The 113,448-nt window shown below is 73.7% G+C and carries 104 protein-coding genes and 1 pseudogene (2 of these 105 cut by a window edge); 52 read left to right on the top strand and 53 right to left on the bottom strand.

What is annotated here, in order from left to right; translation table 11 throughout:
* The 3 genes from KIT14_22415 to KIT14_22405 all read right to left on the bottom strand — a co-directional run.
* Window positions 1–126, bottom strand: partial view of an extracellular solute-binding protein gene (locus tag KIT14_22415; GenBank protein ID MCW5893279.1) — the start only. It extends 1,215 nt beyond the left edge of the window; 126 of the gene's 1,341 nt are visible here — the first part of the coding sequence; it begins with the start codon at window positions 124–126; the stop codon falls past the left edge of the window.
* Window positions 123–2,351: a glucans biosynthesis glucosyltransferase MdoH gene (mdoH, locus tag KIT14_22410; protein MCW5893278.1), complete on the bottom strand. Its 2,229-nt coding sequence runs from the start codon at window positions 2,349–2,351 to the stop codon at window positions 123–125. The genes KIT14_22415 and mdoH overlap by 4 nt, the downstream gene beginning before the upstream one ends.
* A gap of 359 nt (window positions 2,352–2,710) precedes the next feature.
* Window positions 2,711–4,339: a glucan biosynthesis protein G gene (locus tag KIT14_22405; protein ID MCW5893277.1), complete on the bottom strand. Its 1,629-nt coding sequence runs from the start codon at window positions 4,337–4,339 to the stop codon at window positions 2,711–2,713.
* Window positions 4,340–4,644: 305 nt separating this feature from the next.
* Here KIT14_22405 and KIT14_22400 point away from each other — a divergent pair, with 305 nt between their 5' ends.
* Together KIT14_22400 and KIT14_22395 are read left to right on the top strand one after the other, a co-directional pair.
* Entirely contained in the window at window positions 4,645–5,463 is an 819-nt protein-coding gene (locus KIT14_22400) for an SDR family NAD(P)-dependent oxidoreductase (GenBank protein MCW5893276.1), read from the top strand.
* 31 nt (window positions 5,464–5,494) lie between these two features.
* Window positions 5,495–6,271 carry a glucose 1-dehydrogenase gene (locus KIT14_22395; GenBank protein ID MCW5893275.1) on the top strand — a complete coding sequence of 259 codons (777 nt, stop codon included), beginning with the start codon at window positions 5,495–5,497 and terminating at the stop codon, window positions 6,269–6,271.
* A 75-nt stretch (window positions 6,272–6,346) separates the two neighbouring features.
* Here the strand turns inward: KIT14_22395 and KIT14_22390 are convergent, their stop codons facing one another.
* The 3 genes from KIT14_22390 to KIT14_22380 form a co-directional block, all read right to left on the bottom strand.
* Complete coding sequence (locus tag KIT14_22390; protein MCW5893274.1) at window positions 6,347–7,273, bottom strand: hypothetical protein; 927 nt, start codon at window positions 7,271–7,273, stop codon at window positions 6,347–6,349.
* A 170-nt stretch (window positions 7,274–7,443) separates the two neighbouring features.
* Window positions 7,444–8,436: a class I SAM-dependent methyltransferase gene (locus KIT14_22385; protein ID MCW5893273.1), complete on the bottom strand. Its 993-nt coding sequence runs from the start codon at window positions 8,434–8,436 to the stop codon at window positions 7,444–7,446.
* A 32-nt stretch (window positions 8,437–8,468) separates the two neighbouring features.
* Window positions 8,469–8,960, bottom strand: coding sequence for a nitroreductase family deazaflavin-dependent oxidoreductase (locus KIT14_22380; protein ID MCW5893272.1), 492 nt, complete (start codon window positions 8,958–8,960; stop codon window positions 8,469–8,471).
* Between the two features lie 83 nt (window positions 8,961–9,043).
* Between KIT14_22380 and KIT14_22375 the strand changes: the two genes are divergently transcribed.
* The 4 genes from KIT14_22375 to KIT14_22360 all read left to right on the top strand — a co-directional run bounded on the left by KIT14_22375 (window position 9,044) and on the right by KIT14_22360 (window position 12,090).
* Window positions 9,044–9,400: a transcriptional regulator gene (locus tag KIT14_22375; protein ID MCW5893271.1), complete on the top strand. Its 357-nt coding sequence runs from the start codon at window positions 9,044–9,046 to the stop codon at window positions 9,398–9,400.
* 13 nt (window positions 9,401–9,413) lie between these two features.
* On the top strand, window positions 9,414–9,998 hold the full coding sequence (locus KIT14_22370) for a DUF2238 domain-containing protein (GenBank protein ID MCW5893270.1): 585 nt from the start codon (window positions 9,414–9,416) through the stop codon (window positions 9,996–9,998).
* 83 nt (window positions 9,999–10,081) lie between these two features.
* Entirely contained in the window at window positions 10,082–11,008 is a 927-nt protein-coding gene (locus KIT14_22365; protein ID MCW5893269.1) for an aspartyl/asparaginyl beta-hydroxylase domain-containing protein, read from the top strand.
* A 176-nt stretch (window positions 11,009–11,184) separates the two neighbouring features.
* Window positions 11,185–12,090 (top strand): SDR family NAD(P)-dependent oxidoreductase, encoded by a 906-nt coding sequence (locus KIT14_22360; protein ID MCW5893268.1) that lies wholly within the window; start codon window positions 11,185–11,187, stop codon window positions 12,088–12,090.
* Window positions 12,091–12,105: 15 nt separating this feature from the next.
* Here the strand turns inward: KIT14_22360 and KIT14_22355 are convergent, their stop codons facing one another.
* A complete protein-coding gene (locus KIT14_22355; protein MCW5893267.1) occupies window positions 12,106–12,327 on the bottom strand; it encodes a hypothetical protein in 222 nt (73 codons plus the stop codon).
* Between the two features lie 596 nt (window positions 12,328–12,923).
* On the opposite strand from KIT14_22355, the gene KIT14_22350 reads away from it, so the two are divergent.
* Window positions 12,924–13,739, top strand: a complete 816-nt coding sequence (locus tag KIT14_22350; protein MCW5893266.1) for an SDR family oxidoreductase — start codon at window positions 12,924–12,926, stop codon at window positions 13,737–13,739.
* Window position 13,740: 1 nt separating this feature from the next.
* On the opposite strand, the gene KIT14_22345 is transcribed toward KIT14_22350, so the two are convergent.
* The gene (locus tag KIT14_22345; GenBank protein MCW5893265.1) at window positions 13,741–14,949 is read right to left on the bottom strand and encodes a glycosyltransferase; all 1,209 of its coding nucleotides are present in this window, start codon (window positions 14,947–14,949) and stop codon (window positions 13,741–13,743) included.
* A complete protein-coding gene (locus KIT14_22340) occupies window positions 14,946–15,410 on the bottom strand; it encodes a hemerythrin domain-containing protein (protein ID MCW5893264.1) in 465 nt (154 codons plus the stop codon). The genes KIT14_22345 and KIT14_22340 overlap by 4 nt, the downstream gene beginning before the upstream one ends.
* 115 nt (window positions 15,411–15,525) lie before the next feature.
* Here KIT14_22340 and KIT14_22335 point away from each other — a divergent pair, with 115 nt between their 5' ends.
* The gene (locus KIT14_22335) at window positions 15,526–17,322 is read left to right on the top strand and encodes a sulfatase (GenBank protein MCW5893263.1); all 1,797 of its coding nucleotides are present in this window, start codon (window positions 15,526–15,528) and stop codon (window positions 17,320–17,322) included.
* Here the strand turns inward: KIT14_22335 and KIT14_22330 are convergent.
* The 3 genes from KIT14_22330 to KIT14_22320 form a co-directional block, all read right to left on the bottom strand.
* Window positions 17,319–19,403: a CRTAC1 family protein gene (locus tag KIT14_22330; GenBank protein MCW5893262.1), complete on the bottom strand. Its 2,085-nt coding sequence runs from the start codon at window positions 19,401–19,403 to the stop codon at window positions 17,319–17,321. The two genes, KIT14_22335 and KIT14_22330, sit on opposite strands and share 4 nt — an antisense overlap.
* A 185-nt stretch (window positions 19,404–19,588) precedes the next feature.
* Entirely contained in the window at window positions 19,589–21,040 is a 1,452-nt protein-coding gene (locus tag KIT14_22325; GenBank protein MCW5893261.1) for a multicopper oxidase family protein, read from the bottom strand.
* Window positions 21,041–21,331: 291 nt separating this feature from the next.
* Window positions 21,332–21,544, bottom strand: coding sequence for a hypothetical protein (locus KIT14_22320; GenBank protein ID MCW5893260.1), 213 nt, complete (start codon window positions 21,542–21,544; stop codon window positions 21,332–21,334).
* A gap of 296 nt (window positions 21,545–21,840) precedes the next feature.
* On the opposite strand from KIT14_22320, the gene KIT14_22315 reads away from it, so the two are divergent.
* Window positions 21,841–22,419, top strand: coding sequence for a hypothetical protein (locus KIT14_22315; GenBank protein ID MCW5893259.1), 579 nt, complete (start codon window positions 21,841–21,843; stop codon window positions 22,417–22,419).
* Between the two features lie 106 nt (window positions 22,420–22,525).
* Window positions 22,526–22,762: a hypothetical protein gene (locus KIT14_22310; GenBank protein ID MCW5893258.1), complete on the top strand. Its 237-nt coding sequence runs from the start codon at window positions 22,526–22,528 to the stop codon at window positions 22,760–22,762.
* On the opposite strand, the gene KIT14_22305 is transcribed toward KIT14_22310, so the two are convergent.
* Together KIT14_22305 and KIT14_22300 are read right to left on the bottom strand one after the other, a co-directional pair.
* Complete coding sequence (locus KIT14_22305; GenBank protein MCW5893257.1) at window positions 22,746–23,195, bottom strand: NUDIX domain-containing protein; 450 nt, start codon at window positions 23,193–23,195, stop codon at window positions 22,746–22,748. The genes KIT14_22310 and KIT14_22305 overlap by 17 nt on opposite strands.
* On the bottom strand, window positions 23,188–24,459 hold the full coding sequence (locus KIT14_22300; protein ID MCW5893256.1) for a class I SAM-dependent methyltransferase: 1,272 nt from the start codon (window positions 24,457–24,459) through the stop codon (window positions 23,188–23,190). Before KIT14_22300 ends, KIT14_22305 begins: the two co-directional genes overlap by 8 nt.
* Window positions 24,460–24,562: 103 nt before the next feature.
* Here KIT14_22300 and KIT14_22295 point away from each other — a divergent pair, with 103 nt between their 5' ends.
* Together KIT14_22295 and KIT14_22290 are read left to right on the top strand one after the other, a co-directional pair.
* Window positions 24,563–25,684, top strand: coding sequence for an amidohydrolase (locus tag KIT14_22295; protein MCW5893255.1), 1,122 nt, complete (start codon window positions 24,563–24,565; stop codon window positions 25,682–25,684).
* Window positions 25,685–25,696: 12 nt separating this feature from the next.
* Entirely contained in the window at window positions 25,697–26,881 is a 1,185-nt protein-coding gene (locus KIT14_22290; GenBank protein ID MCW5893254.1) for a cytochrome P450, read from the top strand.
* A gap of 171 nt (window positions 26,882–27,052) precedes the next feature.
* Here the strand turns inward: KIT14_22290 and KIT14_22285 are convergent, their stop codons facing one another.
* Window positions 27,053–27,475 (bottom strand): VOC family protein, encoded by a 423-nt coding sequence (locus tag KIT14_22285; GenBank protein MCW5893253.1) that lies wholly within the window; start codon window positions 27,473–27,475, stop codon window positions 27,053–27,055.
* 159 nt (window positions 27,476–27,634) lie between these two features.
* On the opposite strand from KIT14_22285, the gene KIT14_22280 reads away from it, so the two are divergent.
* Window positions 27,635–29,728 carry an ATP-binding domain-containing protein gene (locus KIT14_22280; GenBank protein MCW5893252.1) on the top strand — a complete coding sequence of 698 codons (2,094 nt, stop codon included), beginning with the start codon at window positions 27,635–27,637 and terminating at the stop codon, window positions 29,726–29,728.
* Window positions 29,725–30,831 (top strand): FAD-binding oxidoreductase, encoded by a 1,107-nt coding sequence (locus KIT14_22275; protein ID MCW5893251.1) that lies wholly within the window; start codon window positions 29,725–29,727, stop codon window positions 30,829–30,831. The genes KIT14_22280 and KIT14_22275 overlap by 4 nt, the downstream gene beginning before the upstream one ends.
* A 62-nt stretch (window positions 30,832–30,893) precedes the next feature.
* On the opposite strand, the gene KIT14_22270 is transcribed toward KIT14_22275, so the two are convergent.
* On the bottom strand, window positions 30,894–32,345 hold the full coding sequence (locus tag KIT14_22270) for a diguanylate cyclase (GenBank protein ID MCW5893250.1): 1,452 nt from the start codon (window positions 32,343–32,345) through the stop codon (window positions 30,894–30,896).
* A gap of 88 nt (window positions 32,346–32,433) precedes the next feature.
* Here KIT14_22270 and lon point away from each other — a divergent pair, with 88 nt between their 5' ends.
* The gene (lon, locus tag KIT14_22265) at window positions 32,434–34,719 is read left to right on the top strand and encodes an endopeptidase La (GenBank protein MCW5893249.1); all 2,286 of its coding nucleotides are present in this window, start codon (window positions 32,434–32,436) and stop codon (window positions 34,717–34,719) included.
* Window positions 34,720–34,756: 37 nt separating this feature from the next.
* On the opposite strand, the gene KIT14_22260 is transcribed toward lon, so the two are convergent.
* Window positions 34,757–35,779: a cation transporter gene (locus KIT14_22260; protein MCW5893248.1), complete on the bottom strand. Its 1,023-nt coding sequence runs from the start codon at window positions 35,777–35,779 to the stop codon at window positions 34,757–34,759.
* Entirely contained in the window at window positions 35,776–36,978 is a 1,203-nt protein-coding gene (locus KIT14_22255) for a cytochrome P450 (GenBank protein ID MCW5893247.1), read from the bottom strand. Before KIT14_22255 ends, KIT14_22260 begins: the two co-directional genes overlap by 4 nt.
* 354 nt (window positions 36,979–37,332) lie before the next feature.
* Here KIT14_22255 and ftsH point away from each other — a divergent pair, with 354 nt between their 5' ends.
* On the top strand, window positions 37,333–39,174 hold the full coding sequence (ftsH, locus tag KIT14_22250) for an ATP-dependent zinc metalloprotease FtsH (protein MCW5893246.1): 1,842 nt from the start codon (window positions 37,333–37,335) through the stop codon (window positions 39,172–39,174).
* A gap of 11 nt (window positions 39,175–39,185) precedes the next feature.
* On the opposite strand, the gene KIT14_22245 is transcribed toward ftsH, so the two are convergent.
* Window positions 39,186–39,470 carry a hypothetical protein gene (locus tag KIT14_22245; protein ID MCW5893245.1) on the bottom strand — a complete coding sequence of 95 codons (285 nt, stop codon included), beginning with the start codon at window positions 39,468–39,470 and terminating at the stop codon, window positions 39,186–39,188.
* Between the two features lie 59 nt (window positions 39,471–39,529).
* On the opposite strand from KIT14_22245, the gene KIT14_22240 reads away from it, so the two are divergent.
* Entirely contained in the window at window positions 39,530–40,156 is a 627-nt protein-coding gene (locus tag KIT14_22240; protein MCW5893244.1) for a DTW domain-containing protein, read from the top strand.
* Window positions 40,157–40,171: 15 nt separating this feature from the next.
* Here KIT14_22240 and KIT14_22235 read toward each other — a convergent pair whose 3' ends face one another.
* Window positions 40,172–40,966, bottom strand: coding sequence for a thioesterase family protein (locus KIT14_22235; GenBank protein ID MCW5893243.1), 795 nt, complete (start codon window positions 40,964–40,966; stop codon window positions 40,172–40,174).
* Window positions 40,967–41,046: 80 nt separating this feature from the next.
* Here KIT14_22235 and KIT14_22230 point away from each other — a divergent pair, with 80 nt between their 5' ends.
* From KIT14_22230 to KIT14_22200, 7 genes are all read left to right on the top strand, one after another.
* Window positions 41,047–41,841: an enoyl-CoA hydratase gene (locus KIT14_22230; protein MCW5893242.1), complete on the top strand. Its 795-nt coding sequence runs from the start codon at window positions 41,047–41,049 to the stop codon at window positions 41,839–41,841.
* A 3-nt stretch (window positions 41,842–41,844) separates the two neighbouring features.
* The gene (locus KIT14_22225; protein ID MCW5893241.1) at window positions 41,845–42,558 is read left to right on the top strand and encodes an enoyl-CoA hydratase/isomerase family protein; all 714 of its coding nucleotides are present in this window, start codon (window positions 41,845–41,847) and stop codon (window positions 42,556–42,558) included.
* Window positions 42,559–42,656: 98 nt separating this feature from the next.
* A complete protein-coding gene (locus tag KIT14_22220) occupies window positions 42,657–42,998 on the top strand; it encodes a hypothetical protein (protein ID MCW5893240.1) in 342 nt (113 codons plus the stop codon).
* Between the two features lie 71 nt (window positions 42,999–43,069).
* Window positions 43,070–44,512 carry an amidase gene (locus KIT14_22215; GenBank protein ID MCW5893239.1) on the top strand — a complete coding sequence of 481 codons (1,443 nt, stop codon included), beginning with the start codon at window positions 43,070–43,072 and terminating at the stop codon, window positions 44,510–44,512.
* 608 nt (window positions 44,513–45,120) lie between these two features.
* A complete protein-coding gene (locus tag KIT14_22210) occupies window positions 45,121–46,587 on the top strand; it encodes a thrombospondin type 3 repeat-containing protein (protein MCW5893238.1) in 1,467 nt (488 codons plus the stop codon).
* 201 nt (window positions 46,588–46,788) lie between these two features.
* Window positions 46,789–47,769: an NAD-dependent epimerase/dehydratase family protein gene (locus KIT14_22205; protein ID MCW5893237.1), complete on the top strand. Its 981-nt coding sequence runs from the start codon at window positions 46,789–46,791 to the stop codon at window positions 47,767–47,769.
* Window positions 47,766–49,952 (top strand): glycosyltransferase, encoded by a 2,187-nt coding sequence (locus KIT14_22200; GenBank protein MCW5893236.1) that lies wholly within the window; start codon window positions 47,766–47,768, stop codon window positions 49,950–49,952. The genes KIT14_22205 and KIT14_22200 overlap by 4 nt, the downstream gene beginning before the upstream one ends.
* 156 nt (window positions 49,953–50,108) lie before the next feature.
* Here the strand turns inward: KIT14_22200 and KIT14_22195 are convergent, their stop codons facing one another.
* From KIT14_22195 to KIT14_22185, 3 genes are read right to left on the bottom strand one after another with little or no spacing between them, the layout of a single operon-like run.
* Window positions 50,109–50,639 (bottom strand): hypothetical protein, encoded by a 531-nt coding sequence (locus KIT14_22195; protein ID MCW5893235.1) that lies wholly within the window; start codon window positions 50,637–50,639, stop codon window positions 50,109–50,111.
* A 55-nt stretch (window positions 50,640–50,694) separates the two neighbouring features.
* Window positions 50,695–52,338 carry an FAD-dependent oxidoreductase gene (locus KIT14_22190; protein MCW5893234.1) on the bottom strand — a complete coding sequence of 548 codons (1,644 nt, stop codon included), beginning with the start codon at window positions 52,336–52,338 and terminating at the stop codon, window positions 50,695–50,697.
* 30 nt (window positions 52,339–52,368) lie between these two features.
* Window positions 52,369–53,259, bottom strand: a complete 891-nt coding sequence (locus tag KIT14_22185) for an alpha/beta hydrolase (protein MCW5893233.1) — start codon at window positions 53,257–53,259, stop codon at window positions 52,369–52,371.
* A 196-nt stretch (window positions 53,260–53,455) separates the two neighbouring features.
* Here KIT14_22185 and KIT14_22180 point away from each other — a divergent pair, with 196 nt between their 5' ends.
* On the top strand, window positions 53,456–55,729 hold the full coding sequence (locus tag KIT14_22180) for a GAF domain-containing sensor histidine kinase (GenBank protein ID MCW5893232.1): 2,274 nt from the start codon (window positions 53,456–53,458) through the stop codon (window positions 55,727–55,729).
* A 72-nt stretch (window positions 55,730–55,801) separates the two neighbouring features.
* On the opposite strand, the gene KIT14_22175 is transcribed toward KIT14_22180, so the two are convergent.
* Both KIT14_22175 and KIT14_22170 read right to left on the bottom strand, forming a co-directional pair.
* The gene (locus tag KIT14_22175) at window positions 55,802–55,966 is read right to left on the bottom strand and encodes a hypothetical protein (protein ID MCW5893231.1); all 165 of its coding nucleotides are present in this window, start codon (window positions 55,964–55,966) and stop codon (window positions 55,802–55,804) included.
* Window positions 55,967–56,019: 53 nt separating this feature from the next.
* Entirely contained in the window at window positions 56,020–57,000 is a 981-nt protein-coding gene (locus KIT14_22170) for an LLM class flavin-dependent oxidoreductase (GenBank protein MCW5893230.1), read from the bottom strand.
* Between the two features lie 140 nt (window positions 57,001–57,140).
* On the opposite strand from KIT14_22170, the gene KIT14_22165 reads away from it, so the two are divergent.
* Window positions 57,141–57,410 (top strand): hypothetical protein, encoded by a 270-nt coding sequence (locus tag KIT14_22165; GenBank protein MCW5893229.1) that lies wholly within the window; start codon window positions 57,141–57,143, stop codon window positions 57,408–57,410.
* 6 nt (window positions 57,411–57,416) lie between these two features.
* Here KIT14_22165 and KIT14_22160 read toward each other — a convergent pair whose 3' ends face one another.
* From KIT14_22160 to KIT14_22120, 9 genes are all read right to left on the bottom strand, one after another.
* On the bottom strand, window positions 57,417–57,926 hold the full coding sequence (locus KIT14_22160) for a hypothetical protein (GenBank protein ID MCW5893228.1): 510 nt from the start codon (window positions 57,924–57,926) through the stop codon (window positions 57,417–57,419).
* Window positions 57,927–57,971: 45 nt separating this feature from the next.
* Window positions 57,972–60,491: a BatD family protein gene (locus KIT14_22155; GenBank protein ID MCW5893227.1), complete on the bottom strand. Its 2,520-nt coding sequence runs from the start codon at window positions 60,489–60,491 to the stop codon at window positions 57,972–57,974.
* The gene (locus tag KIT14_22150) at window positions 60,491–62,491 is read right to left on the bottom strand and encodes a VWA domain-containing protein (GenBank protein MCW5893226.1); all 2,001 of its coding nucleotides are present in this window, start codon (window positions 62,489–62,491) and stop codon (window positions 60,491–60,493) included. Before KIT14_22150 ends, KIT14_22155 begins: the two co-directional genes overlap by 1 nt.
* Complete coding sequence (locus KIT14_22145) at window positions 62,488–63,483, bottom strand: VWA domain-containing protein (GenBank protein ID MCW5893225.1); 996 nt, start codon at window positions 63,481–63,483, stop codon at window positions 62,488–62,490. Before KIT14_22145 ends, KIT14_22150 begins: the two co-directional genes overlap by 4 nt.
* A complete protein-coding gene (locus KIT14_22140; GenBank protein MCW5893224.1) occupies window positions 63,470–64,429 on the bottom strand; it encodes a hypothetical protein in 960 nt (319 codons plus the stop codon). The genes KIT14_22145 and KIT14_22140 overlap by 14 nt, the downstream gene beginning before the upstream one ends.
* Window positions 64,426–65,301, bottom strand: a complete 876-nt coding sequence (locus KIT14_22135) for a DUF58 domain-containing protein (protein ID MCW5893223.1) — start codon at window positions 65,299–65,301, stop codon at window positions 64,426–64,428. The genes KIT14_22140 and KIT14_22135 overlap by 4 nt, the downstream gene beginning before the upstream one ends.
* Window positions 65,302–65,316: 15 nt before the next feature.
* Window positions 65,317–66,306, bottom strand: a complete 990-nt coding sequence (locus tag KIT14_22130; protein MCW5893222.1) for a MoxR family ATPase — start codon at window positions 66,304–66,306, stop codon at window positions 65,317–65,319.
* Between the two features lie 168 nt (window positions 66,307–66,474).
* Entirely contained in the window at window positions 66,475–68,652 is a 2,178-nt protein-coding gene (locus KIT14_22125) for a hypothetical protein (protein MCW5893221.1), read from the bottom strand.
* 70 nt (window positions 68,653–68,722) lie between these two features.
* Window positions 68,723–68,896: a hypothetical protein gene (locus tag KIT14_22120; GenBank protein MCW5893220.1), complete on the bottom strand. Its 174-nt coding sequence runs from the start codon at window positions 68,894–68,896 to the stop codon at window positions 68,723–68,725.
* Between the two features lie 171 nt (window positions 68,897–69,067).
* Here KIT14_22120 and KIT14_22115 point away from each other — a divergent pair, with 171 nt between their 5' ends.
* Genes KIT14_22115 through KIT14_22105 form a run of 3 tightly spaced genes read left to right on the top strand, consistent with a single transcriptional unit; the run spans window position 69,068 to window position 72,768 of the window.
* Window positions 69,068–70,891, top strand: a complete 1,824-nt coding sequence (locus KIT14_22115) for an AMP-binding protein (GenBank protein MCW5893219.1) — start codon at window positions 69,068–69,070, stop codon at window positions 70,889–70,891.
* 7 nt (window positions 70,892–70,898) lie between these two features.
* Window positions 70,899–71,783, top strand: coding sequence for a hypothetical protein (locus KIT14_22110; protein MCW5893218.1), 885 nt, complete (start codon window positions 70,899–70,901; stop codon window positions 71,781–71,783).
* Between the two features lie 4 nt (window positions 71,784–71,787).
* A complete protein-coding gene (locus tag KIT14_22105; protein MCW5893217.1) occupies window positions 71,788–72,768 on the top strand; it encodes a DUF72 domain-containing protein in 981 nt (326 codons plus the stop codon).
* Window positions 72,769–72,784: 16 nt separating this feature from the next.
* Here the strand turns inward: KIT14_22105 and KIT14_22100 are convergent, their stop codons facing one another.
* From KIT14_22100 to KIT14_22080, 5 genes and pseudogenes are all read right to left on the bottom strand, one after another.
* Window positions 72,785–73,405: an HAD family phosphatase gene (locus KIT14_22100; GenBank protein ID MCW5893216.1), complete on the bottom strand. Its 621-nt coding sequence runs from the start codon at window positions 73,403–73,405 to the stop codon at window positions 72,785–72,787.
* A 299-nt stretch (window positions 73,406–73,704) separates the two neighbouring features.
* Window positions 73,705–74,250 (bottom strand): annotated as a pseudogene (locus tag KIT14_22095) (hypothetical protein).
* A 116-nt stretch (window positions 74,251–74,366) separates the two neighbouring features.
* Window positions 74,367–76,019 (bottom strand): M48 family metalloprotease, encoded by a 1,653-nt coding sequence (locus KIT14_22090; protein MCW5893215.1) that lies wholly within the window; start codon window positions 76,017–76,019, stop codon window positions 74,367–74,369.
* Complete coding sequence (locus tag KIT14_22085; protein MCW5893214.1) at window positions 76,016–76,381, bottom strand: hypothetical protein; 366 nt, start codon at window positions 76,379–76,381, stop codon at window positions 76,016–76,018. Before KIT14_22085 ends, KIT14_22090 begins: the two co-directional genes overlap by 4 nt.
* Window positions 76,378–77,991, bottom strand: a complete 1,614-nt coding sequence (locus KIT14_22080) for a CHASE2 domain-containing protein (GenBank protein ID MCW5893213.1) — start codon at window positions 77,989–77,991, stop codon at window positions 76,378–76,380. The genes KIT14_22085 and KIT14_22080 overlap by 4 nt, the downstream gene beginning before the upstream one ends.
* A gap of 176 nt (window positions 77,992–78,167) precedes the next feature.
* Between KIT14_22080 and KIT14_22075 the strand changes: the two genes are divergently transcribed.
* The 5 genes from KIT14_22075 (at window position 78,168) to KIT14_22055 (ending at window position 84,197) form a co-directional block, all read left to right on the top strand.
* Complete coding sequence (locus KIT14_22075; GenBank protein ID MCW5893212.1) at window positions 78,168–78,578, top strand: hypothetical protein; 411 nt, start codon at window positions 78,168–78,170, stop codon at window positions 78,576–78,578.
* A gap of 78 nt (window positions 78,579–78,656) precedes the next feature.
* Window positions 78,657–81,254, top strand: a complete 2,598-nt coding sequence (locus tag KIT14_22070) for a hypothetical protein (protein MCW5893211.1) — start codon at window positions 78,657–78,659, stop codon at window positions 81,252–81,254.
* A 26-nt stretch (window positions 81,255–81,280) separates the two neighbouring features.
* The gene (locus KIT14_22065; protein MCW5893210.1) at window positions 81,281–82,243 is read left to right on the top strand and encodes a hypothetical protein; all 963 of its coding nucleotides are present in this window, start codon (window positions 81,281–81,283) and stop codon (window positions 82,241–82,243) included.
* Between the two features lie 11 nt (window positions 82,244–82,254).
* Window positions 82,255–82,899, top strand: coding sequence for a phosphohydrolase (locus KIT14_22060; protein ID MCW5893209.1), 645 nt, complete (start codon window positions 82,255–82,257; stop codon window positions 82,897–82,899).
* A complete protein-coding gene (locus KIT14_22055) occupies window positions 82,896–84,197 on the top strand; it encodes an MFS transporter (GenBank protein ID MCW5893208.1) in 1,302 nt (433 codons plus the stop codon). The genes KIT14_22060 and KIT14_22055 overlap by 4 nt, the downstream gene beginning before the upstream one ends.
* 145 nt (window positions 84,198–84,342) lie before the next feature.
* Here KIT14_22055 and KIT14_22050 read toward each other — a convergent pair whose 3' ends face one another.
* Window positions 84,343–85,074: a PQQ-binding-like beta-propeller repeat protein gene (locus KIT14_22050; protein ID MCW5893207.1), complete on the bottom strand. Its 732-nt coding sequence runs from the start codon at window positions 85,072–85,074 to the stop codon at window positions 84,343–84,345.
* Between the two features lie 413 nt (window positions 85,075–85,487).
* Window positions 85,488–86,681, bottom strand: coding sequence for a DNA polymerase IV (dinB, locus tag KIT14_22045; GenBank protein ID MCW5893206.1), 1,194 nt, complete (start codon window positions 86,679–86,681; stop codon window positions 85,488–85,490).
* 81 nt (window positions 86,682–86,762) lie between these two features.
* On the opposite strand from dinB, the gene KIT14_22040 reads away from it, so the two are divergent.
* Window positions 86,763–87,617 carry an MOSC N-terminal beta barrel domain-containing protein gene (locus tag KIT14_22040; protein ID MCW5893205.1) on the top strand — a complete coding sequence of 285 codons (855 nt, stop codon included), beginning with the start codon at window positions 86,763–86,765 and terminating at the stop codon, window positions 87,615–87,617.
* A 4-nt stretch (window positions 87,618–87,621) separates the two neighbouring features.
* Here the strand turns inward: KIT14_22040 and KIT14_22035 are convergent, their stop codons facing one another.
* Window positions 87,622–88,950 (bottom strand): sigma-54-dependent Fis family transcriptional regulator, encoded by a 1,329-nt coding sequence (locus KIT14_22035; GenBank protein ID MCW5893204.1) that lies wholly within the window; start codon window positions 88,948–88,950, stop codon window positions 87,622–87,624.
* Window positions 88,951–88,959: 9 nt separating this feature from the next.
* A complete protein-coding gene (locus KIT14_22030; GenBank protein MCW5893203.1) occupies window positions 88,960–90,219 on the bottom strand; it encodes a two-component sensor histidine kinase in 1,260 nt (419 codons plus the stop codon).
* Between the two features lie 268 nt (window positions 90,220–90,487).
* On the opposite strand from KIT14_22030, the gene KIT14_22025 reads away from it, so the two are divergent.
* Entirely contained in the window at window positions 90,488–90,790 is a 303-nt protein-coding gene (locus KIT14_22025; protein ID MCW5893202.1) for an EF-hand domain-containing protein, read from the top strand.
* A 119-nt stretch (window positions 90,791–90,909) separates the two neighbouring features.
* Window positions 90,910–92,241, top strand: a complete 1,332-nt coding sequence (locus tag KIT14_22020; GenBank protein ID MCW5893201.1) for a cytochrome P450 — start codon at window positions 90,910–90,912, stop codon at window positions 92,239–92,241.
* A gap of 161 nt (window positions 92,242–92,402) precedes the next feature.
* Here KIT14_22020 and KIT14_22015 read toward each other — a convergent pair whose 3' ends face one another.
* The 3 genes from KIT14_22015 to KIT14_22005 form a co-directional block, all read right to left on the bottom strand.
* Complete coding sequence (locus KIT14_22015) at window positions 92,403–92,879, bottom strand: hypothetical protein (GenBank protein MCW5893200.1); 477 nt, start codon at window positions 92,877–92,879, stop codon at window positions 92,403–92,405.
* Window positions 92,880–92,973: 94 nt separating this feature from the next.
* Window positions 92,974–93,771 (bottom strand): 1-acyl-sn-glycerol-3-phosphate acyltransferase, encoded by a 798-nt coding sequence (locus tag KIT14_22010; GenBank protein ID MCW5893199.1) that lies wholly within the window; start codon window positions 93,769–93,771, stop codon window positions 92,974–92,976.
* Window positions 93,761–94,501 (bottom strand): GNAT family N-acetyltransferase, encoded by a 741-nt coding sequence (locus tag KIT14_22005; protein MCW5893198.1) that lies wholly within the window; start codon window positions 94,499–94,501, stop codon window positions 93,761–93,763. The genes KIT14_22010 and KIT14_22005 overlap by 11 nt, the downstream gene beginning before the upstream one ends.
* A 112-nt stretch (window positions 94,502–94,613) precedes the next feature.
* On the opposite strand from KIT14_22005, the gene KIT14_22000 reads away from it, so the two are divergent.
* Genes KIT14_22000 through KIT14_21990 form a run of 3 tightly spaced genes read left to right on the top strand, consistent with a single transcriptional unit; the run spans window position 94,614 to window position 98,122 of the window.
* Window positions 94,614–95,942, top strand: a complete 1,329-nt coding sequence (locus KIT14_22000; GenBank protein ID MCW5893197.1) for a citrate synthase — start codon at window positions 94,614–94,616, stop codon at window positions 95,940–95,942.
* 56 nt (window positions 95,943–95,998) lie between these two features.
* Entirely contained in the window at window positions 95,999–97,333 is a 1,335-nt protein-coding gene (locus KIT14_21995; protein MCW5893196.1) for a sodium:alanine symporter family protein, read from the top strand.
* A gap of 60 nt (window positions 97,334–97,393) precedes the next feature.
* Window positions 97,394–98,122, top strand: a complete 729-nt coding sequence (locus tag KIT14_21990; protein ID MCW5893195.1) for a hypothetical protein — start codon at window positions 97,394–97,396, stop codon at window positions 98,120–98,122.
* Here KIT14_21990 and cyaY read toward each other — a convergent pair.
* Window positions 98,112–98,426 carry an iron donor protein CyaY gene (gene cyaY, locus KIT14_21985; protein ID MCW5893194.1) on the bottom strand — a complete coding sequence of 105 codons (315 nt, stop codon included), beginning with the start codon at window positions 98,424–98,426 and terminating at the stop codon, window positions 98,112–98,114. The two genes, KIT14_21990 and cyaY, sit on opposite strands and share 11 nt — an antisense overlap.
* Before the next feature lie 49 nt (window positions 98,427–98,475).
* On the opposite strand from cyaY, the gene KIT14_21980 reads away from it, so the two are divergent.
* The 4 genes from KIT14_21980 (at window position 98,476) to KIT14_21965 (ending at window position 102,091) form a co-directional block, all read left to right on the top strand.
* Window positions 98,476–98,718 carry a hypothetical protein gene (locus KIT14_21980; protein ID MCW5893193.1) on the top strand — a complete coding sequence of 81 codons (243 nt, stop codon included), beginning with the start codon at window positions 98,476–98,478 and terminating at the stop codon, window positions 98,716–98,718.
* A 24-nt stretch (window positions 98,719–98,742) separates the two neighbouring features.
* Window positions 98,743–99,987 (top strand): acyl-CoA dehydrogenase family protein, encoded by a 1,245-nt coding sequence (locus KIT14_21975; GenBank protein MCW5893192.1) that lies wholly within the window; start codon window positions 98,743–98,745, stop codon window positions 99,985–99,987.
* A 99-nt stretch (window positions 99,988–100,086) separates the two neighbouring features.
* A complete protein-coding gene (locus KIT14_21970) occupies window positions 100,087–101,526 on the top strand; it encodes an endonuclease/exonuclease/phosphatase family protein (protein ID MCW5893191.1) in 1,440 nt (479 codons plus the stop codon).
* 49 nt (window positions 101,527–101,575) lie between these two features.
* The gene (locus KIT14_21965) at window positions 101,576–102,091 is read left to right on the top strand and encodes a peroxiredoxin (GenBank protein ID MCW5893190.1); all 516 of its coding nucleotides are present in this window, start codon (window positions 101,576–101,578) and stop codon (window positions 102,089–102,091) included.
* Between the two features lie 35 nt (window positions 102,092–102,126).
* Here KIT14_21965 and KIT14_21960 read toward each other — a convergent pair whose 3' ends face one another.
* From KIT14_21960 to KIT14_21945, 4 genes are all read right to left on the bottom strand, one after another.
* Window positions 102,127–103,848, bottom strand: a complete 1,722-nt coding sequence (locus KIT14_21960; GenBank protein ID MCW5893189.1) for an acyl-CoA dehydrogenase family protein — start codon at window positions 103,846–103,848, stop codon at window positions 102,127–102,129.
* A 96-nt stretch (window positions 103,849–103,944) separates the two neighbouring features.
* On the bottom strand, window positions 103,945–104,607 hold the full coding sequence (gene aat, locus KIT14_21955) for a leucyl/phenylalanyl-tRNA--protein transferase (GenBank protein ID MCW5893188.1): 663 nt from the start codon (window positions 104,605–104,607) through the stop codon (window positions 103,945–103,947).
* A 3-nt stretch (window positions 104,608–104,610) separates the two neighbouring features.
* A complete protein-coding gene (locus KIT14_21950; GenBank protein MCW5893187.1) occupies window positions 104,611–105,462 on the bottom strand; it encodes an SDR family oxidoreductase in 852 nt (283 codons plus the stop codon).
* Window positions 105,463–105,534: 72 nt separating this feature from the next.
* Window positions 105,535–105,945: a DUF1330 domain-containing protein gene (locus KIT14_21945; GenBank protein ID MCW5893186.1), complete on the bottom strand. Its 411-nt coding sequence runs from the start codon at window positions 105,943–105,945 to the stop codon at window positions 105,535–105,537.
* 57 nt (window positions 105,946–106,002) lie between these two features.
* Between KIT14_21945 and gloA the strand changes: the two genes are divergently transcribed.
* From gloA to KIT14_21915, 6 genes are all read left to right on the top strand, one after another.
* On the top strand, window positions 106,003–106,398 hold the full coding sequence (gloA, locus tag KIT14_21940) for a lactoylglutathione lyase (protein MCW5893185.1): 396 nt from the start codon (window positions 106,003–106,005) through the stop codon (window positions 106,396–106,398).
* Window positions 106,399–106,529: 131 nt separating this feature from the next.
* A complete protein-coding gene (locus KIT14_21935; GenBank protein ID MCW5893184.1) occupies window positions 106,530–107,501 on the top strand; it encodes a hypothetical protein in 972 nt (323 codons plus the stop codon).
* Between the two features lie 50 nt (window positions 107,502–107,551).
* Window positions 107,552–108,658, top strand: a complete 1,107-nt coding sequence (locus KIT14_21930; protein MCW5893183.1) for a triacylglycerol lipase — start codon at window positions 107,552–107,554, stop codon at window positions 108,656–108,658.
* A gap of 185 nt (window positions 108,659–108,843) precedes the next feature.
* Window positions 108,844–109,497 carry an acetoacetate decarboxylase family protein gene (locus tag KIT14_21925; GenBank protein ID MCW5893182.1) on the top strand — a complete coding sequence of 218 codons (654 nt, stop codon included), beginning with the start codon at window positions 108,844–108,846 and terminating at the stop codon, window positions 109,495–109,497.
* Window positions 109,498–109,603: 106 nt separating this feature from the next.
* Window positions 109,604–109,813, top strand: coding sequence for a dodecin domain-containing protein (locus tag KIT14_21920; GenBank protein ID MCW5893181.1), 210 nt, complete (start codon window positions 109,604–109,606; stop codon window positions 109,811–109,813).
* A 207-nt stretch (window positions 109,814–110,020) separates the two neighbouring features.
* Entirely contained in the window at window positions 110,021–110,995 is a 975-nt protein-coding gene (locus KIT14_21915) for a transglycosylase SLT domain-containing protein (protein ID MCW5893180.1), read from the top strand.
* A gap of 4 nt (window positions 110,996–110,999) precedes the next feature.
* Here the strand turns inward: KIT14_21915 and KIT14_21910 are convergent, their stop codons facing one another.
* A complete protein-coding gene (locus KIT14_21910; protein ID MCW5893179.1) occupies window positions 111,000–111,728 on the bottom strand; it encodes a hypothetical protein in 729 nt (242 codons plus the stop codon).
* 31 nt (window positions 111,729–111,759) lie between these two features.
* Here KIT14_21910 and KIT14_21905 point away from each other — a divergent pair, with 31 nt between their 5' ends.
* Window positions 111,760–112,647: a hypothetical protein gene (locus KIT14_21905; protein ID MCW5893178.1), complete on the top strand. Its 888-nt coding sequence runs from the start codon at window positions 111,760–111,762 to the stop codon at window positions 112,645–112,647.
* Window positions 112,648–112,685: 38 nt separating this feature from the next.
* Entirely contained in the window at window positions 112,686–113,054 is a 369-nt protein-coding gene (locus KIT14_21900) for a translation initiation factor (protein ID MCW5893177.1), read from the top strand.
* A gap of 4 nt (window positions 113,055–113,058) precedes the next feature.
* Here KIT14_21900 and ilvB read toward each other — a convergent pair whose 3' ends face one another.
* Window positions 113,059–113,448, bottom strand: partial view of a biosynthetic-type acetolactate synthase large subunit gene (gene ilvB, locus KIT14_21895; protein ID MCW5893176.1) — the end only. 1,458 nt of this gene lie beyond the right edge of the window; only the last 390 of its 1,848 coding nucleotides appear in the window; the start codon falls outside the window, past its right edge; the stop codon is at window positions 113,059–113,061.

Here is a 113,448-nt window from a genome sequence, read left to right as displayed (position 1 = left end):
CGCCCAGAACGTCAGGCGATCGGGGTCGTCGTGCGGGCGGCCGCAGCCGCTCGCGAGCACGCCGGCGCACCCGGCGAGCGCCGCGAGGACGATCGCGGCGGCCCGCCGTGCCCGCGCGGGCGTCACGACACGGCCGAGCCGGGCCGTCCCCAGAGTCCGGCCCGGACGCGATCCGGGATGGCCCAGACGCGCGCGTGCATCGCGTCGGTCGCGTCGGGGTCGCCGAGGAGGACGCGCTGCTCGGCGGCGCCGAGCGCGGCGGGCCCGTCGGCCACGGCACGCTCGACGAGCGCCGTGCGCGTCGCCTGCACCGCTTCGCCCCGGCGCCGTGGGCCGCGCAGCAGCGCCCGGTGGAGGGCGTTCGTGATCGGATCGACCATGGCGCGCACGAAGCCGTGCTGCTCGGCGCGCGGCAGCCACGAGCGCCGCTCCGCCGCCGCGGCCTGGAAGCGCTCGAGATCGCGCAGCTCCGCCGGCGGGTCCTGCTCCTCGGGGACGAGGAAGAGCTTCCAGCGCCGCAGGCGGTCGCCGAGCGAGACCCGGCTCAGCAGCACCGACAGCGGGATGGAGAGCAGCAGCGCGCCGACGATGGGCATCACCCACCAGAAGTACGACGGGTTGAGCCAGTAGAGCCCCGCGCCCCAGGCGCTCGCGACCAGCGTGTCGAGCCCGTGGTGCCGCAGCGCCTCGCCCCACCCCGTGTCGGCCTCCTCGCGCCCCGACGACTTCCAGCCGACGGTCCGCCCGATCACGTTCGTCAGCACGAAGCGGGTGTGGAAGGCCATGCGGATCGGCGCGAGCAGGCTCGACGTCAACACCTCGAGCACGACCGACAGCCCGAGGCGCAGGATGCCGCCGTAGGCCCGCGCCTCGCGCCGCTTCAGCCAGACGAGGAGGATCGCAAGGACCTTCGGCAGGAAGAGGAGCACGCCCGTCACCGCCATCAGCGACAGCGCCCAGTCCGGCCGCCAGATCGGCCATTCGGGAAACAGGCTCGGGCCGTGCGGGAAGTAGTTCGGCTCGTGCAGGACGTTGTCGATCGCCTCGACCGTCGAGAGGCTGAGGAATCCGAACCACAGCACCGCCGACACGTACGAGAAGACGCCGTTCAGGAAGAGCGCGCGGTGGGCGCCGAAGAGCCCCTCGGTGAAGAGCAGCCGCAGGTGCTGCAGGTTGCCCTGACACCAGCGCCGGTCGCGCTTCATCTCCTCGAGCAGCGTCGAGGGCACCTCCTCCCAGCTGCCGCCGAGGTCGTACGCCAGCCAGATGCTCCAGCCGGCGCGGCCCATGAGCGCCGCCTCGACGAAGTCGTGGCTCAGGATCTCGCCGCCGAGCGGCTCGCGGCCGGGCAGCCGCGGCAAGCCGCAGTGGGCCATGAACGGCGCCACGCGGATGATCGTGTTGTGCCCCCAATACTGGCCGTCGCCGAGCTGCCACCAGTGGAGGCCGGCGGTGAACATCGGCCCGTAGACGTGGCTCGAGAACTGCTGGATGCGCGCGAACAGCGAGCGGCGATTCACCGCCGCGGCCGAGGTCTGGATCATCCCCACGTGGGGATGGCTCTCCATCAGCCCGACGAGGCGCGCGATGGTCGTGCCCGACATGAGGCTGTCGGCGTCGAGGGTCACCATGTAGCGGTAGGACGAGCCCCAGCGCCGGCAGAAGTCGGCGACGTTGCCGCTCTTGCGCTCGATGCGCACGCGCCGCCGGCGATAGAAGATGCGACCGAAGGCCGACGCCTCGCGGCACCACTGGAACCAGGCCGTCTCCTCGCCGACGATCGCGTCGGGATCGTTCGAGTCGCTGAGGACGTAGAGGTGGAAGCGGTCCTGCACGCCGGCGCGCGCGAGCGACTCCCAGATCGCGCGCAGGCCGGCGAAGACGCGGTCCACCGGCTCGTTCGCGATCGGCATGACGATCGCGGTCGGCACCGGGCCGGGATCCGGCAGCGGCGGCTCGTCCTCGCCGCCCGCCTCGCCGCGCGCGAGCCCCGTGATCGCATAGCGGTCGCGCCCGCGCAGCAGCGTCCAGAAGCCGAAGAGCGCGGTCCAGAAGCCGACCGAGACCCAGCCGAACAGCACGCCGAAGAACGCGACGATCGCGACCTCGAGCCAGGTGCGCCCCTGGTGCGGCAGCACGTCCACCATGAAGGCGCTCGCGATCGTCGTCGGCACCAGCACGAGCAGGACGAGCAGCAGGCGGCGCACGTGTGCGACGCGCGTCCAGCGCAGCGAGCGCCGCAGGCGGCGCAGCGGGCTGCCGTAGAGGACGGGCTCGGCGTCGCCGCGGCGCCGCGCGCGCCGGCCGAAGAGCCGGCCGAACAGATGCCGCTCGAGGCGCTGGTAGCCCATGTGGGCCCGGCGCAGCGGCGGCGTCGCCGGCACCAGCGCGGCGAGCGGAGCGGTGGCGGCGTCGGCGCGGCCGAGGCCTAGGCCGAGACGCCAGCGCAGGAACGCGTCGCCGCCGACGCCGCTGCCGGCGAGACGCCGCCGCACGACGTCGAGCGTCGCCGCGATCGCGTCGCGCCCTTCGACCCACGGCTCGGCCGAGGCCTGCTCGACGGCGGCGTGGGCGAGGTCGTAGCGGTCGGGCTCGGTGACGCCGAGCGCGGTCAGGTACTCCGTCGCGCGATCGAGGGCGTCGCGCCAGTTCTGCACCAGGCGCGGGTCGCGCGCGGCCCGACCGACCGCCGGCTGATGATCCGCCATGCTCAGGGCACGATAGCGTAGGACCAGGTCTCCGTGAGCACCTCGTCGCCGCGCTGGAGATACGCGCGCAGCTCGATCGGATCGCGGGTCTTCGGCACGAGCTGGAAGCTGAGACGCCGGCCCTTCACGTAGGGGTTCGGCACCAGGTACTGATCGCGGATCTCGGCCACCGCGTCGCCGCCGTTCACCGCCACGATCGCGTTCAGCACCTCGTCGGGCGGCAGCTCGCCGAGCTGGCCGCCGGCGAAGTCGATGACGACGCGCTGGCCGCCGTCGAGCGTGCCCGCGTCGCGCCGGGTGGCGATCGCGCGGCCGCCCGGGGGCCGCGTCGGGTCCTCGCCGTACCACCACTGGGTGTAGCCGTAGCTGATCGGCGAGCCGGGCGTGGCCGGCTTGTCGGCCACCCAGAACGCCACGACGTTGTCGTTCGTGTCGTTCTCGGTGGGGATCTCGATCAGCTCGACGCGCCCCGGTCCCCAATCGCCCCACGGCTCCTGCCAGAGGCTCGGCCGATGGTCCTGCCCCGTCTCCAGGTCCTGGTAGTGATCGAAGTCACGGTCGCGTTGGAGGAGGCCGAAGCCCGCCAGCGAAGGCGCCCCGAGCGAGCTCACCTGGAGGCGGGACGGGTTGTCGACGGGCCGCCACAGCCACTCGCCGTTGCCGAGGTGCATGAGGAGGCCGTCCGAGTCGTGCACCTCGGGGCGGAAGTCGAGGAAGTGCCGCGTCGTGTTCTCGCCGTGGAAGAACATGCTGGTGGTGGCGGCGATGCCGAGCTTCTTCACCTCGGCACGCAGGTAGAGCCGGCACTCGACGTCGACGCGCGTGGCGTCGCCCGGGGTGACGACGAAGCGATAGGCGCCGGTGACACGCGGGCTGTCGAGCAGCGCGTAGATCGTCGCACCGGTCGCCTTCGCGCCCGGCTGCACCAGCCAGAATTCGCGGAAGAACGGGAACTCCTCGCCCCACGATTCGGCGGTATCGATGGCGAGCCCGCGCGCCGAGAGCCCGAACACCTCGTTGCGGCCGAGCGCCCGGAAGTAGGAGGCGCCGAGGAACACGATGACCTCGTCGCGATAGTCCTTCTTCTTGATCGGGAAGTGCAGGCGGAAGCCGGCGAAGCCGAGGTCGTGCGGCACCCGGTTCGCGAACGTGTTGCGGCCGTAGTCGAAGAGGTTCGGCGAGAACGCGACTGGCGTCACCGTGCGGCCGTCGACGAGGTTGATCCGCACCGGCCGGTCGTAGAACAGCCCGGGGTGGAACAGCTGCACCAGGAACGGCGACTTCGTGTCGGCCCACAGCGTCCGGTCGGCCTTGAAGCGGATGTCGCGCCACTGGTCGTAGCTGATCTCGCGCAGCCATTCGGGAATCTTCTCGCGCGGCTCCGCGTACGCCTTCGTGGCGAGCGCCCGCGCCTGCTTGGCCACGAAGGCGAGATCGACGGCGGGCGCCTCCACGGAGGCCTGGGCGTCGGGCCTCTTCTTGCCCGCCTCACGGACCGGCTTCGCGCCGGCGGGCTTGCCGCTGCCCGGCTTCGCGGGTGCCGCTTTCTTGGCCGGAGGAGCGGGCGCCGGGACCGGCGCCGCGTCCTCGGCGGCGGTCCCGGCGGGCACGCCGCACGCGATCGCGAGCACGGCGGCGCAGCGGAGCGTGGCACGAGCGAGCCTTCGAATGCGTGTCTCCACGGGAGCCGGCAGTCGGCCCAGCTTTCATACGCCACTACGGGCGTCAAGCCACGCGGCGCATATCCGTCTCGTTTTCACGAGGTTGCGACCACGCTCGGGTGGCGGCCGGGAGCTCGCCCGCGCGCGCGCCGGGCGACGGGAAGCCGCCCGCGTGCGGCGTGTCGTCGTCGCGCGCTGCCGGCAGCGCGGACGGAACCCGCGCCGGCCCGCGCGCCGGTGGCCCCGGCATCGTCGCGCGGGCTAGAGCGCGCAGCATGGACGACTCGACGCCCTTCGCCACCCGCTACGGACCCGTCGCCCTCGTCGCCGGCGCCGCCGTCGGCCTGGGCGCGGCCTGGGCCGACGCCCTCGCCGCGCGCGGCCTCGACCTCGTGCTGATCGATCGCGACGCCGCGCCGCTCGCCCGCACCGCCGACGCGATGCGCGCCGCGCATCGGGTGACGATCGACACGGCGACGCTCGACCTCGGCCGCCCGGACCTGCTCGCCGCGCTCGCCCCGGTCGTGGACGGCCGGGCGATCGGGCTCGTGGTCTGCAACGCCGCGCTCGGCACCGTCGCGCCCTTCCTCGATCTGGCGCCGGAGCACCTCGACGCCATGCTCGCGGTCAACTGCCGCGGGCCGCTGTTGCTCGCGCACGCGTTCGCCCCCGGGATGGTCGCGCGCGGCCGCGGCGGCATCGTCGTGATGTCCTCGCTGTCGGCCAACGTCGGCTCGGCGCAGCTGTCCGTGTACGCCGCGTCGAAGGCATTCGACCTCGTCTTCGCCGACGCGCTGTGGGCCGAGCTGCGCCCGCACGGCGTCGACGTGCTCGCCGTGCAGCCGGGCTCGACACGCACGCCGGACTGGCTCTCGTCGCAGCCGGCCGACGCCGCGGGCGCCGGCGTGCCGGTGATGGAGCCGGCGGCGGTCGTCGCCGAGGCGCTCGACGCGCTCGGCCGCGAGCCGCTCCTCGTCCCCGGCGAGATGAACCGCCAGGGCGCCGCCCTGCTGGCCGGGATGCCGCGTCGCCAGGCCATCTTGCTGCTGAGCGGCATCACCGGCGGGCTCGTGCCGAACTACCGCCGCCCTTGACTCCGTCGCCCCCGCCGGGCGACGCACGGACATGGCACTCCTGGATCGTTTCCGCATGACGGATCGGGTGGCGATCGTGACCGGCGCCGGGCGCGGCATCGGCCAGGGCATCGCGCTCGCGTTCGCCGAAATGGGCGCCCACGTCGTCTGTGCGGCGCGCACCGAGGCGCAGATCGAGAAGACCGCCGAGGGCGTCCGCGCGTTCGGCGGGCGCGCGCTGCCCGTGCCGTGCGACGTCACCGACGCCGCCCAGCTCGACGCCCTGGTCGCCCGCACGATGGCGGAGTTCGGCCGTATCGACCTCCTCGTCAACAACGCCGGCGGCTATCCGCCGATGGCCTTCCTCGACACCGACCTCCCGTCCTGGGAGTGGTGCGTGAAGTTCAACCTGACGTCGGCCTTCGTCCTGACGCGGGCGTGCGTGCCGCACATGCTCGCGGGTGACGGCGGCGTCGTGCTGAACATCTCGTCCGCCGCGGGGCGCATCGTCCGCAAGGGCTTCGTCGCCTACGGCACGGTGAAAGCGGCACTCTCGTTCATGACCCGCCAGATCGCCGCCGACCTCGCGCCGCGCGTGCGCGTCAACGCGCTGTCGGTGGGCGCCGTCGATACCTCGGCCCTGCGGCCGCTGCTCACCCCCGAGCTACGCCGGGAGATGGAGTCGATGACGCCGCTGCGGCGCATCGGCACCGTCGAGGACATCGCCCTGGCGGCGCTCTGGCTCTGCTCGCCGGCCGGCGGCTGGGTCACCGGCAAGGTGGTCGAGGTCGATGGCGGCACCGAGTCGACCAACTGGCCGTTCGACTGATCGGCGGCGGAAAGCCGCCGATCGGTCGTCGGGCGTCCTCGGCGGCGGCGACCGCCGAGCAGCTCTGCGATCCGCTCAGCGGACGAGCGGATCGGGCAGGATCATGGGCAGGGTCGCCCGCGTGCTGATCTTCACCTTGTCGAGCCGGATGGCGTCCGGCGCGAAGGCCGGGCGCACGATCCCGGGCGTCGTGACGATGCGGAAGTCGCCGTTCGGGTACGTCTGGTTGAGCGTCGTGCGCGCGACGTAGATCTTCTTTGCCGCCGGGCTGCGCGTGGTCGCGTACGACTCGAGGTGGATGTAGCCCGACTTCACGTTGGCGTCGGTGAGCGTGAGATCGCAGTCGCAGAGGATGTCGAAGTAGGCGTGGTTCGGCCCCTTCATCGTGAGGCCGGGCGCGATGCTCATGGCCTCCGCGGCGCGCAGCGAGATCGAGTTGTAGCCCCCCGCGAGCGAGAAGGCCGCCGCCTTGCCGACGACGAGCGCGCCGTCGGCGTTCAGGATGACGCTCGAGAACTCGCCCTTGGTCGAGAACTTCGTGTTGTCGCCGACGAGGACGTCGCCGCGCTCGTAGGTCTGGAACACCACGTCGCCGTTGCCGGCGACGACGACCTTCGGCGCGATCGTGATGTCGCCGCCCAACGTCGCGAACGACACGTAGGTGTCGCGCTTCGTCGCCGTGATGTTGGCGTCGATCCGGACGTTGCCGCTCAAGATGAACAGGTTGGTCTCGTTGCTGAACGAGAACGGCCGCTGCACCACGAGTCCGACCGGACGGCCGCTCGGCTTGTAGCCCGGCTGCGCCTGGTAGGCGTTGAAGCCGTAGGCGCCCTTGCCCGTGAAGTCCTCGAGCGGCAGGTCACCGTTGCTCCAGACGCCGTTGTTGTCGACGTCGATGAAACCGGCCGGCGTGGTCGGTGCCGGCGCCTTCGCCTTCTTGGCGAGGGCCTCTCCCCCGATGAAAACGCTCGCCGCCATGGCGAGCAACAGCGCGTACTTCACCCCTTCGGTCCTCCTCCGTGTCGGAGCGCGGCACACCGCAACAGGGCCGCGCAACGGGCCGCGTCGTGCGACCCTGGGTTCAATCGCACACCCTGCCCGACGAGGGCGTACTGTGAAAGACCCTTTGTTGCCGAAGCGGGCGGCATACGGCGTGCGCGAGCGCCATACCTCTACGCAGTCGAGCGAAAGCCGGCAAAGGCATTGCCGGGCCGGATGAGGCCTGCCGGAACCAGCATCCGATCGCCGATCGCGAGCGTCTCGAGCAGGGCCGCGAGGCCGGGGATACGCGGCGCCGGGACCGGCCGGCCGAGGGCACGGCAGATGCTGCGATGGACCGCATCCAGCGCCCGCAGGAGCGGCGGTGGAGGCGGCAGGGTCACCCCGTCGAGCGGCCGCGCGCGCATGAGCGGGACGGTGAGCGCCCCGGCCCAGCGCACGAAGTCCTGGCGCAGGAACCGGCCGAAGACCGGCAGGATCTCGTCCGAGCGAACCCCGCAGAACGGGCTGAGATCGCTGGCGTCGAGGAAGCGCAGCCCGGGCCGCCGGCCCGGCTGCGAGGCCAGGTTGCGGTCGTAGAGCACCTCGAAGGCGCGGCGTTTCTCGGGCGCGAACGCGAAGCGCGGCTCGCCGACCCAATCCTCGAGGAAGCACCAGCCGCCCGGCTGCAGCCCGCGCGCGATCTCGGCCGCGAGGTGCTCGAGGTTCGTGACGTGGTGGATGGACGCGCGCGACAGCACGAGGTCGTAGGTGCCCACGTCGAGGGTGAGGAAATTGAGATCGGCCGTCCGTACGGCGACGCGGCCGGGGAAGCGCGCGCCCAGCTGCGCCATCCGGCGCACGAGCGGCCCCTCGCTGAGATCGACGAAGGTCAGGTGCAGGTCGGGGTTCGTCGCCAGGATCTCGGCCTCCAGGCCGAGACCGCTCGTCCCCAGCATGAGCCCGCGCCGGAACCTGCCGTAGCGCGCGATCGTGCGATGCCAGGGGACGCGCGGGTCGCCCGTGTACTGCTCGTTGGTGTAGCGGTCGACCGGGCCGGGCTGCTGCCGGGCCTCGATCGTCTCGAGGCCGTAGGGGTGCGCCGCGCGCCAGAACGCCGCCTCCGCGGCCGCCAGCCGGAGGTATTCTGGATCGTCGGGCCGAACGCGGAGCAGGCTCTCGGACACGGGCGCGGGGTAGCGGACGCCGGCGCCGGGGGTCAAACCGGCGCGTCCGGCACCACGTCGAGGGCGACGGTGCAGAGGCGCGCCAGCTCGGGACGGAGCGCGTCGTCGGACCGTTCGAGCCCGTGCACGTGGCCGACGAGGAACGCCACCACGCGGGCATACCAGGGATGCGCCCGCACCAGCCGCAGCGTCGCCTCGGCGCCCTCGGCGCCGGTGGCGTCGCGCGCCCGGGCATGGACATGCCGCCCGCCGACGCGAGCGGTGACGTCCGAGGTGTGCAGCGCGTTCTGCACCCAATCGGCTCGCGCGCCGTACGCCGGCTGCACGTAGTAGACGTCGCGACCCGGATCGTGGTGCAGGACGTCGAGCACGACCGTGTGCCGCCGCCCCGTGCGGCGACCCACCGTCTCCAGCACGATCCAGGGGACGCCCGTCAGCCGGGCGACGAGCCGATCGATGCCGAGCGGCGCGAGGTGGAGCGGCAGGCGATGGACGAAACGGCGCAGCGGATCGGGTCCGGCCACGACCTCCGCGTACCGCGTCGCGCGATTCCCTGCGACCCCGCCCGCCGCTGGCGACCCCCCGCGCGGATCGCTACGCTGCGCGCATCGTGGCCGACGGCAGTCCCGGACGGACGCAGACGCTGCGGCAGGCGCTCCTGGCGCTGCTGCGGCAGGGCCCCCGCACCACCTTCGACCTCTCGCGGCTCGCCCGCCTGCGCGAGAAGGACGTCGCGACCCACCTGGAGCACGTCGCGCGCTCCCTGCGGCACGCCGACGAGCGTCTCGTCGTGACGCCCGCGGTCTGCCGCGGCTGTGGCTTCGTGTTCCGTGACCGGCGCCGGCTGACGCGCCCGAGCGGCTGCCCGCGCTGCCGCGCGGAGACGGTCGAGGCGCCGCGCTTCCACGTCGAGCCGGTGCGCCGACGGTCGACGGCGACCAGCGGCGGCGGTGGGCTCGGCTGACACGCGCGGGCGCGTGCCCGCGCTGTGCCTCGTGCTCTTCGCGGTCGTCTGGATCGCGTGCGCGATCGCCCCCCGCTACCGCGCCGACTGGGCGATCGAGAACCTGCCGACGGCGGTCCTGCTGCCGCTCGTCCTCGTCGCGCATCGGCGCGTCGGCTTCTCGGATCGCGCCTGGGTGCAGGGAACGCTCTTCCTCGTCCTGCACACGATCGGCAGTCACTACACGTACTCCGAGGTACCGATCGGCGACTGGGTGCGCGACGGCCTCGGTCTCGGACGCAACCACTACGACCGCTGGGTCCATTTCGCGTTCGGGCTCCTGCTGCTGCGGCCGATCCGCGAGATCGGCTTCCGCGGCCGCGAGCTCGACCGGGCGACGACGCTCTTCTTCTGCGTCGCTGTCGTGGCCTGGTGGAGCGTCGTCTACGAGCTGGTCGAGTGGCTGGTCGCGAGCGTCGCCGATCCCCAGGCGGGAACCGCCTACCTCGGCACCCAGGGCGACGAGTGGGACGCGCAGAAGGACATGGGCCTCGCCGTCCTCGGCGCGATGCTGGCCGCCATCCCCGAGTGGTGGGCGCCGGTGCCGAAGCGCGCCTGACGCCGACGCCGCTCGCCGGCCCGAGCACGGGGCCCGGGACGGCTTGCGCCCTCGGCGCGTTCCGCGCACAAGACGCCCGAGCCATGTCCCCCGGATCGCTGCCCGTGGCCGCCGCCCTCGGCGTCTGGATCGGCGCGGGCCTCTACGTCCACTTCCGGGGCCGCGAGCGGCTCGCGTTCATGCGCCAGCTCGCCGACCACTCGACGCTGCTGGCGCCCTACAACGCCTTCGTCTATGCCACCTCGGCGGTGCCGCGCTCGCCGCGGCTCGCCCTCGCCGACTTCCCGGAGCTGCGCATCCTCTCCGGCGCCTGGGAGACGATCCGCGACGAGGGCCTGGCGCTCTACGAGGCCGGCCACGTGCACGTCGCCGAGCGGCACAACGATCTCGCCTTCAACTCGTTCTACAAGCGCGACTGGCGGCGCTTCTACCTCAAGTGGTACGGCCGCCCGCTGCCGTCCGCCCAGCGGCTGTGCCCGCAGACGGTCGCGCTGCTGCGCGCGACGCCGAGCGTCCACGCCGCGATGTTCACGGTGCTCGCTCCGCACAGCCACCTCGTGCGCCATCGCGATCCGTTCGCCGGCGCGGTGCGCTTCCACCTCGGCCTGCGGACGCCCAACTCCGACGCCTGCCGCATCTTCATCGACGGCGAGCCGTACGTCTGGCGCGACGGCGAGGCGGTGGTCTTCGACGAGACCTACATCCATCGCGCCGAGAACACGACCGACCTCCCCCGCCTGATCCTCTTCTGCGACGTCGAGCGCCCGCTGCGCGGCCGGGTCGCGACCGCGATCAACCGCTTCGCGATCCATCGGGTGATGCGCCTCACCGCGACGGCGAACGTCGACGGCGAGCCGGTCGGCCTCGCCAACCGCGTCTTCGAGCGGCTCTACCGCGTGCGGCTCGTCATGAAGACGCTGCGCAAGCGCAACCGACGTGCATACTACGCCCTCAGCTGGGGCACGAAGCTCGGCGTCGCCGCGCTGCTCGTCTGGCTCGCGCTGCGCTGACGGCGTGGCGGCCGCAGGACTCGCGACCTGCCGAGCACCGGGCGCAGGCTCGCGCTCGCATGGATGCGCCCGCCTCGCCACCGCCGAGCCGGTGGTCGAGGTCACGATCGAGCAGCGCGTCCCAACGTCGTCGCGGCGGATTGATCCGCCCGCGCGAGCGCGCTACGCCGCCGGGCATGGCACGACTCTGTGAAGGACGCATCGTCATCGTCACCGGCGCGGGCCGCGGCATCGGCCGCGAGCACGCCCTCATGCTGGCCGCGCACGGCGCGAAGGTGGTCGTGAACGACCTCGGCGGTGCGCGCGACGGCTCGGGCGCGTCGGCCGGCCCCGCCGAGGAGGTGGTGGCCGAGATCCGCAAGGCCGGCGGCGAAGCCGTCGTGAACGCCGACGACGTCGGCGATTTCGCCGGCGCGGAGAAGATGGTCCGCCAGGCCGTCGACACCTTCGGCGGGCTCGACGTCGTCGTGAACAACGCCGGCATCCTGCGCGATCGGATGCTCGTCAACATGGCCGAGGCCGAGTGGGACGCCGTCATCAAGGTGCACCTGAAGGGCACGTTCGGCCCCGCGCACTTCGCCGCCGCCTACTGGCGCGACCAGGCGAAGCGGCTCGGGCGCGGCGTCGACGCGCGCCTCATCAACACGACGTCGGTCTCGGGCATCTACGGCAACGCCGGGCAGACGAACTACGGCGCGGCGAAGGCCGGCATCGCCGCGTTCACGATCATCGCCGCGCGCGAGCTGCGCCGCTACGGCGTCACCGTGAACGGCGTCGCACCCGGCGCGCTGACCCGCATGACCGAGGACCTCGGCATGGGCGCCGCCGGCGAGGAGGACAAGGCGGCGATGTCGCCGCGCTGGATCGCGCCCATCGTCACGTGGCTCGCGAGCACCGAGTCGCGCGACGTCACCGGGCGCATCTTCGAGGCGTCGGGGCGCGTGCTGGCGGTCGCCGAGGGCTGGCACCGCGGACCGACGGTGGCACCGCTCGACGACCCGACGGCGCTCGGCCCGGTGGTCGGCGACCTCGTGCGGCGCGCCCGCCGCAACGCGGGCATGGACGGCCAGGACCTCGACTGAGGCGGCGGCGCTGCCTCACGCCCGGAGCAGCGGCAGCGCCGCGGCGGCGAGCCCGTCGGCCCACGCGGCGTCGCCGCGTGCCGACGGGTGGAAGCCGTCGGGCGCGAAGACCTCGGGCGTGAGCGGCGGGAGCGCGGGCGCCACCGCCAGCCCGCGCTCCCGCGCGAGCGCCCGGGTGGCGGCATCGAACGCCGCCGCGCGCAGGCCGAGGAAGGCGCGCAGCGGCTGCGGGAGCACGCGAACGCGCCGAGCGGCGGCAGCGGCGAGACCACCGTCGGACACGGCCCGCCCAGGGCGGCGCACGCGGCGTCGGCCAGCGCGGCCAGGTCGGCACGCCACTGCGCCGCCGTGCCGAGCCGGAGGACGTCGTTCACGCCGAGCACCAGCACGAGGACGTCGGCCGCGAGCCCGTCGAGCCGCGGCACCAGCTCGGCCCGCGCGCGGCGCGCCGTCGCCCCGCTGCGCCCCACGGCATGCCACCGCACCGGGCGCGCGGTCCGCGTCGCGAGCCGTGTCGCGAGGCAGGCGCCGATGCCGTCGGCGTAGCGCGACGCTCCGACCCCGGCCACGGTCGACTCGCCGAGGAGCACGATCCGCAGCGGCAGCCCGGTGCCGGCGAGCGTGCCGTGCGGGTCGCCGTCGGCTTCGGGCAGGCGCAGCGTGCGCCACCGCACCCAGACGGCCTGGGGGACGAGGACCGGCAGGCCCGCGACCAACGCGACCGTCGGCAGATCCAGCACCCGTCCGGTCTGCGACGCGGCCGCGGTTGGATCAACCCGGCTGCCCGGGCTACACACCGCCGGCCGGCCCGGCCGGCAGAGGAGGGACAATTCGTGCAGACGCTCCGAGGCAAGCGCGTGCTCGTGACCGGCGCCGCGTCCGGCATCGGCCGCCGGCTCGCCGAGCGCATCGCGCGCGACGGCGCCGAGCTCGTGCTGGTCGATCTGAACGGCCCGCGCCTGTTCGAAGCGGCCGAGGCGCTGCGTGCCGGCGGCACGACGGTGCAGAGCTACGAGGTCGACCTCACCGACCCGTCGCGCATCCAGGGCCTGCGCGAGGCGGTCCTGCGCGACGGCGGCCCGCTCGACGTGCTCGTCAACAACGCGGGCGTCGTCTTCGGCGGCGCATTCCTCGACGTGCCCGTCGAGCGCCACCTCGCGACCTATCGCGTGAACACGATCGGCCTCGTCGCCATGACGCACGCGTTCCTGCCCGACCTCCTCGCCCGTCCCGAGGCGCACGTCGTCAACCTCGCCAGCGCGTCGGGCTACATCGCCCTGCCCTTCGGCGCGACCTACGCGTCGAGCAAATGGGCGGTGATCGGCTTCTCGGAGTCGCTGGCGCTCGAGCTGGAGCTACAGGGACACCGCAACGTGCACGTGACGACGGTGTGCCCGAGCTACGTCACCACGGGTCTCTTCGACGGCGCGCGCGCGCCGTTCATGACCCGGCTCCTGACGCCCGACCGCGTCGCCGAGCGGACCGTTCGCGGCATCCTCGCGAACAAGCCCGTGGTGCGCATGCCGTGGCTCGTGCGCGTGACGCCCGCGATGAAGGGCCTGCTGCCGATCCGCGCGTTCAACCGCGTCGCCGGCTGGCTCGGCGTCAACACCAGCATGGTGCAGTGGAAGGGCCGGCCGCCGGCGTGAGTCAGCCGGTCGCGGCGCGCGGCGGCTCGGGAGCGACCACTTCGGCGCCCGCCGCGCCGGCCCCCGCCCCGACGCGCCCCTTCCACACCGCGCCGCGGCCCGTCCAATGCCGGCGCGCGGAGTCGAACGTCATGGCGGCGTAGAGGACGCCGGCGAGCGGCAGCGCCAGCGCCAGGAGCGGCGAGCGCCCGTACAGCGCGAGCGTGGGCAGGAACGTCGCCGCCATCGCCAGCCACGCCGCCGCGCCGGCGGTCGCCGCCACCGCACTGCCGTGCAGCGGCCACGCGAGCAGCGCGAGCGGCGGCACGAGGTAGACGAGCGCGAGGCCGAGGATGGTGCCGGCGAGGATCACCGGCGAGTAGCCGAGCTGCGTATACGCGCTGCGCGCCACCATGTGCCAAACGTCGCCGAGGCCGACGTACGGCCGGACGCTGTGCTCGCTCGTCGTGACCCCGAGCCACACGCGCCCCACCCGCTTCAGAGCCGCGCCGAGCGCGCAATCGTCGATGACGGCGCCGCGCAGCTGGGCGATGCCGCCGATGCGGCCGAGCGTGGGCGCGTGGACGAGCATGCAGCCGCCGGCCGCCGCCGCGGTGCGCGCGTGCGGGTCGTTCACCCAGCGGAACGGATAGAGCTTCTGGAAGAAGTAGACGAAGGCCGGCACGAGCAGCCGCTCCCAGCCGCGCGCGCAGTGGAGGCGCACCATCAGCGACACGAGGGCGAGGCCGCGCGCCTCGGCGCGCTGGACCAGGCGGCGGACGTTGCCGCGCGAGTGCACCACGTCGGCGTCGGTGAGGAGGAGATAGTCGGGTGCGACCGCCATCTGCATCGCGGCCCGCACGCCGGTCTGCACCGCCCACATCTTCCCCACCCACCCCGCCGGGCGCGGCGGCGTGCGCACGATCGTCAGGCGGTCCGAGCCCGCGGCGGCGGCGTGCGCGACGTCGCCGGTGCCGTCGCGGCTCTCGTCGTCGACGAGGACGACGCGGAACGGGCCGGGATAGTCCTGTGCCGCCAGCGACGCGACCACGCGGGCGATGACGTCGGCCTCGTCGCGCGCCGGTACGACGGCCGTCACCGACGGCCAGGCCGCCGGATCGGGATCGTCGCCGTCGAGCCGCTGGTCGCCGAGCCAGAAGCCGCCCTGACCGAGCACGAGCCACGCCCACGCCGCGAGCGAGGCGAGCGCGACGGCGGCGACGAGGCTCACGCGCCGCCCCGGATGATGCCGGTGATGCCGCGCGCCCGCGCCCACTCGGCGCCGAGCTGCTCGCTGCGGCCGACGGCGAGCGCTTCGTTGGCCGCGGCGAAGAGCACGGTCTCCTCGCGGCCGAGGTGCTTGCGCGTCAGCTCGACGAGCTCGCGTACGCCGGCGCGCAGCGCAGGCAGCTCGCGCTGCGCGAACATCGCCTTCACGACGCGGTCCATCTCCTGGTGCTCCTCGCGCAGGCAGTGGAGCGGCCCCGTCGTGCCGAGGCCGAGCTCGCGCTCGAGCGGCGCGAACAGCGTCGCCTCCTCGATGCGGGCGTGGCCGAGGAGCGCGATCGCCATCGGCGCCGCCGCGGCCCGCAGCTCGACCAGCGTCGTACAGTGCCCGACGGCGTCGTCGAGCTGCTCGACCAGGAAGTGGAAGACTCCGTGCTCGCCCGTGAGGACGTCGACCACGCGCATGGTCGCCCCTCCTAGCAGCCGCCACCCGGCGACGCACTCCGGACCGGGGCAGGAAGCCGGCCGACACGACTTGCAGCCGTACGCGCGGGCGACTACAGCCGCCACCCGGCCCCACATGCCCACCACCCTGCTGCGCACGACGCTGCTCGCACTCGCCGTCGGCGCGGTCGTGGGCTACGGGCTCGGCGTCCAGCAGGGCGACGCCAACGCGTACGCCACGCTCGACCTCGCGCACACGGGCGCGGCGCTCGTCTGGGACGCAGCTCGCGCCGGCGCGCTGCTCGGCGGGCTCGGAGGCGCGTCGGCCGCCAGCCTGCTCGCCGCGCTCCGCGCGCGGGATTCCGCCGCGCCGCGGGCGCCGCCGGCGCCGCCGCCGCGGGCGTGCTCCTCTTCAGCGCACGACGCGGCCATGCTCGGGCCCGCCCTGCATGCCTCGCGTCTCTTCCGCGATCCCACCGCCTGGGTCGGCCTCGGGCTCGTCGTCGCGCTGCTCGCCGAGCCGTGGCGGGCGCGTGTCGGCGCGCGCGGCCTCGTCGCGGCGACGCTCGTGGCGCTGGCGCCGCTCGCGAGCGCGCGCATCGAGCTCGCACGCACGGCGCCCGCTCCGACCCCGCGCCGCCCGAACGTCATCGTCGTCCTCCTCGACGCCCTGCGCGCCGACCACCTCACGGCCTACGGCTACACGCGCGACACCGCGCCGTTCGTCGACGCGCTCGCGGCCGACGGCGTGCTCTTCGAGCGCGCGTTCTCCCCCGCGAACACGACCCGCATGTCGGTGCCGTCGTTCCTCGGCTCGGTGCACGCGGCCACCCATGGCATCCGCGGGCGCGGCGATCAGGCGCCGCCCGCGCTGCTCCTCCTGCCCGAGGTCCTGCGCAACGCCGGATACCAAACCGCGGCGTGGATGCCGAACCCGTCGCTCGAGCAGCGCTACCGCTTCTACTACGGCTTCGACGCGTACTACGACGGCGACCGCATCCTGCCGCACGCCGAGGACGAGAGCCGGCCGGCCCACGAGCGCTGGGAGACGGCACGGGCGATCCAGGGCTCGGCGCTCGCCTGGGTGCAGGTCCGCGACCGCGACCGCCCCGTCTTCCTCTACCTCCACTACCGCCAGATCCACGGGCCCTACGCGCCGCCGCCACCCTACGACACGCGCTACGCGCCACCCGAGCCCGCGCGGCCGTTCCCCCGCGGCATCTTCCGCCAGCCCGACTACGGGTACCTCCGGCTGCCGCACCACCGCAACGACGTCGGCTACTACGTCGCGCAGTACGACGGCGCCATCCGCTACACGAGCGACCAGCTGACGGCGTTCTTCGCCGCGCTGCGCGCCGAGGGCATGTTGGACGACGCGCTCGTCGTGCTCATGGCCGATCACGGCGAAGCCTTTCTCGAGCACGGCACGCTGAATCACAGCGACACCCTCTTCGACGAGCTCGTGCACGTGCCGCTCCTCCTCCTCCGCACGCCCTCCGGCACGCCGCGCGGCCGCCGCGTCGCGGAGCTGGTCGGGCTCGTCGACGTCGCCCCGACCGTGCTCGACTACGTCGGTCTGTCGGCGCCGCCGACGTTCCAGGGCCGCTCGCTGCGGCCGCTGATCGAGGGCACGGCCGGACCGGGGGCCGACGTCGTCTTCCTCGAGGGACCCGACGCGATCGCGGTGCGAACGTCGCGCTGGAAGGTCATCGTCGACCGCGCCAGCGACGCGACGCAGGTCTACGACCTGGCGGCCGACCCGGGCGAGCAGCACGCCCTGCCCGCGGACACGTGGCCGCCCGAGACGCACGTGCTGGCCCGGCGGCTGCGCGCCCACGTCGCCGCGCACGCGCAGATCCTCGCCGCCGGCCCGGCGACGCCGCTCGACGCCGCGCAGCGCCGCAGGCTCGAGGCGCTCGGGTACGTCGACTAGCCGCGGCCCTGGCCCTGCGTCAGCGTCACCGGCACGCCGGCAGGCAGGTCGCGCCAGGTGTCGCGCCCACCGTCGGGCCAGGTCACCTCGAGGACGTCGACGCGCGTCGCATCGTCGAGGCCGAACCAGGCGACGAGCGGCGCGCCGCCGAAGCTGCCGCCCGCCCCGAGCCGGTGATGCAGCACGCGGCCGCCGACCTCGGCCCGCAGCCGCGCACCGATGGCCGCCGTGTTGGCGCCGGCACCGCGCAGGCGCACCGCGAGCGCACGGCCGGCGCCGCCCGGGTTCCGGAAGACGACGTCGACGAAGGCGTCGCCCGCGAAGAGGCCGCCGGTGCGCACGAGCACGTCCTGGTCGCCGTCGCCGTCGAGATCGGCGACGACGATGCCACCCGCCTTCTGGAGATGCCCCATGCCCGCGGCGGTGGTCACGTCGGCGAAGCTTCGTCCGCCCGTGTTGCGCCAGAGCACGTTCGGCACGATGCCCTCGTAGCCCGCGTACGCCGTGCCGACGTAGAGGTCCTCGAAGCCGTCGGCGTCGAGGTCGCCCACGCCCACGCCGCCGGCGTGCACCACGCGGCCGATGCCGAACGCCTCGGTGACGTCCGCGAACGTGCCGTCGCCGCGGTTGCGGTACAGCCGCCCCGACTCCCCCCGGTGCGGCAGCCCGAGGAAGCTCGCGACGGCGGCGCGCAGGGGACCCAGCTCGTCGTAGCGATCGTCGCCCGGCGCGGCGGCGTGGAACGGGGTCGACGCGGCGACGTAGAGGTCGAGCCGACCGTCCTGGTCGACGTCCAGGGTCGCCACCGCGCCGCTGCTCCACGGGCCGTGCAGGCCCGCCGCCGCGGCGACGTCGTCGAAGGTGCCGTCGCCGCGGTTGCGGTAGAGGCGGTCGGCGGCGTTCCAGTTCGCGACGAACAGGTCGGGTCGTCCGTCGTCGTCGAAGTCGCCCCAGACGACGCCGCGGGCGACGCGCTTGTTCTCGACTCGAGCCGCCGGCGCGACGTCGGTGAAGCGCAGCCCGCCGTCGTTGCGGAAGAGCTGGCCCGCGCAGGGAACCGCCGCCGCCCACTCGGTGCCGACGTAGAGGTCGAGGTCGCCGTCGCCGTCGTAGTCGGCCCACGCCGCGGTCTGCGTCGGGCACGGCCGCTCGGCCAGGCCGCTCGCGAAGGTGACGTCGGTGAAGCGTCCGCCGCCGTCGTTGCGCAGCAGCGACATCGGCTGGCGACCGAAGCGCTCCTGCCAGGCGCCGCGCAGCACCAGCAGATCGGGATCGCCGTCGCCGTCGGCGTCGGCGTGCAGCAGGCCGAGGCCACCCGTGATGCCGTCCAGGTTCGCGTCCTCGGTGCGCTCCTCGAAGCGCCCGCCGGATACGCCGCGGAAGTAGCGCACCGGCACGGACGGGTCGGCGGTGACGGTGACGACGTCGAGGACGCCGTCGCCGTCGAAGTCGTCGACGACGACGCTGCCGGCGACGTCGCGCGTCGCCAGGCCCAGCGCCGGCGCCGCGTCGGCGAAGCGCGGGAACGGCTCGGCCGACGCGAACGCCTCCGGCCCGATGCGCACCGCCGCGGCCACGCCGTCCGGCCAGGCGCCGACCGTCATCGCGGCGACGTTGCGCAGCCAGCGTGCCGGCAGGTGGCCCGGGTCGCGGGCCAGCACCTGGTCGAGGAGCGCGATGCCGCGCTCGGAGCCCTCCGGGTTTGCGTGCACGCCTGCGGGGCCGATCGGCACGATGCAGCTCTCGCTCGTGTGACGGGCGACGCAGTTCTGCGACTCGCCCAGGCGCAGGTGCGCGACCGCGAGGTCGAACAGCGTGCGCGTCTGGTCGTCGGCGTCGACGCTGCGGCCGAGCGCGGGCACCTCCGCCCAGGCGCGGGCGTAGGCGGCGATCGCAGCCTCGTCGTTGCCGAGACGCAGCTCGTGGAAGCCGAGGGTGCGGAACACCGACCAGCGCCGTCGCGGCGTGGCGAGGAAGTCCGGATCGGCGGCGAGCCGGCGAAAGGCCCGCGCCTGCTGGTCGCCGATCCAGACGTTCTCGTCGGGCGCGCGCCGCGCGATCTCCGCGAGCACCGCCACCATGCGCGCGTGACCGGCCGCGGCGGCGGCGGCGGCCGAGGCGGGGGCGCCCGCGTCGGCGGCGGGCGGCGGCGACGGGCGCGCGGCAGCACGGGACGTCGACGGGCGCACGACGCGGCGCGAGCGCCACGGCGGCGAGCGTCACCAGGGCGAGCCCGCCCGCGACCAGCGCGCCGCGCCCGCGCGCGCTACTCGCCACCCGGGTCCTTCACCTCGATCACCGCCATCATCCCGTTGTCCTCGTGCTCGCCGATGTGACAGTGGTACACGAACTTGCCGACGTTGGTCGGCTCGATGAACGGCACGATCGCCGTGACGATGCCCGGCGTGCCGTTCTCGCAGTCCTCGTCGACCTTCCCCTCGCCGGTCGCGAACGGCATGTTCACCGTGTCCTGGTAGCCGGTGAATGGCGTCGGCTCGCCGTTCACCGCGGTCACCTGGAAGTCGAGCTGGTGGATATGGAAGACGTGCAGCTCCTGGCTGCAGTTCTTGATCGTCCACTCCTCGACGTCGCCCAGGTTCACCGTCGTGTCGACGACGGTGGGATCGAACTCCTTGCCCCCGATGTAGAACGTGTTGCCGTCGGACGACTCGGAGAAGACGATCGTGCGCGGCTTGCGGTTCGGGACGCTGCGCAGGTCGGGCACCGGCGGGAACTGGTCCGGCGTCGGCAGCGCGATCTGCGTCTGCTTGCGGCCCTTCACCACCATCGTCGCCAGCACGGTGCCCGGATACCGGTCGCCCACGGGGCCGGTGTTGAACTTCAGCGCGCGGAAGTCGTAGCGGCCCTTCTTCTTCGCCTGGATCAGCACCTCGAAGCGGCTCGCCGGCGGCATCAGCAGCTCCTTCGTCGAGGTGATCTGGTTCTGCCGGTTCCCGTCGCGTGCGGCGACGTGGAACTGATGTCCGTCGAGGCGGAGCTTGTAGTAGATGTCGGTGCCGATGTTGGCGATGCGCCAGAGCTGCGTCTCGCCGGGCGCGATCTCGATGCGCGGCTTCAGCATCCCGTTGACGGTGCGGTTCGTCGGCGCGCTCGGGTCGATGTCGTCCGGCAGGCGGCCGTCCTTGATCTGGATGTCCTTCAGCACGATCTCGCGGTCGGTGATGCCGGCGAGCTGCGGGAACGGGGCGAGCAGGCCGTCGACGATCAGCAGGCCCGACATCCCGCCCATGATCTGCGACTCGGTGAGTCCGTACTGATGCGGGTGATAGTAGAACGCGCCCGACGGATGCGTCGCCGGGATGTCGATGCGGTAGTCGTACGTCTGCAGCGGCGCGATGTGCAGGAAGACGTCGTCGCCCGGCGCCAGCGGCGAGACGTTCATGCCGTGGTAGTGGAGGTTCGTCGGCTGGTCGATGGCGTTCACGAAGTGCAGCGCGATCGTGTCGCCCGGGCGGACGCGCAGCGTGGGCGGGATGTACGAGCCGTTGTAGACCGGCGCGGTGACGAGCTTGTTCGCGACCGTGAACGTCTGCATGCCGACCTGGAGCGTCGCCTCCAGAACCCCGTTCACGCTCGCCAGCTGCGGCGGGTTGGTCAGGATCGGCCGCGGCGCCGCCGTCGCGAGACCCGTCGTCCCCAGCACCAATGCCGCCGCGATCCACCGTCGCGCCCCCGTCGCCACGCCTGCTCCCGCCATCGCCCACCCTCCCCTTTCGTTCGCGCCGGTCGCTACCGGGCACGCCGTACGCCGTCAACTCCGGCGGCGTCGCCCTGAGGCGACGATGCGCCACGGGAGCCGTCCGACGAGCGCCACGGGCACGGCGTCGGTCGGCGGCACGGGCGGCAGACGGCGACCTCGGCGGCCGGCGTCGCCGGCGGATGGCGGGCGGAGCCCCTCTTCCCCGCCGAGGCAGCCCGACGACGGTGCGGGCGCCGCCCATCGCCGTGCCACCGACCGGCAGCGTAGTTGGCCCCGGGGTGGGGCGCGTCAGGCCGACGCGAGCATCTCGCTGCGCAGGAGCGAGCGCGCGGCGGCGGGCTCGACGCGCTCGGTGGCGCGCATCCCGCCGGGACAGATCGCGGCGTGCACCTCGAGCAGCGACATCGTCAGCAGTCGATCGGACGGCTGCGACACGAACTCGACCTGACACCGCCGGCAACGCCCCACGGAGATCTTCTCGCCATCGTTCGAACGCATCATCACGCGCCTCCTGTCCCCACTCAGCAACCCGAATGCCGGCGCAGCAGCGCGTGTGGACGTGGGTCGGGGCGTCCTGGCGTCCGGAATGCCGGACTCCGGGTCCAACGGAGCGGACGGGTGGGGACGCCGGACACGGTTCGTTGCACCGGCGCCGTCCCCGCGCGCGCGGGTCACCCCGGCGTCCGATGGTCGTAGTGGGCACAGGAGCCAACCCACTGAAAAGGCTTACATAGACGTCCAGCGCTCATGGCACGGCGCCTGCTGTGTCGAGGTACTACTCTCGGGAGGGAATCCGTATGTCAGCGTACCTCGTGCTCGCCGCGGTCGCGGCGCTCACGCTCCTCACCGGCCGTCCGGCGACGGCCCAGCTCGACCTCTCGTGCGACGTCATGGACGGGACGAGGCTGCGGCTGAGGAAGCTCGACTTCCCGCTCGGCGGGCAGCGCGTGCTCTACCGCGGACGCATAGACCTCGTTGCCGGCACCGAGATCGAGGTCGCCGAGACCGGGCTGCGGTTCCGGATGACCGACGACGCGGGCACCGTGATGGCCGACGTCACCATACCCGGGAACGCAGGCCTGCCGTCCGGAGCCCGGTGGAGCGGCAGCCGCCTCCGCAACGCGTGGGTCTATTCCGACCGGCGCGGGAGTCTCGGCGGCATCCAGCGCATCCTCGCGCGCCGCAGCCCGGTCGGACCCGGGACCCTCAAGGTGCTCGTCTACGGCCAGAACATGACCTTCGCCCCTCCGGTGCGGAACGTCTACGTGCACATCTACCTGCGGGCCGTCGACGGCAGCCCGCACTGCGGGCGGCGCTTCTTCAGCGAGCTCGGCTGCACCTATCGCAACCAGGGCGGCAAGCTGAACTGCCACTGAAAATAATCTTGTCGGCTTCCTGAAGCGGGTGTAGTCGTCACGCAACGTCATCGAGAGCTCCGGTACGATCGCGGAGGCGCACCGGACCGGAGCGAGGAGGAGAACGATGACCTCGTCGCGTACGGGAACTGCGTTTCTCTTCGTGATGCTGACGGCTCCGAACGCCATCTTCGAGGTGTTCGACCTGGGGACGGTCGTCCCGGCCGACACCGGCGTCCCACGGGTCGCGAGCAGCCCGAGCCAGCTGCCGCGACCGACGACCGGGGTGCTGTCCGCCTGGATCGATGCGCAGAGCGAGGCGACGCGGGTCGCCACCGACGACGCCGTCAGCAACGCGCATTGAGATCGCGGACACCCACCACGCTCGCCGCCCACGCGAGCACCCGCTGGAGGCGCGGCGCCAGCAGGCGCCGCGCCTCGGCGAACGTCGCCCAACGCCATTCGTGGTGCTCCGCGCGTCCGAGCGCGGGGTTCGGCCGCAGCACGACCGTATCGCCCGGGCTCTCCGCGACGTAGAAGCGCGCCACCTTGCCGCCGGCGTAGGGCTCGGTCTCGACGAACCCGTCGCCCCAGCGGAAGGCGAGGTCGCGCAGGCCCGCCTCCTCCTCGGCCTCGCGCACCGCCGTCGCCTGCGGCGCCTCGCCGGGCTCGGCGACGCCCTTCGGGAAGTCCCAGTTGCGGTAGGCGCGCAGCACGAGCACGCGCCAGCCCTCGTCGTCGAGCCGCCGCACGACGACGACCCCGGCGGCGCGCCGCGGCCCGCGCGTCTCAGCCACGCGGGTAGAGGTCGGCGCGCGTCCAGGGGATCGCGTTGGTGCGCCCGCGCGCGAACACCACCTGGAACAGCTGGAGCGAGCCGGCGCGGAAGCTCGCGGTGGCCGAGGCGAGATAGAGCCGCCACGTGCGCACGAAATGGTCGTCGAAGCGCCGTGCGACGACGTCGCGCTGGGCCTCGAAGCGGTCGAGCCAGTGCTCGAGCGTACGCGCGTAGTGCAGGCGGAGGTTCTCGACGTCGAGCACCGAGGCGTCGATCGGCTCCAGGAGGGCGACCATCTCGGCCAGGGTCGGGGCGTACGCACCGGGGAAGATGCGACGCTCGATGAAGGCGCTGAATTCGGCGCGCCGGTTGCGTCCGATCGAATGGAGCAGACCGCGGCCGTCGGGCGTCAGGGTACGGTCGATGGCGCGGGCGAGGTCGGCATAGTGCTCCGGCCCCACGTGCTCCAGCATGCCGACGGACACGAACGCGTCGCACCCGCCGCCGACGTTGCGGTAGTCGTCCTCGACGAACTCGACGCGATCGGCCAGGCGCTCGCGGGCCGCGCGCTCCCGCGCCCACGCGATCTGCTCGTGCGACACGTTGAAGGCACGCACCCGCACGCCGTGTCGGCGCGCCAGGTGGAGCGCGAGCGCCCCCCAGCCGCAGCCCGCCTCGATGACGCGCTCGCCCGGCCGCAGGCGCAGCTTGCGGGCGACGTGCTCCATCTTCGCCACCTGCGCCGCCTCGAGCGACGCGTCCGGCGTCGGAAAGTACGCGCACGTGTAGACCATCTCGCGGTCGAGCCAGAGCGCGTAGAAGTCGTTGCCGAGGTCGTAGTGGTGGTGGACGTTGCGCCGCGAGCCGCGCAGCGAGTTCGAGCGCCGGCGCAGCCGGCGCCACCAGGCCGCGACGCGGGCCCCCGGCCCGTCCCACGGAACGCGGAACACCGTCTCGCAGAGCGCGACGAGATCGCCCTCGACCTCGATCCGCCCGTCGGCGTACGCGTCGCCGAAGTGCAGGTCGCCGTCGGGCGCGACGACGCCGAGCAACATCGCGAGGTCGTGGAACACGAGGCGTGCGACGGGCGGCGACGGCGCCGTCTGGATCGTGAGGCCGCCCGGCAGCACGAGCGCGATCGGCGGATCGCCGAGGCCGTGCAGCAGGCGGCGCGCCACCTGGGCACCGAAGCCGCGTCCCTCGCCGTCGACGGGCCGGCGCGCGGGCGGCGGCGGGACCACCGGGCGCGGAGTGAGGGGTGTCGTCTGCGAGGCCAGGTCCATGACCGTCCTCCTTGATGACGAGACACATCTACCTACCACGCCTCGGACGGCGCGCCAGGCCCACCTCTTCCCGCCGAGCGTCCGACCCTGCTACTCCGGGCAGATGCCAACGCCGCGCCAGCGCCTCGTCTCCGCCGACTCGCACACCGTCGAACCGCCCGACCTCTGGGACAAGTGGCTCGAGAAGAAGTTCCTCGACACCGCGCCGAAGCTCGTCGACGACGGCGCCGGCGGCCACGCCTGGCTCTACATGGGCGCGACGACCCCCGAGCCGCTCGGCCTCGTCACCTGCGTCGGCACGCGCCCGGAGGAGCTCAAGTGGACCGGCGCCCGCTACGGCGAGACGATCCACCCGTCCTGCTACGACGGTGCCGCGCGCCTCGCGATCATGGACGAGGACGGCGTCGAAGCCGAGCTGCTCTATCCGCCGCAGCGCGCCATGCTGACCTTCATGAAGAGCCAGGACCGCGACGCGCACCTGGCCGGCATCCAGGCCTACAACCGCTGGCTGCGGGACGGCTTCTGCGCCCCCGATCCGAAGCGGCTGGTCGGCGTCTTCCAGACCCCGAACGTCGGCATCGACACCGCGGTGTCCGAGCTGAAGCGCGCGAAGAAGGAGGGCTTCAAAGGCGTCGCGATCTCGGCCTGGCCGTCGGGCGGACAGAACCTCTCGCCCGACGACGACCCCTTCTGGGCGGCGGCGGCCGACCTCGACATGCCGGTCAGCATCCACCTCCTGCTCGCCGCCCAGCAGACGAAGACGGTGGCGTCCAAGTCGGCGGCGGTCGCGATCGGCGCGACGGCCTTCTCGCTGACGATGCCGCTCATCACCGAGATGATCTTCCAGGGCGTCTTCGACCGCTTCCCGAAGCTGCGCATGGGCGCGATCGAGACCGGCGTCGGCTGGATCCCGCACTTCCTCGAGATGGTCGACGACCGCTGGTGGCGGAACCGCTACTGGGCCGGCTCGACGATCAAGCAGGTGCCGAGCGACTACTTCCGCGAGCACTGGCTGGCGACGTTCATCGTCGACCGCGCCGGCGTCGCCGTGCGCCATCTCGTCGGCGTCGACAACATGGCCTGGTCGACGGACTTCCCGCACCACGGCAACGACTGGCCGTACTCGCGGCGCGTCGTCGACCAGCTGTTCGCCGAGGTCGCCGAGGAGGAGCGCCGCAAGATCGTCTGCGACAACGCGCGCCGGTTCTGGAACCTCGACGCCTGACGCCCGCGCCCGATGGAGCTGAATCCGTTCTCGTGGGACTTCCACGCCGACCCCTACCCCACCTACCGGTGGCTGCGGGACGAGGCGCCGATCTACCGCAACGCGTCCCTGGACTTCTGGGCGTTGTCGCGCTGGGACGACGTCCTCGCCGCGACCCACGACTGGCAGACGTACAGCTCCGCGGAAGGCACCACCATCGAGCGCATGGACCCGAAGTGGTTCGAGATCACGCCGATGATGATCTTCCTCGACCCGCCGAAGCACGATCGGCTGCGCAAGCTGGTCAACAAGGTGTTCACGCCGCGGCGGATCGGCGCGCTCGAGCCCTTCGTGCGGGCCACGGCCGTCAGGCTCCTCGACGCACTGCGCGCGCGCGGCGGCGGCGACTTCGTGCAGGAGTTCGCCGCCCTGCTGCCGATGGAGGTCATCTTCACCATGCTCGGCGTCCCCGACGCCGACCGCCGCCAGCTGCGCGCCTGGATGGACCTGTCGCTCGACCGCGACGACGACTCCCCGCGCGTCCCCGACCGTGCCGCCGCCGCGATGATGGAGCTCCAGCGCTACTGGATGCAGCTCCTCCCCGCCCTGCGCGCGAACCCGAACGACGGCCTCATCTCCGCGCTGCTCGACGCCGAGCTCGAGGGCGACGACGGCGCCCGCACGCGCCTCAGCGACGGCGAGATCGTCGGCTTCTGCGCCCTCCTCGGCGCCGCCGGCAACGAGACGGTGACGAAGCTCCTCGGCAACGCCGTCGTGCTCTTCGCCCGCAACCCGGCCGTCTGGGCGACGGTGCGCGACCGGCCCGAACGCATCCCCGACGCCGTCGAAGAGGTGCTGCGCTACTGGTCGCCGTCGCAGTACCAGGGCCGCGTCACCACCCGCGACCTCGAGTGGTACGGCCAGACGGTGCCCAAGGGCGCCCGCATCCTGCTCCTCACCGGCGCGGCCAACCGCGACGAGCGTGCGTTTCCCGATCCGGATCGGCTCGACCTCGACCGGCAGATCCCCGTCGCCCTCGGCTTCGGCCAGGGGATCCACTTCTGCCTCGGCGCGTCGCTGGCGCGCCTCGAGAGCCGCGTCGCGCTCGAGGAGTTCGCACGCCGCTTCCCGCGCTACGCGGTCGACGAGGCGGGCTGCGAGCGCGTGCACATGAGCAACGTGCACGGCTTCGCGCGCGTGCCGTTCATGGCGGGGTGACCGTCGGCGCTGCGCCGTCGCGTACCCGGGTGGGCGAGGACGCACTGGCTCGCACGAACGGTGACGGCCTGGGCGCCACGACCGGAGCGCGCGCGCCACGCTCACCGCCACCAGCAGCACGACGAGCGGCCCAGCGAGCGCGGCGCCCCGGGCAACGCTACCCGACGGCGCTCAGCCCGCGCCGCGCTCGCCGACGGTCCGCCCCACCTCCTGCCCGAAGGACACCTCGAGGTTGTGGCCGTCGGGGTCGGCGATGATCGCCCAGTAGCCGACCGGCGGCCCGGAGTCGGTCGGACCGACGCAGCGCCGCCCCTCGCGACGGGCCAGGGCGCAGAGCCCGTCGACCTCGCTGCGGCTCGCGCACCCGACGCCGAGATGCGCGAAGCCGCCGAGCCGCACGTCGACCGCCTCGACCTCGAGGAGGACGACGACGAACGCCCGGGTCCCATCCCCGAGCCACACGACGCGGTGGCCGCTCTCGGGATCGGCGCGACGATGCACCACGCGCATGGCGGCGAAGCGCCCGTAGAAGGCGATGCTCGCCTCGACGTCGCGCACCGGCAGGGCCACGTGCGTCAGGCCGACGTCCGCCATGGGCCCTTCATGCCCGACCCCGGGCGGGTGCGCGAGCGGCGCCACGCCCCGGTCCGCACCTGCGTGCCTCGCGGCGCTGGTTCCCCGGCGCGGAACGGGCTAGCGTGCCCGATCCGGTCGGAGATCGACCGGGCCGAGCGCCATCCGAGAAGAGCCACCGTGCCCGATCCCATCGTCGACGAAGAGCTGCGCATCCTCGCCCAGGTCCGCGCGGCGCTCGAGACCACGCGCGCCGCCACCGCGCCGTCCGAGACCGCCGTCGTCCGCGAGCTCGAGCAGGTGCGCGACGCGCTCCGCGAAGGCGCCAAGACGGAGGACCGCCCCGCGCTGCTCCAGCAGTGGGACCGGCAGTCGGCGCTGCTGCGCCAGCTGCGCACCGCCGAGCGCCCGACCGACGTCGATCCCGGCTCGCCGTACTTCGCGCACCTGGCGCTGCGCGAGAACGGCCGCCCGCTCGACATCCTGATCGGCAAGACCACGCGCACGCTGCCCGACTACCCCATCGTCGATTGGCGCAACGCCCCCGTCTCGCAGATCTTCTATCGCTACCGGCAGGGCGAGGAGTACGAGGAGGAGATCGCCGGCCGCACGCGCACCGGCGTCGTCGCCACCCGGCGGACGCTCGCCATCCGCGACGCCGCGCTGCTGCGCGTCGAGGCGCCCGAGGGCACGTTCGCACGCGACCCGGCGGCGGCCGACGGCTGGAGCCGGCTCGAGATCGCGCGGCCGGCGCTCGGCGGCGGCCAGGGCTCGGCGCTGCGCGCCCACGACGTCGATGCGGGCGGCCACCGCCGGCTCGGCACCGACGTCGCCGGCCGCGCCCGGCGCGCCGACAAGCACCTGCCGGACATCGCCGGGCTCATCGACCCCGCACAGTTCGACCTCATCGTGCGGCCGCAGGCGGGCTACGTCGTGATCCGCGGCACGGCGGGCTCGGGCAAGACGACCGTCGCCCTGCACCGCATCGCCTATCTCGCCTACGACGACCCGGCGATCGACTCGTCGCACACGCTCTTCCTCGTCTTCTCGCCGGCGCTGCGCGACTACGTGAGCCACGTGCTGCCGGCGCTCGGCGTCGCGCGCGTGCAGGTGCGGACCTTCCCCGAGTGGGCGGCGGAGCAGGTGCGACGCCTGTGGCCGAAGCTGCCGCGCGCCATCCGCGAGACGGTGCCGGGCGTGGTCGCGCGGCTGAAGCTGCACCCCGCGATGGACGCCGCGCTCGCGCTCCAGGTCGCCCGCGTCGAGGCCAAGGCGACGCCGGCGCAGGCGTTCGACGACTGGGCGAGCGTGCTGACCCAGCCCGCGCTGCTGGCCGAGGTGCTCGCGCAGCAGGCGCCCGGCGAGTTCAGCGCCGACGAGCTGGAGCGCGTCGCGGACTGGGCGCGGCGACGGCACGAGGAGCTGCTGGCGTGGCTCGGCGGCGATCCGCACGTCGAGGCGGCGCTCGAGCAGGAGGACCTGGCGCTGCTGCTGCGCGCCTGGCAGCACCGCGTCGGGCCGCTGCCGAGCGGCGGCGAGCGACCGCTGCGCTACAAGCACGTCGCCATCGACGAGGTGCAGGACTTCTCGCCGCTCGAGGTGCAGGTGCTGCTCGGCTGCCTCGATCGGCGCCGCAGCCTGACGCTCGCGGGCGACACGCAGCAGCACATCTCGGCCGAGGGCGGCTTCACCTCGTGGTCGGCGTTCCTCGATCGCCTCGGGCTCGAGGGCGCGGCGGTGTCGACGCTCGAGGTGAGCTACCGCTGCACGCACGAGATCGCGACCTTCGCCGACGCCGTCCTCGGGCCGCTGCGCGAGGACGCGACGCCGGCGCGCACGGTGCGCTCGGGCCCACCCGTCGAGCTGTTCCGCTACACCGACCACGGCGCCGCCGTGGCGTCGCTCGCCGACGCGCTCGGCGACCTCGCGCGCCAGGAGCCGCTGGCCTCGGTGGCGGTGCTCACGCCGTCGCCGGAGCTGAGCGCGATCTACGCCCAGGGTCTCACGACGGGCGAGGTGCCGCGCCTGCGCCGCGTCGAGCGCCAGGACTTCAGCTTCGCACCCGGCGTCGAGGTGACGGAGATCGAGCAGGTGAAGGGGCTCGAGTTCGACTACGTCGTTCTCGTCGAGGTGAGCACGTCGCACTTCCCCGACACGCCCGCGGCCCGCCGCCGGCTCCACGTCGGCGCCACCCGCGCCGTGCATCAGCTGTGGGTCGTCAGCGTCGGCACCCCGTCGGCCCTCGTGCGCGATGCCGCCGGAGGCGTCGCGTGACCATGCCGCGCTGGGGCACGCCGCCCTGGCGTCTCGCGTACCGGCCGCCGCCGGCAGCCCCGCCGGCGCGCTGCGAGGTCGCCGTCGTCGGCGCCGGCTTCACCGGCCTCTCGACGGCGCTGCACCTGGCCGCACGCGGCGTCCGCGTCGCGGTCCTCGAAGCCGCGCACCTCGGCGCGGGCGCGAGCGGCTGCACGGGCGGCATCCCGCTCGAGGGCACGGCGGTCGGCGCGCTCCCCGGCGTCATGTGCTGCCTCGAGACGCTCGCGCGCGTCGTCGCCGAGCACGAGATCGCCTGCGATCTCCGCCTGGACGGCTGCTGGGAGCTCTCCCACCGCGGCGGAGCGGGCGTCACGCCGCTGTGGACCGACGACGGGCAGCCCCTCGGCATCGCGACCACGGTCCCGGGCGGCACGGTCGACCCGGCCGCGCTGGTCGACGGCCTCGCCCGCGCGGCGGTGGCGGCGGGTGCGACGGTGTGCGAGGGCGCCCGCGTCGTCGGCGTCGAGTCCGGTCCTCCGGTGACGCTCGCGCTCGCGGACGCGACCCGCGTCGTCGCCGACCACCTGGTGCTCGCGCTGAACGCCTTCACGCCGGCCCTCGTCCCCGCCGGCGACGGCTTCGCCGCGCTGCTGACGCTCGGCCTGTGCACTGCGCCGCTGCCCGCGCGCGTCCACGACGCCATCGGCCTCGGCGCCGGCCTCCCGTTCTACACCGCCGACCTGCCCTACCTGTGGGGCCGCCCGACGCGCGACGGCAGCCTCATCCTCGGCGCCGGCCTCGTGCCCCTGTCGCCGCACGACCCGGATCGCGTCGGCATGCGCGACCCCGAGGTGGCCGCCGCCTTCACACACCTCGAGACCCGCGTCCGCCGGCTCCATCCGGCCCTGGCCGAGGTCACGGTCACGCACCGCTGGGGCGGTCCGATCGCGTTCCGCGCGAGCCGGCGTCCGCTCCTCGGCCGACATCCCGACCTGGCGAACGTGATCGTCACCGGCGCGTGCGCGGGACATGGGATCGCCCTCGGGGTGCGCGTCGGGGAGATGGTGGCGGAGGCGGTGGTGGGCAACGCGGAGCTGCCGGCGTGGGGTCGGGTGGCGTGAGGGAGGCGGGCCTCCCCGGCTGTACGACGGCAAGAAACCTGTCCTGCCGCCGTCCGCGTGCCCTAGACCCCGCGCCCCAGTAGCGCCACCGCCGTCCCCACGAACCCCCGTCCGCGCCGCTTCACGTCGAACAGCGCCCGATCCCCGCACGACAACAGCCCCTCCACGTCCTGCGCGTCGTCCGGAAACGCGGCCACGCCGAAGCTGGCGCGCAGGCGGACGCGCAGGCCCTGGCCGACGAGATAGACGGTCCGGGCGATACGGGTGCGAACCTCCTCGGCCAGCGTCACCGCGTCGTCGCGGGTGCCGCCGGGGAGGACGATGACGAACTCGTCGCCGGCGTAGGCGACGCCGAAGGCGGGCTCTTCGAGGACGGTGCGGATGGTGGCGGCGACCTCCTGGATGGCGCGGCTGCCGTTCAGGTGACCGTTCTGGTCGACGACGCGCTTGAAGCGGTCGAGATCGACGAAGATGAGCGCGCACCGCGTCTCCGTGCGCACCAGCGCCTCCAGGGCCTCGTAGAGGTAGCGCGTGTTGTAGAGGCCGGTCAGGTTGTCGTGCTCGGCGAGGTCGCGGAAGCGCGTGGCGGTCGCGCGCAGCGTCTCCTCGGTGCGGACGCGCTCGGTGACGTCGACCAGGGCCAGGATCAGGCGGCCGGCGGCGGCGTCGGGGCCGGGGACGAGCGTGCCGCGGACGACGACGTGACGGGGCTTCTCACGCAGCGTGCGCAGCTCGGTCTCGCGCTCCAGCTGCACCATCGTCCGCGACGCGACCGCCGTCGCCAGCTCCGCCGCCCACGGGCGCAGGAGCGCGGTCACGGCCGCCTCCAGGGCGGGCTCGTCGTGCTCGCGCGGGTCGAAGTCGAGGAGGGACAGGACCGCCGCGTTGCGGTCGGTGGTGCGGATGCGCTCGAGCCCGGCGACGACGGCCTCGGGGCCGGTGGCGCCCGGGCTCGTCAGCCAGGCGGCGAAGGCCGAGACGTCGCGCTCCAGCAGCGCGACGGGGGTCGACTGGAAGAGGACGCGGTAGCGCCACTCGCTCGCGCGCAGCGCTTCCTCGGCGCGCCGGCGCTCGGTGCTGTCGATGCCCGACGACAGGATCTCGCGCAGGTTGCCGTCGGCGTCGAGGAGCCCGCGATTGCGCCAGGTGATCCAGAGCCGCGTACCGTCCTTTCGGCAGTTCTCGTTCTCGTTGGCGAGGAACCGGTCCGGGTGGGCGAGCAGCTCGGCGATCATGCGCACCAGGTCGCGGCCCGAGCTCTCCGTCTCCGGGACGATCGTACCGATCACCGAGCGGCCGACCAGCTCGTCGGCGATGAAGCCGAACAGCTCGCAACCGTGCGTGTTGAGGTAGCGGATGCGGCCCTCGGGATCCCAGCGCAGCACGATGCTGTTCGTGTGCTCCACCCACTCGCGCTGCTCCGCCTCGCTGGCACGCAGGCGGGCGACGTCGGCCCGGAGCGCCGTGAGCTCGGCGACGACGGCGTCGGGCGCGGCGGGAGCCGGTGCGGTCATGATCGGGCGGAGACTCGCCAACTCGGCGGGACGGGTCAACGCTTGCGCCCGTTGACATCCGCCCGATCGGGCCCAGGTTCGGCCGACGATGACCACATTGCGCCTGATCCCGCTGGACGACACGGTCGTCTTCCCCACCATGCAGGTCACGCTGCCGGTGGACGTGGGAGACGCCGGGCGCGTCCTGCTGGTCCCCCGTCACGGTACCGACTACGCCAAGGTCGGCACCATCGCCGACGTCGTGGAGCGCGTCCGCCTCCCTGGCGGCGTCCGCGGCGTCTCCCTCCAGGGCGTATCCCGCGGCGTCGCCGGGGCCGCCCGCACGGGGCCCGAGGGCCAGCTTCTCGTGGAGGTCGAGGAGCATCCCGACACGACCCCGCCCAAGAGCCGCACGGTCGATCTCGAGCGCGAGTACCGCGCCGTGGTCGAGGAGATCCTCCTGCTGCGCGGCGACGACGGCCGCGCGAGCGCCTTCGTGCGCTCCATCACCGAGCCCGGCGCGCTCGCCGACACCGTCGGCTACGCCCCCGACGTACGCTTCGAGCAGAAGCTCCAGGTCCTGCAGACGCTCGACGTCGTCGAGCGCCTGACCCTCGCGCTCGACCTGCAGCGCAGTCGCCTCGCCGAGCTGCAGGTGCGCAAGCGCATCCGCGAGGACGTCGAGTCCGGCGCCCAGAAGCAGCAGCGCGAGTACTTCCTGCGCAAGCAGATGGACTCGATCCGCAAGGAGCTGGACGAGGACGACGCCTCGGTCGCCGACGAGTATCGCAAGAAGATCGCCGAGGCCGGCATGCCCGACGCCGTGCGCGAGCAGGCCGAGCGCGAGCTCAAGCGCTTCGAGCGCATGGGTGAGCAGAGCGCCGAGTCCTCGATGATCCGCACCTATCTCGACTGGCTCGTCGCCATCCCCTGGTCGCAGCGTTCCGAGGAGAACCTCGACCCGGTGCACGCCCGCGGCGTGCTCGACGCCGACCACGCCGGGCTCGACGACGTGAAGTCCCGCATCGTCGAGCACCTCGCCGTCCGCAAGCTGCGCGCCGAGCGCGGCGTGCCGGACGACAAGCGCTCGGGCGTGATCCTGACCCTCATCGGCCCTCCCGGAACCGGCAAGACGTCGATCGGCGAGTCGATCGCCAGGGCGACCGGCCGGAAGTTCGTCCGCATGTCGCTCGGCGGCGTGCGCGACGAGGCCGAGATCCGCGGCCATCGCCGCACCTACATCGGCGCCCTGCCGGGCCGCCTGGTCCGGGCGCTGCGCGACGCCGGCACCATGAATCCCGTCATCCTGCTCGACGAGGTCGACAAGCTCGGCGCCGACTGGCGCGGCGACCCGTCGGCGGCGCTGCTCGAGGTCCTCGACCCCGCGCAGAACAGCACCTTCCGCGACCACTACCTCGACGTCGAGCTCGATCTCTCGCAGGTCCTGTTCCTCGCCACGGCCAACGTCGCGGACACCATCCCCGGGCCGCTGCTCGACCGCATGGAGGTGATCCGCTTCGACGGCTACACCCTCGACGAGAAGGTCGCGATCGCGCGCGGCTACCTCTGGCCGCGGCAGACCGAGCGCAACGGGCTGCGCCCCGAGGAGGTCGACGTGGAGGACGCGACCCTGCGCACGATCGTCGGCGAATACACCCGCGAGGCGGGCGTGCGGCAGCTCGAGCGCGAGCTCGGCACCATCCTGCGCAAGGCGGCGACGAAGATCGCCAGCGCGTCCACGCCGACGCCGCTCGTGATCGACCTGCCCGCCGTGCGCGAGGCGCTCGGCAAGCAGAAGTTCTTCCAGGAGTCGGCGGTGCGCACGGCCGTTCCCGGCGTGGCCACCGGCCTCGCGGTGACGGGCACCGGCGGCGACGTCCTCTTCGTCGAGGCGTCGACCATGGCCGGCGGCACCGGCGGGCTGACGCTCACCGGACAGCTCGGCGACGTCATGAAGGAGTCGGCGCAGATCGCGCTGACGTACGTCCGCAGCCACGCGGCGGAGCTCGGCGTCGACGAGCAGGCCTTCCGCCGGCGCGAGTTCCACGTCCACGTACCCGCGGGCGCCATTCCCAAGGACGGCCCCAGCGCCGGCGTCACGATGACGACCGCCCTGGTGTCGCTGCTGACGGGACGGCCGGTGCGGCACACCGTCGGCATGACGGGCGAGATCACGCTCCAGGGCCGGGTCCTGCCCATCGGAGGCGTGAAGCAGAAGGTGCTGGCCGCGCACGCGGCGGGGCTGACGGAGGTCATCCTGCCCGAGCGCAACCGGCCCGACATCGAGGACGTGCCCGCCGACGTGCGGGAGAAGATGACGCTCCACTGCGTCGGCTCGATCGACGAGGTGCTGCAGCTGGCCCTCGTCCCCGCGGCCGCCGCGGCCGCAGCCTGAGCGGGGCGGCGGGGACGGCGCCACCGTCCCCGCCGCGTCAGTCGCCGAACCGCTGGGGGTCGTCCTCGACGGCCTCCGCGAGCGACAGCGGCGCACGGGCGGCGAAGGCGACCTGGCGCACCGGGCAGTCCGCCAGGTCGCAGGACACGCACCAGCTGCGCCAGCACGGATCGACGTGGAAGGCGATGTCGCCGTGCAGCGCGCCGGTGGCGACGATGCGCTGCTCGAACGCGACCGACGTCTCGTGCGCCTGCTCCACCGTCCAGTACTCGGGCACGATGAGGTGCGCGTCGACGTGGGTCGAGCCGCCCGAGCGGATCGCACGCATGCGGTGGACGCGGATGATGCCCGGCCGGCGGCAGCGCTCCATCGCCGCGACCACCCTCGCGAGCAGGGACGGGTCCACCGCGTCCAGCAGCGCACCCGCCGCGCCACGCACGATGCCGAGGCCGGTCCGGGCGAGGTTCAGGCCCACGAGCAGCGCGACCACCGGGTCGAACCAGGTGATGCCGGTGACGCGCACGAGCACGAGGCCGACGACGACGCCCGCGCTGGTCCAGAAGTCGGAGAGGACGTGGTGACCGTCGGCGACGAGCGTCGCAGAGCGCGTGCGGCGGCCCGTGCGCAGCAGGTAGGCGCCGAGGGCGGCGTTCGCGACACCGGTCCCGGCGGTGACGAGGACGCCGACCTCGACCGCGGCCACGGCGGGGCCGCGCACGAGGTCGTGGACGGCGTACCAGACGATCGTCGCGGCGGCGAAGGCGATGAGCCCGCCCTCGAACGCGGCGCTGAAGTACTCGATCTTGCCGTGCCCGTACGGGTGGTCGCGGTCGGCGGGCTGGCCGGCGAAGCGCAACGAGCCGAGCGCGAAGGCGGCGGCGACGACGTTGACGATCGACTCGAGCGCGTCGGAGAGGACGGCGGCCGACCCGGTGAGGTAGTAGCCGACGAACTTGACGCCGAGGAGCAGCACCCCGACCGTGACCGAGAGGACGCCGGCGCGCAGACGGATGCGCGTCTCGTCCGACGCTGCGGGGCGCTCGCTCGTCGCGGTGGTCACCGTCCCGGCGTGAAGCGCACCGGGACCGCCGCGTAGCCACGCACGTTCGCCGAGTGCACGCGCACGAGCCCGGCCCGGTCCACGACGTAGTCGGGCATCCGCCGGTGCACCTCCTCGAGCGCGACGCGTCCCTCGAGCCGCGCCAGCGCCGCCCCGAGGCAGACGTGGATGCCGTTGCCGAAGTGGAGGATCTGCTCGGGCTTGCGGCGCACGTCGAAGCGGTCGGGGTGCGCGAAGGCGCGCGGATCGCGGTTGCCGGCGCCGATCAGGACGAGGATGCGGGATCCGGCGGGGATCGTGCGGTCGTGGAGCGTCACCTCGCGCGTGACGCTGCGGGCGAGCATCTGCGTCGAGTTGTCGTAGCGCAGCACCTCCTCCACGACGCCTGCCATGGCGGCCGGATCGCCGACGGCGACGGCCTTCTGCTCGGGATGGCGGTCGAGCAGGACGAGGGCGTTGCCGAGCATCTTCGTCGTGGTCTCGTTGCCGGCGATGACGAGGAGGAAGCAGAAGCCGAGCACCTCGTCGTCGGCGAGGCGCTCGCCGTCGACCTCGGCGGCGAGGAGCGCGCTGATGAGGTCGTCGCCCGGATTGGCGCGCTTCTTCGCGATGTCGCGCATGAAGTACCCGACGATGCCGCGCGCGCCCTCCTGCCCCGCCGCGGTCACCTCGCCCTGACCGGCTTCGCGGTGGAGGAGCGCGTCGGACCAGCCGCGCAGCGTGTCCTGGTCCTCGTCGGGCACGCCGAGCATCGTCGAGATGACGTCCATCGGCAGCTTCGCCGCGAACTCGGCGAGGACGTCGCCCTCGCCGCGCGCGAGCAGCGGCCCGAGGTGCTTCAGCGTGAGCGCGCGCACGCGCGGCTCGAGCTCGGCGATGCGCCGCGGCGTGAAGACCTTGCTCACCAGTCGCCGCAGCTTCAGCTGCCGCGGCGGGTCCATCGCGATGATCATCGGCGGCGCCTGGCCGCTGCCCTTCTCGAGCGCGACGCCGCCCACCGACGAGTACGTCTCCCAGTCCTGCAGCGCCGCCAGCACGTCGTGGAAGCGCGACAGCGCCCAGAAGCCGCGCGCGGCGTTGTGGTAGACGGGCGCCTCCTCCCGTAGCCGCGCGTAGGTCGGGTACGGGTCCTCGTGGATCGCGTAGTCGTACGGGTCGTAGACGAGGTCCGGCGGCTGGTCGGCGGGCGGCGCGGCCATGCGCGGTGGCTAGCACGGGCCGACGCCGGCGCGGAAGCGCGACGCCGCGGCGTGGGGCGAGCGGGAGCGACCCGGCCGCGGCCGGACGCGGCGCAGGGGTTCCCACGTGCGAGCCGACGTCGGCGGCGGCGCCCCGGCGCGCCAGGCCATGCCCGTCCGGCCGGCGGTGGATGGTCCGCCCCGCCGGGTGCGCCCGTCGCGCCCCGAGCGGGCATCCGGCCTGCCGCCTCCGGCCGCCGCCACCGCGGCGCCGAGCGGCGGGGCTTTCCCGGGGTCTCGACGCCGCATGGCTTGGGCGACGCGTAGAAATTGCTACAACGGAGGCCGGTGCCCATCGGCTCCCCCCTCCCCCGCATGCAGCCACGCCAGACCTTCTCGATCGGCTACTTCGTCCTCGTCGCCCTCGTCCTGGTGACGCTCCAGTCGCTGCTCACGCCGCGCGTGACGGAGCTCAGCTACTCCGACTTCAAGAAGCAGATCGCCGCGGGCCGGGTCGAGAACGTGGTCATCTCGGACTCCCTCATCCGCGGCTCGCTGCGGCCGGAGAGTGGCCAGAAGGAGGCGACGCCGTTCGTCACCGTGCGCGTGCCCGACGACGCGCTCGTCCCGGAGCTCGAGCAGCGCGGCATCCGCTTCCAGGGCCAGTACGAGAGCCCGCTCGTCGGTGCCCTCATGAGCTGGGTGCTGCCGGCGCTCGTCTTCGTCCTCATCTGGGCCTTCGTCATGCGCCGCATGGGCCCGGGCTCCGGGGTCATGGCCTTCACCAAGAGCCGGGCCCGCATCTATGCCGAGCGCGAGACGGGGGTCACCTTCGCGGACGTCGCCGGGCAGGACGAGGCGAAGGAGGAGCTCCAGGAGATCATCCGCTTCCTGAAGGAGCCCGAGCGCTACCGCGCCATCGGCGGCAAGCTGCCGAAGGGCGTGCTGCTGGTCGGCCCGCCGGGCACGGGCAAGACGCTGCTCGCGAAGGCCGTCGCCGGCGAGGCGGCGGTGCCGTTCTTCTCGATCAGCGGCTCGGAGTTCGTCGAGCTGTTCGTCGGCATGGGCGCCGCCCGGGTGCGTGACCTCTTCGGACAGGCCGAGACCAAGGCGCCGTGCATCGTCTTCATCGACGAGCTCGACGCCCTCGGCAAAGCGCGCGGCATCGGCGGCGTCGTCGGCGGGCACGACGAGCGCGAGAACACGCTGAACCAGCTCCTCGTCGAGATGGACGGCTTCGACACGGCGAAGGGCGTCGTGATCCTCGCCGCGACCAACCGGCCCGAGGTGCTCGATCCCGCCCTCCTGCGCGCCGGGCGCTTCGATCGCCAGGTGCTCGTCGACCGGCCCGATCTCGCCGGCCGCGAGGCGATCCTCCGCGTGCACGTCGAAGAGGTGAAGCTCGCACCCGACGTCGACCTCCGTCTCGTCGCGCAGCGCACCCCGGGCTTCGTCGGCGCCGACCTCGCCAACATGGTGAACGAGGCCGCCCTGCTCGCCACCCGCAAGAACAAGACGAGGGTCGACATGCAGGACTTCGACGACGCGATCGATCGCGTCGTCGCCGGGCTGCAGAAGAAGAACCGCCTCATCAACCCGCGCGAGCGCGAGATCGTCGCCTTCCACGAGACCGGGCACGCGCTGGTCGCCGCCTTCACCGAGGGCGCCGACAAGGTCCACAAGATCTCGATCATCCCGCGCGGCATCGGCGCGCTCGGCTTCACCCAGCAGCTGCCGACGGAAGACCGCTACCTCATGACCCGCCGCGAGCTGGAGGCCAAGATCGACGTCCTCTTCGGCGGGCGCGCCGCCGAATCGGTCGTCTTCGGGGAGATATCCACCGGCGCGCACAACGACCTCGACCGCGCCACCGAGATCGCGCGCTCGATGGTCCTCGACTACGGCATGGGCCAGACGCTCGGCCCGATGACGTTCCCGCGCCGGCGCGGCCCGGGCTTCCTCGACCGCAGCCCGTTCCCGGAAGCACGCGAGTACAGCGAGGAGACGGCGCGCGCGCTCGACGTGGAGACCAAGCGCATCCTCGAGGAGCGCATGGCCCGCGTGACGTCGCTGCTGACCGCCCACCGTGCCACCCTCGATCGGGTGGCGCGGGTGCTGCTCGAGAAGGAGACCATCGAGGCGGAGACCTTCGCGCGTCTCGTGGCCGAGAGCGAGGCCGAGGCCGGCAGCGACCGCTCGGCGGGGGCGGCGCGCTGAGCGCGCCGGGCTCAGCCCTCGGCGGGCGGCGCCGCCTCGGGCGCGGCGGCGGGGGCCTTCTTCGGCTGGTTGTGCACGCGGACCAGCTCGCGACGGAGGGCGCGCTGCGCGCGCTTCACGCCCTTGCGGGCGGCGCGGTACTTCGGGTTGCTGGCGTCGAGCGTGCCGCCGGCGCTGGCGCCCTCCTTGGCCTTCTCGAGGCGCGCCTTGCGCTTGGCGATGGCGTCGAGCAGCGAGCGGGCCGCGGCCACGTCGTCCGTCGACGGCAGGTCCTTCTTCGCGATCTTCTTGGGCATCCCCGCCTTCTAGCAGCGCCGTTCCGAAAGTCTAAGGGCGCGGCCCTGGATGCCCGGAAGTGAGCGATCTGCCGCGCTGCGGGCGCTGCCGGCGCCCCGGCGCCCGCTGCCTGTGCCCGCGCTTCGCCGCCATCCCGCCGCCGCTGCCGGTGGTGTTCCTCCAGCACCACCGCGAAGCGCGCCGGCGCCTGGGCACCTGCCGGCTGGCGCATCTCCAGCTCCCGGGCTCGGAGCTGCACGTCGCCTGGCGCTTCGACGCCCACCCGCGGGTGGCGACGCTGGCCGCCGCCGGCGCGGCGCTGCTCTTCCCGGGGCCGGACGCGCAGCCGGTGGCGGCGACGGCACCGCGGCTCCTCGTCGTCGTCGACGGGACGTGGAGCGAGGCGGGCAAGCTCGTGCGGCAGACGCCGGCGCTCGCCGTGCTGCCGCGCATCGGCCTCGCGCCGCCGGCGCCCGGCCGCTACCGCATCCGGCGTGCACCCGCCGCGCATTGCCTCTCGACCGTCGAGGCGGTGGTCGACGTGCTCGGCATCCTCGCCGGCGACCCCGATCGCTACCTGCCCCTGCTGGCGCCGTTCGACGCCCTGGTCGAGGAGCAGCTCGCGGCCGCCGCCGGGCGCCACCCGTGGACGCACGAGCGCCGCAAGGCGCGCCGCCACGCCGCGACGGCCGCCGCGGCCGGCTAGCGGCCCGAGCGCGGACTACACGCGCTCGAGCAGGAGCGACTGCGACGCGCGGCCGAGCGGCCCGATCTCGTCGAACAGCCGGCTCTCCGCCAGCCCGACGCCGTGCGACTCCATGTGCGACGCGGCGTCGAGACAGACCCACTCGCCGGCCGGGAGACGGTGCAGGTAGACCGTCAGGTCGGGATTGATGAACTGCCAGCCGTCGGCGCGGTGGAGCACCCAGCTGACGCCGTTGCCGAAGTCGGCCGCAGCCATGACGCGCGCGAGCGGCGTCGGCGGCTCGCCGGCGACCACGGGCACGCGCAGGCGGATCCAGTCGGTGGCCGGTCCGGGGACCTGGAAGCCGCCGGCGACGAAGCGGTGCTCGACGGCGTCGCGATGGAAGGCCGGGCGCCACGTCGAGTCGATCCAGGGCGGGACGCCGTCGACGCCGGTCCCGGGCCCCGGCGGCGGCGCCGCCCGCTCGAGCGGCGGCAGCGGCAGATCGGCGCGCCGCACCCGCAGCAGCGACGCGCGCGCCACCTCGGCGTCGCCCGCGCGCAGGCGGGCCTCGACGATCTGCACCTTGCGCCCGGGTCGTGTGATCGCGGTCTCGACCGTGAGCGGGGCGATCGGCACGGGCCGCAGCAGCTCGAGCGTCAGACGGGCCGGATGCATGTCGCCGCCGCCCGCACGCTCGAGGCAGGTGGCGAGGAGCGCCGCGGGAGCGCCGCCGTGCTGGGCCTCGGGGCTCCACGGCCCGCGCGCCGCGAGGCCGGGGACGAAGCGATCGCCGTCGGGCACGAAGAGGGCCTCGGTCGCGTCGGACATGGCCGTCGATAGAGGGTGTCGGTGCGACCTGGGTCAACCCGTGGCTGGCGTCGCAGGAACCTCCGTGCGATGCAGCGCGCATGCCGGAGCCCGAGCTGCTCGTCGAGAAGACCGACGGCACCGCCGTCCTGACGCTCAACCGTCCCGCCGCGATGAACGCGCTGTCGCGCAGCCTGCGGCGGGCGATCGTCGCCGCCATGCGCGAGATCGAGACCGATCCCGACGTCGGCGTCGTCGTCCTCACCGGCGCGGGCCGCGCCTTCTGCGCCGGCCTCGACCTGAAGGAGCTCGGCGGCGAGACCGGCGGCGACGGCGACATCGGCGGCGCGATCGGCGGCGACGCGGGCGTGACCGACGCCATCAGCCGCTGCACGCGGCCCGTCATCGGCGCCGTCAACGGCGTCGCCGTGACCGGCGGCTTCGAGCTCGCGCTCGCCTGCGACGTGCTCATCGCCTCGACCGACGCGCGCTTCGCCGACACCCACGCGCGCGTCGGCATCCTGCCGGGCTGGGGCCTCAGCCAGAAGCTGTCGCGAGCCATCGGCATCTACCGCGCCAAGCACCTCTCGCTGACGGGCAACTACCTCTCGGCCGCCGACGCCGCCGCCTGGGGCCTCGTCTCCGCCGTCGTGCCGCCGGGCGACCTGCTGCCGGCGGCCCGGCGGCTGGCGCAGGACATGCTCTCGTGCGACCCGGAGACGCTGCGCGGCTACAAGCGCGTCATCGACGCGGGCTTCGCGCAGACGTTCGGCGACGGGCTGCGGACCGAGGCCGAGGCCAACCGCGCCCACGCGCGTACGCTGACGCCCGAGAAGATCGCGGCACGCCGCTCCGCCGTCCAGGCGCGCGGCCGGGCCCAGGTGCAGGAGGGCTAGGCGATGGCGATCGTCGAGCTCGTCCTCGAGGCGACCGGCAAGAACGCGCTGGGCCTCGCCCACATGGAGCGCATCATCCGCGAGACCCGGGCCGCGGGGGGCGCGCCGCTGCTCGTGCGCGGCGCCGGCGACGCCTTCTCGGCCGGCCTCGACCTGAAGGAGGTCGCCGGCAACGACCTCGAGGGCATGCGCCGCTTCCTCGCCACGCTCGAGGAGATGGTCGAGGCCCTCTACGACTACCCGGGCCCGATGGTGGCGGCCGTGAACGGCCACGCCATCGCCGGCGGCTGCGTCATCGCCCTGTGCGCCGAGCACCGCGTGGCAACCTCGAGCCCGCGCGCCCGTATCGGCCTCAACGAGGTGGCGCTCGGCGTCGAGTTTCCTCCGAAGACGCTGGCGATGGTGCGCCGCCGTGTCGCGCCGCGCGCGGTCGAGCGCGTCGTCCTGGGGGCCGCGCTCTTCGCCCCCCAGGACGCCCTCGGGCTGAGCCTCGTCGACGAGCTGGCCGACGATCCGGTGGCCGCCGGCCGCGCCGCGCTGGAGCGGCTCGCAGCCCATCCCGCCGTCGCCTACACGGCCACCAAGCGCGCCCTGCGCGACGGCGGCCTGCACGTCGGCGACGACGAGTGGCGTCGCTTCCAGGCCGAGGCGCTGCCGCGCTGGGCCGGCGACAGCGTGAAGGCGACGTTACGCGCGGTGCTCGGCGGCAAGGCCTGATCCGCCGGCCGCCGACACGCAAACTTCACACCCCCGCAACCGCTCGGGCAAGGACCGCATGACAGACACGGCGCCCTATGCATGGACGCCGTCTGATCGTGGGAGGGCTGATCCTCCCGCTCGCGCTCGCCGGCTGCGCGACGCTCCAGGAGAACCGCACCGCCTGCCGCGTGACCGCGGCCGGCATCGGTGCCGCCGTGGTCGCCGCGTCCGTCGGTGGAGCGGTGAGCGCCATGAACCTATCGAGCAACAAGGAGGCGGGCGCGATCGCAGGGAGCGCCGCGACGGGCGCGGCCGTGGGCGCGGTGCTGGGGCTGGTCGTCGCGCACTGGGCCTGCCCGCAGGACGCCGACGCCTCCGCGCCGCCGCCGCCCGCCCCGGGCGAGCCGTCGCCCGACGGCGCGACCGCTCCGGACACCGCGCCGCCGCCGACGCCCTGACCACCGGCCCGGCGTCGGGATCGGCGCGCAGCCTGGCGTCCCTGGCGGTGACCCGCTACACGTCCCCGACCATGTCCGACGACTTCGCGCACCTCGATGCCACGGCGCAGGCGGAGCTGGTCCGCCGCGGCGACGCGTCACCGCGGGAGCTGGTCGACGCCGCGATCGCCCGCGTCGAGCGCCTGAACCCGACGCTCAACGCAGTGATCCACCCCGCCTTCGAGCGCGCCCGCGCCGCGGCCGCGAGCCCCGAGCTGCCCCAAGGGCCGTTCCGCGGCGTGCCCTTCCTCATGAAGGACATCGGCGGACCCGAAGCCGGGCATCCGTATCACGCAGGCATGCGCTTCCTGCGCGATGCCGACTGGCGGGTGCGCGACGACGCATACATCACGCAGCGCTTCCGCGGTGCCGGCCTGGTGTCGCTCGGCCGCACCAACACGCCCGAGCTGGCGCTGCTGCCGACGACCGAGCCCGAGGCGTACGGCCCCACGCACAATCCGTGGAACCCGGGCCGCTCGAGCGGCGGCTCGAGCGGCGGCGCCGCGGCGGCGGTGGCCGCGGGGCTCGTCCCCTGCGCGCACGCCAGCGACGGCGGCGGCTCCATCCGCGGGCCGGCGAGCATGTGCGGGCTCGTGGGCCTCAAGCCCACCCGCGCGCGCAGCAGCTTCGGCCCGGCCATCGGCGAGCGCTGGAGCGGCTTCTCGGTCGAGTTCGCCGTGACGCGCAGCGTGCGCGACGCCGCCGCGCTGCTCGACGTGATCGCCGGCCCCGGCCTCGGCGATCCCTACGTCGCGACGCCGCCGCAGCGCCCGTACGCGACCGAGGCGACCACGCCGCCCGGGCGCCTGCGCGTCGGCGTGATGCGCCGCCTGCCGCGCGACGGCGCACTCCATCCCGAGTGCCTCGCCGCCGTCGACCGCACCGCGACGCTGCTCGCCGATGCCGGCCACGTCGTCGAGGAGGCGCATCCCGCCGCGCTCGACGAGCACGAGACGGTGATGGTCTACATCGGCATCGTGACGGCCAACACGGCGCGGGCGCTGGCGTCGTGGGGCGACCAGGTCGGCCGCCCGATGACGGCCGGCGACTGCGAGCCGCTCACCTGGATGCTCGCCGAGCGTGGCCGCCAGCTCTCGGCGATCGACCACCTCGCGAACGTCGAGTTCGTCCACGCCTACGGCCGGCGGCTCGCGGCGTGGTGGGCATCGGGCTTCGATCTCCTGCTGACGGCCACGCAGGGCGCCCCGCCGCCCGAGCTCGGCTACATCACCTCGACGCCCGAGGAGCCGCTGCGCGCCTTCATGCGCGCCGCCCCGTACGGCGCCGCCACCCTGCCCTTCAACATGTCCGGGCAACCGGCCGTGTCCCTACCCGTGCACATGACGGCGGACGGGCTGCCGGTCGGCGTGCAGCTCGTCGCGGCCTACGCACGCGAGGATCTGCTCCTGCGGATGGCGGCGCAGCTCGAGGCGGCGGTGGATTGGGCGTCGCGGCGCCCGCCGCTGCACGGCTAGCGGACGCGGCCGGCAGCTAGATCGAAAGCCGCCAGCGCTGTGCGCTTCGCCGTGCGCTGCATGCGGCGCTGCCATGGCCTCGCGTCGCTGCGATCCCGCGCCGGGGCGTCGCGCGTGACGCGACGCGACCTTCGGGTGTGCCGTCACCGGCACATCGCTTGCTCGATGGGCGCCGCATGTTGGCGCGCATCGCTCTCGCGATCGTACTCTGTCTCGCGCTCGGTACCGCCCGCCCGGCGGCGGCGGCCGACGCGATCCCCCTCTACTTCCTCCCCGGCACCGGCGGCACCGGCGTCCTCTCGTTGAGCGCGCCGACCGCGAGCAACGACACGGAGCGCGAGCTCGAGCTGCTCCCCGGCGTCGAGCTGAGCTACGGCGTCTTCGCCAGCGTGCCGATCGGCGCGCCGGAGACGGTGAACCGCGGCGGCGGCACGGGCAATATCTACGCCTACTCGAACCTCGCCACGCCGAGCGCGTGCCTCCAGGTGAAGCTGCAGCTCTACCGCCGGCGGTCCGGCGTCGACACGCCGATCGGCAGCGGCAGCGGCTTCATCGCCACCACGCCGAAGGGCTCCGGCGGCCTCACCAACCCGTTCCTCATCCCCTACATGGTGAACGCCCCGCTCGCCGACCGCGTCCTCGCCGCCGGCGACCAGCTCGTCCTCGACGTCCGCTACCGCAACGACTGCGGCGTCAAGCGCACGCCCCGCCTCGTCTTCGGCTCGGTCGCACGCGCCTCGGCCCTCTCCGGCAGCGACAACTGCCCGAACGTCCCCAACCCCGACCAGGCCGACACCGACGACGACGGCATCGGCGACGCCTGCGACTCCTGCCCGTTCGTCCCCAACCCCGACCAGCTCGATTCCGACGGCGACGGCATCGCCGACGCCTGCGACATCTGCCCCGCCAACCCCGACCCGCTCCAGCTCGACTCCGACGGCGACGGCCGCGGCGACGCCTGCGACAACTGCCCCGCCGTCGCCAACCCCGACCAGCTCGATTCCGACGGCGACGGCCGCGGCAACCTCTGCGACAACTGCCCGGCGATCGCGAACCCCACCCAGACCGACACCGACGGCGACGGCATCGGCAACGTCTGCGACAACTGCCCCGCCGTCGTGAACCCCAGCCAGGCCGACAGCGACGGCGACGAGATCGGCAACGCCTGCGACAACTGCGTCGACGTCGCCAACCCCGATCAGCTCGATTCCGACGGCGACGGCCGCGGCAACGTCTGCGACAACTGCATCAACGTCGCCAACCCGACCCAGACCGACGCCGACTCGGACGGCCGCGGCGACGCCTGCGACAACTGCCCCGCCGTCGCCAACCCGCTCCAGACCAACAGCGACGGCGACACCATCGGCGACGCCTGCGACAACTGCCCCGCGGTCACGAACCAGGATCAGGCCGACGGCGATCTCGACGGCGCCGGCGACGCCTGCGACGTCTGCCCCGGCGTCAGCGACCCGGACCAGGCCGACGCCGACGCCGACAAGCGCGGCGACGCCTGCGACAACTGTCCGCGCATCCCGAACCCCGCCCAGACGGACGCCGACGCCGACGGCATCGGCGACGCCTGCCAGTGCCGCGGCCCGCTGCCGGGCGCCTGCGTCCCGGGCGGCGGCAGCGCCACGCTCGACTGCCTCATCGAGTGGCTCATCTATCCGACGCCGCCGCTCGACCGCCGCGGCACGCCGGACCGCAAGGTACGCTGCTTCGACGGCGACCCCACCTGCGACCTCGACGGCACCGTCGACGGCGGCTGCACCTTCCTCGCCTCGATCTGCGCCAACAACGTCGACTCCCGGCTCGCCTGCACGGCGAGCGGCATCGCCACGCTGTCGGCGTCGCCGCCCCAGCTCGGCACCGAGCTGCTCGCCGCGCTGCCGGTCCTCACCGAGCGCTGCACCACGCCGCAGCTCCTGCGCGTCGCGCTGAAGCCGCGCGGCGCCACCTTCGGCCGCACCACCCTGCGCGCCAAGGTGAAGGCGCGCAGCGTCCTCCAGCCGAACGGCAAGACCGTCAGCGACGCGGATTCCATCACCCTCACCTGCGAGCCCGCGCCCGGGTGATCCAGCCGCCGTCCGGGACGACCTCCTCCGTTGCCCGGATGGCTCGGGGCGGCGGCGGCTGGATGCCGCCGCCGCTCCACCCCTGCCGCCGCCCCCACAGGTGCGCCACGACGACGGCGGTTTACGGCTTCGCGGCGGCGATGCTATGGCCTGCGCACGCGCGTCGCCGGTCCCCGCGCCGCGACAGGCGCGCGATCCCCGATGAGCGCCCAGCCGACCGGCGACCTGCCCGCCCTGCGTGACGCCACCGTCCTCGTGACGGGCGGCTGCGGCTTCATCGGCTCGCACCTCGTGCGCCGCCTCCTCGCCGAGGGCAGCCGCGTGGTCGTGCTCGACAGCCTGCGCTACGGCGACGCCGCCAACCTCGGCGCCGACGCCGACCGTATCCGCCTCGTGCGCGCGACCCTGGGCCACGCGCCGCGTGCGGTGCTCGAGGACGCGTGTCGCGGCGCCGACCTGCTGGTCCACCTCGCCGCCGAGAAGCACAACCAGTCGCGCGACGATCCCGACGCCGTCCTGACCGCCAACGTCCTCGGCACCCGACTCCTCTTCGAGTGCGCCGCCGCGGCGGGCGTCCGCAAGACCGTGTTCGCGTCGTCGCTCTATGCCTACGGGCGCCTCACGGGTCCGCCGATGGACGAGGCCGAGGTGCCGCTGCCGGCGACGATCTACGGCATCTCGAAGCTCTGCGGCGAGCGCCTGCTCGCGCACTACGCGTCGCCGGACGGCATGCACGGCGACGTGCTGCGCTACTTCTTCGTCTACGGGCCGCGCCAGTTCGCCGGGATGGGCTACAAGTCGGTCATCCTGCGCAACTTCGAGCGGCTCGCCCGCGGCGAGGCGCCGCGCATCTTCGGCGACGGCCGCCAGGCGCTCGACTACGTCTACGTCGACGACGTCGTCGCGGCGACGCTGCGCGCGCTCTGCGCGCCGACGAGCGGCGCGCTCCTGAACGTCGCCTCGGGCGTCGCCGTCCGCGTCGCGGAGCTCACCGCCGCCATGTGCACGGCCGCCGGCAGCGCGCTGGCGCCGGTCCACGAGCCGCCCGACTGGACCGCGGGCTCGTGCCGCGCCGGCACCAACGCCCGCATCCGGGCGGCGCTCGACTGGACGCCGCGCGTGCCGCTCGCCGAGGGGCTCGCGCGCACCTGGGCCTGGATGCGGGAGGCGCCGGCGGCATGACGCCCACCGTCTCCGTCGTCGCGCCCTGCCTGAACGAGGCCGGCAACCTGCCCGAGCTGGTCGAGCGGCTCGACCGTGCCCTGCGCAAGAAGGACGTGCGCGGCGAGATCGTCCTCGTCGACGACGGCAGCACCGACGACACCCCCGCCGTGACGGCGCGGCTCCAGGCCGCCTACCCGAGCCTCGTCGTCGTGCGCCATCCGGTGAATCGCGGCATCGAGGAGGGCTGGCGCTCGGGCCTGCGCGCGTCGCACGGCACCTACGTCTGCTTCATCGACGCCGACCTGCAGAACCTGCCCGAGGACGTCCCGCGCCTGCTGCGCGAGCTGCGTCAGTCGGGCGCCGACCTCGTGCAGGGCTGGCGCAGCACGATCGGCCGCGAGCGCGACCATCGCTACTGGTTCTCGATCGGCCTCAACGCGATCCTGAACGGCCTCTTCGGGATGCGCGCGCGGGACAACAAGTCCGGCTTCGTCCTGGCGCGGCGCGAGGTGCTCGAGGACGTCCTCACCCACCGCTACCGCTATCGCTACTACCAGACCTTCATCCGCGTCGCGGCGCAGTCGCGCGGCTACACCGTGCGCGAGATCGAGACGCTCTTCGACAAGCGCCTCCTCGGCACCTCGTTCCTGGGCGCCCTGCCCCTGCGCGCGATCCTGTGGTCGCTCGTCGACGTCGCCAAGGCGTGGGTCGAGTTCCGCCTGGCGCCGAAGCGCGAAGGCGCGATGGCCGACTTCCTGCGCGACAATCCGCCGGCGCGCGCGACGCCGCCCCTGCGCGGCTGGCGCGCGCTCTGGATGCGCCTGTTCTTCGCGACCATGCCGGTGCACCACTGGATGATCACGCGGCAGGCGCGGCACTACTACGACGAGCTGCTGCGCACGCAGTGGCTCGGGCCCGCGCAGGTCCGCGCCCTCCAGGAGCGCAAGCTGCGGCGTCTGGTCGCGCAGGCGTACCACCACACCGCCTACTGGCGGGAGCGCATGGACGCGCTCGGGCTCGGGCCCGAGGACATCCAGACGCTCGACGACCTGCGCAAGCTGCCGCTGCTCTCGAAGGACGACGTCCGCGAGCACCTCTACTTCGATCTCCTCTCGGACAACCACGACAAGCGCCGCATCCAAAAGGTCACCACCAGCGGCTCCACCGGCGAGCCCCTCGTCTGCTACGCCGACCAGCATCAGCTCGAGATCCGCTGGGCCGCGACGCAGCGGAGCATGGAGTGGACCGGCTACCGCTTCGGCGACCGCACGGCCCGTCTCTGGCACCAGACCATCGGCATGACCTGGTCGCAGATCCTGCGCGAGCGCATCGACGCCTGGTTCAACCGCCGCCTGTTCATCCCGGCGTTCGAGATGACGGACGCGAACATCGCGCGCTTCGTCGACGCGCTGCGCCGCCACCGTCCCGTCCTGATCGACGGCTACGCCGAGTCGTTCAACTTCCTCGCCTGGTTCCTGAAGCACCACGGTCTCCCCGGGCTGCGCCCGAAGGGTCTCATCTCGTCGGCGCAGGCGCTGCCCGATCACAGCCGCGAGGTGATCGAGAAGGCGTTCGGCTGCGGCGTCTTCGACAAGTACGGCAGCCGCGAGTTCTCCGGCATCGCCTGGGAGTGCGAGGCCCACGACGGCCACCACGTGGTCGCGGAGAGCTACGTCGTCGAGATCCTGAAGGACGGCCTCCCCGCACGCCCGGGCGAGATGGGCGAGGTCGTGATCACCGACCTCACGAACTTCTGCATGCCGCTCATCCGCTACCGCGTCGGCGACCTCGCCGTGGCGATGGACGACGACACGGTCTGCACCTGCGGCCGCGGCCTGCCGCGCATCGGCCGCATCGAGGGCCGCGTGCAGGCCATCATCGTCGCCGAGAACGGCGCCTACATCCCCGGCACCTTCTTCGCGCACCTCTTCAAGGACTTCGACCACGTCGTCCGCCAGTACCAGGTCGTCCAGGAGCACCGCGGCGCGATCCGCCTCCGCGTCGTGAAGGGCCTGCGCCACACCGACGCGCAGTTCGCCGCGTTGCTGGCGCTCCTGCGCGAGTACCTCGGCGCGGGCATGGCGATCGACGTGGAGTTCGTCGAGCGCATCGAGATGGTGCGCACGGGGAAGCATCGCGCGACGATCTCCACGCTGTCGCTCGACCTGCAGGCGTCGTCTCCGGCCGTGAATGCGGGGTGACGGAGGCGCGGGAGGGGGGGCGCGCGGTTCCCCTCGGCGCGACCCGCAGCGCCTGGCGCGCGCCCGAGGCTCGGCAGCGCCCGCGCGACGTGGGGAGCGCGCCTGGAGCGAGGACCGGAGCGGGCACGGGGACCCCGCGCCCCGCCCGCCGCACCATCACTCCTCCGTCCCTCCCGCCGGCGCCTCCCCGGTGAGCAGCGCCCGCCGCTGCTCACGGAACCAGCGGGAGAGCTCGCGCCGCTGGGCCGCCCGCTCGCGCGGATCGACCTCGTCGCCGCGGGCGGCGTTCAGCTCGGCGAGCTTGCGGCGGTACTCCGCGCCCAGATTCGTCATCGCCTGGGCGCGCTGGCGCTGCTCGACGTCGGGCTGGCCGCGGCGCGCGGCGGCGGCGCCGGTGATCGCGCCGGCGCCCGCCGCGGCGGACGGCGCGACCGGCGGGGCTTCCTGGAGCTTCGTCACCCGGCCTTCGACGCCCGTCAGGCGGGTGTCGACGGCGGCGAGTTGGTCACGCAGGGCCTTCGTGTCGGGGAGACCGGTCTCGACGGCGGAGAGGCGGCGGTCGAGGTCGGCGAGGCGGCTCTCGAGCGCGGCGACCCGCTCCTTCGTGGGATCGGCGACGTCACCGCAGCCGGCGAACGCGAGGGCCAACAGGGTCGTCGAGGCCAGGAGGGCGACGCGAAGGCGCATGCACCACCAATGACGAGCGCCCGCCTGGGGGGCAAGCAGTCGGAGCGGCGGCGTGTCAGCCGAGGAGGCGCCGCGCGAGCGCACGTGCGACGCGGCGGCCGTCGAGCGCGGCGGAGACGATGCCGCCGGCCCAGCCGGCGCCCTCGCCGGCGGGATGGAGCCCGGCGACGCCCGGGCTCTCCAGCGTTTCGGGATCGCGCAGCACGCGCACCGGCGAGCTGGTGCGCGTCTCCACCCCCACGAGCTGCCCCTCCGCCCCCGCGAAGCCGGGCAGACGCGCGTCGAACGTGCGCATGGCGACGCGCAGGCGGGCCACGATCCCGGGCGGCAGCACGGTGGCGAGGTCGGTCGCGACGAGCCCGGGCCGATAGCTCGTCGCGAGCGGCGCGGGCGTGGCGCCGCGGCCCTCGACGAACGCGTCGGCGCGCTGCACGGGCGCGCGGTTGCCGCCGCCGCCGGCCTGCGCCGCCCGCGTCTCGAGCCCCTCCTGGAGGCGGACGCCGAAGAGCGGGTCGGCGTCGGGATGCTCGGGCAACGGACCGGCGACCAGGTCGAGCCCGAGGGCGCGTCCCGCGTCGCCGCACCAGTCGGCCGGCTCGAGCTGCACGACGAGCCCCGAGTTCGCGAACGGCGAGTCGCGGCGGCGCAGACTCATGCCGTTCACGACCACGCGCGACGACGCCGTGCTGGCCGGCACGATGAAGCCGCCCGGACACATGCAGAAGCTGTAGACGCCGCGGGCGTCGACCTGCGCCGTGAGCTCGTAGAACGCGGCCGGCAGCGCGCAGGCGTCGCGCAGGCCGCCGTACTGCCGCTGGTCGAGCCACGGCTGCGGATGCTCGATGCGCACGCCGAGCGCGAAGCCCTTCGCGGCGAGCGGTGCGCCCGCGCGGCGGAGCATCGCGAGCGCATCGGGCGCGCTGTGGCCGGTGGCGAGGACGACCGCCGCGGCCGGCAGCGTCTCGGTCGCACCCTCGTCGACGTCGCGCACGACGACGCCGGCCACGCGCCCGTCCTCGACCACCAGCGCCACGGCGCGCGTGGCGAAACGCACGCGGCCGCCGCCGCTGCGGATGCTCTCGCGCAACGCCGCCACGACCCGCGGCAGGCGGTTCGAGCCGATGTGCGGCCGCCAGCTCGTCAGCACGTCGAGCGGCGCACCGTGCGCGACCAGCAGCTCGAGCACGCCGCGCACGGCGTCGCGCCGTCCGGCGCGCGCGTAGAGCTTGCCGTCGGAGTAGGTCCCCGCCCCGCCCTCGCCGAAGCAGTAGTTCGAGTCGGGGTCGATCGCCTGCCCCCGGTTCGCCGCCGCGAGCGCGTGGCGGCGCGTCTGCACGTCGCGTCCGCGCTCGACGACGGTGACGCGCAGGCCGGCGGCGAGCGCGTCGAGCGCACAGCACAGGCCGGCCGGCCCGCTGCCGACGACGACCACGTGCGGCGCCCCCGGCGCCGGCGGCACGAGGACGGCCGGCGTGGTGCGCGGCGACGGCGGCACCGGCTCGCCCGGCGCCCACACGTCGACGACGATCCGCCAGCAGCGCTCGCGCCGGCGGGCGTCGAACGAGACGCGCCGCACGCGCGCCTCGCCGAGCACACCCGCCGGCACGCCGGCGCGCCCGAGCAGCGTGCGCAACGCGGCCGCGTCCAGCGACGGCTCCTCCGCCGACGGCGGAAGCGTCAGCACGACTTCGCGCGGCACGCGCGATGCCTCCGGGGACCCTCCGCCGCCTCAGGGCACGCGGGCCCGCACCCAGCTGCCGATCGCGGCGATGGCCTCGTCCGCCTCGGGCAGCAGCGGCGCGAACGCCTGCCAGACGTGGATCATGTCCTCCCAGGGCTCGAGGGTGACGTCGACGTCGGCCGCTCGGGCGCGCTCCGCGAGGCGAACCGAATCGTCGAGCAGCGTCTCGGCCGTACCCACCTGGACGAGCAGCGGCGGCAGGCCGCGGAGGTCGGCGTGGAGCGGCGACGCGAGCGGCGTGCGCGCGGGCGCGGCGCCGAGGTAGGCCGCGGCGAGACGGAGCGCGCCGTCGCGCCGGATCATCGGATCGCGCTCGGCGTGCGAGTCCATGGTCGCGCCCGTCACCTCGAGGTCGGTCCACGGCGACAGGCACACGCCGCCCGCCGGGCGCGGGAGCTGCGCGTCCCGGGTCGCGAGCAGCGTCGCCAGCGTGAGACCGCCGCCGGCCGAATCCCCGGCCACGACCACGCGCTCGGGCGCGACTCCCTGGCCGAGCAGCCAGCGATAGACCGCCGTCGCGTCGTCGAGCGCCGCGGGGAACGGGTGCTCCGGCGCCAGACGGTAGTCGACGGCCAGCCCCCGCATCGCGGTGGCCGCGGAGAGCCGCGAGACCAGGGCGCGGTGCGTGTTGATCGACCCGATGCAGTATCCGCCGCCGTGCAGATAGAGCAGCACCGCGTCGTCGCGCGCGCCGTCGGCGACGATCCACTCGCAGGGGACGTCGGCGACCCGCAGCGGCGTGCAGGCGACACCCTCCGGGACCGGGCTCGTGCCGACCAGCGCCTCGAGCCCCTGGCGCAGCCGCACGACGTCGAAGTCGACGATCGCCGGGCGGCTGCGCAGGAGCTGGATGATCATCTCGAGCTGGGGGCTGGCCATGTGCGGGCGTCGTACCAAATCCCGCCGGGCACCGGCCAGCAGCGTCGTATCCATACGCACAGCGCCATCATCCCGACACGGCGAGCCGCCCGCTCCGGTCGGGAGGGCCGGCCCGGAGGGCCGACCACACGCCGTGGGCTGAGGCATGCCGGTTGCAGCACAGCGGGGCCCCTACGCGGCGTACCCCGTCAGAAACGTGGCAGCCCCCGATCATCACGAGATCCTCGGCCAGCGCCTGCGGGTCACCCTCACCGGCTTCCTCGCCATCGCGATCGGGTCGACTCTGCTGGACGCGCTCTCGCAGCCGCAGGCGCGCGACGCGCTGCTCGCCCTGAAGGCCGGACAGATACTGCTCCTCGGCGCGGCGCTCTGGGCCGTCCGCAGCATGCGGACGCCCGCACGACTGCTCGCGGCCGGAACCGGCACCATGGCCCTGCTGTTCGCCAGCAGCGCCGTCGCCGCGGTCCTGCGCGGCGACGGTCAGGTCGCGGCGCTCGTGGTGATCGCGGCCAACGTCGCCACCGCCGCGTTGATCCCGTGGGGCGGACGCGCCCAGCTCGCGGTGGCGCTCGCGTCCGGGCTCGGGGCGGCGGCCGCCCTCGTGACCCTCGGGCGCCCGTTCCCCGCCGACCCCTACGGCATCGCCGGCGTCGTCGGGGCGCTGGCGGGCACCGTGGTGGTCGCGCGGCAGCAGGAGCTCGGCCGGCGCGCGCGCAAGGCGGTCGCGACCCTCTTCGCCGGCCACACCCGCATCCTCGAGATGATCGCGACCGGCACGCCGCTCGAGGTCGTGCTCGATGCGCTCTGCCGCATGATCGAGTCGCAGGCGCCCGGCCTCCTCTGCTCCGTGCTGCTCCGCCGCGACGACCGCCTCCACGCGGGCGCGGCGCCCTCGCTCCCCCCCACTTGGACGGCGGCGATCGACGGCATCGCCATCGGTCCCGAAGCCGGCAGCTGCGGGTCGGCCGCCTTCCATCGCGTGCCGGTGGTGGTGCACGACGTCTGCACCGACCCGCGCTGGGTGCGCTACCGCGACCTCGCCGCCGCCCACGCGCTGCGCGCCTGCTGGTCCGTCCCGATCGTCGCGGCGGACGGGACCTGCCATGGGACGTTCGCGATGTACTACCGCGAGCCGCGCACTCCGGGGCGGGCGGAGTGGCGGCTGCTCGAGTCGGCCGCGCGCCTGGCCGGCGTCGCGCTCGAGCGCGGGCGCGCCGCGGCGGCGCTCGAGACGTCGCAGCGGGAGCTGCTCGACGAGTCGCAGGTGAGCCGCGCGCTCGCCGGCGTCGGCGAGGCGATGATCGCGACGATCGACGAGCCGCTCGTGCTCGAGCGCCTCTGCCGCTTCGCGGCGGAGCTGCTCGCCGCCGACGCCGCCAGCGTCGTCCTCCTCGACGCCGACGGCGAGACCTTCCGCATCCCCTCGACGCACGGTCACAGGCCGGAGCACGAGGCCGCCCTGCGCGGCTTCACCATGCCGGCGTCGCTGCTGGCACCCCTCGTCGAGACGCTGCGCACGACGGCGGCCGTGGAGGTGCCCGCGGGGCAGCTGCGCTCGGAGCAGGCGCGACGCATCTACGGCTGGCTCGGGGTGGCGCGGGTGCTCTCCGTGCCGCTCTGGCGCGGGCCTGCGATCGCCGGCTTCCTCTGCGCGGCGCGCCGGACCGACCGCGCGTTCACCGCCGTCGAGTCGCGCATCGCGTCCGGCCTCGTGCATCTCGGCGCGCTCGCGCTGGAGAACGCGCGCCTCGTCGACGAGCTGCGCACCGCGACGCGACTCAAGTCCGAGTTCGTTTCCACCATGTCGCACGAGCTGCGCACGCCGCTCAGCGTGATCATCGGCTACACCGAGATGCTGCGCGACACCGACGTCGCGCCCGAGGAGCGCGCCGCCCTCCTCGAGCGCGTACGGCGCCAGAGCCTCGAGCTGCTCGAGCTGATCGAGGCGACGCTCGACCTCGGCCGCCTCGAGGCCGGCCGGGACCGCCCGCAGCTGGAGCCGATCGACGTGGTGGCGCTCTTCGCCGAGCTCGAGGTCGACTTCGCGACCATGCGACGCCCCCCCGGCCCGGAGCTCGTCTGGGAGGCCGCGGCGGGCGCGTCGCTCGTCACCGACCCGCGCAAGCTGCGCACGGTGCTGAAGAACCTCGTCGGCAACGCGCTCAAGTTCACGCCCTCGGGCAGCATCGTCGTCTCCAGCCGCGAGACGCCGGCGGCGGCGGTCCTCACCGTGCGCGACACCGGCATCGGCATCCCCGAGGCGCAGCTGCCGGTCATCTGGGACATGTTCCGGCAGGTCGACGGCTCGGACGCGCGCTCGTACGCCGGCGTCGGGCTCGGGCTCTACATCGTGCGCCGCCTCGTGGGGCAGCTGGGCGGGACGGTGACGGTCGCGAGCGTCGTCGGCCAGGGCACGACCTTCACCGTGACCCTCCGGCGCGAGCAGGCGCCGCTGCGCGCCGTCGGTTGAGCACCGCGGACGCGGCGCGACCGCTCGGCCTCGCGCCGACGGGAAGCGGCTCCGGCTCGAGCGCGATCGCCGTCAGTCCGCGAGGGCGACCCAGCGGCTCACGGACATCGTGAGGGCCACGATCGCGGCGACGACGCCGGCCACCACCACCACCACGCCCACCACCAGCGCCCCCACGTAGAACTCGTTGGCGACCTTGCCGAACCGGCCCTCGGAGCGCTGTCTCGGTTTGGGCATGTGCGCGCCTGTACGTGACCTCGAAGATAGCACACGGTCGGGGGCAGCCGGCATCACGTTCCTCCCGCGTCCCGCAGTCGGGGCAGCACCTTGGCCGCGAACAACTCGAGGCCCTGCCAGCCGAGCTCGGGCGACATGCCTCCCATGAGGGGGTGCAGCACGAGGCGCCCGGTCTCGCGGGCGAGCGCGACGCACTCGTCCGGCGTGAGCACCTGGTAGACGCCGCTGCGGCGGACGTCGTCGATCGTCTGCGCCTCGACGTGGACCTGCGAGCGCTGGTCCGGCGTCTGCCACGAGGCGTACGTCTGGGCGTCGTAGAGCGCGTGCGGCGCGATGCGCGCCCAGTCGCGCTCCGGATCCTCGCTCACGTGGACGAAGCCCGGCCCACCCGGCATCGCGACGAAGCCCGTGACGCCGAGCTTCGCGCACTCGGCCTCGTAGATCTCGGCGAGCTTCGGGTCGGCGACGGCGGGGAAGAAGCCCGCACGCAGGCGGGCGGCGCGCCTGGCGGCCTTGTCGGTCGAGCCGCCGATCAGCACCATCGGCGGCGACGGCGGCGCCGGCGTGACGCGGACCATCCGCCCGCGCCACTCGAACGGCTCGCCGGTCCAGGCGCGGCGCATGACCTCGACGTACTCCTCGAGGAGCCGGCCGCGCTGGCGGCGCTCGATGCCCGCCATCACGAACTCCTCCTCGCGATAGCCGAGGCCGGCCACCATCGAGAGCCGCCCGCCGCTCACCAGCGCGACGACGGCGATCTGCTCCGCGAGCCGCACCGGATCGTGCAGCGGGATCAGGGCGGCGGCGATGTTGATGCCGAGGCGCTGCGTACGGCCGGCGATCGCGGCGGCGAGCGTCACCGGCGCCGACATGAAGCCGTCCTCGACGCCGTGGTGCTCGGAGAGGACGGCCATGTCGAGCCCGAGACGATCGGCCCAGGCGCACTGATCGAGGCACGCGCCGTAGAGCTCCGCATGGCCGGTCCTGGCGAACGCGGGCGCACGCAGGTCGTAGCGGAGCGCGATCATCGTCATACGGCTCGCCTCATGGGCGGAGCTGTAGCACGGCCGCCCCCCGGGCCGTCCATCCGCCGAAGGGGCGCCTCTGCGTGCAGGCCTGCCCGATCCGGCCGCCAATGGACGCCCGGGCGCGCGCGGGCTAGAGCGGGACGCCGATGCGTCGCGCGCTCCTCTTTGCCGCCCTGGCCCTCCTCGCCGCCTGCGAGAAGTCGATCGAGCATCCCTACCCCGACGCGGTGGTCGAGGCCTTCATGGCCTCGTGCCGCGCCCAGCGCGGCACCACCGTCGAGTCCTGCTCGTGCTCGATCGAGAAGCTCCAGCGTGCCTTCACGCTGGAGCAGTTCCGCGACTTCGAGGCGCGCCTCGCCCGCGGCGAGGCGCCCGCCGAGATGTTCAACGCCATCGCGGAATGCCGCGGTGGCTGAGAGGGCTCAGCGAAAGTAACGCGGCGGCAGGCCCGGCCAGACGTTCGAGGGCGTCGACGACGCCTTCGCGTTCGCCGGCTCGATCGGCAGGCGGGGCACCGCCGCGGCCTTGCGCGGCGCCTTCCCCGGCGCGACGACGGCGGTCGCCTTCTCGACCAGCGTCTTCGCGACGGCGACGGTCGTGGCCACCACGCCGGCCACCGCCTTCGCCACCTGCTTCGCCGCGGGGCGCGGCGCGGGCTTCTTCGCCGCGCGCGCGGCGGCCGGCCTGCCGGCGGCCTTTCTGGTGACGGCCTTCCCGGCGACCGCCGTCTTGGCGAGCGCCGTCTTGGCGAGCGCCGTCTTGCCGGCGGCCCTCTTGCCGGGCGTCTTCGTCGCCGCCGTCGTCTTGCCGATCGGCTTCGCGGCGCGAGCGGCGGGCTTGGCCGCCTTCGCGACGGTCTTCTTCGCCGTCGGCTTCGTGCTGCGAGCGGAGGTGCGCTTCGTTGCGGTCGCCTTGCGGCTGCTCTTGGGCATGAGCGCTCGGCTACCACGACGCCGGGCGCGCGTCACGCCGTCGCGTCATAGATCCGCGAGCGCGCTCGCCTCGACCCAGCCGCGCGCGCCGTCGCCACGCGCCACCTGCCGCCATCCTTCGCGCGCCCCGAGCACGCGCAGCACGCTGCCCGGCGCCGCCGTGAAATGCGACGTCCCGGTCGCCGACGGCTCGAAGCGCACGCTCACCGCGGCGGGCGCGACGACCACGGCCTCGGCGCGCAGATCGACGGTCGCGAGTCGCCAGCCGAACGACAGCAGCACGACCAGCCCGGCGAGCCCGACCGCGAACGCCGCGCGTCGCAGCCCGCGACGCGCGCCCGGCACGAGCCGCGCCGCCACCAGCAACCCGAACAGCAGCCACCAGGCGACGGCCGCCGCGCCCGCGAGCTCGTCCGCGGTCGCGACGTCCGCGAGCGGAAGGCCGCGCGCACCCACAGGGGCGCCGGCGGCGGCTCCGTGCCCGGCGCCCGCGCGAAGCCGAGGTTCGCGGCGACGTCGGCGTCGCGCGGCAGCAGCCGGTGCGCGCGCGTACGCCCACACCGCGCCGCCGGCGTCGCCGGCGCGCAGGCGGGCGTTGCCGAGGTTGTAGTACGTGGGGCCGCTCTCGACGCCCGCCGCCAGCACCTGGGCGTACGCGTCGGCCGCCTCGGCGAAGCGCCCGTCGGCGTAGAGCGCGTTGCCGCGGAAGAACGCGGCCTGCGGGGTCTCGTCGGCGGCGGGCGCCGGGCCCGCGAGCCCGAGCCCCAACGCCACCAGGCACGACGCTGCCGTCGCGCCGAAGCCGCGCCCGAGACGGCGCTCGCGCTCGAGCGTGCGCACGATGCCCTCGGCCTGGCCCAGCGCCCGCTCGGCCTCGCCGTCCGCGCTGCTCCCGGGTGCGAAGCGCACGCGCTCGCAGGTCGCGAGCAGCGTGCGCAGGTCGTCGACGACCGCTCCGCCCGCCCGCGTGCCGCGCAACCGCTCGCCGGCGCGCTCCGGGTCGACGCTGCCGGGCGGCAGGTCGAGCTTCGCGGACAGGTAGGCCGTGACCGCCTGCGCGACCGCATCGACGCAGCCGGCGCGGTCGCCGCCCTGGAGACGCGTGCGCGCCGCCGCGAGCGACGTCCGGGCGGTCCGTCCCGCGGCCGAGAAGCGCGCGAAGCGCGCATCGCTGCCGAGGCGCTGCCGCCGCGCCGTCCACAGCATCACCGCGACCCAGACGAGCGGCGGGACGAGCTGGAGCAGCCAGAACGCCGGCCGCCGCCAGCGCGCCGCCGCCGCCGGCACGAGGGCGCCCGGCGCGTCCTTGATGAAGACGAGGTCGCGCCCGAGGGGCTCGGGCGTCGCGACCGCGGGAGCCGGCCTGGCGGCGGCCCCGACGACCTGCGGCGTCGGCGTGCCGGGTGCCGGGTGGACCACGGCGAGCACGATCGGGCCGTGCTGCGCGACGCGGTAGGCGCGTGCCTCGGGATCGAAGTACGCGAGACGCACCGGCGGCAGCGTCACCGTGCCGGGCTGCTGCGGGATCACCACCTGCTCGAAGACCCGCGTGATCTCGCCGGGCGTCGTGGCCGGCTGCTGCGCCGCCGCCTGCACCGGATACACCTTGAGCCCCGGCCGCTCCGCCACCGCGGGCGTGGCCGCCCCTTCGAGCGTGCCGGTGCCGCGCACCGTGATGGTGAGCGTCACCGGATCACCGGCGGCGAGATCGCGCGGCGCCGCCGCGACGTCGAGCGAGAACCTGCCTACCGCGCCGCCGAAGTCCGCAGGTCGTCCCGCCTCGGGCAGCGGCAGCACCTCGAGCGTGATCGCTTCGGAGCGCAGCTCGATCGGCTGGCGACCCGAGCCGCCGAGGAAGAAGCCGCGCCGCGGCCGCTGCATCACCTGCGCCAGGCTCATGGTCGCGGGGCCGACGCTCAGCGTGCCCACGCGCAGCGGCACCAGGGTGGTCGTGAAGTCGACCAGCTGGAAGGCGCCGTCGGCCGTCCGCACCGACCGCTGGGACGGCTCGCGGAACGGATCGAGCGCGAAGCCGTCGCCGCCGATCACCGGATACTGGAGATCGCCCACGCTCGTGTCGCCGACCCACAGCGACAGGCCGAGCGGCAGCCGCTCGTGCAGGTACACCGTCGTCTTCGGCGCCTCGAGCACGAGGCGCAGCTGCTCGCCGCCGGTCGGGCCGCCGGTCGGCGATGCCGTCACCGTGAGCCGCGGGCTGCCGGCGCCGAGCTTCGTGCCCTCGTAGTCGAGCGTGATCGGCCCGACCGAGAACAGCCCCTCGCGCTGCGCCACCACCGTGTAGTGGTGCGTGATCGACGACGTCATCTGGCCGTTGACGATCGAGACCTGGGTCTCCGGGCCGACGTAGCGGATCGAGAGGCCGTCCGGCGGCGTCAACGTCGGCACGGGCGCGTCCTGCGCACCGTTCACGGTGACCGCCAGGTCGACGGGATCGCCCACCGCCGCGCGCGACGGCTCGAGGCGCGCCGAGAGCGTCACCGCTGCCCGCGCCGGCGCCGCGGCGGCGACCACGAGCAGGGCCAGCAGCGCGAGAAGGCGTCGCATCACCAGTCCTGCGCCGGCCCGGCCACGCGCCCTCCCTGCATGCGTCGCGCGACGTCCTCGGGCGAGACCTCCTCCGCCCGCTGCGCGTCGAGCAGCGCCGCGGCCTCCTCGGGGCTCATCTCGCCGTCGCGGCGCTCGCCGGCGGAGTCGTCGCCCTGCGGCTGCTCCTTCGACGGCTCCCCCGCCTCGGACGGAGCCGCCTGCGACGGGGCCTCCTCCGCCTCGGGCTGCGGCGCCTGGTCGCCGGCCTGCTCCTGCGGCGGCTCGTCGTCCCGCGGCTGGGGCTCGCCCTGCTCGTCGGGCTGCTGCGGCGGCTCCTGCTCCGCCGGCTGCTCGGGGGGTTGCTCCGGGGACGGCGGCTGGCCGTCCTCGGGCTGCCGATCCTCCGGCTTCGGCTCCTCGCCCGCCTGCTGCCGGTCGTCCTGCGGCTGCCGATCCTTCGGCTGCTCCTCGCCCCGCTGCTGCTCCTGCTCCTGCTCCTGCTGCTTCAGCTTCTCCTCGAGCGCCGCCACCTTCTTCGCCACCAGCTCGAGGTTGTACTTGGCGTCGGTGAGCGTCGGGTCCGCCGTCAGCGCACGCCGGTAGGCGACGAGCGCTTCGCCCCACTGCTGGAGCGTCTCCTGCGGCTTCTCCTGCTCCGACGCCTCGCCGCGGCGCACGCGCGTGTTGCCGACGTTGTACCAGGTGCGCGCGGCGCGGGCCGGATCGTCGCCCGGCGCCGCCGGCACCTTCTCGTACGACCCCAGCGCCTCGTCCCACTTCTGCAGGCGGTAGAACGCGGCACCGAGATCGTAGTGCAGCGCCGGCACCTCCGGCGTGTCGACGAGCGCCTCGTTCCACGCCTGCGCCGCCTCGGGGAACCGGCCCTCGCGGTAGAGCGTCACGCCCTCGCGCGCCTTCGCGTTCGGATCGAGCCAGCCGATCGACAGGCTCGCGATGACGAGCGCCGCCGCCGGCGCGCGCGCCGCGCCCCAGAAGCGCCGCCCGCGGCCGCCGGCAGCGGATCGCCGATCGGAGACCAGCGGCTCCAGCAGCAGGAGGACGAGCGCCACCAGCAACGGCCAGCGATAGCGCGCCTCGTAGCGCTTCTCGAGCGTCGAGCCGAGCTGGCGCGGATCGAGCTCCGCGATGTGGTCGCGGTAGAGCTCGGCGAGCCCGGGCCCGGTGCCGGCGAGATGCAAATAGACACCGCCGGTGTCGACCGCGACCTGCTCGAGCGTGGTCTCGTCGAGACGCGACTTCACCGCCTGCCCGCGCCGGTCCTTGAAGAAGCCGGGCCCCTGCTCCGCCGGCAGCAGCTCGCCCTCGGTGGTCCCGAGGCCGACGGTGAAGATCGCGACGCCGCGCTCCTTCGCACGCGCGACGGCGGCCTTCCAGTCGCCCTCGTGGCTCTCGCCGTCGGTCACCAGCACGATCGCCTGGTGCCGTCCCTCCCGGCCCTCGAACGCACCGAGGCTCGTGTCGATGGCGACGGCGAGCGCCGTGCCGCCGCGCGGGATGATCCCGACGTCGGTCGCCTGGAGGCTCTCGAGGAACGCCCCGTGGTCGAGCGTCAGCGGGCACTGCACGAACGCCGAGCCGGCGAACGGCACCAGGGCCAGGCGATCGTCCCTGGCGGCGTCGGCGAGGTCGCGGATGGCGAGCTTCGCGCGCGCGAGGCGGTTCGGCTTCACGTCCGTCGCCAGCATGCTGCGCGAGGTGTCGAGCGCGACCACGATGTCGATGCCCTCGCGCCGCAGCTCCTCCCAGCGAAAGCCCCAGCGCGGCCCGCCGAGCGCGAGGCCGAGGCAGGCCACCGCCGCCACCACGAGCGCCGCGCGCAGGCGCCGCCGGCGGGGGTCGACGTCGGGCGCCACCACGGGCAGGAGGCTCGCCGCGACGAAGGTCCGGAGGGCACGCGCCCGCCGGCCCGCCGCCCACACGAAGAACGCCGCCAGCGCCGGCGCCGCGAGCAGCGCCAGCAGGAACGGCGGATGGTCCCAGCGCACGGCGTCCATCACGGCAGCTTCCGCAGGCGGGTCTCGCCCAGCACGGCTTCACCCAGCACCAAGAGGAGCGCCGGCCACAGGAGCCACGCGAACGCCTCGCGCCGCTCCTCGTGCTCGGGCGCCTCGATCGGCGCCTTCTCGGCGCGGTCGATCTCGGCGTAGATCTCGCGCAGCGAGTCCGTGTCGGTGGCGCGGAAGTAGCGGCCGCCGGTCTCCTTCGCGATCGCCTCCAGCGTCGGCTCGTCGATGTCGACCTGCACCGGCCGATAGACGGTGCCGCCGAACGGGTCCTGCATCGGGAACGGTGCCATGCCGCGCGTGCCGGCGCCGATCGTGTAGACCTTGATGCCGAGCGCCTTCGCCGCCTCGGCCGCCGTCTGCGGCGTGATGCGGCCCGCGTTGTTCTGCCCGTCGGTGAGGAGGACGACGAAGCGGCTGGGCGCGCTCGAGGCGCGCAGCCGGTTCACTGCGGTGGCGAGCGCCGAGCCCACCGCCGTGCCGTCCTCGATCATGCCGATCCTGGCGCGGCCGAGGTTCTGCAGGAGCCAGCCGTGATCGAGCGTCAGCGGGCACTGCGTGTACGGCCGCCCGGCGAACAGGACGAGACCGATGCGGTCGTCGGCCCGTGCCTTCACGAACTCTTCGACGACGCCCTTCACCGCCTCGAGCCGGTTGGCGCGCTTGCCGCCGACGCTGAAGTCCTCGGCGAGCATGCTGCCCGAGACGTCGACGGCGAGCACGACGTCGACGCCCTCGCGGTGGACCTCGACGGTGGCCGTCCCGACCTGCGGCCGGGCCAGCGCCACGACGCCGAGCACGACCGCCGCCGTGCGCAGCGCGCCCAGGATCGCACGCCGCCGCCGCGCCCCGCCGGGCGCGATCGCCTCCAGCGGGGTGAGCGTCGGCCAGCGCACCGACGGATCGGCGGGACGTCGCGCCCGCAGCGCCCGCACCAGCGGCAGCAGCAGGAGCAGCAGCAGCCATACGGGCTCAGCCAGCCGCACGGCCCCGCTCCGGGGTGAGCGCCGTGACCGCGGTCGTCTCGTCGACGAACCGGCGCGCGGCGGCGAAGGCGCGGTCGCACTGCTCCAGCGTCGGCACGTGGCGCGCGAACTTCACGAGGTCGCACTCGACGAGGAAGTCGGCGAGCAGCTGGCGGTGCGCGCGCTCGAGCCGTCCGCCGCGCGTGGCCGCCTGGAGGAACTCCTCGGTCGTCATCTCCGGCGCGCGCACGCCGAAGCGGTGCTCGAGATACGCCCGCACAACGTCGGAGAGCGCCGAGTAGAACGCCTTCCACGCGCCCGCCTGCGGCAGCTGCCGCGCCCGCAGCGCCTCGAGCGCCCGCAGGGCCACGACGTGCGCCGGCTCGGGCGCCGCCGTCCGGGCGCCGCGGACGCGCCGGCGGCGCCACCAGACGAGCGCCGCGATCGCGGCGAGCACGGCCAGGCCGGCGCCGCCCAGCAGCAGCACGGGGCGCCAGTCGCGCGGGAAGTCCTCGGGCGGGGCGATGTCGCGGATGTCGCCGGTGGCGTCGGCCTCGCCGAGGACGCTCGTCACCTCGATACCGAGGTCGTCGCCGGTCGCGCTCTCGAGCGGGCTGCCCGACTGGGTCCGGTACTGCACCGGCGGCGAGCGCACGAGGTGGTGCCCGGGGCTCCAACCGACGACCTCGTACCAGCGCACGAGGATCGCGCGCCCGTCGCGCGTGACGGGCGCCTCGTTGCCGAAGTCGAGGATGTCGAAGTCGCCGAGCTTCTCGGTCGGTTGCGCGAGCACGACCTCGACGCCGGGCGCCGCCGACACCTCGATGAAGTAGCGAAAGCGGTCGCCGACGGTGAGCTTCTCGGGCGCGTACCAGGCCCGCACGGCGACCGGCGCGGGGGCCTCGTCGGCCCGCGCGAGGCCGGCCACGAGGGCCATCAGCAGGCCGAGGAGCGCGCGCCGCCTCACCGCCGCTTCTCCCGCGCGCGGAAGAAGCGCATCAGCGCGTCGGTGTACGAGCGGTCGGTGCGGATGGTGACGGCGTCGACGTCCGCCGCGCGCAGCACGCGGTCGCGCGCGGCCCGCCCCATCGCCGCCTGCTTGGCGAAGGCCGTGCGCACGCGGGCGTCGCCGGTGTCGACGACGTAGCGGGCGCCCGTCTCCGCCTCCTCCAGCTCGACGAGGCCGACGTCGGGCAGCTCCGCTTCGCGCGGATCGTCGAGCACGACGGCGATGAGATCGTGCCGGCGGCCGGCCACGCGCAGCGCCCGCTGGCAATTCGGATCGAGGAAATCCGACACCAGGAAGACGACACAGCGCCGCGTCGTCACACGCCCGAGGTGCTCGAGCGCGGCGGCGATGTCGGTGCCGCGTCCCTGCGGCGCGCACGACAGCACCTCGCGGATCACGCGCAGCACGTGATGCGTGCCCTTGCGCGGCGGCAACGCCATCTCGATGCGGTCGGAGAAGATGACGAGGCCGACCTTGTCGTTGTTCGTGATCGCCGAGTAGGCGAACACCGCGCCCAGCTCGGCGGCGAGCGCGCTCTTCGTCTGCCGTACGCTGCCGAAGAACGTCGACGCGCTGGCGTCGACCAGGAGCATGACGGTCAGCTCGCGCTCCTCGGCGAAGCGCTTCACGTACGGCACGCTGGTGCGCGCCGTCACGTTCCAGTCGATGGTGCGCACCTCGTCGCCGGGCTGGTAGAGCCGCACCTCGGCGAACTCCATGCCGCGTCCTTTGAAGACGCTGTGGTACTGCCCGGCGAAGAGGTCGGTCACCAGGTGGCTGGTCCGGATCTGGATCTTCCGGACCGCCTTCAGCTGCTCGCGGCTCAGCATCGGAGCCGGGGACGGCTACGGGACGGGAACCCCGTCGAGCACGCGACGGACGATCTCGTCGGAGTCGACGTCTTCCGCCTCGGCCTCGTAGGTGACGACCACGCGATGACGGAGCACGTCGGGCGCGATCGACTTGACGTCCTGCGGGGTGACGTAGCCGCGGCCCTGGAGGAAGGCGTGTGCGCGCGCGGCGAGCGTGAGGCAGATGGTGGCGCGCGGCGAGGCGCCGTATTCGATGAGCGGACCGATGTCGAGCTGCACCGCCTGCGGCTCGCGCGTCGCGAAGACGAGCTGCACGACGTAGTCCTTGATCTTGTCGTCGACGTAGACCTGGTCGACGAGGTTGCGCGCCGCGACGATGTCGGCGGTGCCGACGACGGGCCGCACGGGCCGTGGCCCGCTCGCCGTCGCCATGCGATCGAGGATCTGCCGCTCCTCCTCCCGCGTCGGATAGCCGATGCGGCACTTCAGCATGAAGCGATCGACCTGCGCCTCGGGCAGCGGATACGTGCCCTCCTGCTCGATCGGGTTCTGCGTCGCCAGAACGAGGAACGGGTCGGGCAGCACGAACGTGTCCTCGCCGATCGTGACCTGATGCTCCTGCATCGCCTCGAGCAGCGCGCTCTGCACCTTGGCGGGCGCGCGGTTGATCTCGTCGGCGAGCACGATCTGCGCGAACAGCGGCCCCTTCTTGGTGGTGAACGTCCCCTCGCGCGGGTTGTAGATGAGCGTGCCGATCAGATCGGCGGGCAGCAGGTCCGGCGTGAACTGGATGCGCCGGAAGCTCGCGTCGATGGCCTGGGCCAGCGTCTTCACCGACAGCGTCTTCGCCAGCCCCGGGACGCCCTCGAGCAGCACGTGCCCGTTCGTCAGCAGGCCGATCAGCAGGCGGTCGACGAGGCCGTGCTGCCCCACCACCACGCTCCCGATCTCCTCCCGCAGCTTGTAGACGAACGCCGAAGCCTCCTCGACGCGCGCGTTGACGCCTGCCGGGCCGGTTCCCATCGAATCGAGGTGGTTACCGGCGATTCCGGAGGAGCGCAAACCGGGGCGGAGGCACGGCGTTGGCGCGGCTGGCGGCGCTGGGGAGCCGAGCCGGGCGCGTGCACGTCGGGCCGCGCGCGATTGCGCCGGAGCGCCCGGGCGCGCCGCACGCTGCGCCGCCGGTCGTCGTCAGCTCGCCGGCAGCGTCGACACCAGATCCGGGCCGTTCGCGCGCAGCGAGCGCGTCTTCCACCAGAACTGCGCCGCGTGGTTGTTGCTGGCGTCGTGCGCCTGCGTCCAGCGGTAGGTGCCGTTGCAGGTGGCGCCGTTCGCGACGGTGAGCTCCGCGAGCGCGACGGCGTGGTCGTCGCCGTCGAAGAAGCCCGGGTGCCGGCAGACGCCGACGACGTCGATGCCGGGGCCCTTGGTGCCGCTCGTGACCGTGTCGTCGACGTCGCCCGACGGACAGCTCGCCCCCATCGGGAAGGTGCCCGTCGACTGGTTGTGGGCGATGGAGCCGGTCGTGTCGCTGCCCTGCGCCGCGACCCGCGGCGCGGCGGTGAAGAGGAACTCGAGGATGCGATCGCGAGCGGCGGTGCGCGCGGCGACGTGGCTGCCGTTCGACGCGTTGGTCACCGCGCTGTGGCAGAAGCTGCCGTAGCTCTCGCCGTGGGCCGGCCGCCACGTCTGGCCGGGTGCCGGCGTCATGTCGAGACCGACGGCGAAGGTGCTGCCCTGCGCGTCGTACGGCAGCGTGCCGTCGCTGCGCCCCGTCCACGCCGACGGCGAGCAGCTTCCCCACGAGATCAGCATGCGCGCGCGCCGGTTCTGCGCCACCCAGTCGGCGGCGGGGAAGCCGGACACGCGGGCCGCCCACTCGCAGAAGCCGTTGCCGGGCGCGCACGACTCGCCGAAGCCGAGGATCGCATCGCCGTTCTTGCAGGCGGTCTCGAAGCTGGTGATGCCGACGACGTTGTACTTGCTGGTGCCGAGCTGATCGATCATGCCCTGCACGCTGACGACGCCGGCGATGCGCTGCTGCACGCCCCAGTCCATGGTGCCGACGCCGCCGGGGCCGACGTTCGCCGCCACCTCCATCGCCGCGCGCCCGCCCGCGCTGTGGCCGACGAGGACGACGTTCTTCGCCGGTGCCGGATAGAGCCGCTCGATCTCCTTCGCCAGACGGTAGCGCCACTCGTACGCCGTCGTGCACGGCTGCCCCTGCGCGGTCGCGGTGCAACCCGGGTCGCCGACCTCCCAGTCGTCCATGTCGAGCGGGTTCGGCGAGTCCGACGGATGGATGCCGGACGCGGTCGCCGTGTAGACGTTGGCGCGCGCGCTGCGCACGACCAGCTGCTTGCCCGGATGCGCGGCCTCCCAGGCCGCGATGCGCGCCGGCAGGGCCGCGGCGACGGCGGCGTCGAGCGCGGCCAGCGTGTCGTGCGCGCTCGTGCGGGCGCCGGCGCAGCTCTTGAGGCCGTGGACGTAGAGGAGGTTCACCTCGATCAGCGTCGGCGGCGGGATGGTCGTCGTGGTCGTGGTCGACGCCGGCGGCGCGGTGGTGGTCGTGGTGGTGGTGGTCGTCGTCGTGACCGGCGGCGCGGTCGTGGTGGTCGTGGTCGTCGGCGGGGGGACGGTGGTCGTCGTGGTCGTGACCGGCGGCTGGGTCGTCGTGGTGGTGGTCGTCGTGCTGCTCGTCGACGTGGTGCTCGTGGCCGAGATGGTGGTGACCGTGGTGCTGGTCGTCGTCGTCGCGGTCGTGCCGGTGCTGCTCGTCGTGCTCGTGGTCGAGGTGCTGGTCGTCGTGGGCGGCGGCGGGCACGTCGGCACGCCCGGCTTGCGCACGAGCCACGCCCGCGCGTCGTCGCGCGTCTCGGTGCCGCCGGCGGCGCCGCCGAAGCCGACGCACCAGGCGTGGCCGCCGCCGACGCTCAGCACGACGTCCGCGGTGTCGCCGGGCGCCGGCGGCACGACGCCGTCGACGCCCTTCAGCTGCACCTTCAGCTTGACGACGCCCTTCGCCGAACGGGACAGCGCCGCCGCCACGCTCGACCCGCCGGCGCCGCGCGCGGCATAGCGGAACCCGCCCCCACCGCTCGGGCGCCAGCCGGCCGCGTCGAGGGCGAGCGCCAGGTCGGACGGCGTGCCGCCGGTGAAGACCATGCGCAGCGTGGCGCCGGCCGTGGTGGGATCGCCGCCCGCATAGGCGGCGCTACCGGGCCCGTCCTTCGCGGTCACGACGACCTTGCGCCGTGCCGGGTCGCCGGTCGGATCGGACACCACGAGCTTCGCGCCGCGCACCGGGAACTCGGCGGCGGCGGCCCGGCCTGCGGACAGGACCGCAGCGACGAGGACGGCGGCGGACATCGCCCGCCGCCGCCTCGTCGCCCCCCTCACGAGCGCCCCCTCGCTCGTGCTGCGGCAGCCGATACCGCGATCACGTGCACGTCGCCGCCGGCGGCCGCGCACGGCACGTCGGCCACGAGCGTCGCCCGCCGCGGGAGATCGCCGCCGAGGGACCGGCGATCGGCATGGCCCACGCGGGCGCCAGCACGACCAACGGCACGAGCCCGAGGCGGCGATTCCAGACGGCTCCCCGACGAGTCCGCATGGCCGGGGGAGGTACCATTCCCTCGGCGGGAACGGTCAAGAGAAAAGCGGCTCGGCGCCGCCCGCGGGCGGGGCGATGCGCGACTCCCGGGTCCACCGCGCAGCGCTTTCCGCCCATCGGGTCCTGGGCTATTGCAACCCTCCCAGCCCCAGCCCGAGGAGGTACGCTGCAGTGTCCACCCCCGTCCCGTCGTTCGACGCCCCGCTCGCGATCGGAGCCCAGATCGAGGCCCGCGGCCTGCACCCCGAGGTCGGCCGGAAGGCGTTCCTCCACCAGCACGACCGCACCTGGACGTATCGTCGCTTCCGCGACGAGAGCGTCCGCCTGGCCCACTTCCTCCTCGCGCGCCTCGGCACCATCGACGACTCGCGGCCCGGACACGTCGCCATGCTGCTGGAGAACCACCTCGAGCTCCTGGCGCTCTACGGCGCCTGCGGCTACGCGGGCCTGACGCTGTTCGGCGTCAACACGGGGCTCCGCGGCGAGACCCTCGCCGGGGTCGTGAACCAATCGCGCGCCCGCCTCTTCGTCGTCGATCAGCGCCTCTGGCCCGAGGTGGCCCGCGTGCTGCCGCAGCTCACGACGGTCGCGCCGGAGAACGTCGTCGTGCTGCGCACCGAGGACTCGGCGGTCGACGATGCGGTCGATCTCATGGCCGCCGTCGAGAGCGAGGTCGGCCCGATCGCGAAGGCGCTCGACGCGCCGGCGATCGACGTCAACGCCATGGCGCCGCACATGGTCATCTACACCTCCGGCACGACGGGCCTGCCGAAGGGCATCAACAACAACCACTTCAAGCTGCTCGCCATCGGCATGGCGGTGTCGTCGAACCTGGGCCTCGGTCCCGACGACTGCGGCTACGCCTGCATGCCGCTCTTCCACTCCAACGCCATCTTCCTCGGCTTCCACCCGATCTTCCACGTGACCGGCCGCCTCGCGATCCGCGAGCGCTTCAGCGCCTCGAGCTTCCTGCCCGACGTCCGCCAGCACGGCGTGACCTTCTGGAACTACGTCGGCGAGCCCGTGCACTACGTGCTGAACGCGATCGCCAAGCAGTACGGCGGCGACGAGCAGCGGATCCTGAAGGAGGTCGCGCAGGATCCGAAGAACACCCTCGCGTGGGCCGTCGGCAACGGCGCCTCGGCGCCCGACATCGAGAAGTTCATGGCCTGGATGGGCCTCGACGACATGTTCGAGCTCTACGGCTCGACCGAGGCGGCGATCAGCACGTTCCGCAAGAAGGGCGACCCGCGCGGCTCGGTCGGCGAGGTCACCGATCCGGCGGTGCAGATCCTGAACGAGAAGGGCGAGCCCTGCCCGCCCGCGATCCTGGACGCCGACGGCAAGATCACGAACTACGCCGAGGCGGTCGGCGAGATATGCCGCGTCGCCGCCGACACCGGCCTCTTCCAGGGCTACTTCGACAACCCCGACGCCAACACCTCGAAGTACCGCGACGGCGTCTACCACTCGGGCGACCTCGGCCACATCGTCGAGCGCGACGGCACCCGCTACCTCTTCTTCGACGGCCGCACCGACGACTGGATCCGCAAGGACGGCGAGAACTTCTCCGCGCTCCAGGTCGCGCGCCTGATCCAGGAGCACCCGGACATCGTGCTCGCCGCCGCCTACGGCGTGCCCTGCTCGGTCTCGGACGAGCTCGTCATGGTGGCGCTCAAGCTGAAGCCCGGCACCACGTTCGATCCGAAGAGCTTCTTCGACTTCTGCGAGCAGCAGATCGGCGGCGGCGGCATGGACCGCAAGTGGTTCCCCGACTTCGTGCGCCTGGTCGACGACTTCGAGTACACGCAGACCGAGAAGATCCTGGTCCGCAATCTCAAGAAGGTGCACTTCGACCTGAACCGTCTCGGCGACGCGCCGGTCTTCTGGCGCACGCGCGGCGATACCGCGTACCGTCCCTTCGGCCAGGAGGACTACGCCGGCCTGCGGCAGGCCTTCGCCGCGGCGGAGAAGCTCGACGTCCTCGATCGCTAGGCCCGGATTGCGCCGCTCCCTGCTCGCACCCCTCGTGCTCGGTGCCCTGCTCGCGCACGACGCGAGCGCGGCGCCGGGGGTCTGCCCGACCTACGCCCTGCGAGCGCGCCGCGTCGGCAGCGTCCCCGAGGCGCTGCGCGAGCTGTCCGGCCTGGCCGCGAGCCGGCGCCACCCGGGCATCTACTGGGCGCACAACGATTCCGGCAACGCGCTCGCGCTGCACGCCATCCGCGAGGACGGCCGCATCGTCGCGACCTTCCCCATCCCCGGCGTGAAGAGCCGCGATCCGGAGGACGTCGCCGTCGGCCCGTGCGACGCGACCCGCAGCGCATGGTGCATCTACCTGGCCGACATCGGCGACAACGGCCAGCGGCGTGCGGGCGTCCAGCTCCTGAAGCTGCGCGAGCCGGCCGAGCTGCGCAACCAGCCGCTGCGCGCGGAGGTTCTGCCCTTCACCTACGCCGAGGGCCCGCGCAACGCGGAGGCGATCCTCGTCGATCCCCGCACCGCGCGCGTGTTCGTGATCTCGAAGGTGCTGGCGTCGCTCGGCGACGTCTTCCGCGTCGACGGCCTGGGCTCGCGCGCCGGCGGCACCGCGGTGCGCGTGCGCCGCCTGCGGGCCCCGAACGAGTTCGACTCGTACACCACCGCCGCCGCGGTCCATCCCGACGGCGAGCGCGTCCTGCTGCGCACCTACGGCCGCGTCTGGGAGCTGCGCAGCCCCGGCGCCCGCGCCTTCGAGGACGTGCTCGACGCCACGCCCGTCGCCGTCACGAGCGCCTCGCAGCCGCAGGCCGAGGCGATCAGCTACACGTCGGACGGCCGCGGCTATCTCCTCGGCTCCGAAGGGGTCGGCGCGCCGCTCTACCTCGTCGAATGCGCCGAGCGCTGAGCCGATGGGACGGCGTCGCGACCAGCTGGAGCTGTTCACCGTCCCCGAGCCGCTCCGCGTCGGCCCGGCACCGGCGTCGCCCGCGCTGACGGCGCTCGCGGCGCGGCTGCCTGCCGGCGTGCGGTTCGGCACCTCGTCGTGGGGCTTTCCCGGCTGGGAAGGCATCGTGTGGGACCGCCCCGCGACGCCCGCGGTGCTCGCGCGTCACGGTCTGCGGGCCTACGCCCAGCACCCGCTGCTGCGCGCCGTCGGCCTCGATCGCACCTACTACGCCCCGATCGACGCCGACGCGTTCGCGACCATGGCGGCAGAGGTGCCGGACGACTTCCGCCTCGTCGTGAAGGCGCACGAGCTGATCTGCATGGCGCGCGTACCATCGCACGAGCGCCACGGCGCGCTGCGCGGACAGGCGAGCCCCTGGTTCCTCGACGCGGCGTACACCGCCCGCGAGGTCGTGGCGCCGGCGCTCGCCGGTCTCGGTGCGAAGCTCGGCGTCGTCGTGTTCCAGCTCCCGCCGCAGCCGGCCGAGCTGCTCGGCGGGCCGGTGGGGTTCGCGGCGCGGCTGCGGGCGTTCCTGCGCGCCCTGCCTGCAGGCCCGTGCTATGCCGTCGAGCTGCGCACGCCGCAGCTCCTGTGCGACGCCTACGCCGCCGCGCTCGCCGACACCGGCGCGGTGCACTGTCTCAACGTCCACCCCGCGATGCCCGACGTGCCCGTGCAGGCGGCGCGCGTCGGCACGCACGGGCCGCTCGTCGTGCGCTGGATGCTGGGCCGCGGGTTCGCCTACGACGCGGCCGTGGAGCGCTATCGGCCCTTCGACCGGCTGGTCGACGAGAACCCGCCGGTGCGGCGGCAGGTGGCGACGCTCCTGCGCGCAGCGGCCGCGGCGGGGCGGGCGGCGTACGCGGTGATCAACAACAAGGCCGAGGGATCGGCGCCGCTGACGATCCGAGCGCTCGCGGCGGAGCTGGCGGAGCCGTCCTGAGCGCGAGCAGCTCGGCTCAGCGCAGCGCCAGCCCCAGCACGCCCTCCAGCTCCGCCAACGCCTGCCCCGGCTCGTCGACCTTGATCGTCGTCATGCCCATCGCCCGCGCGGCCTTCAGGTTCGAGCCGATGTCGTCGAGGAACACGGCCTCCGGGGGGGCGACGTCGAGCTCGCGACAGACGAGCCGGTAGATGCGCGGGTCGGGCTTGCGCAGGCCCACGACGGCCGACTCGACGAAGACGTCGAAGTGCGGGGCGAGGACGCTCGTACCCGGGTCGTTCGAGACCCAGTTGTTGGTGAGCGCGGCGGCCTTGAGACCCGAGCGGCGGATGCGGCGGATCGCCTCCAGCATCTCCGGGCGCGGGCCGATGGCGGTGGCGACGCGCGCCATCATCAGGCGCGCGTCGATGGGGGCGCCGGCGGCGGCGCACTCGGCGTCGAAGAGCGGGTAGAAGGCGTCGAGGTCGAGCTCGCCGCGCTCGAGGCGGGACCAGGCGCCGGTCGGGCCGGTGGTGACGACGACGCGGTTGATGGCGTTCGGAGCGTAGCCCAGCTCGCGCTCGTAGGCGGCGATGACGTGGAGGGGCGAGCCGACGACGACGCCGCCGAGATCGAAGATCGCTGCGCGGATGGGCACGGGCCGGGAGAGTAGCGGCGTGGGGACGTATTGCAACGCGCAGTGGTCGTCCAGCAGCCGCCCGGGATCGCCGGCCGAAGATCGGATCGATGCAGGACCCGGTCGCGGCGGCGGTGCAGCCGGGCTGGCTTCCTGATCGACGTGCGCTCGGCGAAGTTCGGCTCGCGCCAGGTCGTGGTCACGGTCGGCACGGTCGTGGTCGGCGGCCCGACGAGGATGCTCGTGGTGGTCGTCGCCGCGAGCGTGGTGGGCGTCGTCGTGACCGTGGTCGTCGTCACGCCGGGTCCGTCGGACGTCGGCCGGCACGTCGGCTCGCAGCCGTCGCCGGCGACGGCGTTGCCGTCGTCGCACTGCTCGCCGGCCAGCGGGTCGAGGACGCCGTCGCCGCAGGTGGAGATGCGCGCCTCGATCTTCCGCCGGGGCTGTCCCTTCGCCTTGAACGTTCCCACCAGGCGGCGGCACTCGTCGGCCAGCCGGACGTTCAGCGTGACCTTGCCCGGAAGGCGCGGACAGGATCGGAACTTCACCTTGAGCGGCCCCGTGCGCTTCGGCTTCAGGCGCACGGGGCCGCAGAGATCGTCGATCACGATGAAGTCGGCCCCCACCTGAACCGCATCGGTGCTCGGTCCCGGCTCCCCCGCCACCAGCGGCGCGCCGACGACGAGGTAGCGCGCCGGCGGGCACGGCGCGGGCTTGGGGCTTCTTGGCGGCGGCTGCCGTGCCGAGCGGGAGCGTCGCGGCGAGCAGGACGAGACAGCCCGGAGCATACCGGAGCGCGGGGAGGCCGACGGCAGAGTTCGCATCCGCCCGCGCCGCCGCAACCGCCATGCCACGACGTACGGCATCAAGATCGCTTACAACCTTGCCCGTCGCGTGCACGCGACGGGCAAGGTCCGCCCATCCGGGCGGACGGGAATCCTTCGAGCGTGGAAACGGCAGCGCATCGTGCGCGCCGCCGCGGCTACCAGGACAGCGTCGCGGCGGCCTTGCGACGGGCGCGCTCCTCGCTGCGTGCCGCCGCCCGCGCCGCCTTCGCCGCCTCGCGTTGCTGGCGCGCCGCCTCACGCTGGGCCTCGCGCGGATCGGCAGCGGCCGCGGCCGCTGCGCCGGCGACCCCTGCAGGCGCCTCGGTGCCCGACGCCGGGATTGCGGCCGGCTGGCAGAGGCCCCCGAGCCCGCGCTGGGGATGGCTCATCATGCAGGCGGCCGCGAGCCGCCGGGCCTCGTCGTCGCGCCCCGCCTGCTGATAGGCGAACAGCAGATAGGGAATCGCCTGCTCGGGCTCTCCCAGGCGTCGATAGCCCTCTTCCAACGTGCGCGCAGCCTGGTCGGGGCGGCCCGCCTCGAGCTCGAAGCGTCCCTTCAGCCGATACGGCTCCCACGCGGGCTCCGGGCCGTCGATCGCCCGGCGCAGCACGCCGAGCGCACTCGCGACGTCGTTCGTCTGCTGGTGCGCCGTGGCCAGCACCGCGGCGGGATAGGCATGGTCGCGCGTGTGCTGCTTCGCCGAGCGGGCGGCGACCTCCTTGCCGTCGGCGAGCTTGCCCTCCGTCAGCAGCTGCCGCGCGCGCTCGGCGTTGCGATAGTTGCGCAGGGTGATCTGCGTGCGCGGCACCTTCATCGCCTTGCCCCACGCGGCCGTGGCGCGCTCGCGCGCACCGCCGGGGTAGTGACGCGCGAGGTACTTCGACACCAGCTCGCGTCGCTCCGGCGTGCTCGGATGCGAGCCTCCGAGCTGGTCGAGGAGGAACCGGGTGGCGCCGTCGATCGCGGCGTTGCGGACGTCGTCGCCGGACCCGCCGCGCAGATACCGCGCGGTGACGTCGCCGAGCGTCTGGCCGAGCGCCGCACCGAGCGCCGACGTGTCGGGCTCGGCCGCCTCGGCGGCGAGCTGGAGATCGAGGACGGTCTCGAACGCGTAGGGGTCGTACCCCGAGGCCGCGAGCAGATCGACGGCCAGGAGGTCCGCCTCCCGCTCCTGGGCCCGTGACCAGGACGGCAGCAGCACGCGCTGGGTGAACGCGAGCAGCAGGCCCTGCGCGCCCAGCGCCGCCGCCTGATGCTCGAGGGCGCCGCTCGCCCCCGTGCCCTTGCCGCTCGCGACGCCGGCGTGCACCACGAGCGCCATGCTCGCCCACAGCGCGGCGTGGGCCTGCACGTCGCTGCTCGCGTCCACGGCCGTGTGGCCGCGCGCAACGTGACTCAGCTCGTGCGCCAGCACGGCTGCCGCTTCGTCCTCGTTGGCGACGTCGTTCAGCGTGCCGAGGCACACGAAGATCGTGCCGTCACCGGTCGACTTCGCTCCGAACTGCGCCGGGCTCGCCGTGACGTATACCCGCGTCGGCAGGCCGGTGACCGGCGAGGCCGCCGCCAGCTTGCCGAGGACACCGTTCAGGTACGCCGTCAGCTCGGGCACCGGCACGAGGCCGTAGCCCTCGGCCCGCTGCGCGGCGAGCGCACGCTCGGCCGACTCGGCGCCCGCCGGAGCGCTGAAAGCGGCGGGCGCGACGTCTTCGATGATGCGCGTGTCGGGCACGCGCCCCGCCATCAGACCCGCGGTCGCACAGCCCGCGACGCCGAAGAGCAGCGGCGCCGGCCACGGCCGCCGCCTCACGGACAGTCTCCGAGCCCGCGGCTGGCGGCGACGTCGAGGTGCGTGCCCGCGCCGCGCGTGCAGGGCCGGCGCTGCTCGTCGTCGGCGATGACGTCGCCGCGATTCACCCACCAGGTCCGTCCGCCGATGCTCACCTGATAGGCGTCGGCGGTCACGCGCAGGATCGGCGCGCGGGCGACGGAGGCGCCGGGCACGGTGCTGCCCGCCGGCTCTCCCTCGGCGGCGGCCTGCTCGCTGCCGAACAGCGTCACCTCGCCGCCGCGGACGGCCGGCCCGACCAGATGGGCCGGCCCGGCGAGCGCAACCGAGTCGCCGGCGGCGAGGAGCGTCGCGAGCCCCAGCACGAGGACGATTCGCGTCATGGAAGGTCTCCTTCATGGTCGGGCGTGGCGCTCGCGACCGTGGTGGTGACGGCATGGACGACCGTGACCTGCACCGCGGCGACCGCAGCCGGCGGCGGTGGCGGCGGCGGAGGTCGCAGGGATTCGGTCCAGGCGTGGACGTCGCCGAAGCGTTGGAGGAAGCGCTCTGCGAGCTCGGCGGTTCCGGTGACGAACACCTGCCCGACCACGTTCACCGGTGCGAGCGCCCACCATTTGAAGAGCGCGTAGCCGACGATCGCGACCGCCGGCAGCGACGGCACCGCCGCCGCCAGCGCGAGCAGCAGCCCGAGCACGAGCGCGAGCGGCCAATAGAGGAGCCGCGGCAGCAAGCCCACGCCGCGCGCGATCCATGTTCCCGGTCCCGCGAGACGGCGCGCCCAGCGGCGCCACCAGTCGCCCTCGTGCGCCGCCGCCCACGCGAGCCCGGCGACGATGGCGACCACGAGGTCGGCCACACCGAAGCCGTAATCGTCCCACAGCGGCGTCGAGCGGCGGCGGACGTAGGCGTCGCCCCAGTGCCGCAGATTGTCGAGCGCCATCGCGTGCAGGTGTGCGCCGGCCTGCCGGCCGTGGATCGGACCGGTGAAGCGGTCGGCGACGCCGACCAGGTCCATGCCGTAGACGACGGGCGCGCCGGCGATCGCCGCCGCGACGTCGCCCGCGCGGCCGGGATCGTAGAGGTCGGCGACGGTGAAGACGGGCATCGACGGGCAGGCGTAGCGGACGTCGCCGCCGACGAGGACGCGCGCCGCCGCCGACAGCCTGCCGACGTGCGTGCAATCGACGTGCGCACGCCGCGTGCTGGGGCCCGGCCAGGGCGCGCCCCACATCACCTCCAGCGGCGTGTCGAACCGCGTGGCGTCGGCGCGGATGGCGGCGGCGGCGAGGCCGACCTGACGGGCGCGATGGAGCTGGAAGGCGCCGGTACGACAGCGGGGCTTGCGACCGACGTAGACCTCCTCGCCCGGGTCCTCGGCATCGATCGCCCGCAAGGGCAGCATCAGGGGGTAGCGGCGGACGACGTCGTCGACGTGGCTCGCGAGCCGCGGCACCGGCGCCAGCTGGAGCGCGCTGCCGAGCCGCGGGCGCAGCCCGTCGACGGCGTCGTGCCCGAGGTCCGGTCGGATCGCTTCGCAGTCGCAGGTGGCCCCGCAGGCGAGCACCACCGGGGTGTGGCTCCACCCGTAGCTGCGGAAGGCCCGCACCAGGTCGTCGAGCCGCTCGCCGGGTCGCGCGTCGGCGAACAGGACGTCGATCAGCACGCCGTCGGGCCCGAAGGCGTGGATGCGCTGGAGGACCTTGCGATGGAAGCGATAGGACGGTGGCCAGGAGGCGCCCCGCGCACGCAGCCCATCGTCGGTCACGAGGACGACCACGGGCGGCTTCGGTCCACCGGCGTGCGGCTGCGCCGTGGGATAGCTGGTGGCGAAGACCTGGTTCAGCACGTCCTGCGAGCGCGCCCGCGAGCGCGCCTCGAGGCCGAACCAGTCGAGCTGGAACAGCGTGGCGGCGACCAGGACGTAGAGCCCCCACCGCCTCAGGACCGAGCCGAAGCGCTTCCACGGTCGCCGCTTACGCGCCCTCGGCACGCGGGCACGGGATGCAAATCCGACTCCACCCCGGCCCGGACCTGCCGAGCGCGATCTGCCTAGCTACCTTCGGAACGCCTATTCCTTCTTGGTCCACGTCCGTGGACGTCCGTCCCCGCCGCTGGACCAGCGCGCAGGCCCATTGCCGCAACCGTCGTCGTGGGGTTCTCTCGGTCATGCGCCTGCTCCACCATCGCGCGGTCTGCCTGCTCGTCGTGCTCGGCCTCGGCCTCGCCCACGCTGCGCCCCCGTTCGACGGCAGCGCCCCCGAGCTGATCCGCCTCACCGGCTACCCCGGCCCGCCGAAGGCCGACGGCCGCACGCCACAGTCGCTCGTCGTCGACGACGGTGGCACGCAGCGGGCGTTCCAGCTGCTCGCCCTCGAGGTCGTCACCGGACGCCGCTCGGCCGCCAGCGTGCGCGACGCGCTCGAGCCGCTGAAGCCGTCGCTCTTCCTGAGCGGGCCGAAGAGCGTCCTCGCGCCGTATCGCGAGGCGCCCGACGGGCAGATGCTCGTCATCGAAGGCTGGCTCGCCGACGGCCGTCGCTTCATGGCCAGCACGATCCGCGCGGCGCCGGCCCCTTGAACGCCGTGCCGCTCCGCGTCGTGGCGGAGCGTGCGAAATGCGTTGCCCCGATTGCGCGGGGTGCGTTACCACGCCCGCATGCGTGCCCTACTCGCCGCCGCCCTGGCGGTGCTCGTTCTCGCCCCGTCCGCCCGCGCCGCCGACTGCACCGGCGCCGACCTGACCGGCCTCGACGTCACCGCCGGCCGCGTGCGCCTGCGCGCCACCGTCACCCGCGCCGGTCTCGATCCGGCGGCGCTGGTCGCCGGCGGCCTCCGTCTGCGCCTGGTCGACGCCAACGACGGCGCCGTCGTCTACACGCTCGACGTTGCCGCCGCGCGCTTCCGCACGAAGGGCAGCGGCCTGCGCTACGACCGCCAGGGCAGCTTCCGGGGCAGCATCCGCGTCGCCGTCGACCCGCAGCAGGCCGACACCGTGCGGCTCGAGGTCCGCGACCCGCGCGCGACCACGGCGAACAGCTCCGACGACCGCGCCCTGCGTCTGGAGCTCGCCGGCGCGGCGGGCAGCTGCGTCCGCTCCTGCACCAGCGCGTGCACCGCGCGCGGCCACGGCGCCCTCGCCTGCCGTCCGAGCGCCGACTACGTGCCTGCTGCCGACCAGGGCTTCGGCGCCCGCCGCAAGCCGGCGCGCGGCGCCACCTCGGCGCTGTGCGGCCTCGCCCTGCCCGCCGACGACGGCTGCGACTTCCTCGTCGAGGAGCGCTGCGTGCTGCCCTTCCCCTCGTCGCAGTTCCTCCGCCCCGATCCGACCACGCCCACCGGCCTGCGCCTCGCCTACCCGGCCGACGCGCTGCCGGCGAACGTCACCGGCAAGCACATCGACCCCACCGACTGGAACACGCTCGACGGCTTCAGCCCCGGCCCGGTGATCATGACGCTGTTCCCCGACACCGGCCGTGCCGTCGACCTCGAGGCCTCTGGCGTCGCCTTCCACACGAGCTTCGCGCGCTCGCTCGACGCGGGCCATCCCACCGTGCTCGCCACGGCCGACGGCACCCGCGTCGTCCACTTCGCCGAGCTCGACGCGAACACCGCCGACGTCACGCGGCGCGCGTTCATCATCCGTCCCGGCCAGCGCCTCGACGACGCCACGCACTACGTCGTCGGCATCCGCCGGCTGGTCGACACGCAGGGCACGCCGATCACGCCGCGCCTCGCCTTCCGGGCGCTGCGTGACGGCGCCGCCGACGCCGAGCTGACGGCCGCCTGCGGCAGCGCCTGCGCGGCGCGCATCGCGGCACGACGGCCGGCGATGGAGGCGACCTTCGCGAGCCTCGCGGCGGCCGGCGTCGCCCGCACCGACCTCGTCCTCGCCTGGGACTTCACCACCGCCAGCACCACGGCGCTGACGGGCTGGATGGTCGCGGTGCGCGACCAGGCGTTCGCGCTCGGCACGCCGAGCTTCACCGTGACCAGCGTCGACGACGGCCCCGGCGGCCTCGGCCGCAGCGCCACCATCTTCCGTCGCGTCGAGGGCACGTTCCAGGCGCCGCTCTTCATGACCGCCGACGCCCCCGGCTCGCGCCTGAACCTGGTGGGCGGCGTGCCGCGCCAGAACGGCTACGCGACCGTGCCGTTCATGGTCGACATCCCGCACTGGGTGCTGAACGGCGGCGGCACGCCGCGCCCCGCCCGCCCGACCCTGTGGGGCCACGGCCTCCTCGGCACGCGCTCGCAGATCGGCTCGCTGTCGCAGCTCGCGAACGCCTTCGGCTTCGTCATCGGCGGCGTCGACATGCAGGGCATGTCGAACCCCGACCTGCCCGCCATCGTCGACCTGATCGCCGACTACTCGAAGTTCCACCGCATCCCCGAGCGCCTCCACCAGGGCTTCCTGAACCACCTGCTCCTCGCGCGTCTCATGCGCGACCCGGTCGCGGGCCTCGGTACGCATCCCGCGTTCCGGTTCGGCAGCCCGGCGGTGTCGATCATCGACTCGACCGAGGTCTACTACTCGGGCGGCAGCCAGGGCGGCATCTTCGGCGGCGCCATCATGGGCATCGCCGAGGAGTTCGACCGCGGCTTCCTGGCAGTGCCGGCCGCGAACTACTCGACGCTGCTCCACCGCAGCATCGACTTCGATCCGTACCTGGCGCTGACGCGCGGCAACTATCCGGACCGCCTCGACGAGCAGCTGATCCTGGCGCTGGCGCAGCAGCTGTGGGACCGCGCCGAGCCGCAGGGCTACCTGCCGCACATCCTCCCCGGCACGCTCTCCGACCCGCCGGTGCCGCACAAGATCCTGATCCACATGGCGACCTACGACTCCGAGGTCTCGAACCTCGGCACCGAGATCGAGGTGCGCTCGCTCGGCATCCCGCAGCTGACCCCCGTCCACCGCAGCTTCTTCCAGATTCCCGAGATGGCGGCGCCGTTCGACGGCTCGGCCTTCGTCGAGATCGATCCGCAGCTCGGCTTCTCGCGCTGCAACGTCCCCGGCCAGGCGAACCCCGGCGCCGTCTGCGAGACCGACGCCGACTGCCCCGGCGTCGGCGATCCGCCGACGCGCACGCGTTGCGACGCCGGAGTGCCGCCGCTCACGAACACGGCGCCGACGTTCAACAACCGCGCCCACGGCTCGACCTCGAGCGACGCCGCCGGGGCGCAGATCTCCGCCTTCCTCTCGCCGAACGGCCGCATCGAGCAGTTCTGCACCGGCCCCTGCGACCCGCAGTGACGTCGACCGACGCATGAGGTGACCCAATGACCCATCGCCGACTCTGGTTCGCTCCACTCCTGCTCCTGCCCCTGGTCGCCCATGCGGCGGTCCCGGAGCTGCCGGCGCGCGGGCCGTACCCGGTCGGCTTCACGCAGCGCACGTTCACGAAGACGTCGGTCACGACGGGTGAGCCGCGCGTCCTCGACACGCTCATCTGGTACCCGGCGGTGGCCGGCACCGGCTCGGCCGAGGGCGCGATCCTGCGCAACGCCGAGGTGGCGCCGCAGCGTCATCCGCTGATCCTCTTCTCGCACGGCTCGTGCGGCATCCCGGCCCAGTCGCCGTTCTACGTCGAGACGCTCGCGAGCTTCGGCTTCGTGGTCGCGGCACCGCCGCACCCGGGCAACACGACCGCGGACTTCCCGCAGTGCGTGGCGAACGCGCCCGACTCGTTCCTGAACCGCGTGCCGGACCTGCAATGGGTGCTGACGGCGATGCTGCTCGAGAGCCAGAACCCGTCGTCGGCGTTCTGGCGGCGCGTCCACCCGAAGCGCATCGGCGTCAGCGGCCACTCGTTCGGCGGCCAGACCACGCTGCGCCTCCTCGCCGCCGACCGCCGCGTGAAGGCCGGCGTGGCGCTCGCCCCGGCGCTCGCCCCGGAGGCGGTCATCCGCCAGCCCGGGATGGTGATCGCCGGCGAGGCCGACTCGGTGACGCCGTTCGCGACCGCCGCACGCGGCTCGTACGAGCGCCTCGACGGGCGCCGCTGGCTCGTGGGCCTCGCGGGCGGCGGCCACTGCGCCTTCACCTTCGGCTGCGCGCCGCAGCTGTGCGGCGCCTGCGGCACCCTGCCCCTCAAGGAAGGCTACGACGCCACGCTGCGCTGGTCGGTGCCGTTCTTTCTGCGCTACGTCGCGCGCAGCCCGCGCTACGGCGCGCTCCTGCGCCCCCAGCTGGCGACGCCGCCGGCGACCGTGGAGATGGCGCCGCGCCGTCGCAACCCGTAGACAGGGAGCCCATGGACGACGATTCCCCGCGCGCCGCCTTCACGGCGATGGCGGACGCACGCCCCGAGGAATGGATGCCGGTCGCCATCGCCGGCCTGAAGCATCAGGCGGCACAGCCCGGGCGCATCCTCGATCATCTCCGGCTGCTCGCGGGCGATCACGGCGGCTACGCCGTCGACCGCCTCACCCACTCGCTTCAGACCGCGACCCGCGCGCACCGCGACGGGCGCGACGAGGAGTACGTCGTCTGCGCGCTGCTGCACGACATCGGCGACACGCTCGGGGCCTACAACCACGCCGACGTCGCCGCCGCGATCCTGCGGCCGTTCGTCTCGGAGCGGAACCACTGGATCGTGCAGCAGCACGCGATCTTCCAGGGCTGGTACTTCTTCGGCCACGTCGGCCTCGACCCGAACCTGCGCGAGCGCTTCCGCGACCACCCCTGGTTCCGCGACTGCGCCGAGTTCTGCGCGCGCTACGACCAGAACTCCTTCGACCCGGCCTACGACACGCTGCCGCTCGAGGCGTTCGCGCCCATGGTCGAGCGCGTGCTCGCGCGCCCCGTGCGCTCCATCTACCGGCCCGAGGCGCCGGCCACCGAGGAGCAACGCGAGGAACGCGCCCCCGAGCCGCCCGCGGCCATCGGCTCGCGGTGACGCCCCACGCGGCCCGCGATCCCGCGCCCGCCCCGCCCGACGACGACCGCATGCGCCCCTACCTGTGGGCGCTGCTGGCGATGCTCGCGTCGGCGACCTTCTTCGAGGGCTTCGAGGCGGCCATCCTGTCCGCCGTCGCCCCGTTCGTGCAGGCGCAGTACGGGCTCGACGACCGCGCCTGGGGGCTCGTCGTCGGCCTCGCGCGCACCGGCGCGGTGCTGTCGTTCCTGGTGCTCGTGTGGGCCGACCGCTACGGGCGGCGGCGGCTCATCACGCTGACGATCCTCGGCTACGCCCTGTGTACCGGCTGCACGGCGCTGTCGCAGTCGATCGAGAGCTTCACCGCCTGGCAGCTCGGCGCGCGCATCTTCCTCGCCAGCGAGTTCGCGCTCGCGCTCATCATCATCGGCGAGGAGTTCCCGACGCGGCGGCGCAGCATGGGCATCGCCATCCTCACCGGCGTCGCTGCGGTCGGCACCATCGCCGCGTTCCTGTCGGCCGGCTGGGTGCTCGCGCGCTGGGACTGGCGTGCCATGTATCTCCTCGGGCTGATCCCGCTGGCGCTGGTCTTCCTCGTCCGCCTCGGCATGCGCGAGACGCGCCGCTTCCAGGCGCTGGCACACGCCGAGCCGCCGCATCCGCTGCGGCAGATCCGCGCGGCGCTGGCGCCGGCATACCGGCCGCGCGTGCTCCTCGTCACCGGTCTGTGGAACTGCAACCACCTGCTGACGTCGCCGGCGACGACGTTCTGGACCATCCACGCCGCGCGCACGCTCGGCTACGACGCAGCCACCTACGGCGCCGTCGTGGCGACGGGCTTCCTCGCCGGCTTCGCCGTCGGCTCGCCGCTCGCCGCCTGGCTCATGGATCACCTCGGCCGCCGGCGCGCCTGCGCGATCCTCTACATCGCGGCGGGGTTCGCGATCGCGGCGCTGTTCTGGACGCCGTCGCGCAGCGTGCCGGTGCAGATGCTGCTCATGTCGCTCGCCGCGATCGCCGCCCTCGGCGCCAGCGCGGTGACCAGCACCTACGCCACCGAGCTCTTCCCCACCGCCATCCGCGCCACCGCGTACGGCGTCACGACCAACCTCTTCGGCCGCGTCCTCGAGTTCGGCACGCCGATGCTGATCGGCGCGCTCGCCGTCGAGCTCGGCATCCCCGGCGCGGTCGCGGTGGTCGCCGGCGGCCCGATCCTCGGCGGGCTCGGCGTCCTGCGCTGGGCACCGGAGACGCGCGGCCTGTCGCTGGAGGAGATCGAGGTGCGACCGCCGCCGGCGGCACGCGGCCGGCGGCGCTGAGCGGCACCCGTCTCGCGCCGGCGCTCCCACGCCTCCACGTTGCCCGCCCAGCCGTAGGCGTAGCCGACGAAGAGGAGGCGCCGTGCGACCGCCAGCGACGCGCCGAACCCACCGTCGTCGAACGTCCTCGGCAGGATCGACTGCGTCAGCGCGCCGCTCCGACGCTCGAAGACATGGACGGCCCCGAACGCTGCCGGCCCCGGGGCCCTGTACTGCGGGGCGCCCACCATGACCCACCGGCCCTCGAGAGCCACCGCATGGCCGAACTCCTGGCGCGTTCCTCCGACGGCGGGCTGCGCGTAGGCTCGCACCGGCGTTCCGCCGGGCACCCGGAACTCGTAGGCGCTGCCCTCCCGCCGTCCCCGAGCGCGCCGACCACGAGGCGCGCGCGCTCCAGATGGATGCTGAAGCCGAAGACGCCTCGGACGCCCGCCGGGGGCTCGATCGCCCCGAGGCCGGCGCCGGTTCGCGCGTCGAGCAGGAGGACCTTGCGGGCCGCCTCCTTTCCCACCGCAACGGCGACCACCCGCCCGCCGGCCGCGAGCGGATAGCGTCCGAAGGAGCCGGTGGGCAGCTCGGCCTGCCAGCGCAACGCGCCGGTACGCGCATCGAAGGCCCACAGCCGGGCGGACACGCGGCCCATGGGACTCCACGTGGACTGCGACGCCACGAAGACGATCCCGAGGGTGGAGGCGACGGACCGTCCGAACGCCGCGAGCGACACGTCCGCGCCGAGCGCCGCAGGGGGAAACGCGAGACGCCGTCGCGTCGCCCCACGGCGATCGATCACGTGCACCTCGCCGAGGCCCGGAGCGCCCACGGCGAGCTCGCGGCGAACGGCGGCGAGGGACGCACCGAACCCGTCCCAGCCCTCCACGGCCCCCGACGTGGCGACGGCAAGCGGTGCGAGCGAGCCCAGCGCGTACAACGAGACGGTCCCCGGGGATCCATCCCCGACGGCCCCGATGGCGACGACGCCCCCGCCGTCGTTCGCATGCTCATCGAACCCACGGTCGTCCGCACGTCGCGCCAGCCGTACACCGGCACGGCCGCCGCGGGCACGACCCCGACGAGAAGCCACAGCACGCACGGCACGAGTGCAACGACGGAGGCCCCCGGACGTCTCATCCCGACGATCATGACATGCTTGGCTGCGAGCTTGCCATACGACCTTCGGCCGATGCGGCGCGTACGCATCGCGGCTGGACACCGCGCACTGCACATGGTGGCCACCGTGTCGCCATGGCGCTCCCGGCGGAGCGTCCGCGACGGGGTCTCCGTCGCCGGCCGTCACTCGTCCTCGCCGCGCTTCACCTGCCCCGTCGGCGTCGCCTTCGGCGCGTGCGCGTCGGCACGCGTCACGCTGTGCGCGCCGAAGCGGTCGGCGAGGCGGTCGAGCGCGCCGTTGAGCGCCGCACGGCGGCGGCGCGTCGGGTCGGGGAAGAGGCCGAGCTGGCCCGCGGACACGGCGCCGACGATCCCGGCGCCGGTGACGCCGAGCAGCCGCACGGCCTCGTGTGGACGGTGCCGCGTCCACAGCGCGAGCGCGGCATCGGACAGCACCTTGCCGTCGTCGCTCGGCTCGTCGAGCGCCGTCTGCCGCGTGAAGAGCGGGAAGCGGCCGCCGCCGAGCGGCGTCGCGAGCTTCACCTTGAGGACGACCGTGCCGGCGCGCACGCCGTCGTGGCGCAGGCGGCGTGCGACGGCCTCGGCGTGCGCGATGATCGCGCCGCGGGCGAGGCGATCGTCGCGCACGTCGCGCTCGAACGTGCCCTCCTCGCCGTACGACTTCGCGGCGCGGTCGGCCTCGACGACGCGGGTGTCGTCGCCCCGTGCGAGCGCGACCAGCGCCTCGGCCATCGGCCCGATCCGGGCGGCGAGCCGCACGGCGTCGGCACGGGCGAGGTCGCCGATGGTGGCGATGCCGGCACGGGCGAGCGCCGCCTGCATCACCGCACCGACGCCGAAGAGGCGCGCCACCGGCAGCGGGCCGAGGAACGCGGCGACGGCCGCCGCCGGCACCTCGAGCAGGCCGTCGGGCTTGGCGAGGTCGCTCGCGATCTTCGCGACCATCTTTCCCGGCCCGATGCCGACCGACACCGCGAGCCCGGTCTCGGCGCGCACCCGAGCACGCAGGCGCTCGGCGATGGTCCGCGGCGGGCCGAGCAGCGCCACCGAGCCGGTCGCGTCGATGAAGGCCTCGTCGATCGACAGCGGCTCGACGAGTGGGCTCACCTCCTCGAAGAGCCGCCGCACCTGCGCGCCGATGCGGCGATACTTGGCCATGTCGCCGCGCACGAAGACGGCGTCGGGACAGAGCTTGCGCGCCTGCACCGCCGGCATCGCCGAGCGCACGCCGAAGACGCGCGCTTCGTACGAGCACGCCGCCACGACGCCGCGTACGGAGCCGCCGCCCACGATCACGGGCCGCCCGCGCAGCTCCGAATGATCGCGCTGCTCGACCGCCGCATAGAACGCGTCCATGTCGGCGTGCAGGATCGTGGGCTCGCGGTGCACGCCGCTCCGGCGCTAGCACCGCCCGCCGACCCGTGCCACAGGGGGACCATGGAACGCATCGGCTCGGTGAAGGAGCTGTGGCGCTATCCGGTGAAGTCCATGGGCGGCGAGCAGATCGCCGCGACCGTCGTCGGCCCCCAGGGATTGCCCGGCGACCGCGGCTGGGCCGTGCGCGACGAGGTGAAGGGCGAGATCCGCGGCGCCAAGAAGCTGCCCGGCCTCCTGCGCTGCACGGCCAGGTACCCGATCGAGCCCGACGCCACCCACGTCCCGCCGGCGGAGATCACCTTCCCCGACGGCGCGCGCCTGCGCAGCAACGACCCCGAGGCGGCAGTGCGGCTGACGTCCCTCGTCGGCCGGCGCGTGACGCTGTGGCCGCGGCAGCCGGCCGATCACACCGACTTCTACCGCCGCGCCGAGCCGGACAACCCGGACATCATGGCCGAGCTGCGCCAGGTCTTCGGCCGCACCGAGGACGAGCCCATCCCCGACATCACCGCCTTCCCGGCCGAGCTCATGGAGTTCACCTCGCCGCTCGGCACCTTCTTCGACGCCTTCCCGATCCATCTCCTCAGCACCGCCGCGCTCGCCGCGTTGGGGCCGGCGGAGGTGTTCGACCGGCGCCGCTTCCGCCCGAACTTCTTCGTCCAGTCGACGCCCGACCTCCAGGGCCTCGTCGAGCACGGTCTCGCCGGCCGGCGCCTCCGCATCGGCGGGCTCGTCCTCCACGGCGAGATGCCGACCGCCCGCTGCGTGATGACGACGCTCGAGCAGCCGGGGCTCGCCAAGAACCCGGGGGTCCTGCGCACGATCGTCCGCGACGCGGCCCAGTGCCTCGGCCTCTACGCGACGGTGGTGACGCCGGGTCGCGTGGCCGTCGGCGACGCCGTCGAGGTCGAGTGACGGCTCAGCCGAGCCCGTAGCGCTTCAGCTTCTCGTACAGGGTGCGCAGGCCGATGCCGAGGCGCACGGCCGCGTCCTTGCGGTTGCCGCCGGTGTCGGCGAGGGCGCGCGCGATGGCGTCGCGCTCGAGCGCGGCGAGCGACTGCGCCGCCGCCGGCGGTGCGTCGGCCGGAGGCGGCTCGAGGACGAGGTGCTCGGGTCGCAGCTCGGGGGCGCCGTCGGCGAGGATCACGGCGCGCTCGAGCGCATTGCCGAGCTCGCGCACGTTGCCCGGCCAGGGCGCGGCGACGAGGCGCTCGCGCGTCGCCGCCGCCAGCGCCGGCGGGCGGCGGCCCAGCTCGCGGGCGATGCGCGCGAGCAGCGCCTCGGCGAGCGGCAGCAGGTCCCGGCGCCGCTCGCGCAGCGGCGGCAGGCGGACCGGAAAGACCGCGAGCCGGTGATAGAGGTCGTCGCGGAAGCGGCCCGCGGCGAGCATGGCGCGGAGGTCGCGGTTCGTCGCCGCGATCCAGCGCACGTTGGCGGCGATCGTCTGCCCCCCGCCGACGCGCTCGAAGCGCCGCTCCTGGAGGACGCGCAGCAGCTTCGCCTGCAGCTCGGGCTTGAGCTCGCCCACCTCGTCGAGGAAGAACGTGCCGCCCTCGGCCAGCTCGATGCGTCCGCGACGGCGCGCGGTCGCGCCGGTGAAGGCGCCTTTCTCGTGGCCGAACAGCTCGCTCTCGAGCAGCGTCTCGGCGAGCGCCGCGCAGTTGATGGCCACGAACGGCCCCGCCGCACGCTCGCTCCAGGCGTGCACGGCGCGCGCGGCGACCTCCTTGCCGACGCCGCTCTCGCCGAGCAGCAGCACGGTCGCGTCGGTCCGCGCCACCTTGCGCAGGGCCTCCTCCACCGCGACCATCGCCGGGTCCCCCCAGGTGAGGCGAACGGCGTCGCCGTGCGCGCGCTCGTCCTCCTCGCGCCGGTCGCGCAGCGTACGCCGCTCGACCGCGCGGGCGACGAGGAGGCGCAGCGACGCCGGGCTCTCCACCGGCTTCTGGAGGTAGTCGAAGGCGCCGAGCTTCATCGCCTCGATCGCGGTCTCGACCGTGCCGTGCGCGGTGAGCACGACGATCTCCAGCTCGGGCTGCTCGGCGCGCGCCTTGCGCACCAGTGCGAGGCCGTCCATCCCCGGCATGCGCAGATCGGTGATGAGGACGTGGAAGCCCTCGGCGTCGAGCCGCCGGACGGCCTCCTCCCCCGACGCCGCCTGGCGGACCGCGTGGCCGTCGGCCTCCAGCGCCTCGGCGAGGAAGGTGCGGACGCCGTCGTCGTCGTCGACCACCAGGATGCGGGCCATGCCGGAAACCTACGCGGGCAGTACGACGCGCAGCTCGCCGCCGCCCTCGGGATGCGTGCGCGCCGTGATGGTGCCAGCGTGCAGCTCGACGATGCGGCGCGCAACCGCGAGGCCGAGGCCCGTGCCGTGGACGCGGGTGGTGTAGAACGGCTCGAAGAGCCGGCTCGGGTCGCCGCCGGGGAGCCCGGCCCCGTGGTCGCGCACGGTGAAGACGAGGCCCGCGTCGGCGGCCTCGACGCACGCCTCGACGGGAGCGTCCGCGGGCGACGCCTCGACCGCGTTGCGCAGGAGGTTCACGAGCATCTGCTGGATGCGCGCGGCGTCGAGCCGCCACAGATGCGGCGCACGCGTCGTGTCGAGACGGATGCGCTCGGCGTCGACGCTGCGCGTCGCCTCGGCGAGGAGCGCGGCCGGGTCGGCGGGGGCGGGCTCGATCTGCGGCGCGCGCACGAAGCGCAGGAGATCCTCGGTGAGGTCTTCCAGGCGACGGGCCTCGCGCACCACCCGCGCCGCCTTCTCGTGCTCGGGGCTGCCGTCGGCGAGGCGCTCCTGGAGCAGCTGCGCGTGGCCCTTCAGCGCCGCGAGCGGGTTGCGGATCTCGTGCGCCAGGACCGCCGACATCTCGCCCAGCGTCACGAGCCGGCGGTCACGCTCGGCGGCGTCCTGGAGCAGCTCGGCGCGCCGCGTGAGGCGCCATAGGACGACGGTCGCGAAGACGAGCGCCACCACCGCGGCGAGCGAGACGAACAGGCTGCGTCGCACCGAGCGCGCGAGCGCATTCGCCTCCGCCGGCTCGTAGACGACGAGCAGCAGCGGTGCCGCCGGAAGCGGCGGGCGCAGCCGCATGCGATGCCGCATCGGCGGCGGCGCGACCATCGCGACGCGCGGCCCGAGCTGGTGCACCGTAGCGGGCGGCGTGGTGGCGAACAGACGCGTGACCGCCGCCGCATCGAGCCGGCAGTCGCCGGCCATGAGCGGCGGCGTCCCGCGCACGGCGATGCAGCGCAGTCCGAGGTCCTCGTGCCGCCGCACCTGGCGCGCGAGCTGCTCGGCGGACGGCACGCGCCCGTCCAGGAATCCGCGACGGAGCGCGTGCAGCAGGCGACGGCCCTGGCCCGCCGACACCTCCGCCCGCACGCGATGGACGCCGACCCAGCTCTGCACGGCCGAGCCGACGAGCGCGAGCGCCAGCACGGCGTAGACGAGCACCTGCGCCCAGCGCACGCGGCGCAGGGAGCGGCTGGCATCGGACGGCGGCGCGGCAGACATGCGGATCGGACCAGCGTACGGGCCGGCGGCGCGGGGGTAAAACGTCGGCCTCGCTGGAAAGCAAGGCGCGCGCCGCACGCCGCGCCCGTGGCGACGACCGCCGGCGCCAGCGACCGGCTGCGGAATCCGCACGCGCGCATGCGGATTCCGCAGCCCTGCCGTGGCGTGTTCGCACCGCACCCAACCCCGGCGCGCGTCCCGGCGCTGGCATGGCGCTCGCACTGACGACCAGCATCGCGAGCGCGACTCGCGCAGAAGGAGAATCGACATGAAGCCTCGCCTCATCGTTCCGCTGCTCGGTGCCGCCGCCCTCGTGCTCTCGGCGGGCGCGGCGCTCGCCAAGGACTGCTCGCACGGCAAGCGGCCGAGCTTCGAGGACCTCGACACCGACAAGAACGGCGCGCTCACCGCCGACGAGTTCGCCGCCGGCGCCCAGGCCCGCGCCAACGAGAAGTTCCAGAAGCTCGATCTCAACCAGGACGGCGTCGTGACCCAGGACGAGCTCGCCGCAGCGAAGGAGCAGTGGCGCACGCAGCGGCGTGAGCGCCGCAAGAGCACGCTGCCGATGTAGCCCACGCGCGGCGGCGCCGCCTTCCCCGGCGCCCGCCGCCTTCCGCGGCCCGATCGTCCCGCGACGATCGGGCCGCGTGTCTCGCTCGCCGCGGCCGAGTGCGCTACTGCCGGCGTCGCGTGTCGATCGCTCCCCTCGCGCTCGCGGATCCGTCCCGGCTGCCGTCGCACCGCGGCCTGCCGTGGCTCGGCGCACCCTGGGCGATGCTCTCCCACCCGGGCGCGTACCTGCTCGACGGCTATCGCCGCCTCGGCCCGGTGTTCCAGTTCCGGCTCTTCGGCTTCACCATGGTGGCGCTCTGCGGTCCGGAGGCGAATCGCCACCTCCTCGTCACCGCGCGCGACCGGCTCTCGCACGGCCTCGGCTACGCCATGGTGCGCGAGGTGCTCGGCGACGGCCTCCTCTTCCAGGACGGCGAGGTCCACCGTCGCAACCGCACGCTCATGACCCCGGCGTTCCACCAGAAGGGCGTCGCGCAGTACTTCGACGTGATGGCCGAGTGCACCGAAACCCACGTCGCGCGCTGGGCCGCCGCCGGCCCCGGGCCGATGTACGAGCGCCTGCGCCACCTGACCTTCGACGTCATGGCGCGGCTCGTGCTCGGTGTCGGCGGCGACGTCGCGCTCGCCGAGTTGTCGGCCCAGAACGACGCGCTCGCCCGCGGCACGAGCGCGTTCCTGCGCGTCGGCTGGCGCTTCACGACCTACGGCCGCGGGCTCGCGGCGCGCGACGCGCTGCGGGCGTACCTGCGCGGCGTCATCGCACGGCGGCGCGCCGAGCCGGGCAGCGACGCCCTCGGGCTCCTCATGGCGGCGCGCGACGAGGCCGGCGCCGCGCTCTCGGACGAGGAGCTGCTCGAGCAAGCCGTGATCCTCATGTTCGCCGGCCACGAGACGACGACCTCGATGCTGGCGTCGCTCCTGGTCGCGCTGCGCGACCATCCGGACTGGCAGGCGCGGCTCGTCGCCGAGCAGGACCGCGTCGTCGGCGACGGGCCCCTGCGCCTCTCGCACGTCGGCGCGCTGCGCGACCTCGACCTCGTGCTGAAGGAGGTCGAGCGCCGCTGGCCGCCCATCAGCCTGTGCCAGCGCGGCGTCACCGCGCCGCTCGAGTGGGCGGGGCACACGCTCCCGCCGGGGACGCTCGTCGTCTACTCGCCCTGGGTGACGCATCACATGCCCGAGGTCTTCCGCGACCCGGACCGCTTCGACCCCGAGCGCTTCGCGCCGCCGCGCGACGAGCACCGCGCGGTGCCCTACGCCCTGGTCGGCTTCGGCGGCGGGCCGCGCCTCTGCATCGGGCAGGCCTTCGCCCAGCTCGAGATGAAGATCGTGGCGAGCGAGCTGCTCCGGCGCTGGCAGGTGACGCTGGCGCCGGGCGCGCCGCCCGTGCGCTGGGTGCCGACGCTGCACCCGCGCAACGGCCTGCCGGGAGCCGTCGCGCCGCGATGACACGCCGGCTCCTCGGGCTCCCGCTCGTGGCACCCGCCGTCGCCGCCGCGAGCGACCGGCGCCGCCAGCCGCGGTGACCCTCGGCTCGGGCGCCGCGTCCCGCGGGGACGGCGACGCCCGAGCCCAGGGCGCGAGGACGGGTGGGGGCGCGTCCTGGGGAATCAGCCGAGGGCGGCGCGCGCGCTCAGCTCGGCGGCGAGGACGGGCTGCGGCCGGCGGCGGGCCGGGCGCATGCCGAAGCCGCCGGTGCGGAGACGGATGCGGATGCGGGGGCTGTCGCGCTCGGCCGGAGCGGCTCCGCCGGTAGCGAGGCACGCGCCGCGGCCGGGTGCCGTCTGCTCGCGCAGCTTGCGGCGCAGCGGGCCGGCGGCGATGCCGAGGGCGTCGCAGATGTTCACGAACGAGAACGGCCAGGTCTCGTCGGCGCTCCAGAGCCAGTGCTCGGCTTCGCGCTGGATGCGGATCGCGCCGCGCGGCGGCTCGAGGTAGCAACGGATGGCGTCCTCGAGGACGGCGAGCATGAGGGCCCGCTCACCGGAGATGAGCGAGTCCCGCCGCGGAGCGGCGAGCTGCTCGGGGAGCACCGTGTCGGGGGCCAGGAGCTCGGAGCCGGCGAAGGCGGGCTGGTGGGCGGTCATCGTTCCTCCTTGTGCCCACTGACGACGGACCGCAGCTGCGTACTGTGTCACGGGCCCGGAGTCGCGACGCCGGACGCGCGCGGGATGCCACGCGTCATGCGGCCTGCGGCAGCCGGATCGGGCGCGGCAGGTCGGGCACGTCGCACAGCGCCGTCGCGATGAAGCGATGGCTGGTCGCGGCGAGCGTACGCCGCGTCTCCCCCGCCGGCTGGAGCAGCGGCCCCCAGGTGAGCTCGGCGGCGAGCGCACGACGCCCGAGCACCTGCCGCAGCGAGTCGACGAAGCTCATGTCGCCGACGAAGGCCGCCGCCGGATCGCGCGCGCCGTCGGAGGCGAGATAGCGCAGGGCCACGGGCTGCACGGGGACACCGGCGTCGACCGCCGCCTGGAGCAGCGCCGCGTAGAACCGGCCGACGGCGGCGCCGTCCGTGGTCGTACCCTCCGGAAAGACGACGACGCGCTCGCCGGCGCGCAGCGCCGCAGCCACGGTGTCCTTCACGCGGGCGGCGTCACGGCAGCAGCCGCGGACGATGAAGAACGTCCCGAAGCCGCGCACGATCGCGCCGGCGACCGGCCAGTCGCACACCTCGCGCTTGGCCACCGAGCGGCCGCCGCGCCAGGCCTGGAGCGCATAGACGTCGAGCCAGGAGACGTGGTTGGCGACCACGAGCACCGGGCCGTCCACCGGTCCGCGCGCGCCGCGGCGCACCAGGCGCACGCCGAGGATGCCCAGCGTCTGGCGCGCGAAGCGCGCCAGCCACACGGCGCGCGTGTCCGCGCCGAGACGCGGCACGAGCGTCACGGCGGCGAGCCATACGACGACGAGATGCGCGACCAGCGCAACCGTCCGCGCGAGCCGCACCGCGCGGTGGCGCTCCCGCTCAGGCCGCACGGAGGAGGTGCGCCGCGTGTCGCCGGCTCATGCGCGCGAGCGGCAGCAGGACGAGCAGGTCGGCGCAGTCGAAGTCCGGGTCCCACGCCGGATCGCCGCAGACGAAGGCGCCGAGCCGCAGGTACGCCTTCAGCAGTGGCGGCATCGGCGCCTCGTCCTCGACGGGCGGCCGGTGCAGCGGTAGCGGGCGGCGCGGAAAGACGCGCAGCTCGGGCGGCCCCAGGTGCTCGCGCCGCAGCCGGCGGCAGAGCGCGGCGACCGGCGCGCCGCCCTCGGCGAGGCTGATGCTGGTGCAGCCGATGACGGTGGTGGCGCCGACGTCACCGAGCCAGCGCAGCAGGCCGCCCCAGAGGGCCGCGATCGCGGCGCCGCGCCGGTGCTCCGGTGCGACGCACGCGCGTCCGACCTCGACGAGCCCGCTGCCGAGCGCGAGCACGCGCGTCAGGTGGAACTCGGTCTCGGAGTAGAAGCTGCCGGCGCGGCGCGCCTGCGCCGCCGTCAGCATGCGATAGGTGCCGACCACGCGCCCGCTGGCGGTCTCACGCAGCAGCAGGTGGGCACAGAAGTCGTCGAAGCGATCGACGTCGAGCCCGGCCTCGAGCGTGTCGAGCCGTGCGCCGAGCTCCTCGGCAAAGACCTGCCAGCGGAGCCGCTGCGCGGCGCGGACGTCGTCCCGGGTCGTGGCGAGCGTCACCGCGAAGGGTTGCCGGGGCATGTTGGTGGCCTGCATGGGTCACCTCCTTGCTCTGCGAGGGTAGCCGCGCGCGGTTACCTCCGGGTGATCGCGACGCGAAGGTCCGGCGACCTTTTCCCTGTTCCTCCGCAGCGCTAGAGTGTCTGCCATGGCGAACGAGACGCTCACGGTCCGCGACGATCGCACCGGCAAGGAGTACGTCCTGCCGATCGAGCAGGGCACGATCCGCTCGACCGACCTCGCGCAGATCAAGCTGGACGCCGACGACCCGGGCATCGCCACCTACGACCCCGGCTTCATGAATACCGCGGCCTGCAAGAGCGCCATCGCCTACATCGACGGGGACAAGGGCATCCTGCGCTACCGCGGCTACCCGATCGAGGAGCTGGCCGAGAAGAGCACCTACCTCGAGACCGCGTACCTGGTCGTGAAGGGCGAGCTGCCGACGACGTCGCACCTCAAGATGTGGACCCGCAACGTCAAGATGCACACCATGGTCCACGAGAACCTGAAGCGCCTGATGCAGGGCTTCCGCTACGACGCGCACCCGATGGGCATCCTGGTGTCGACCATCGGTGCGCTGTCGACGTTCTACCCCGAGGCGAAGGACGTCACCGACCTCGAGTCACGCCGCGTGCAGACCCGCCGCCTGATCGGCAAGGTCCCGACCATCGCCGCGTTCGCGTATCGGCACAGCCGCGGCCTGCCCTACGTCTACCCGGACAACGACCTCAGCTACACCGGCAACTTCCTCTCGATGCTCTTCAAGATGACCGAGCTGAAGTACCGGCCCGACCCGGTGCTCGAGCGCGCGCTCGACGTGCTCTTCATCCTGCACGCCGACCACGAGCAGAACTGCTCGACCTCGACGGCGCGCGTCGTCGGCAGCGCCCACGCCGACCCGTACATGTCGCTGGCGGCCGCCGCGGCGGCGCTCGCGGGCCCGCGTCACGGCGGGGCCAACGAAGAGGTCGTGCGCATGTTGCGCGAGATCGGCTCGGTGAAGAACATCCCCGACCTCATCAAGCAGGTGAAGGCCGGCGAGCGGCGCCTCATGGGCTTCGGGCACCGCGTCTACAAGAACTACGATCCGCGCGCGAAGATCATCAAGGAGGTCGCCTACCAGGTGTTCGAGGTGACCGGCCGCAGCCCGCTCATCGACATCGCGCTCGAGCTCGAGAAGATCGCGCTCGAGGACGAGTACTTCGTGAAGCGCAAGCTCTACCCGAACGTCGACTTCTACTCGGGCATCATCTACGACGCGATGGGCTTCCCGATGGAGATGTTCCCGGTGCTGTTCGCGATCCCGCGCACGTCGGGATGGATGGCGCAGTGGGCGGAGTTCATCACCGACAAGGACCAGAAGATCGCGCGCCCGAAGCAGATCTACACCGGGCACGCGATGCGCTCGTACCTGCCGCTCGACGCACGCCGCGACGTCGGCCCGGGCGAGACCGAGATCGGCGGCCCGCTGTAGCGAGGTGACGGTGGCGCGCCGCGCACGGGATGCGTGCGGCGGGCCGGGAGGGGTGGATGGCGGCGGTGGAAGCATGGCTCGACGCGATCGCGGGGTTCGTCTGGGGCTGGCCGCTCCTCGTCCTCCTGTTCGGCACGCACCTGTTCCTCACGGTGCGCCTGCGGTTCCCGCAGCGCTGGGTCTGGCGCGGCATCCGCCTGTCGGTGGCGCGCGATCCCGAGGGCGAAGGCGACGTCAGCCACTTCGGGGCGCTCGTCACCGCCCTCGCGGCGACGATCGGCACCGGCAACATCGTCGGCGTCGCCACCGCGGTCGCGGCCGGCGGGCCCGGCGCGGTCCTCTGGATGTGGCTCACCGGCGTCTTCGGCATCGCCACCAAGTACGCCGAGTCGCTGCTGGCCGTGCACTACCGCGTCCGCCTGCCGGACGGCACGTTCGGCGGTGGCGCCATGTACGTGCTCGAGCGCGGCCTCGGCTGGCGGCGGCTCGGGGCCGCGTTCGCGGCGCTGACGGCGATCGCCGCGTTCGGCATCGGCAACATGGTGCAGGCGAACTCGGTCGCGCAGCTCGCCTGGGACACGGGCGGCGTGCCGACCTGGGTCAGCGGGCTCGCGATGGCGGTCGGCACGGCGTTCGTGATCGTCGGCGGCATCCGCAGCATCGCCCGCGTCTGCGAGTGGCTGGTGCCGTTCATGGCGCTGTTCTACGTCGTCGGCTGCGCGATCCTCCTGTGGCTCGGGGCCGACACGCTGCCGGCGACGGTCCGCCTCATCGTCGAGACCGCCTTCACCGGCCAGGCGGCGGTGGGCGGGTTCGCGGGTGCGGGGATCGTCGCGGCGGCGCGCTTCGGCATCGCACGCGGGCTCTTCTCGAACGAGTCGGGGCTCGGCAGCGCGCCGATCGTCGCCGCTGCGGCGCGCACCTCGGATCCGGTCCGGCAGGCGCTCGTGTCGTCGACCGGCACCTTCTGGGACACGGTCGTCGTGTGCGCGATGACCGGGCTCGTCGTCGTCAACTCGGGCCACTGGCAGGACGGGCTCGGCGGCGCGCAGCTCTCACGCGCGGCGTTCGCGGAGATCCCGACGATCGGACCGATCGTCCTCACGGTCGGACTCCTCACCTTCGTCTTCTCGACGATCCTCGGCTGGTCGTACTACGGCGAGCGCGCGATCGCGTACCTGTTCGGCACGCCGGCGATCACCCCGTACCGCTGGGCATGGGTCGTGGCGGTGATGATCGGCTCGGTCGCTTCGCTGCCGGCCGTATGGGCGTTCGCCGACATCGCCAACGGGCTCATGGCGATCCCGAACCTGATCGCGCTCCTCGCGCTCCAGCGCGTGCTCGTCGCCGAGACCCGGCGGGGACTCTGGCAGGCGCCGCCGGAGCCGTGACGGCTGCGGCGGCGCCTGCGTGGTTGACCGCCGCGGGCGCGGTCCGTAGCTGTCGAGACGATGCGCCTCGCGCTCGCCGCCGCCCTCCTCTGCCTGACCACGGGGCGCGCGCTCGCCGTCGTCCTCGGCGGGGGTCTCGTCGACGCCGACTGCCGCATCGCCTTCGGCGACGTCGACGCGACCGCCGGCGCGAGCGGCGTCGTGTGCACCGACGGCGACCCGACCTGCGACCGCGACGGCGTCGCCGACGGCCAGTGCCGCTTCACGGTCCGACTGTGCACCGGCGTCGACGCGCCCACCTGCGACCCGGCGACGCTGAGCAGCGTCACCGTCGCGGGCCTCGCGCTGCCCGAGCCGCCGCTGCCGAGCCAGGACGGCGCCTGCGGCGAGGCGGCCGACGTCGTCGTGCCGGTCGGCACGGCGAGCGGCGCGACGGTGCTCGCGCGCGGCAACGGCGCGCTCCGCGACGTCGACTATCTGAACCTCTGCTGCCGCAGCGGCGCCGGGCTGTTCGACGCGGCCCGCTGCGCCCTCGCCGTCGACCTCGCGGTGAGCGGCTGCACCGTGCCGCGTCGCGTACGGCGGCTCTTCGCCGCGGCGGACCGTCTGGTCGCGAGCGGGGAGCCGACGAAGCGCGCCGTGCGCCGCGCCCGTCGGAGCCTCTTCAAGGTGCGGCAGAAGGCGCGGCGGATGGCCGCCCGCGACGCCTGCGGCAACGCGCTCGGTCTGGTCGCCAGCCATGCCGAGGCGATGCTCGCCGCCGCCGCCGCGACCAATCTCACACGCTGACCGGCGTCCCCAGCTTCTGCGCGACGACCTCGCCGACGCGGGTCCACAGCTCGTGCCCGTCGCGGTCGTCGACCCACGTCTCGCGCGTGGGCTCCCAGTCGTAGTGCCAGGCGCGCGCCGCGGCGGCGAACCACATCTGGTGCGCGCCGGACTGGCGGTTGAGGACGTATTTCGTGCCGTCCTCGAAGACGATCGCCACGAGGCCGTCGGCGCGCGTGACCTCGAGATCCTCGTTCACGTCGAGCGCCCGCGCCACCCGATCGAGCGCCTGGTCGGCGAGGCGGAGATAGGTCTCGGCATCCATCGGCGCGGACACTAGCCCCGACTGGGCGCCCTTGCTATCCCAGCCGGCCATGGCGGACGAAGACGACGCGAGGGAAGTGGAGCGGCTGCGGGCCGAGGTCGAGCGTCTGAAGAAGGCGCAGACCCGGGGCGTGACCCTCAAGGTCAGCGAGAAGGGCGCGCTCAGTGTCTACGGCATGGGGCGCTTCCCCGTGACGCTCTACAAGGAGCAGTGGGTGAAGCTCCTCGACATGGCCGAGGACATCCGCGCCTTCATCCGCGACAACGACACCGCCCTGAAAGCCAAGGGCTAGGCGAACGCCGAGGAGCCGTCTTCGATGATCGAGTGGAGCGAGCAGCACCTGATGATCCGCGACATGATGCGGCGGTTCATCGACGCCGAAATCAAGCCGAAGCTCGACGACCTCGAGCACGGCGACCTGCCCCCGTACGACATCCTGCGCAATCTGATGCGTACGTTCGGCCTCGACGAAGTCGCGCGCCAGCGCTTCGCCGGGCAGATCGCGCGCGAGAAGAAGGCCGCCGCGGCCCGCGCGCGCGGCGAGGCGCCGCCGGCGCGGCCCGCGCGCGAGAGCGAAGGCCACGACGTCGGACTCCAGATCATCCCGATCATCGAGCTCTGCCGCTGGTGCCCCGGCATGGTGACGGCCATGGGGGTCAGCGTCGGCCTGACCGCCCAGGCGATCATGGCCAAGGGCACGACGGCGCAGAAGGAGCGCTGGGTGCTGCCGCTCCTCACGCTCGAGCACGTCGGCGCCTGGGCGATCACCGAGCCGGGCTCGGGCTCCGACGCGTTCGGCGGCATGAAGTCGACCGCGCGCCGCGACGGCGACGGCTACGTCCTGAACGGCTCGAAGACGTTCATCACGAACGGCCCGTACGCCGACACGATCGTCTTCATCTGCAAGCTCGACGACGGCACCACCCCGGCGAAGGACCGCAAGGTCCTGCAGTTCGTGCTGGAGCGCGGCATGCCCGGGCTCACGCAGTCGCGGCCGCTGCGCAAGATGGGAATGCATTCCTCTCCCACCGGCGAGCTGTTCCTGGAAGACGTGCGCTGCGGCAAGGATCGGCTCCTCGGCGAAACCGAGGAGGTCGCCGGCGGCCGCTCGGGCGCGAAGGCGACGTTCTCGATGGAGCGCTCCGGCGTCGCCGCGATGGCGCTCGGCATCGTCGAGGAGTGCCTCCAGCTCTGCGTGCAGTATGCCCGGACGCGCGTGCAGTTCGGCCGCCCGATCGGCGAGTTCCAGCTGATCCAGCTGAAGCTGGCCAAGATGGAGGTCGCGCGCATGAACCTCCAGAACCTCGTCTTCCGCCAGATCGAGCTGGCCCAGGAGGGCAAGGGCCTCAGCTTCGCCGAAGCGTCCGCCTGCAAGTACTACGCAGCAGGCGCCGCGATGGAGGTCGCGCTCGAGGCGGTGCAGCTCTTCGGCGGCAACGGCTACATGGCCGAGTACCGCGTCGAGCAGCTCGCCCGCGACGCCAAGGTGCTCCAGATCTACGGCGGCACCGACGAGATCCAGGTCTCGCAGATCGCACGCAACCTGCTCGCCGACGGCTGACCGGCCGCCCCGAGCGGCGCGGGCGCCGCCGGCACCGGCGCCCGCCGGCGCAAATGTTCGTTGACGGTTCGATGACGGGCATGCGACGTTTCGTTGACGATGCGTGCCCAACCTCGTCGCCTTCTTCCGCTGCTCGCCCTCGCCGCCGCGCTGGCCCTGCCGTCCGCAGCCGCCCTCGCCGCCGACCAGGCCGTTCGCGGCATGACGTTCGCCGTGACCGACCCGAAGCCGGGCGAGCCCGCGAAGCGCAAGCTCACCTTCGTCGCAAAAGAAGTCGGAGGCGGCCACACCGTGGTCGGCGATCCGCGCGTGCCCACGAACGCCGCCGGCGCGACCCTCCGTATCGACGTCGCCGGCGCGACGCCCGGTAGCCAGACGTTCGTCTTGCCGCAGCGCGACACCGCCGCGGGCAAGCCGCTGTGGCGGACGCTCAAGCCCGGCGGCTTCCTCTACTCCGACGCGCGCGGCGAGTTCGGACCCGTCACGTTGCTGCGCCTGCGTCGCGCCGTGAACGGCACCGTGCAGATCAAGGGCACGCTGAAGGGCGACGGCCTGACGGTGACGCCGCCCGCCGACGGCACCGCCGCGACGGTGACGCTGACCTTCGGCACCGGCGACCGCTACTGCGTCCAGTATGCCGACGGCGCGGTGAGAAACGACGCCGCCCGCGCCTTCCGCGTGAAGAAGCCGGCGACGAAGGGCTGCCCCGCGACCGTCACCGGCGAGTTCCTCGCTCTCGCCTACAACGTCGCCGGTCTGCCCCAGGGCCTGTCGGGCTCCGACCCCGAGATCAACACCCCCCTCATCGGCCCGCTGCTGAACAACTACGAGATCACGCTCCTCCAGGAGACGTGGAAGACCCCGGATCCGAACCCGCTCGCGCCGCTGCGCGTGTACCACGAGATCCTCGAGGCCACGGCGCGGCATCCCTTCCGCTCGATCGCCGCGCCGCAGCCGCTCGGCACCAACCCCTTCCGCCCGAGCGCGATCCTCGCCGACGGCCTGAACCGCTTCTCGAACTTCCCGTTCGACGAGGAGATCCGCATCCCCTGGGCCACCTGCGTCGAGAGCGCCGCCGACTGCCTCGCCACGAAGGGCTTCAGCATCGCCCGCACGACCTTCGCGCCCGGCGTGGTCGTCGACGTCTACAACCTGCACATGGAGGCGGGGAGCGACCCGGCCGACAACGTCGCGCGCAACCAGGGCATCACCCAGCTCGTCACCGCGATGAACGGCTACTCTGCGGGACGCCCGGTCATCATCGGCGGCGACTTCAACCTGCACACCAACACCCAGCCCGCCGGCTCGCAGTACGCGCGGCTGCTGAGCGAGGCGGGCCTGACCGACGTGTGCGCCGCGGTCGGCTGCCCGAGCCCGAGCCGCATCGACAAGTTCGCGTTCCGCAGCGGCGGCAAGGTCACGCTGACGGCGTTGTCGCACCGCTTCGAGACCGACGTCTTCGTCCGCAACGGCAACATCCGCCTGAGCGACCACGATGCGCTGGCGGTGCGTTTCGCGTGGAGCGTGACGGCCGACTGATACGCCGCACGTGGTTGACTGAGCCCGGCGGAACCCCGAGAGGCGGTGCATGCATCGCCTCTCGGCCGCCCTGCTCGCCTTCGTGCTCGCGACGCCCGCGCTCGCCGCCTCCGAGCTTCCCGCCATAGGCACTGCGTTCCCGTCCTGGTCGCTGCGCGACCACACCGGCACGGTCGTCACCTCGGAGAGCCTCAGGGGCAAGACCTACCTGCTCTGGTACTACCCGAAGGCCCAGACCCCCGGCTGCACCATCGAGGGGCGCGGGCTCCGCGACGACTTCCCGTCGTTCCAGCAGCGCGGCGTCGAGATCCTCGGGGTGTCGTTCGACGACCCGAGGGCCAACGCCACCTTCGTCACGGCCGAGCAGTTCCCGTTCCGCCTCCTCTCCGACACCGACCGCACCCTCGCCCTCCAGGTCGGCGCCGCCGCCTCCGCCGACGCCCCGGTCTCGCGCCGCGTGTCGTTCCTCGTCGGCCCGGACGGCAAGGTCATCAAGACCTACGGGATGGTGATCCCGACGACGCACGCGGCCGACGTCCTCGCCGACCTGGTCGCGAAGCCCTGAGAGGCCGGGGCGCGATCACCCGCGCCCCACCCGGCTCACAGGCCGAGGATGCGGTCGTAGCGGGCGATGCGCGACGCATCGCCGCTCGTGATGCGGTCGGCGTTCAGCTGCACCGCCGCCATGTGGCGATGGATGAAGCTCTGCGCCAGCTCGAGACGGCCCGGCGCCGTGTCGGCGAGGCACAGGAGCTCGGCGCTCGCGACCACGTCGATCACCATCTCCGCGACGCGCTTGGCGTTCAGCAGCGCGTACTGCGGATCGCCCATGAGCGCCGGGGCGGTGCTCATGAGCGTCTCGATGCCGGCGGCGACGAGCCCCACCAGCTCGGGGTACGTGCCGCGCAGCGTCTCCAGCTCGGCGCGCACCTCCTCGAGGGTCGCGAAGAGCGCGCCCTTGCCCATCTCCTTGAGCGCGAAGCTCGCCTGTACCTCCGACGTGCCCTCGTAGATGGTCGTGATGATCGAGTCGGAGTGGTAGTGGCCGGCGACCGACTCGGCCATGTAGCCCAGCCCGCCGTGGAGCTGGATGCCCTGGCGGGTGACGTGGTTCGAGATCTCGGTCGCGTAGTACTTGCAGAGCGGGGTGAAGAAGCGGATCAGCTGCGTGTTGCGATCCATCTCGGCCTGGAGCGCCGGGCCCTGCGGATCGGCCTGGCCCGGCGGCGTGGCGAGGTAGGTGCGGATCGCGTCGGTCATGTCGATCATGGCCGACGTCCGCTGGAGCAGCGCGCGCGCCGACTCGATGTTGATGCGCATGAGCGTCAGCATCGACTTCACCAGCGGCTGCTGGAGGATCGGCGCACCGAACTGCACGCGCTGCGCGGCGTACTCGCGCGCGGCGTGATAGGCGCCCTGCGCGATCCCGAGCGCCTGCGCGGCGACGCCCAGACGGGCGTTGTTCATGAGGTCGAGCATGGCGCGGAAACCCTGGCCCGGCTTGCCGAGCAGCCACGCCTCGGCGCGATCGAACGTGACCACACAGGTCGGCGAGCCGTGGATGCCGAGCTTGCGCTCGACACGGGCGACACCCAGCGCGTTGGGGCGCCCGTCGGGCAGCGTGCGCGGGCAGAGCATCAGATTGAGGCCGTTCGTCGTGCCCTTCGACTGCTCGAACGTCGCCGCGTCGCGCGCGAGCACCAGGTGTATCTGCGCCCCGCCGTTGGTGATGAAGATCTTCTCGCCCTCGATGAACCAGCGGGCGCCCTCGCGCGTGACGCGGGTCGTGATGCCGCCCAGGTCGGAGCCGGCCTGCGGCTCGGTGAGATCCATCGCGCCCTGCAGCTCGCCCGATTGGAAACGCGGCAGGTAGGCGCGCTTCAGCGCCTCGTCGCCGTACTTCTCGATGTCGAGCGCGACGCCGGCCTGGAGGCCGACGATCGTCATGAGACTCGCGTCGGCGCGTGAGACCATCTCGAGGTACGGCGTGTTGACGAGCAGCGGCAGGCCGTAGCCGCCGTAGTCCGCGTGCATGGTGAGGCAGAGGAGCCCCGCCTGGCGCAGCTTCTCGTAGCCGGCGGCGATGTGCGACGGAACCACGACCTCGCCCTGCTCGAGCCGCACCTCCTCCTCCCAGTGCCCGCGCGAGCCGGCGTCGATGGACGCACAGATCTCGCCGGTGGTGCGCAGGATGTCCTTGTAGGTGGACACCTCCTCGGCCGGGTCGACCTCGCCGCCGCGGCGCAGGCGGAAGTACCGCGCCCAGTCGAAGCGGTGGTCGAGGAAGAGCTGCATGTCCCGGTGGAAATACTCGGTCGCCATCGGGAGCCAGGCTAGCAGGCGGCTCCCGGACGTACACGCCGGACGATGCGATCCGCGGGCGCGAGGGACCGGGCCCGCGCGCCCCGCGCCGGAGGGCTACCGGCGCGGCGGGAACAGCACGAGCCCGCGCGCCCGGGTCGCCGCCAGGCGCAGCAGGAAGGCGTCCCGCGGCACGGCCCGGGCGCCGAAGCGCTCCATGTGCGGGGTCAGGACCTGGATGTCGAGCCAGTCGAGGCCGGCGCTGCGCAGGTGGTCGATCAGATGGAGGAGCGCCAGCTTCGACGCGTAGGGCTCGTGGTAGAACATGCTCTCGGCGGCGAACGCGCCGTCGACGTCGACGCCGTAGATGCCGCCGACGAGGCGGTCGCCGTCCCAGGCCTCGGCGCTGTGCGCCGTACCGAGCTCGTGCAGCCGCACGTAGGCCATGTGGATGTCGGGCGTGATCCACGTGCCCTCCTGGTCGGGACGCGGTGTGGACGCGCAGCCCGCGATGACCTCGGGGAAGGCGCGATCGATCGTGCAGCGAAAGCGGGTCTTCGCACGCGCCCGCACGAGGCTGCGCGGCAGGTGGAGGTCGGCGAAGTCGAGCATGCCGCGCGCCGGCGGCGAGAACCACAGGAGAGGCAACCCGCGGGCGGGCCATGGAAAGATGCCCTGGCGATAGGCGAGCCGCAGCGTGTCCGGGTGCAGGTCGCCGCCGATGGCGACGACGCCCTCGGGATTCGCGCTGCGCGGGTCGGGAAAGCGGCGGACCGGCATCGGCTACGCGACGGACGGATCGACGCGGCAGAGCGCCGCACTGACGTCCCACAGCCGGGCGGCGAGCGCGCGATCGTAGGTCGGCCTCGACGTGCGCTTGGCGCGGCGGCGCACGAAGTAGCGGCCGTGCTCGCCCGCCGCCTCCGGCGCCGACGCGAGCCAGATCGCGGTGTCGGCCCCCTGGCGCGGGGTGCGGAAGAACGGCGCGAGAAGCCGCGTCGCGAGGATCGCCCAGCGCCCGTTGTTGTGGCCCAGCCCGGTGGCGACCGCGCCCGGATGGAGGCAGTTCACGGTGACCCCCGAGCCCTCGAGCCGCCGCGCCAGCTCGTAGGTGAAGAGGATGTTCGAGAGCTTCGACGTGCCGTAGACCCGCATCGCGCGGTAGCTCCCCGCCTGCCCGAGGTCGTCGAGATCGAGCCGCCCGAAGCGGTGTGCCTCGGATGCGACGTTGACGATGCGCGCCGGCGCGCTCGCGCGCAGCCGCGGCAGGAGGAGCAACGTCAGGAGAAAGTACGCGAGGTGGTTGGTCGCGAAGACGGTCTCGATGCCGTCGTCGGTGGTCGCGTGCGCGAGATTCACGACGCCGGCGTTGTTGACGAGGACGTCGATGCGCGGGCAGCGCACGAGCAGCTCGCCGGCGACGCGGCGAACGTCGGCCTGGCGCGACAGATCGGCGAGGTGCACCGACGCCGCCGGTCGGCCGGCCGCGGCGTCGAGCTCCGCCGCGACGGCCTCGCCGCGGCCGCGATCGCGGCAGACGACGGCGACGTGGTCGCCCGCTGCCGCCAGCGCCCGCGCGATCTCACGGCCGATGCCCGAGGTGGCACCGGTGACGACGCAGATTCGCCCGTCCATCGGCGCCGAGTCTAACCAGAACCGCTCACCGTGCCGAGCCGGGCGGCCGCGACGGCGGCCGGCGGCGTGCGTTCAGGCGCGCGGCTCGAGCATGACGAGCAGCTGCCCCGCCAGCCCGGCCTCGCGATGGACGCCGAAGCCGTGGACCTCGGCCGAGGTCGCGATCTCGACGAAGACGCGCGGCGACGGGTACTGCACGAGCCCCACGAGGTCCCACGGCTCCTCGACCTCGCCCAGCACGACGCCGAGCGCCCGCCCCTGGTACAGGAGGCGGCCGCCGCGCGACTCGACGAACGGGACCATGAGATCCGCGTAGCGCTGATAGGCCTCCTCGCCGGTGAGGTGCGCGTCGCGCCCGTCCGGATACTGCGCGCGGGGATGGAACTTGAGGAGATTCAGCATGACGATCGGCACGTCGCGGCCGTCGGCGGCGACGGCGCTCAGCTGATCGCCGGTGGGGAGCAGGGCGTTGCGCACGAGCATGGGCGCCGCCCATAGCACCGGCGGGCGGGCGGACGAAATTCGTGCTAGCCGGGCGGCATGCGGATGCTGCACACGATGCTGCGGGTGGGCGACCTCGAGCGCTCGCTGGCGTTCTACTGCGAGGTGCTCGGCATGCGCCTCCTGCGCCGCAAGGACTACCCGAGCGGCCGCTTCACGCTCGCCTTCGTGGGCTACGGCGACGAGGCGGATCACACCGTCCTCGAGCTCACCCACAACTGGGACGCGAGCCACTACGACGTCGGCACGGGCTACGGCCACGTCGCGATCGGCGTCGAGGACATCTACGCCACCTGCGGCGCGCTCCGCGCGCGCGGCGCGACGATCACGCGCGAGCCCGGCCCGATGAAGCACGGCGGCTCGGTGATCGCGTTCCTCCAGGACCCGGACGGCTACAAGATCGAGCTGATCCAGCTCCGCGGCCGCACCGACTGACCCCTGCGCCACAAGGCGCGTCTGCGCGATGCAGTGCCGCCGGGTCTCGCAGCCATGCACGGCCGATCGGTCGGCGGCGCACGACGGTGCGCGGCTCCTCACTGGCGCACGCCTTGCTTCGATCGACCCCGATGCCCGCAGCACGCCGCGTCTTCGCCTGCGCACTCGCCCTGTCGCTCGTCCTCGCCCTGGCCGGCGATGCCGCCGCCAAGGCGAAGAAGCGGGCGCCGATCCGCATGTCGAAGCCCGCCCGCGGGGCCCAGATCGTGGTCGGCCCGATCAAGGTGCCGAAGGGCTCCGAGGTCACCGAGTGCACCTACATGAAGCTGCCGAGCAGGAAGGATCTCGCCGTCAACAAGGTGAAGATCAAGGTCAACGGCGGCAGCCACCACATCCACCTCTATCGGCCCCACGACCGCACGCTGTCGATCGAGAACGGCCACGAGACGTGCAACTTCGCGCTCGACTTCGACGTCTGGCAGCTGATCCTCGGCAGCCAGAGCGTGCTGCTCAACTGGAAGCTGCCCGACGGCATCGCCTTCCATTTCACCGCGCGCGAGCAGCTCGCGGCGCAGACGCACTTCGTCGACAACGGCGCGCTCTCGACGCCGGCGGACGGCTGGGCGATCTACAACCTCTACGCGATTCCGGAGCGCAAGGTGACGTCGTACGCGGGCGCGCTCTTCGGGCAGGACAAAGACGTGGTCGTGCCCGCGCATTCGATCGCCACCGCAACCACCCGCTGCGTCTTCGATCGGCCGGTCGACCTGCTCGCGCTCACCGGGCACTACCACTTCCGCGGCGTGAAGTTCACCGCCCACGTGTGGGACGGCGAGAAGACCGGCACGCCCCTCTACGAGTATCACGGCTACGACGAGCCGACGTTCCGTCGCTTCGCCGCCGGCGAGCAGGCGCAGATCCCCGGCATCGAGTGGACCTGCACCTACGAGAACGACACCGATCGCGACTACACCTTCGGACCCTTCACCGACGACAACGAGCACTGCAACCTGTTCGCGTTCTACTACCCGACGCTCAGCAAGCAGGAGTTCATGACCTGCGTGCAGCAGGACAGCCGGGTCACGGTGACGGTCCGGCACTGACGGTGCGCGCCGGACTGGCCCGGCGCGCCGGGCTCGGGTAGGACCGCCGCGTGCAGCACGTCCTCTTGGTGCCGGGATTCTTCGGCTTCACGAACCTCGGCGACCTGCGCTACTTCGGCCACGTGCGCGACGCCCTGCTGCGCGGCTTTGCGGCGCGCGGGCTCGAGGCCTCGGTCGCGGTCGTGCGCACGCTGCCCACGGCGTCGCTGCCGCGACGCGCGGCCCGCGTCGCCGCCACGCTCGCGACGCTCCCCGACGACGGCGCGCCGGTGCACCTCGTCGGGCACTCGAGCGGCGGGCTCGACCTTCGCCTCCTCACCTCGCCCGGCGTCGCCCTGCCGACCGAGGTCGCCGTCGAGGCGCTGCTCGCCCGCGTGCGCTCGGTGGTGACGGTGACGACGCCGCACCACGGCACGCCGCTCGCCGCGGTCTTCACCGGGCTGCTCGGCCAGCGGCTGCTCCAGCTCCTCTCGCTGGTCACGATCTACGTCCTGCGCTTCGGCCATCTGCCGCTGACGGCCGTCTTCAAGGTGGGCCAGGTCTTCGCGCATCTGGACGGCCGCCTCGGCCTCGAGGGCGCGCTGCTCGACGAGCTGTACGCGCAGCTGCTCGCCGACTTCTCGCCCGAGCGGCGCGACGCCGTCGCCGCCTTCCTCGCCGACGTGGAGTCCGACCGCGGCCTCCTCCCCCAGCTGACGCCCGAGGGCATGGCGCTCCTCAACGCCACCGCCGCCCCGCGCCCGGGGCTGCGCGCCGGCTCCGTGGTCGCGATGGCGGCGCCGCCCGGCGTGCGCTCGACCCTGCGCGTGGGCCTCGACCCCGCCGCCCAGGCGACCCACGTCATGTATCAGGCACTGCACCGCCTGACCCGCATGCGCCCCGAGGAGGTGCCTCCGTGCACCGACGCGCAGGCCGACGTCATGCGCGCGGCCTACGGCACGGTGCCCGACGCCGACGCCAACGACGGCGTCGTGCCGACACGTTCGCAGCCGTGGGGCACGCTGCTGCACGCGGCGCGCGGCGACCACCTCGACGTCCTCGGGCACTACGGCGCCGAGCCGCCGCACGTCGATTGGCTCGCTACCGGCACGGGATTCGACCGCGGCGCCTTCGAGGCGCTGTGGGACGACGTCATGCGCTTCCTGCTGGCCGAATGAGCGTCGCCTCGTCGTGCGGCGGGAGTCGCTGCGCCCCACGTTGACAACGGCGCGCGCCCGGCCGTACGACCGGAGGCGTGACCACCGCTCCGGCGGCGCCCGTCGACGCTGCACGCACCGTCGTGGTGCAGGGCCGCACGGTGGCGTTGCCGGTGGTCGTACGCGACGCGGTCGCGGTGACGGCGATGTTCCTCGTCCCCACCGCCGCAGCACGCCGCCTGATCCCCCACCCGTCCCTGCATCCGCTCGAGCCGTGGCCCGGGCGCGCGGTCTGCGTGCTCGCGGGCGTCGAGTACCGCGACAACGACCTCGGACGCTACAACGAGATCGCGGTCAGCTTCTTCGTGCGCCCCGGCGGTGCCCGGCCCCGCCCCGTGGTGGGCATGCTCCAGGCGCTGCGCCGGCGCGAGGCGGTGGCCTACATCCATCGCCTGCCGGTGACCACTGCCTTCTCGCGTGACGCCGGCCGCGACATCTGGGGCTTCCCGAAGACGGTCGACCGCATCGAGTTCCAGGACGCCGGCGGCCGGCGCAGCGGCTCCCTCATCGTCGACGGCGAGCACGTGCTGACGCTGTCCGTGGCGCGCCGCGGCCGGCGCACGCTCCCGGACATGCCGCAGGACGCGGTCGCCGTACGCGACGGCGCCGTCTGGCGCACGCCGTCGACCATGGGCGGCGACGGCGCGGGCTTTCGCTTGGGCGGTGCGCGCGTGATCCTCGGCCGCCATCCGATCGCCGACGAGCTGCGCGCGCTCGGCCTGCCGAAGCCGGCCCTGTGCTCGAGCTCGCTCGAGCACATGCACGCCCGCTTCGAGGCGCCCGAGCGCCTCGCGCTCTGAGCACACGCCGCACGCAGGTGGCTTCCCCGCCGGGGCCGTTCGCGGCTATTGGGAAAGCGAGTCCGGACCGACGAGCGACACGCATCTCAACCCAGAGGAGGTTCCGATGGCCGAGAGCGTCTACAAGATCATCGAGCTGGTCGGCACGAGCGACGAGTCCTGGGAGAAGGCCGCCGCCGCCGCGGTCGCCAAGGCCTCGCGTACGCTGCGCGATCTGCGGATCGCGGAGGTCGCCGAGCTCGACCTCCAGATCGAGGACGGCGTCGTGCGTGCCTACCGCACCAAGCTGAAGGTCAGCTTCAAGTACGAGGACTGATCCCGGCGTCGCGCGCGGCGGGCGCGGCGCTCGCCGCGCGCCACGACCCGAGTTGAAAGTTGCGGGGACGGCACGTACTAGCGCGGTGCCATGAGCGCCGCGTCCCGTTCCGCGTCGTCCCGCCAGGCGACACGCGCGACGCGTCCGCCCGCGGCGCCGCGGCGCCGCCCGCCGGGGCGCGGGACGAAGGCCCGCAGGCCGGCGCGGGTGCGGGGCCGTGTCTGGCTCTGGCACGGCCTCGAGGCGCTGGGCCTCCTGTGCGTCGCGGTGGTCGGCATCGTGAGCGCGCTCGGCCTGGTCGCGCAGCGCCTCACCGGCTCCGGGGTCTGGTCGCACCTCGTCCCGTTCGCGGTCACCGTCCTCGGGCTCGGGCTCGTGGCGGCCGGGGCGCTGCGCGGCTGGCGGCTCGTCCAGCCGGTACTCGCGGCACGCGCCGACGCGGCGCCGGCGCTCGCAGCCCTGGTCCTCGCGGGGCTCGCACTGTGGGCGGCGGCGCGACCGGGCTTCGAAGCGCAGGTGTCCGACGTCCGCCGGCTGATCGGCGGTCCGATCGAGGCACACCGCCAGACGCTCGCGCATCAGGTGTTCGCCAACTACCGGCGGCTCGATCTGAAGGCCATGGCCCGCGACCTGGAGCGCGGCCAGGTCTACGTCGCGATCATCGAGGAGGCCGCGCGCACCTACGGCGTCGATGCCGACGTGCTGATGGGCATCGGCTGGGCCGAGTCGTCGTTCGATCCGCGCGACAGCGCCGACGGCGGCCGCGGGCTCTTCCAGATCACGGCTGCGCCCAGCCTGGCGCTGACCGACGCGCGCGGCCGGCTCGCGGTCGAGAAGCTCGACCTCGACAACCAGCGCCACAACGCCTTCGTCGCCGCCGCGACCCTGCGGCAGTACCTCCAGCAGATGGCCGGCGACCCGTTCCTCGGGCTGCTCGCCTACAACATCGGCCCGCGCAACGGCGGCCTGCGCAGCATCATGGACCAGTACGGCGCCACCGACTTCGTCACCATCCAGCCGTACCTGCAGAACCTGCCGCGCGACTACCCGATCCGTGTGCTCACGGGGGCCCTCGCCTGGCGGCTCTGGCGTGCCGAGGGACGCCTGCCCCGCTACGAGGAGGGCGGCAACGCGCGCCGCATCCAGCGGCTCGGCGTGCCGATGCTGCAGCCCGACGCGTGAGGCGTCAGTCCGCCGCCGCCGCGCAGGACGGCAGCAGCGCCGGATCGACGAAGGCGGCGTCGGTGGCGGCGGGATCGTCCGGGCAGGCGGACAGCGTGCGCTCCTCGAGGATCGCCGCGCCGGCCAGCCAGTACTCGGCGCGCCACGGCAGGAGGAAGCGCCCGGTGCGGCGGAAGTCGGTGAAGCGCATCGTCAGCTCGGCCGAGCCGAACGGCGGCAGCTGCACCGGCCCGCGGACCCACACCACGCGGTCCGCCTCGTCGACACCCAGCCGGTAGCGGCTGCCGTCGTCGCGCCAGGTGGCGAGCAGGCCCCAGACGACGCCGGGCGGCAGCTCCTGGCGCTCGAGCGGCGTCACCTCGACGCCGGGGCCGCGCAGGGCGTCGAGGTATACGACCGACCAGAAGCGCGCCTGCGAGTGCAGCGGCGTCGCCGGCGAGCGGTCCACCGCGACGGTACGGGAGCCGATCACGGTGTGGGCGGCCGTGCCGTCCCAGGTGTAGGAGTCGGGCGCACCCGTGGTCTCGATCGTGAGCGCCCAGCGATCCGGGCGCCGATAGGCGAGCCGCGCGTTCCACAGGCCCGGGAAGCCGCTGCGGACGTCGGCCTCGACGCGGCGGACGACGCTCTCGAGCGGCCCGCCGCGGGCGCGGATCGCGCGCTCGAGGAGCGCGGGCTGCGGAGCCGCGCCGGCGGCGACGGCGGCGAGGAGCACCGCGCCCGCTGGCATCACGGCGGCCACCACGCGTACGATGCCCGCCGCCGTGCCCGCCCGTCGTCTCCTCCCTGTCCTCCTCGTGCTCCTGGTCGTCGCCAGCGGCTGCATCCGGGGCGCGAAGGCCGCCCCCGCGGGCGGTGCGCTGCGCGCCAACGTCGAACGCGTCCTGCTCCACGACGGCGCGATCGAGCTGACGCTCGAGATCCCGATCGACGGGAGCCATCGGCGCCGGCCGGTCGTGCTGGGCATCCCGGGCATGCGGGCACCCGTCCTACAGGCAGGAGCGATCTGGGGCGACTACACGATCCAGTGGACGCGCCTCAAGGACGCCCCGCCGCCGGCGCCGACCGAGCACACCGTCGGCACGTTCGTCCTGACCTCGGCCTCCGCTGCGGTGCTCGGCCGCAAGTACCTCGAAACCATCTCGCGCACGGCCTGGGAGTTCGTCCCCGAGATCCTCGACCACCTCACCGCGCGCGACGACGTCGACCCCGGACGCATCGCCCTCGGCGGCGCGTCGACGAACGGCTTTGCCGCGCTCCAGGCGGCGAGTCGCGAGAAGCGCCTGGCCGCCGTCGGCGTCTTCCTCGCGTGCGGCGACTACCTCACCTTCCTCCAGGACTCGAGCATGGGCATGGCGGGCAAGCCGTTGGCGCTCGACCCCGCCTACGCAGACTGGATCCGGACGCAGGAGGTGATCCGCTTCCCGGACGCCCTGCCGCCGACGCCGATCCTCCTCACCGGCCGGGTGGGCGACCCGCTCATCCCGATCGGCTGCGTCGATACCACCGCACAGGTCCTGACCGACGCGTATCTCCGCGCCGGCGTTCCCGACCGCTTCACCTTCGACCGCTTCGAGCTCGAGGGGCACGGCTACAACGTCGACGAGCAGAACGCCTACGACGCGTTCCTGCGCCGCTGGATCCTGAACTGACGGTTGGGCCGCCGGGGCCGGCCTGCTAGACCGCCGCCATGGGCCGTGACCGCGGGACGCTCGGCGACCTCCTGAAGCACGCGGGCCTGCGCGTCTCCGATCCGCCGGCCGCGCCCGCTCCCGAGCCGGCCCCGGCCGCGGCGCCGCCGGCCGGCGGTCCCGACCTCGGCGGCTGCGCCAAGCTCGTCGCGCGCCGGGAGCGCAAAGGCCACGGCGGCAAGACGGTGGTGGTGGTGAGCGGTCTCCCCGCGCCGCTGCGCGAGCCGGTCATGCGGGGGCTCAAGAAGGCGCTCGGCTGCGGCGCGCACGTGGCCGACGCCGACGTCGTCGTCCAGGGCGACGGCGCGCCGCGGGTCGCCGACTGGCTCGCGAAGCACGGCGCCCGCAAGGTCGTGCTGGGGAACTGAGCGGCTAGAACATGCCGCCCGACGACGTCCCGCCCGTCTCCGGCGGCTTGCGCGACGGGATGTACTTGCCGGTGATCATGTCCTTGTAGCCGAGGCCCGGTCCGACCATCGGGTAGACGTGCTCGGTCGGATCGACCATCACCTCGAGGAAGGCGGCGCCCGCGAAGCGCACGAACTCCTCGAGCACCGCACGCACCTCGTCCGGCTTCGTGACCCGCCGCGCGAAGCCGAAGCCGTCGGCCTCGGCGGCACGCACGAAGTCCTTCTTGTGCAGCGTCTTGTCCGAGCCCGAGTAGCGGCTCGTGTAGAAGAGGTCCTGCCACTGCCGGACCATGCCGTCGCCGAGGTTGTTCAGCAGCAGCACCTTCACCGGGATGTCGTAGTTCGTGAGCGT

This window comes from bacterium (assembly GCA_026129405.1).
GTDB lineage: Bacteria > Desulfobacterota > Binatia > DP-6 > DP-6 > JAHCID01.
The sequence above is the reverse complement of the archived record's forward strand: the minus strand, read 5'-3'. Positions and strand labels throughout refer to the sequence as shown.

Bases quoted from the DNA above. Each gene is read 5' to 3' on its own strand.
- mdoH (MCW5893278.1), bottom strand. From the start codon at position 2,351: ATGGGCTACCAGCGCCTCGAGCGGCATCTGTTCGGCCGGCTCTTCGGC.
- KIT14_22400 (MCW5893276.1), top strand. From the start codon at position 4,645: ATGGACGACTCGACGCCCTTCGCCACCCGCTACGGACCCGTCGCCCTC.
- KIT14_22395 (MCW5893275.1), top strand. From the start codon at position 5,495: ATGGCACTCCTGGATCGTTTCCGCATGACGGATCGGGTGGCGATCGTG.
- KIT14_22365 (MCW5893269.1), top strand. From the start codon at position 10,082: ATGTCCCCCGGATCGCTGCCCGTGGCCGCCGCCCTCGGCGTCTGGATC.
- KIT14_22360 (MCW5893268.1), top strand. From the start codon at position 11,185: ATGGCACGACTCTGTGAAGGACGCATCGTCATCGTCACCGGCGCGGGC.
- KIT14_22340 (MCW5893264.1), bottom strand. From the start codon at position 15,410: ATGCGCGTGGTCGACGTCCTCACGGGCGAGCACGGAGTCTTCCACTTC.
- KIT14_22335 (MCW5893263.1), top strand. From the start codon at position 15,526: ATGCCCACCACCCTGCTGCGCACGACGCTGCTCGCACTCGCCGTCGGC.
- KIT14_22330 (MCW5893262.1), bottom strand. From the start codon at position 19,403: ATGGTGGCGGTGCTCGCGGAGATCGCGCGGCGCGCGCCCGACGAGAAC.
- KIT14_22325 (MCW5893261.1), bottom strand. From the start codon at position 21,040: ATGGCGGGAGCAGGCGTGGCGACGGGGGCGCGACGGTGGATCGCGGCG.
- KIT14_22320 (MCW5893260.1), bottom strand. From the start codon at position 21,544: ATGATGCGTTCGAACGATGGCGAGAAGATCTCCGTGGGGCGTTGCCGG.
- KIT14_22315 (MCW5893259.1), top strand. From the start codon at position 21,841: ATGTCAGCGTACCTCGTGCTCGCCGCGGTCGCGGCGCTCACGCTCCTC.
- KIT14_22310 (MCW5893258.1), top strand. From the start codon at position 22,526: ATGACCTCGTCGCGTACGGGAACTGCGTTTCTCTTCGTGATGCTGACG.
- KIT14_22300 (MCW5893256.1), bottom strand. From the start codon at position 24,459: ATGGACCTGGCCTCGCAGACGACACCCCTCACTCCGCGCCCGGTGGTC.
- KIT14_22295 (MCW5893255.1), top strand. From the start codon at position 24,563: ATGCCAACGCCGCGCCAGCGCCTCGTCTCCGCCGACTCGCACACCGTC.
- KIT14_22290 (MCW5893254.1), top strand. From the start codon at position 25,697: ATGGAGCTGAATCCGTTCTCGTGGGACTTCCACGCCGACCCCTACCCC.
- KIT14_22285 (MCW5893253.1), bottom strand. From the start codon at position 27,475: ATGGCGGACGTCGGCCTGACGCACGTGGCCCTGCCGGTGCGCGACGTC.
- KIT14_22270 (MCW5893250.1), bottom strand. From the start codon at position 32,345: ATGACCGCACCGGCTCCCGCCGCGCCCGACGCCGTCGTCGCCGAGCTC.
- lon (MCW5893249.1), top strand. From the start codon at position 32,434: ATGACCACATTGCGCCTGATCCCGCTGGACGACACGGTCGTCTTCCCC.
- KIT14_22255 (MCW5893247.1), bottom strand. From the start codon at position 36,978: ATGGCCGCGCCGCCCGCCGACCAGCCGCCGGACCTCGTCTACGACCCG.
- ftsH (MCW5893246.1), top strand. From the start codon at position 37,333: ATGCAGCCACGCCAGACCTTCTCGATCGGCTACTTCGTCCTCGTCGCC.
- KIT14_22245 (MCW5893245.1), bottom strand. From the start codon at position 39,470: ATGCCCAAGAAGATCGCGAAGAAGGACCTGCCGTCGACGGACGACGTG.
- KIT14_22235 (MCW5893243.1), bottom strand. From the start codon at position 40,966: ATGTCCGACGCGACCGAGGCCCTCTTCGTGCCCGACGGCGATCGCTTC.
- KIT14_22230 (MCW5893242.1), top strand. From the start codon at position 41,047: ATGCCGGAGCCCGAGCTGCTCGTCGAGAAGACCGACGGCACCGCCGTC.
- KIT14_22225 (MCW5893241.1), top strand. From the start codon at position 41,845: ATGGCGATCGTCGAGCTCGTCCTCGAGGCGACCGGCAAGAACGCGCTG.
- KIT14_22215 (MCW5893239.1), top strand. From the start codon at position 43,070: ATGTCCGACGACTTCGCGCACCTCGATGCCACGGCGCAGGCGGAGCTG.
- KIT14_22210 (MCW5893238.1), top strand. From the start codon at position 45,121: ATGGTGAACGCCCCGCTCGCCGACCGCGTCCTCGCCGCCGGCGACCAG.
- KIT14_22205 (MCW5893237.1), top strand. From the start codon at position 46,789: ATGAGCGCCCAGCCGACCGGCGACCTGCCCGCCCTGCGTGACGCCACC.
- KIT14_22200 (MCW5893236.1), top strand. From the start codon at position 47,766: ATGACGCCCACCGTCTCCGTCGTCGCGCCCTGCCTGAACGAGGCCGGC.
- KIT14_22195 (MCW5893235.1), bottom strand. From the start codon at position 50,639: ATGCGCCTTCGCGTCGCCCTCCTGGCCTCGACGACCCTGTTGGCCCTC.
- KIT14_22185 (MCW5893233.1), bottom strand. From the start codon at position 53,259: ATGGCCAGCCCCCAGCTCGAGATGATCATCCAGCTCCTGCGCAGCCGC.
- KIT14_22175 (MCW5893231.1), bottom strand. From the start codon at position 55,966: ATGCCCAAACCGAGACAGCGCTCCGAGGGCCGGTTCGGCAAGGTCGCC.
- KIT14_22170 (MCW5893230.1), bottom strand. From the start codon at position 57,000: ATGACGATGATCGCGCTCCGCTACGACCTGCGTGCGCCCGCGTTCGCC.
- KIT14_22165 (MCW5893229.1), top strand. From the start codon at position 57,141: ATGCGTCGCGCGCTCCTCTTTGCCGCCCTGGCCCTCCTCGCCGCCTGC.
- KIT14_22160 (MCW5893228.1), bottom strand. From the start codon at position 57,926: ATGCCCAAGAGCAGCCGCAAGGCGACCGCAACGAAGCGCACCTCCGCT.
- KIT14_22155 (MCW5893227.1), bottom strand. From the start codon at position 60,491: ATGCGACGCCTTCTCGCGCTGCTGGCCCTGCTCGTGGTCGCCGCCGCG.
- KIT14_22135 (MCW5893223.1), bottom strand. From the start codon at position 65,301: ATGCTGAGCCGCGAGCAGCTGAAGGCGGTCCGGAAGATCCAGATCCGG.
- KIT14_22130 (MCW5893222.1), bottom strand. From the start codon at position 66,306: ATGGGAACCGGCCCGGCAGGCGTCAACGCGCGCGTCGAGGAGGCTTCG.
- KIT14_22125 (MCW5893221.1), bottom strand. From the start codon at position 68,652: ATGTCCGCCGCCGTCCTCGTCGCTGCGGTCCTGTCCGCAGGCCGGGCC.
- KIT14_22120 (MCW5893220.1), bottom strand. From the start codon at position 68,896: ATGCGGACTCGTCGGGGAGCCGTCTGGAATCGCCGCCTCGGGCTCGTG.
- KIT14_22105 (MCW5893217.1), top strand. From the start codon at position 71,788: ATGGGACGGCGTCGCGACCAGCTGGAGCTGTTCACCGTCCCCGAGCCG.
- KIT14_22085 (MCW5893214.1), bottom strand. From the start codon at position 76,381: ATGACGCGAATCGTCCTCGTGCTGGGGCTCGCGACGCTCCTCGCCGCC.
- KIT14_22075 (MCW5893212.1), top strand. From the start codon at position 78,168: ATGCGCCTGCTCCACCATCGCGCGGTCTGCCTGCTCGTCGTGCTCGGC.
- KIT14_22070 (MCW5893211.1), top strand. From the start codon at position 78,657: ATGCGTGCCCTACTCGCCGCCGCCCTGGCGGTGCTCGTTCTCGCCCCG.
- KIT14_22065 (MCW5893210.1), top strand. From the start codon at position 81,281: ATGACCCATCGCCGACTCTGGTTCGCTCCACTCCTGCTCCTGCCCCTG.
- KIT14_22060 (MCW5893209.1), top strand. From the start codon at position 82,255: ATGGACGACGATTCCCCGCGCGCCGCCTTCACGGCGATGGCGGACGCA.
- dinB (MCW5893206.1), bottom strand. From the start codon at position 86,681: ATGGACGCGTTCTATGCGGCGGTCGAGCAGCGCGATCATTCGGAGCTG.
- KIT14_22040 (MCW5893205.1), top strand. From the start codon at position 86,763: ATGGAACGCATCGGCTCGGTGAAGGAGCTGTGGCGCTATCCGGTGAAG.
- KIT14_22035 (MCW5893204.1), bottom strand. From the start codon at position 88,950: ATGGCCCGCATCCTGGTGGTCGACGACGACGACGGCGTCCGCACCTTC.
- KIT14_22030 (MCW5893203.1), bottom strand. From the start codon at position 90,219: ATGTCTGCCGCGCCGCCGTCCGATGCCAGCCGCTCCCTGCGCCGCGTG.
- KIT14_22025 (MCW5893202.1), top strand. From the start codon at position 90,488: ATGAAGCCTCGCCTCATCGTTCCGCTGCTCGGTGCCGCCGCCCTCGTG.
- KIT14_22015 (MCW5893200.1), bottom strand. From the start codon at position 92,879: ATGACCGCCCACCAGCCCGCCTTCGCCGGCTCCGAGCTCCTGGCCCCC.
- KIT14_22005 (MCW5893198.1), bottom strand. From the start codon at position 94,501: ATGCAGGCCACCAACATGCCCCGGCAACCCTTCGCGGTGACGCTCGCC.
- KIT14_22000 (MCW5893197.1), top strand. From the start codon at position 94,614: ATGGCGAACGAGACGCTCACGGTCCGCGACGATCGCACCGGCAAGGAG.
- KIT14_21995 (MCW5893196.1), top strand. From the start codon at position 95,999: ATGGCGGCGGTGGAAGCATGGCTCGACGCGATCGCGGGGTTCGTCTGG.
- KIT14_21990 (MCW5893195.1), top strand. From the start codon at position 97,394: ATGCGCCTCGCGCTCGCCGCCGCCCTCCTCTGCCTGACCACGGGGCGC.
- cyaY (MCW5893194.1), bottom strand. From the start codon at position 98,426: ATGGATGCCGAGACCTATCTCCGCCTCGCCGACCAGGCGCTCGATCGG.
- KIT14_21980 (MCW5893193.1), top strand. From the start codon at position 98,476: ATGGCGGACGAAGACGACGCGAGGGAAGTGGAGCGGCTGCGGGCCGAG.
- KIT14_21975 (MCW5893192.1), top strand. From the start codon at position 98,743: ATGATCGAGTGGAGCGAGCAGCACCTGATGATCCGCGACATGATGCGG.
- KIT14_21970 (MCW5893191.1), top strand. From the start codon at position 100,087: ATGCGTGCCCAACCTCGTCGCCTTCTTCCGCTGCTCGCCCTCGCCGCC.
- KIT14_21965 (MCW5893190.1), top strand. From the start codon at position 101,576: ATGCATCGCCTCTCGGCCGCCCTGCTCGCCTTCGTGCTCGCGACGCCC.
- KIT14_21960 (MCW5893189.1), bottom strand. From the start codon at position 103,848: ATGGCGACCGAGTATTTCCACCGGGACATGCAGCTCTTCCTCGACCAC.
- aat (MCW5893188.1), bottom strand. From the start codon at position 104,607: ATGCCGGTCCGCCGCTTTCCCGACCCGCGCAGCGCGAATCCCGAGGGC.
- KIT14_21950 (MCW5893187.1), bottom strand. From the start codon at position 105,462: ATGGACGGGCGAATCTGCGTCGTCACCGGTGCCACCTCGGGCATCGGC.
- KIT14_21945 (MCW5893186.1), bottom strand. From the start codon at position 105,945: ATGCTCGTGCGCAACGCCCTGCTCCCCACCGGCGATCAGCTGAGCGCC.
- gloA (MCW5893185.1), top strand. From the start codon at position 106,003: ATGCGGATGCTGCACACGATGCTGCGGGTGGGCGACCTCGAGCGCTCG.
- KIT14_21935 (MCW5893184.1), top strand. From the start codon at position 106,530: ATGCCCGCAGCACGCCGCGTCTTCGCCTGCGCACTCGCCCTGTCGCTC.
- KIT14_21925 (MCW5893182.1), top strand. From the start codon at position 108,844: ATGTTCCTCGTCCCCACCGCCGCAGCACGCCGCCTGATCCCCCACCCG.
- KIT14_21920 (MCW5893181.1), top strand. From the start codon at position 109,604: ATGGCCGAGAGCGTCTACAAGATCATCGAGCTGGTCGGCACGAGCGAC.
- KIT14_21900 (MCW5893177.1), top strand. From the start codon at position 112,686: ATGGGCCGTGACCGCGGGACGCTCGGCGACCTCCTGAAGCACGCGGGC.